General features: G+C 32.2%; 109 protein-coding genes and 2 pseudogenes (2 of these 111 cut by a window edge). 83 read left to right on the top strand and 28 right to left on the bottom strand.

Going from position 1 to position 115,343, the window contains the following annotated elements; all coding sequences use genetic code 11:
- The 6 genes and pseudogenes from BFS35_RS05390 to BFS35_RS05365 form a co-directional block, all read left to right on the top strand.
- Positions 1–1,514, top strand: the 3' portion of a protein-coding gene (locus BFS35_RS05390) for a peptide ABC transporter substrate-binding protein (protein WP_099580515.1). Its footprint begins 124 nt before the window's first position; 1,514 of the gene's 1,638 nt are visible here — the last part of the coding sequence; the start codon falls outside the window, past its left edge; it ends in the stop codon at positions 1,512–1,514.
- Positions 1,515–1,669: 155 nt separating this feature from the next.
- Positions 1,670–2,596 (top strand): oligopeptide ABC transporter permease, encoded by a 927-nt coding sequence (gene opp3b, locus BFS35_RS05385; protein WP_099580517.1) that lies wholly within the window; start codon positions 1,670–1,672, stop codon positions 2,594–2,596.
- Between the two features lie 77 nt (positions 2,597–2,673).
- Positions 2,674–3,654, top strand: a pseudogene (gene opp3C / locus BFS35_RS05380) (oligopeptide ABC transporter permease); the annotation flags it as partial.
- A gap of 14 nt (positions 3,655–3,668) precedes the next feature.
- A complete protein-coding gene (locus BFS35_RS05375; protein ID WP_111714384.1) occupies positions 3,669–4,742 on the top strand; it encodes an ABC transporter ATP-binding protein in 1,074 nt (357 codons plus the stop codon).
- Positions 4,743–5,002: 260 nt separating this feature from the next.
- Positions 5,003–5,962, top strand: coding sequence for an ABC transporter ATP-binding protein (locus tag BFS35_RS05370; protein ID WP_099580845.1), 960 nt, complete (start codon positions 5,003–5,005; stop codon positions 5,960–5,962).
- Between the two features lie 340 nt (positions 5,963–6,302).
- Positions 6,303–7,964, top strand: a complete 1,662-nt coding sequence (locus BFS35_RS05365; RefSeq protein ID WP_099580521.1) for a peptide ABC transporter substrate-binding protein — start codon at positions 6,303–6,305, stop codon at positions 7,962–7,964.
- 54 nt (positions 7,965–8,018) lie between these two features.
- Here the strand turns inward: BFS35_RS05365 and trpS are convergent, their stop codons facing one another.
- Positions 8,019–9,011, bottom strand: a complete 993-nt coding sequence (gene trpS, locus BFS35_RS05360; RefSeq protein WP_099580523.1) for a tryptophan--tRNA ligase — start codon at positions 9,009–9,011, stop codon at positions 8,019–8,021.
- 474 nt (positions 9,012–9,485) lie between these two features.
- On the opposite strand from trpS, the gene spxA reads away from it, so the two are divergent.
- The 4 genes from spxA to pepF all read left to right on the top strand — a co-directional run bounded on the left by spxA (position 9,486) and on the right by pepF (position 13,607).
- Positions 9,486–9,881: a transcriptional regulator SpxA gene (gene spxA, locus BFS35_RS05355; protein WP_096076985.1), complete on the top strand. Its 396-nt coding sequence runs from the start codon at positions 9,486–9,488 to the stop codon at positions 9,879–9,881.
- A 143-nt stretch (positions 9,882–10,024) separates the two neighbouring features.
- On the top strand, positions 10,025–10,693 hold the full coding sequence (gene mecA, locus BFS35_RS05350) for an adaptor protein MecA (RefSeq protein ID WP_099580525.1): 669 nt from the start codon (positions 10,025–10,027) through the stop codon (positions 10,691–10,693).
- A 76-nt stretch (positions 10,694–10,769) separates the two neighbouring features.
- The gene (locus tag BFS35_RS05345) at positions 10,770–11,762 is read left to right on the top strand and encodes a competence protein CoiA (protein WP_099580527.1); all 993 of its coding nucleotides are present in this window, start codon (positions 10,770–10,772) and stop codon (positions 11,760–11,762) included.
- A 36-nt stretch (positions 11,763–11,798) separates the two neighbouring features.
- Positions 11,799–13,607 carry an oligoendopeptidase F gene (gene pepF / locus BFS35_RS05340; protein WP_099580529.1) on the top strand — a complete coding sequence of 603 codons (1,809 nt, stop codon included), beginning with the start codon at positions 11,799–11,801 and terminating at the stop codon, positions 13,605–13,607.
- A gap of 324 nt (positions 13,608–13,931) precedes the next feature.
- Here the strand turns inward: pepF and BFS35_RS05335 are convergent, their stop codons facing one another.
- Genes BFS35_RS05335 through BFS35_RS05325 form a run of 3 tightly spaced genes read right to left on the bottom strand, consistent with a single transcriptional unit; the run spans position 13,932 to position 15,734 of the window.
- Positions 13,932–14,714, bottom strand: a complete 783-nt coding sequence (locus BFS35_RS05335; RefSeq protein ID WP_099580531.1) for a DsbA family protein — start codon at positions 14,712–14,714, stop codon at positions 13,932–13,934.
- 19 nt (positions 14,715–14,733) lie between these two features.
- On the bottom strand, positions 14,734–15,099 hold the full coding sequence (locus BFS35_RS05330; protein ID WP_099580533.1) for a globin domain-containing protein: 366 nt from the start codon (positions 15,097–15,099) through the stop codon (positions 14,734–14,736).
- 47 nt (positions 15,100–15,146) lie between these two features.
- Positions 15,147–15,734, bottom strand: coding sequence for a CYTH domain-containing protein (locus BFS35_RS05325; protein WP_158554257.1), 588 nt, complete (start codon positions 15,732–15,734; stop codon positions 15,147–15,149).
- 147 nt (positions 15,735–15,881) lie between these two features.
- On the opposite strand from BFS35_RS05325, the gene BFS35_RS05320 reads away from it, so the two are divergent.
- The 7 genes from BFS35_RS05320 (at position 15,882) to fabI (ending at position 22,714) form a co-directional block, all read left to right on the top strand.
- Entirely contained in the window at positions 15,882–16,226 is a 345-nt protein-coding gene (locus BFS35_RS05320) for a UPF0738 family protein (RefSeq protein WP_099580537.1), read from the top strand.
- A gap of 14 nt (positions 16,227–16,240) precedes the next feature.
- Positions 16,241–16,870 carry a GTP diphosphokinase gene (locus tag BFS35_RS05315; RefSeq protein WP_099580539.1) on the top strand — a complete coding sequence of 210 codons (630 nt, stop codon included), beginning with the start codon at positions 16,241–16,243 and terminating at the stop codon, positions 16,868–16,870.
- 12 nt (positions 16,871–16,882) lie between these two features.
- Positions 16,883–17,680, top strand: a complete 798-nt coding sequence (locus BFS35_RS05310) for an NAD kinase (protein WP_099580541.1) — start codon at positions 16,883–16,885, stop codon at positions 17,678–17,680.
- Positions 17,677–18,537, top strand: coding sequence for an RluA family pseudouridine synthase (locus BFS35_RS05305; protein WP_240628367.1), 861 nt, complete (start codon positions 17,677–17,679; stop codon positions 18,535–18,537). The genes BFS35_RS05310 and BFS35_RS05305 overlap by 4 nt, the downstream gene beginning before the upstream one ends.
- Before the next feature lie 25 nt (positions 18,538–18,562).
- Positions 18,563–19,939, top strand: a complete 1,377-nt coding sequence (gene mgtE, locus BFS35_RS05300) for a magnesium transporter (protein ID WP_099580543.1) — start codon at positions 18,563–18,565, stop codon at positions 19,937–19,939.
- A gap of 9 nt (positions 19,940–19,948) precedes the next feature.
- Positions 19,949–21,787, top strand: coding sequence for a monovalent cation:proton antiporter family protein (locus BFS35_RS05295; RefSeq protein WP_099580545.1), 1,839 nt, complete (start codon positions 19,949–19,951; stop codon positions 21,785–21,787).
- Between the two features lie 153 nt (positions 21,788–21,940).
- Positions 21,941–22,714, top strand: coding sequence for an enoyl-ACP reductase FabI (fabI, locus tag BFS35_RS05290; RefSeq protein ID WP_099580547.1), 774 nt, complete (start codon positions 21,941–21,943; stop codon positions 22,712–22,714).
- Between the two features lie 28 nt (positions 22,715–22,742).
- Here fabI and BFS35_RS05285 read toward each other — a convergent pair whose 3' ends face one another.
- A complete protein-coding gene (locus BFS35_RS05285) occupies positions 22,743–23,252 on the bottom strand; it encodes a YjcG family protein (protein WP_099580549.1) in 510 nt (169 codons plus the stop codon).
- Positions 23,253–23,296: 44 nt separating this feature from the next.
- Complete coding sequence (locus tag BFS35_RS05280) at positions 23,297–24,019, bottom strand: alpha/beta hydrolase (protein ID WP_158554256.1); 723 nt, start codon at positions 24,017–24,019, stop codon at positions 23,297–23,299.
- 92 nt (positions 24,020–24,111) lie between these two features.
- Here BFS35_RS05280 and BFS35_RS05275 point away from each other — a divergent pair, with 92 nt between their 5' ends.
- Complete coding sequence (locus tag BFS35_RS05275; protein WP_099580552.1) at positions 24,112–25,209, top strand: AI-2E family transporter; 1,098 nt, start codon at positions 24,112–24,114, stop codon at positions 25,207–25,209.
- A gap of 145 nt (positions 25,210–25,354) precedes the next feature.
- On the top strand, positions 25,355–26,230 hold the full coding sequence (galU, locus tag BFS35_RS05270) for a UTP--glucose-1-phosphate uridylyltransferase GalU (protein ID WP_099580554.1): 876 nt from the start codon (positions 25,355–25,357) through the stop codon (positions 26,228–26,230).
- A gap of 37 nt (positions 26,231–26,267) precedes the next feature.
- Here the strand turns inward: galU and ltaA are convergent, their stop codons facing one another.
- The 4 genes from ltaA to BFS35_RS05250 form a co-directional block, all read right to left on the bottom strand.
- Positions 26,268–27,467 (bottom strand): lipoteichoic acid biosynthesis MFS flippase LtaA, encoded by a 1,200-nt coding sequence (gene ltaA, locus BFS35_RS05265; protein ID WP_099580556.1) that lies wholly within the window; start codon positions 27,465–27,467, stop codon positions 26,268–26,270.
- Positions 27,445–28,614: a diglucosyl diacylglycerol synthase gene (locus BFS35_RS05260; protein WP_099580558.1), complete on the bottom strand. Its 1,170-nt coding sequence runs from the start codon at positions 28,612–28,614 to the stop codon at positions 27,445–27,447. Before BFS35_RS05260 ends, ltaA begins: the two co-directional genes overlap by 23 nt.
- 142 nt (positions 28,615–28,756) lie before the next feature.
- On the bottom strand, positions 28,757–29,944 hold the full coding sequence (locus BFS35_RS05255) for an ABC transporter permease (protein ID WP_099580560.1): 1,188 nt from the start codon (positions 29,942–29,944) through the stop codon (positions 28,757–28,759).
- Positions 29,941–30,657 carry an ABC transporter ATP-binding protein gene (locus BFS35_RS05250; RefSeq protein WP_099580562.1) on the bottom strand — a complete coding sequence of 239 codons (717 nt, stop codon included), beginning with the start codon at positions 30,655–30,657 and terminating at the stop codon, positions 29,941–29,943. The genes BFS35_RS05255 and BFS35_RS05250 overlap by 4 nt, the downstream gene beginning before the upstream one ends.
- A 124-nt stretch (positions 30,658–30,781) precedes the next feature.
- Here BFS35_RS05250 and BFS35_RS05245 point away from each other — a divergent pair, with 124 nt between their 5' ends.
- The 6 genes from BFS35_RS05245 (at position 30,782) to BFS35_RS05220 (ending at position 37,904) form a co-directional block, all read left to right on the top strand.
- The gene (locus BFS35_RS05245) at positions 30,782–32,278 is read left to right on the top strand and encodes a UDP-N-acetylmuramoyl-L-alanyl-D-glutamate--L-lysine ligase (protein WP_099580564.1); all 1,497 of its coding nucleotides are present in this window, start codon (positions 30,782–30,784) and stop codon (positions 32,276–32,278) included.
- Entirely contained in the window at positions 32,259–32,498 is a 240-nt protein-coding gene (locus BFS35_RS05240) for a YueH family protein (RefSeq protein WP_096076963.1), read from the top strand. Before BFS35_RS05245 ends, BFS35_RS05240 begins: the two co-directional genes overlap by 20 nt.
- A gap of 11 nt (positions 32,499–32,509) precedes the next feature.
- On the top strand, positions 32,510–34,072 hold the full coding sequence (locus tag BFS35_RS05235; RefSeq protein WP_099580566.1) for a peptide chain release factor 3: 1,563 nt from the start codon (positions 32,510–32,512) through the stop codon (positions 34,070–34,072).
- A 78-nt stretch (positions 34,073–34,150) separates the two neighbouring features.
- Positions 34,151–34,924, top strand: coding sequence for a TerC family protein (locus tag BFS35_RS05230; protein WP_099580568.1), 774 nt, complete (start codon positions 34,151–34,153; stop codon positions 34,922–34,924).
- Positions 34,925–35,001: 77 nt separating this feature from the next.
- Positions 35,002–36,528: a S1C family serine protease gene (locus tag BFS35_RS05225; protein ID WP_158554255.1), complete on the top strand. Its 1,527-nt coding sequence runs from the start codon at positions 35,002–35,004 to the stop codon at positions 36,526–36,528.
- A 32-nt stretch (positions 36,529–36,560) separates the two neighbouring features.
- On the top strand, positions 36,561–37,904 hold the full coding sequence (locus tag BFS35_RS05220; protein WP_099580572.1) for a TrkH family potassium uptake protein: 1,344 nt from the start codon (positions 36,561–36,563) through the stop codon (positions 37,902–37,904).
- 57 nt (positions 37,905–37,961) lie between these two features.
- On the opposite strand, the gene BFS35_RS05215 is transcribed toward BFS35_RS05220, so the two are convergent.
- Positions 37,962–39,479, bottom strand: coding sequence for an ATP-binding protein (locus BFS35_RS05215; RefSeq protein WP_099580574.1), 1,518 nt, complete (start codon positions 39,477–39,479; stop codon positions 37,962–37,964).
- Positions 39,480–39,543: 64 nt separating this feature from the next.
- On the opposite strand from BFS35_RS05215, the gene BFS35_RS05210 reads away from it, so the two are divergent.
- On the top strand, positions 39,544–40,413 hold the full coding sequence (locus BFS35_RS05210; protein WP_099580576.1) for a bifunctional UDP-sugar hydrolase/5'-nucleotidase: 870 nt from the start codon (positions 39,544–39,546) through the stop codon (positions 40,411–40,413).
- Between the two features lie 7 nt (positions 40,414–40,420).
- Here BFS35_RS05210 and BFS35_RS05205 read toward each other — a convergent pair whose 3' ends face one another.
- The 3 genes from BFS35_RS05205 to BFS35_RS05195 all read right to left on the bottom strand — a co-directional run bounded on the left by BFS35_RS05205 (position 40,421) and on the right by BFS35_RS05195 (position 41,784).
- A complete protein-coding gene (locus tag BFS35_RS05205; protein WP_099580578.1) occupies positions 40,421–41,020 on the bottom strand; it encodes a CPBP family glutamic-type intramembrane protease in 600 nt (199 codons plus the stop codon).
- 4 nt (positions 41,021–41,024) lie between these two features.
- A complete protein-coding gene (locus BFS35_RS05200) occupies positions 41,025–41,207 on the bottom strand; it encodes a YkvS family protein (RefSeq protein WP_099580580.1) in 183 nt (60 codons plus the stop codon).
- A gap of 103 nt (positions 41,208–41,310) precedes the next feature.
- On the bottom strand, positions 41,311–41,784 hold the full coding sequence (locus tag BFS35_RS05195; protein WP_099580582.1) for a sigma-70 family RNA polymerase sigma factor: 474 nt from the start codon (positions 41,782–41,784) through the stop codon (positions 41,311–41,313).
- Between the two features lie 217 nt (positions 41,785–42,001).
- Here BFS35_RS05195 and BFS35_RS05190 point away from each other — a divergent pair, with 217 nt between their 5' ends.
- Positions 42,002–42,481, top strand: a complete 480-nt coding sequence (locus BFS35_RS05190) for a competence protein ComK (RefSeq protein ID WP_099580584.1) — start codon at positions 42,002–42,004, stop codon at positions 42,479–42,481.
- Between the two features lie 29 nt (positions 42,482–42,510).
- Here BFS35_RS05190 and BFS35_RS05185 read toward each other — a convergent pair whose 3' ends face one another.
- A complete protein-coding gene (locus tag BFS35_RS05185) occupies positions 42,511–44,094 on the bottom strand; it encodes a M20/M25/M40 family metallo-hydrolase (protein WP_158554254.1) in 1,584 nt (527 codons plus the stop codon).
- Between the two features lie 155 nt (positions 44,095–44,249).
- Positions 44,250–45,239, bottom strand: a complete 990-nt coding sequence (locus BFS35_RS05180; RefSeq protein ID WP_099580588.1) for an acyltransferase family protein — start codon at positions 45,237–45,239, stop codon at positions 44,250–44,252.
- Between the two features lie 192 nt (positions 45,240–45,431).
- Here BFS35_RS05180 and BFS35_RS05175 point away from each other — a divergent pair, with 192 nt between their 5' ends.
- Positions 45,432–45,878, top strand: a complete 447-nt coding sequence (locus BFS35_RS05175) for a MarR family winged helix-turn-helix transcriptional regulator (protein ID WP_099580590.1) — start codon at positions 45,432–45,434, stop codon at positions 45,876–45,878.
- A gap of 112 nt (positions 45,879–45,990) precedes the next feature.
- Here BFS35_RS05175 and BFS35_RS05170 read toward each other — a convergent pair whose 3' ends face one another.
- The 3 genes and pseudogenes from BFS35_RS05170 to BFS35_RS05160 form a co-directional block, all read right to left on the bottom strand.
- Positions 45,991–48,879, bottom strand: coding sequence for an N-acetylmuramoyl-L-alanine amidase (locus BFS35_RS05170; RefSeq protein ID WP_099580592.1), 2,889 nt, complete (start codon positions 48,877–48,879; stop codon positions 45,991–45,993).
- Positions 48,880–49,125: 246 nt separating this feature from the next.
- On the bottom strand, positions 49,126–49,593 hold the full coding sequence (locus BFS35_RS05165) for a DUF2538 family protein (protein ID WP_099580594.1): 468 nt from the start codon (positions 49,591–49,593) through the stop codon (positions 49,126–49,128).
- 280 nt (positions 49,594–49,873) lie between these two features.
- Positions 49,874–51,073, bottom strand: a pseudogene (locus BFS35_RS05160) (LCP family protein); the annotation flags it as partial.
- Positions 51,074–51,369: 296 nt separating this feature from the next.
- On the opposite strand from BFS35_RS05160, the gene BFS35_RS05155 reads away from it, so the two are divergent.
- The 11 genes from BFS35_RS05155 to BFS35_RS05105 all read left to right on the top strand — a co-directional run bounded on the left by BFS35_RS05155 (position 51,370) and on the right by BFS35_RS05105 (position 65,524).
- Positions 51,370–52,188, top strand: a complete 819-nt coding sequence (locus tag BFS35_RS05155; RefSeq protein ID WP_099580598.1) for a glycosyl transferase — start codon at positions 51,370–51,372, stop codon at positions 52,186–52,188.
- Positions 52,189–52,220: 32 nt separating this feature from the next.
- Positions 52,221–53,030 (top strand): ABC transporter permease, encoded by an 810-nt coding sequence (locus BFS35_RS05150; protein ID WP_099580600.1) that lies wholly within the window; start codon positions 52,221–52,223, stop codon positions 53,028–53,030.
- A 51-nt stretch (positions 53,031–53,081) separates the two neighbouring features.
- Entirely contained in the window at positions 53,082–53,981 is a 900-nt protein-coding gene (locus BFS35_RS05145) for an ABC transporter ATP-binding protein (protein WP_099580602.1), read from the top strand.
- A gap of 169 nt (positions 53,982–54,150) precedes the next feature.
- A complete protein-coding gene (locus tag BFS35_RS05140; protein ID WP_099580604.1) occupies positions 54,151–55,068 on the top strand; it encodes an SGNH hydrolase domain-containing protein in 918 nt (305 codons plus the stop codon).
- A gap of 126 nt (positions 55,069–55,194) precedes the next feature.
- Positions 55,195–56,478 carry a glycosyltransferase gene (locus BFS35_RS05135; protein ID WP_099580606.1) on the top strand — a complete coding sequence of 428 codons (1,284 nt, stop codon included), beginning with the start codon at positions 55,195–55,197 and terminating at the stop codon, positions 56,476–56,478.
- Between the two features lie 155 nt (positions 56,479–56,633).
- Complete coding sequence (locus tag BFS35_RS05130) at positions 56,634–57,839, top strand: glycosyltransferase family 4 protein (RefSeq protein ID WP_099580608.1); 1,206 nt, start codon at positions 56,634–56,636, stop codon at positions 57,837–57,839.
- Positions 57,839–58,765: a hypothetical protein gene (locus tag BFS35_RS05125; RefSeq protein ID WP_099580610.1), complete on the top strand. Its 927-nt coding sequence runs from the start codon at positions 57,839–57,841 to the stop codon at positions 58,763–58,765. The genes BFS35_RS05130 and BFS35_RS05125 overlap by 1 nt, the downstream gene beginning before the upstream one ends.
- A 2-nt stretch (positions 58,766–58,767) precedes the next feature.
- Positions 58,768–61,401 carry a glycosyltransferase gene (locus BFS35_RS05120; protein ID WP_240628365.1) on the top strand — a complete coding sequence of 878 codons (2,634 nt, stop codon included), beginning with the start codon at positions 58,768–58,770 and terminating at the stop codon, positions 61,399–61,401.
- 4 nt (positions 61,402–61,405) lie between these two features.
- Entirely contained in the window at positions 61,406–62,200 is a 795-nt protein-coding gene (locus BFS35_RS05115; protein ID WP_099580612.1) for a hypothetical protein, read from the top strand.
- A gap of 36 nt (positions 62,201–62,236) precedes the next feature.
- Positions 62,237–64,012, top strand: coding sequence for a hypothetical protein (locus tag BFS35_RS05110; protein ID WP_099580614.1), 1,776 nt, complete (start codon positions 62,237–62,239; stop codon positions 64,010–64,012).
- 258 nt (positions 64,013–64,270) lie between these two features.
- Positions 64,271–65,524, top strand: a complete 1,254-nt coding sequence (locus BFS35_RS05105; RefSeq protein WP_099580616.1) for a nucleotide sugar dehydrogenase — start codon at positions 64,271–64,273, stop codon at positions 65,522–65,524.
- Positions 65,525–65,564: 40 nt separating this feature from the next.
- Here BFS35_RS05105 and BFS35_RS05100 read toward each other — a convergent pair whose 3' ends face one another.
- A complete protein-coding gene (locus BFS35_RS05100) occupies positions 65,565–66,134 on the bottom strand; it encodes a hypothetical protein (RefSeq protein ID WP_099580618.1) in 570 nt (189 codons plus the stop codon).
- Between the two features lie 129 nt (positions 66,135–66,263).
- On the opposite strand from BFS35_RS05100, the gene BFS35_RS05095 reads away from it, so the two are divergent.
- From BFS35_RS05095 to BFS35_RS05030, 14 genes are all read left to right on the top strand, one after another.
- Positions 66,264–67,184, top strand: a complete 921-nt coding sequence (locus BFS35_RS05095) for a glycosyltransferase family protein (RefSeq protein ID WP_099580621.1) — start codon at positions 66,264–66,266, stop codon at positions 67,182–67,184.
- Positions 67,184–67,807 carry an acetyltransferase gene (locus tag BFS35_RS05090; RefSeq protein WP_099580623.1) on the top strand — a complete coding sequence of 208 codons (624 nt, stop codon included), beginning with the start codon at positions 67,184–67,186 and terminating at the stop codon, positions 67,805–67,807. The genes BFS35_RS05095 and BFS35_RS05090 overlap by 1 nt, the downstream gene beginning before the upstream one ends.
- Positions 67,808–67,817: 10 nt before the next feature.
- Positions 67,818–68,831: a glycosyltransferase gene (locus tag BFS35_RS05085; RefSeq protein ID WP_099580625.1), complete on the top strand. Its 1,014-nt coding sequence runs from the start codon at positions 67,818–67,820 to the stop codon at positions 68,829–68,831.
- Between the two features lie 43 nt (positions 68,832–68,874).
- Positions 68,875–69,990: a glycosyltransferase family 4 protein gene (locus BFS35_RS05080; RefSeq protein WP_099580627.1), complete on the top strand. Its 1,116-nt coding sequence runs from the start codon at positions 68,875–68,877 to the stop codon at positions 69,988–69,990.
- Positions 69,991–70,017: 27 nt separating this feature from the next.
- The gene (locus tag BFS35_RS05075) at positions 70,018–71,298 is read left to right on the top strand and encodes a flippase (protein WP_099580629.1); all 1,281 of its coding nucleotides are present in this window, start codon (positions 70,018–70,020) and stop codon (positions 71,296–71,298) included.
- 171 nt (positions 71,299–71,469) lie between these two features.
- A complete protein-coding gene (locus tag BFS35_RS05070; RefSeq protein WP_099580631.1) occupies positions 71,470–72,138 on the top strand; it encodes a YveK family protein in 669 nt (222 codons plus the stop codon).
- A gap of 26 nt (positions 72,139–72,164) precedes the next feature.
- Positions 72,165–72,866, top strand: a complete 702-nt coding sequence (locus tag BFS35_RS05065) for a CpsD/CapB family tyrosine-protein kinase (RefSeq protein WP_099580633.1) — start codon at positions 72,165–72,167, stop codon at positions 72,864–72,866.
- Between the two features lie 24 nt (positions 72,867–72,890).
- Entirely contained in the window at positions 72,891–74,702 is a 1,812-nt protein-coding gene (locus BFS35_RS05060; protein ID WP_099580635.1) for a polysaccharide biosynthesis protein, read from the top strand.
- Between the two features lie 38 nt (positions 74,703–74,740).
- Complete coding sequence (locus tag BFS35_RS05055) at positions 74,741–75,943, top strand: hypothetical protein (RefSeq protein ID WP_099580637.1); 1,203 nt, start codon at positions 74,741–74,743, stop codon at positions 75,941–75,943.
- Between the two features lie 8 nt (positions 75,944–75,951).
- Complete coding sequence (locus BFS35_RS05050; RefSeq protein ID WP_099580639.1) at positions 75,952–76,941, top strand: NAD(P)-binding domain-containing protein; 990 nt, start codon at positions 75,952–75,954, stop codon at positions 76,939–76,941.
- Positions 76,938–77,528, top strand: a complete 591-nt coding sequence (locus BFS35_RS05045; RefSeq protein WP_099580641.1) for a sugar transferase — start codon at positions 76,938–76,940, stop codon at positions 77,526–77,528. The genes BFS35_RS05050 and BFS35_RS05045 overlap by 4 nt, the downstream gene beginning before the upstream one ends.
- Positions 77,529–77,557: 29 nt before the next feature.
- Entirely contained in the window at positions 77,558–78,694 is a 1,137-nt protein-coding gene (locus BFS35_RS05040) for a DegT/DnrJ/EryC1/StrS family aminotransferase (RefSeq protein WP_117945953.1), read from the top strand.
- Positions 78,695–78,773: 79 nt separating this feature from the next.
- Complete coding sequence (locus tag BFS35_RS05035; RefSeq protein WP_099580643.1) at positions 78,774–79,340, top strand: YdcF family protein; 567 nt, start codon at positions 78,774–78,776, stop codon at positions 79,338–79,340.
- A 16-nt stretch (positions 79,341–79,356) separates the two neighbouring features.
- Complete coding sequence (locus BFS35_RS05030; RefSeq protein ID WP_099580645.1) at positions 79,357–79,941, top strand: YdcF family protein; 585 nt, start codon at positions 79,357–79,359, stop codon at positions 79,939–79,941.
- 36 nt (positions 79,942–79,977) lie between these two features.
- On the opposite strand, the gene BFS35_RS05025 is transcribed toward BFS35_RS05030, so the two are convergent.
- Positions 79,978–80,391, bottom strand: coding sequence for an RrF2 family transcriptional regulator (locus BFS35_RS05025; protein ID WP_099580647.1), 414 nt, complete (start codon positions 80,389–80,391; stop codon positions 79,978–79,980).
- Positions 80,392–80,568: 177 nt separating this feature from the next.
- On the opposite strand from BFS35_RS05025, the gene BFS35_RS05020 reads away from it, so the two are divergent.
- The gene (locus BFS35_RS05020) at positions 80,569–81,717 is read left to right on the top strand and encodes a globin domain-containing protein (protein WP_099580649.1); all 1,149 of its coding nucleotides are present in this window, start codon (positions 80,569–80,571) and stop codon (positions 81,715–81,717) included.
- A gap of 41 nt (positions 81,718–81,758) precedes the next feature.
- Here BFS35_RS05020 and folD read toward each other — a convergent pair whose 3' ends face one another.
- Complete coding sequence (folD, locus tag BFS35_RS05015; protein ID WP_099580651.1) at positions 81,759–82,607, bottom strand: bifunctional methylenetetrahydrofolate dehydrogenase/methenyltetrahydrofolate cyclohydrolase FolD; 849 nt, start codon at positions 82,605–82,607, stop codon at positions 81,759–81,761.
- 208 nt (positions 82,608–82,815) lie between these two features.
- Here folD and purE point away from each other — a divergent pair, with 208 nt between their 5' ends.
- From purE to purD, 11 genes are read left to right on the top strand one after another with little or no spacing between them, the layout of a single operon-like run.
- The gene (gene purE / locus BFS35_RS05010; RefSeq protein ID WP_099580652.1) at positions 82,816–83,298 is read left to right on the top strand and encodes a 5-(carboxyamino)imidazole ribonucleotide mutase; all 483 of its coding nucleotides are present in this window, start codon (positions 82,816–82,818) and stop codon (positions 83,296–83,298) included.
- Positions 83,285–84,403 (top strand): 5-(carboxyamino)imidazole ribonucleotide synthase, encoded by a 1,119-nt coding sequence (gene purK, locus BFS35_RS05005; protein ID WP_099580654.1) that lies wholly within the window; start codon positions 83,285–83,287, stop codon positions 84,401–84,403. The genes purE and purK overlap by 14 nt, the downstream gene beginning before the upstream one ends.
- On the top strand, positions 84,400–85,101 hold the full coding sequence (purC, locus tag BFS35_RS05000; RefSeq protein ID WP_099580656.1) for a phosphoribosylaminoimidazolesuccinocarboxamide synthase: 702 nt from the start codon (positions 84,400–84,402) through the stop codon (positions 85,099–85,101). Before purK ends, purC begins: the two co-directional genes overlap by 4 nt.
- A gap of 2 nt (positions 85,102–85,103) precedes the next feature.
- Positions 85,104–85,364, top strand: a complete 261-nt coding sequence (gene purS, locus BFS35_RS04995; protein ID WP_099580658.1) for a phosphoribosylformylglycinamidine synthase subunit PurS — start codon at positions 85,104–85,106, stop codon at positions 85,362–85,364.
- On the top strand, positions 85,364–86,026 hold the full coding sequence (gene purQ, locus BFS35_RS04990; RefSeq protein WP_099580660.1) for a phosphoribosylformylglycinamidine synthase subunit PurQ: 663 nt from the start codon (positions 85,364–85,366) through the stop codon (positions 86,024–86,026). Before purS ends, purQ begins: the two co-directional genes overlap by 1 nt.
- Before the next feature lie 2 nt (positions 86,027–86,028).
- Entirely contained in the window at positions 86,029–88,209 is a 2,181-nt protein-coding gene (purL, locus tag BFS35_RS04985; RefSeq protein WP_099580662.1) for a phosphoribosylformylglycinamidine synthase subunit PurL, read from the top strand.
- Positions 88,188–89,606 carry an amidophosphoribosyltransferase gene (gene purF, locus BFS35_RS04980; protein WP_117945950.1) on the top strand — a complete coding sequence of 473 codons (1,419 nt, stop codon included), beginning with the start codon at positions 88,188–88,190 and terminating at the stop codon, positions 89,604–89,606. The genes purL and purF overlap by 22 nt, the downstream gene beginning before the upstream one ends.
- Positions 89,607–89,608: 2 nt before the next feature.
- Complete coding sequence (gene purM, locus BFS35_RS04975; RefSeq protein WP_099580664.1) at positions 89,609–90,640, top strand: phosphoribosylformylglycinamidine cyclo-ligase; 1,032 nt, start codon at positions 89,609–89,611, stop codon at positions 90,638–90,640.
- A gap of 1 nt (position 90,641) precedes the next feature.
- Positions 90,642–91,208 (top strand): phosphoribosylglycinamide formyltransferase, encoded by a 567-nt coding sequence (gene purN / locus BFS35_RS04970; RefSeq protein ID WP_099580666.1) that lies wholly within the window; start codon positions 90,642–90,644, stop codon positions 91,206–91,208.
- A 10-nt stretch (positions 91,209–91,218) separates the two neighbouring features.
- The gene (gene purH / locus BFS35_RS04965; RefSeq protein ID WP_099580668.1) at positions 91,219–92,697 is read left to right on the top strand and encodes a bifunctional phosphoribosylaminoimidazolecarboxamide formyltransferase/IMP cyclohydrolase; all 1,479 of its coding nucleotides are present in this window, start codon (positions 91,219–91,221) and stop codon (positions 92,695–92,697) included.
- Between the two features lie 9 nt (positions 92,698–92,706).
- Entirely contained in the window at positions 92,707–93,939 is a 1,233-nt protein-coding gene (purD, locus tag BFS35_RS04960) for a phosphoribosylamine--glycine ligase (protein WP_099580670.1), read from the top strand.
- Positions 93,940–93,967: 28 nt separating this feature from the next.
- Here the strand turns inward: purD and BFS35_RS14110 are convergent, their stop codons facing one another.
- Positions 93,968–94,099, bottom strand: coding sequence for a hypothetical protein (locus tag BFS35_RS14110; RefSeq protein ID WP_275068218.1), 132 nt, complete (start codon positions 94,097–94,099; stop codon positions 93,968–93,970).
- A 140-nt stretch (positions 94,100–94,239) separates the two neighbouring features.
- Between BFS35_RS14110 and auxA the strand changes: the two genes are divergently transcribed.
- The 5 genes from auxA to ptsP all read left to right on the top strand — a co-directional run bounded on the left by auxA (position 94,240) and on the right by ptsP (position 99,654).
- Positions 94,240–95,520: a lipoteichoic acid stability factor AuxA gene (gene auxA, locus BFS35_RS04955; RefSeq protein ID WP_099580672.1), complete on the top strand. Its 1,281-nt coding sequence runs from the start codon at positions 94,240–94,242 to the stop codon at positions 95,518–95,520.
- A gap of 201 nt (positions 95,521–95,721) precedes the next feature.
- Entirely contained in the window at positions 95,722–96,891 is a 1,170-nt protein-coding gene (locus BFS35_RS04950; RefSeq protein ID WP_099580674.1) for a class I SAM-dependent rRNA methyltransferase, read from the top strand.
- Positions 96,892–96,964: 73 nt separating this feature from the next.
- Positions 96,965–97,498: a DUF697 domain-containing protein gene (locus BFS35_RS04945; protein WP_099580676.1), complete on the top strand. Its 534-nt coding sequence runs from the start codon at positions 96,965–96,967 to the stop codon at positions 97,496–97,498.
- Between the two features lie 180 nt (positions 97,499–97,678).
- Positions 97,679–97,945 carry a phosphocarrier protein HPr gene (locus BFS35_RS04940; protein ID WP_099580678.1) on the top strand — a complete coding sequence of 89 codons (267 nt, stop codon included), beginning with the start codon at positions 97,679–97,681 and terminating at the stop codon, positions 97,943–97,945.
- Positions 97,945–99,654 carry a phosphoenolpyruvate--protein phosphotransferase gene (ptsP, locus tag BFS35_RS04935; protein ID WP_407943218.1) on the top strand — a complete coding sequence of 570 codons (1,710 nt, stop codon included), beginning with the start codon at positions 97,945–97,947 and terminating at the stop codon, positions 99,652–99,654. Before BFS35_RS04940 ends, ptsP begins: the two co-directional genes overlap by 1 nt.
- A gap of 44 nt (positions 99,655–99,698) precedes the next feature.
- Here the strand turns inward: ptsP and BFS35_RS04930 are convergent, their stop codons facing one another.
- Together BFS35_RS04930 and BFS35_RS04925 are read right to left on the bottom strand one after the other, a co-directional pair.
- Positions 99,699–100,529, bottom strand: a complete 831-nt coding sequence (locus tag BFS35_RS04930) for a metallophosphoesterase (RefSeq protein ID WP_158554253.1) — start codon at positions 100,527–100,529, stop codon at positions 99,699–99,701.
- Positions 100,522–100,755 carry a glutaredoxin domain-containing protein gene (locus tag BFS35_RS04925; protein ID WP_099580684.1) on the bottom strand — a complete coding sequence of 78 codons (234 nt, stop codon included), beginning with the start codon at positions 100,753–100,755 and terminating at the stop codon, positions 100,522–100,524. The genes BFS35_RS04930 and BFS35_RS04925 overlap by 8 nt, the downstream gene beginning before the upstream one ends.
- A 216-nt stretch (positions 100,756–100,971) precedes the next feature.
- On the opposite strand from BFS35_RS04925, the gene BFS35_RS04920 reads away from it, so the two are divergent.
- From BFS35_RS04920 to BFS35_RS04910, 3 genes are read left to right on the top strand one after another with little or no spacing between them, the layout of a single operon-like run.
- Positions 100,972–102,315, top strand: coding sequence for a cytochrome ubiquinol oxidase subunit I (locus tag BFS35_RS04920; RefSeq protein ID WP_099580686.1), 1,344 nt, complete (start codon positions 100,972–100,974; stop codon positions 102,313–102,315).
- Positions 102,315–103,334 (top strand): cytochrome d ubiquinol oxidase subunit II, encoded by a 1,020-nt coding sequence (locus BFS35_RS04915; RefSeq protein ID WP_099580688.1) that lies wholly within the window; start codon positions 102,315–102,317, stop codon positions 103,332–103,334. Before BFS35_RS04920 ends, BFS35_RS04915 begins: the two co-directional genes overlap by 1 nt.
- Before the next feature lie 12 nt (positions 103,335–103,346).
- Positions 103,347–104,009 (top strand): potassium channel family protein, encoded by a 663-nt coding sequence (locus BFS35_RS04910; protein ID WP_099580690.1) that lies wholly within the window; start codon positions 103,347–103,349, stop codon positions 104,007–104,009.
- A 36-nt stretch (positions 104,010–104,045) separates the two neighbouring features.
- On the opposite strand, the gene rnjA is transcribed toward BFS35_RS04910, so the two are convergent.
- Positions 104,046–105,758 (bottom strand): ribonuclease J1, encoded by a 1,713-nt coding sequence (gene rnjA / locus BFS35_RS04905; protein WP_099580692.1) that lies wholly within the window; start codon positions 105,756–105,758, stop codon positions 104,046–104,048.
- On the bottom strand, positions 105,759–105,971 hold the full coding sequence (locus BFS35_RS04900; RefSeq protein ID WP_099580694.1) for a DNA-dependent RNA polymerase subunit epsilon: 213 nt from the start codon (positions 105,969–105,971) through the stop codon (positions 105,759–105,761).
- A 235-nt stretch (positions 105,972–106,206) separates the two neighbouring features.
- Between BFS35_RS04900 and BFS35_RS04895 the strand changes: the two genes are divergently transcribed.
- Entirely contained in the window at positions 106,207–106,983 is a 777-nt protein-coding gene (locus tag BFS35_RS04895) for a Cof-type HAD-IIB family hydrolase (protein WP_099580696.1), read from the top strand.
- 11 nt (positions 106,984–106,994) lie between these two features.
- On the top strand, positions 106,995–107,258 hold the full coding sequence (locus BFS35_RS04890; protein WP_099580697.1) for a hypothetical protein: 264 nt from the start codon (positions 106,995–106,997) through the stop codon (positions 107,256–107,258).
- Between the two features lie 47 nt (positions 107,259–107,305).
- Here the strand turns inward: BFS35_RS04890 and def are convergent, their stop codons facing one another.
- Entirely contained in the window at positions 107,306–107,860 is a 555-nt protein-coding gene (def, locus tag BFS35_RS04885; RefSeq protein WP_099580699.1) for a peptide deformylase, read from the bottom strand.
- Between the two features lie 123 nt (positions 107,861–107,983).
- On the opposite strand from def, the gene BFS35_RS04880 reads away from it, so the two are divergent.
- From BFS35_RS04880 to BFS35_RS04845, 8 genes are all read left to right on the top strand, one after another.
- Entirely contained in the window at positions 107,984–108,616 is a 633-nt protein-coding gene (locus BFS35_RS04880) for a YkyA family protein (RefSeq protein WP_158554252.1), read from the top strand.
- 192 nt (positions 108,617–108,808) lie between these two features.
- Positions 108,809–109,924: a pyruvate dehydrogenase (acetyl-transferring) E1 component subunit alpha gene (gene pdhA, locus BFS35_RS04875; protein ID WP_099580703.1), complete on the top strand. Its 1,116-nt coding sequence runs from the start codon at positions 108,809–108,811 to the stop codon at positions 109,922–109,924.
- A 3-nt stretch (positions 109,925–109,927) separates the two neighbouring features.
- On the top strand, positions 109,928–110,905 hold the full coding sequence (locus BFS35_RS04870) for an alpha-ketoacid dehydrogenase subunit beta (protein WP_099580705.1): 978 nt from the start codon (positions 109,928–109,930) through the stop codon (positions 110,903–110,905).
- Between the two features lie 124 nt (positions 110,906–111,029).
- A complete protein-coding gene (locus BFS35_RS04865) occupies positions 111,030–112,328 on the top strand; it encodes a dihydrolipoamide acetyltransferase family protein (protein WP_099580707.1) in 1,299 nt (432 codons plus the stop codon).
- Between the two features lie 4 nt (positions 112,329–112,332).
- On the top strand, positions 112,333–113,739 hold the full coding sequence (lpdA, locus tag BFS35_RS04860; protein ID WP_099580709.1) for a dihydrolipoyl dehydrogenase: 1,407 nt from the start codon (positions 112,333–112,335) through the stop codon (positions 113,737–113,739).
- Between the two features lie 68 nt (positions 113,740–113,807).
- Complete coding sequence (locus BFS35_RS04855; protein ID WP_099580711.1) at positions 113,808–114,083, top strand: UPF0223 family protein; 276 nt, start codon at positions 113,808–113,810, stop codon at positions 114,081–114,083.
- A gap of 108 nt (positions 114,084–114,191) precedes the next feature.
- Complete coding sequence (locus BFS35_RS04850; protein WP_099580713.1) at positions 114,192–114,734, top strand: helix-turn-helix domain-containing protein; 543 nt, start codon at positions 114,192–114,194, stop codon at positions 114,732–114,734.
- A gap of 9 nt (positions 114,735–114,743) precedes the next feature.
- A protein-coding gene (locus BFS35_RS04845; protein ID WP_099580715.1) for an ABC transporter ATP-binding protein crosses the window boundary here: on the top strand, positions 114,744–115,343 show its 5' portion. Its footprint extends 483 nt past the window's final position; only the first 600 of its 1,083 coding nucleotides appear in the window; it begins with the start codon at positions 114,744–114,746; the stop codon falls past the right edge of the window.

The raw sequence follows: 115,343 nt of genomic DNA, 5'->3' as shown, positions 1-115,343 counted from the left end.
TAGTTGCTTCAAGTGATATCCCAACAATGGACTCATCTTTAGCAACTGATGCTGTATCATTCAATGTATATAACCAAACGATTGAAGGTCTATATACATTAGATAAAGATGACAAAGCGGTTCCTGCAATTGCAAAAGGTGAACCAAAAATTTCAGATGACGGTAAAAAATGGACAGTAGAATTACGCGACGATGCAAAATGGACAAATGGTGATCCAGTTACAGCAAATGACTTCGTATTTGCATGGCAACGCGCACTAGATCCTAAAACAGCTGCAGAATATGCTTACATCATGTACGACTTAAAAAATGCAGAAGCTGTTAATACAGGTAAAATGAAACCTTCTGAATTAGGTGTTAAAGCAGTAAATGATACAACTTTAGAATTTGAATTAGAAAAATCTAAGCCTTATTTCAAAGAATTATTAGCATTCGGGACTTTCTTACCTCAAAACGAAAAATTCGTTAAAGAAAAAGGCGAAAAATACGGTACGACAGAAAAAGATACATTATATAATGGTCCTTTCGTATTAAGTGAATGGAAAACTGAAGACAAATTTACTTTAACAAAAAATGATAAGTACTATGACAAAGATAAAGTAAAATTAGATAAAATTACTTATAAAGTTTTAAAAGATGCTAACTCAGGTGTTAACTTATATACAACAGGTAAAATTGATCGTGTAGGTTTACCTGCAGAATTTATCGGTAAATACAAAAATGATAAAAACTATTCTACAGAATTAGATGCTTCAACATTCTTCATTAGAATGAACCAGGCAAAAAATAAAGATTTACAAAACAAAGATTTACGTATGGCTTTAGCGAAATCTATCGATAAAGAAAAATACGTTAAAAACAATTTAAACAATGGTTCTATTGCAATCGATACATTGATGCCAAAAGACTTTGTTAAAGACAAAGCTGGTAAAGACTATGTTGATGGTGTTAATTCTCCATTAAACTACGATGCAAAAGCAGCAAAAGCTTCTTATGAAAAAGCGAAAAAAGCTTTAGGTAAAGATAAATTCACTTTTGAATTCTTAACATTCGACCAAGAGTCTTCTAAGAAAGATGCTGAATACTTTAAAGAACAAATTGAATCGACTTTACCAGGTGTAACATTAAAAATTAAACAACAGCCATTCAAACAAAAATTAGATTTAGAATCTAAAGGGAACTATGAATTATCATTAGGTGGTTGGGGTCCTGACTATCCAGACCCAATGACTTTCTTAGATATGTTTGTAACTGACGGACCACATAACCAAACTGGCTGGTCTTCAAAAACGTATGACAAAGCAATTGATGAAGCGAATGGTCCATTATTAACAGATGTTGAAAAACGTTGGACGACATTACAAAAAGCAGAAACTGAATTCTTAAATGAAGCAGTTATTATTCCAATTTATCAACGTGGTGGCGCATTCTTAACGCAACCATACGTGAAAAACATTGTTTCTCATAAATTTGCTGGAGATTATTCATTCAAAGAAACTGAAATTAAGAAATAGTATCTTGAAACCAATTTAGAAGGAAGGATATGCAACTTATATCCTTCTTTTTAAATAAATAAAAAAAGTTGTATGAATTATGAGAAAATTTAGTTATTATAGTATTAGAGCAAAAAATGATTTTGCGCTATATGATTATAAGGAGGAAGAAGTGCATGTTAAAATATACGATTAAACGAATTTCTTATATGCTTTTAACATTGTTCATTGTTACTACGGCTACATTCTTCTTAATGAAATTAATGCCTGGTTCACCGTTCAACGATGAAAAGTTATCAGCTGAACAGAAAGCAATCGTGAATGAAAAATATGGATTAAACGATCCACTAGGAGTGCAATTTCTAAATTATTTAAAGAAAGCAGCGACAGGAGATTTCGGAGTATCATTCCAATATGATAATAAAGACGTATTAGGATTAATTATTCCTCGTCTTGGACCATCTGCTGAAATCGGACTTTATGCGATGATTATTGGGGTAACACTTGGTATTATTTTAGGGGTTATCGCAGCAGTGAAACAAAATACTTGGGTAGATTACTTAGCAACTGTGTTCTCTGTACTTGCTATTTCAGTACCCTCATTCGTTTTAGCCGTTTTATTACAATATTTCTTAGCAGTTAAAGTACAATGGTTCCCGGTTGCAGGTTGGGAAGGTTTTGATTATGCAGTACTACCAGCCATTGCACTATCAGCGGGTGTTATTGCAACTATCGCAAGGTATATCCGTTCAGAAATGATTGAGGTTTTAAGTTCAGACTATATTACTTTAGCACGTGCTAAAGGTAATTCAACTTCTAAAGTATTATTTGGACATGCATTACGTAATGCATTAATTCCTATCATTACATTAATTGGTCCAATGACAGTTGGTATCTTAACAGGAGCACTTACGATCGAAACAATCTTCGGTATTCCTGGTCTTGGAGATCAATTCGTGCGTTCTATTCAAATGAATGACTATCCAGTTATTATGGCGCTTACAGTATTTATCTGTGCATTATTCGTAGCAGTATTATTTATCGTTGATATCTTATACGGTATCATTGACCCACGTATTCGTGTACAAGGAGGTAAAGATTAATGGCAAAATTTAATGAAGTAGAAGAAAATGTTAATCATGCAAATTTAAATCAAAATTTAGCGACACCTCCTGGTTCATTTGTATTAGCAAACCGTGACGAAATCAATGAAGAAAAAATCGAGCGTGAATCTAAGACATTCTGGCAGGATGCATGGTTACAATTAAAAGCTAACAAAGCTGCAATTCTGGGACTTATCGGTTTAATTCTATTAACATTAATGGCATTTATCGGGCCAATGATTAGTGGTCACACGTATCGTGCGCAAAACGTTGACCATTCAAACTTACCGCCTAAAATTATGGCACTTAAAGATGTAGGATTCTTACCATTCGACGGTAAAGATAAAGATGGTTTCGATGTTTATGAATCTAAGAACGTTAAAGAAGCTTATTGGTTTGGTACTGACTCGCTTGGACGTGACATCTTTACACGTACTTGGAAAGGTACACAAGTTTCTATATTTATCGGTATCGTAGCAGCATTCTTAGACGTTGTAATCGGTATTACTTATGGATCTATTTCAGGTTTCTTTGGTGGCTGGGTAGATACATTGATGCAGCGTATCATCGAGATTATTGCATCGATTCCTAACTTAATCATCATGATTTTATTCGTAATTCTCTTCGGTGGTAGTCTATGGACAATCATCTTAGCCATGTCACTTACCGGCTGGATCGGTATGAGCCGAATCGTGCGTGGACAATTCTTAAAATTAAAAGGGCAAGAATATATTTTAGCGTCAAGAACATTAGGTGCTTCTAACGGAAGTTTAATTTTCAAACATATTTTACCGAACACGTTAGGACCAATTATCGTAACAGCAATGTTCTCTATCCCTGGAGCGATTTTCTTCGAAGCATTCTTAAGCTTCATCGGTTTAGGTTTAGAGCCACCGATGACATCACTTGGGGCATTAGTAAACGATGGTCGTAAAATGTTATTGATTCACCCATACCAAATGTTTGTTCCATCTGCAGTATTATCATTATTAATCTTATGTTTCTATTTATTTGGTGACGGTGTACGTGATGCATTCGATCCGAAAATGCGTAAATAAAGGAGGAAATTAGAATGGCAGAAAGAATTTTAGAAGTTAAGAATTTAAAAGTTTCCTTCGATATTAACGCGGGGGAAGTTCAGGCAGTACGTGGAGTTGATTTCCACTTAGATAAAGCAGAAACATTAGCAATCGTTGGAGAGTCTGGTTCAGGTAAATCAGTAACGACGAAAGCGATTATGAGATTGTTACCATCACCACCTTCACGTATTAAAGAAGGAGAAATCTTGTTTGATGGTAAAGATATTGCAAAGCTATCAGAAAAAGAAATGCAGCAAGTGCGTGGTAAAGATATTTCGATGATCTTCCAGGATCCAATGACTTCATTAAATCCGACAATGAAAATTGGTAAGCAAGTTATGGAACCGCTGATTAAACATCAAAAGTTATCTAAAGCAGAAGCGAAAGAACGTGCATTAGATATTTTACGTTTAGTAGGACTTCCAAATCCAGAAGGTCGTTTCAATAACTATCCTCACCAATTCTCTGGTGGACAACGTCAACGTATCGTTATTGCAACGGCACTAGCATGTGACCCGAAAATTCTAATTGCTGATGAACCTACAACAGCACTTGACGTAACAATTCAGGCACAAATTTTAGAATTGATGAAAGATTTACAGAAGAAAATTGATACTTCAATTATCTTCATTACACATGACTTAGGGGTAGTTGCAAACGTAGCAGATCGCGTTGCAGTAATGTATGGTGGACAAATTGTTGAAACAGGAACAGTAGATGAAATTTTCTATAATCCTAAACATCCATACACTTGGGGATTATTATCATCTATGCCAAGTTTAGATACACATCAGGATACAGAATTAATTGCCATTCCTGGTACACCACCAGATTTAATTAAACCGCCAGTGGGTGATGCTTTTGCACGACGTTCAGATTACGCATTACAAATTGACTTTGAACAGGAGCCACCTTGGTACCAGGTTTCAGATACACACTTTGTGAAATCTTGGTTGATGGATCCGCAAGCACCTAAAGTTGAACCGCCAGAAATGGTTAAACAAAAGCTGCGCCCTATGCCTGGTGACTATGCAGAACCAAAACGTGTTGAGGGGGTTAGCTTCTAATGAGAGACGATAGAGTTCATAACAATACAGAAGGTCGCGTTAAAGTAATTGATGAGACAGGAAATACAACACAAGATGTTAAAGTTGAAAAAACTGTGACACATACAAATGAACCTGTTATAGACCATACTGCAGAGCACACTATTGAAGATGGTCCAATTCAGGTAAGTGAAGATGAAATTAAAGAAGATGCGTCACAATATAGTGCATCTGAATTGAATATAACTAAACTTACTGAAGCAGAAAAAAAAGCAGCGGGGATTAAACCCTATGCTGAAGGCAAAACAAAATTAATTGAAGTAAGAAATTTAAAGCAATATTTTAACGTTGGCAAGAAAAATGAAGTAAAAGCTATCGATGATATTACATTTGATATTTATCGCGGTGAAACTTTAGGTCTTGTAGGTGAGTCAGGTTGTGGTAAATCAACAACAGGACGTACACTGATTAAGTTATATGATGCAACAGGTGGAGAAGTTATCTTTGATGGGACTGATATTCAGTCAATTAAAAATAAAAAAGATTTATTGAAGTTTAATCGTCGTATGCAGATGATTTTCCAGGATCCATATGCATCACTTAACCCGAGACTTAAAGTTATGGATATTATTGCTGAAGGTATTGATATTCATAAACTTGCAAAGAATAAACAGGATCGTGCAAACCGTGTTTACGAGTTACTTGAGACAGTAGGTTTATCAAAAGAACATGCTAACCGTTATCCACATGAATTCTCAGGAGGACAACGTCAGCGTATCGGTATCGCACGTGCATTAGCAGTAGAACCAGAGTTTATTATTGCCGATGAGCCAATCTCAGCACTTGACGTATCTATTCAGGCGCAGGTTGTAAACTTAATGCAGAAATTACAGAATGAACGTGGCATTACATTTTTATTTATCGCCCATGATTTATCAATGGTTAAATACATTTCAGACCGTATCGGTGTAATGTATTTCGGTAAATTAGTTGAAGTAGGACCAGCGGATGCGATTTATAACAATCCACTTCATGAATATACGAAGTCATTGTTATCTGCAATTCCATTACCTGATCCAGAATCAGAACGAACGCGTGTACGTAAAACTTACAATCCGGATGTTCATGCGTACACAGCTGACGATGTATTAGAGTTACGTGAAGTTGCTCCAGATCATTTCGTATATTGTTCACCGAAAGAATACGAAGCATTAAAGAAATCTTATAATCATAATTATTAATCAATAAAGGACAATGAGAAGCATTAATCTCAATGTCCTTTATTTTTATGCACAAATCTTTATATATTTATAAAAAGTAATAAAAAGGAAAAAACATACTTTATAAATGTTAACAAAACATAAGAAATATAACTTACCGTCATAAAGGCATTCTATAAGAATTTTAAAGTTATACTTAATAAACGAATGTGAATAAATATAAAATAATAAAATATTCAAAAAAATTAAAAAATGTATAAAAAAAGTATTGCTATACCCTGAAATATAAAATATAATTAATACAAATCTTCTGAATATTCCAAACAGCAGATTGAATAATTTATATGTAGGGGGAAGTTGAATGAAAAAGAATTTTCAATGGTTTTTAGTTTTATTATTAGCTTTAACTGGCTTTGTATCAGCTTGTTCTGGCTCTGGCGGAGATAAAAAATCTGCTGGTGGAGACGGCAAAGACAGCCAAGTATTGAACTTTGCAGAAGGTTCTGATATTCCATCTATGGATTCGTCAATGGCAACTGACCAAGTATCTTTTAATGTATTCAACCAAGTAATGGAAGGTCTTTATACTTTAGATAAAGACGATAAAGCCGTACCTGGTGTAGCAGAAGGAGATCCTGAAAAGTCTAAAGACGGTAAAACATGGACAGTCAAATTACGTGAAGATGCGAAATGGTCTAATGGTGACCCTGTAACAGCGAAAGATTTTGAATATGCATGGAAACGTACAATCGATCCTAAAACAGGTGCTGAATATGCATATATTATGGCAGATTTAAAAAATGCTAACAAAATCATGGAAGGTAAAGCGAAACCTGATGAGTTAGGAGTTAAAGCAATTGACGATAACACATTAGAAATTCAATTAGAAACTAACGTTCCTTACTTCCAGGAATTATTAGCTTTCGGTACTTTCTTACCACAAAACGAAAAATTCGTTAAAGAAAAAGGTGACAAGTACGGTACAACTAAAGACGACACTTTATACAATGGTCCTTTCGTATTAAATGAGTGGAACACTGAGAAAAACTTCCAGTTAACACCAAACAAAGAATACTGGGATAAAGATAAAGTGAAGTTAAAAGAAGTAAACTTCCAAATCGTTAAAGAAACACAAACTGCTTTAAACTTATACACTACTGGTAAAATTGATGCTGTAGGTTTATCTGCTGAAAACGTAGATAAATACAAAAACGATGCTAAATACAAAGATCAGTTCTCAACTCAACTAGGATCTTCAACATTCTTTGTACGTATCAATCAATCTAAAAATAAAGATTTACAAAACAAAAACCTACGTTTAGCTTTAGCGAAAGCAATCGATAAAGATAAATATGTAAAAACTTTATTAAATAACGGTTCTGTAGCAACAGATGCTTTAATGCCTAAAGAATTCGTTAAAGGTCCAGACGGTAAAGATTATAGTGAAGGTGTTAAATCTCCATTAAACTATGACAAAGATGAAGCGAAGAAATATTTAGATAAAGCGAAAAAAGAATTAGGTAAAGACAAGTTTACATTTGAATTCTTAACTTATGATGCAGATACATCTAAAAAAGATGCTGAATATGTTAAAGAACAATTAGAAACGAACTTACCTGGCGTTACTTTAAAAATTAAACAACAACCATTTAAACAAAAATTAGCTTTAGAATCTAAAAAGAACTATGAATTATCATTTGCTGGTTGGGGTCCTGACTATCCAGACCCAATGACATTTATCGATATGTTCGTAACTGACGGTCCACATAACCAAATGGATTGGTCAAACAAAGAATTTGATAAATTAGTTAAAGATGCTAAAGGTCCATTATTAGCAGATCCAGAAAAACGCTGGACAGCTTTACAAGAAGCTGAACAAATCTTCTTAGAAGATGCAGCAATCATTCCGATGTATCAACGTGGAACTGCACGTTTACGTCAACCGTACATCAAAAACTATGTTGTTCATAAATTTGCCGGAGATACTACTTTAAAAGAAGTTACAATCGAAGGTAAAAAATAGTTACAACTAAAATAGCACTTCACTGAAATTCAGTGAAGTGCTTTATTTTTATTTTTATTTTCTTTTTCTGCCTAAGCCCATTGCGTTTTCCATCTTTTTAAGCATTTTATTTGCTTTAAATGCTGCTTTTTCAGCACCACGATCAAGTATTTCATCAAGTTCTGGTGAATTCATGTAGTATTCATATTTTTCCTGAAAGGGTGTAATAAATGCTACAACAACATCTGCTAAATCTGATTTAAAGTCGCCATAACCTTTTCCATCATACATTACTTCAAGTTCTTCAATCGTTTTACCTGAGAAGATTGAATAAATGCCTAATAAATTAGAAATGCCTGGTTTATTTTCTTTATCATATTTTACGATCCCTTCAGAATCAGTAACTGCACTTTTGATTTTTTTAGCTACTGTATTCGGTGGATCAAGGAGAGAGATAAATCCTTTCGTATTGCTATCAGATTTACTCATTTTTTTCGTTGGATCTTGTAAACTCATCACGCGTCCACCGACTTTAGGCATTCTGATTTCCGGTATCGTAAATATATCATTATATTTACTGTTAAATCGTTCAGCGAGATCACGCGTTAATTCAAGATGTTGTTTCTGATCATCACCGACAGGAACGATATGTGTGCCATATAATAATATATCCGCAGCCATAAGTGGTGGATAAGTTAATAATCCTGCAGGAATGCCTTCTTTACGATCTTTTGCCTTATCTTTAAATTGTGTCATACGTTCTAGTTCACCAATCGTTGAAATCGTTGTCAGCATCCAGCCTGCCTGTGCGTGAGCTGGTACTTCTGATTGAATGAAGAGCGTTACTTTTTCCGGATCTAATCCACTAGCAAGATAAAGTGCTGCAAGAGAACGGATATTCTTTCTTAATGCCGCTTTATCTTGAGGTACAGTAATCGCATGCTGATCAACAATACAAAAGTAGCAGTCATAGTCATTTTGAATTTCAACAAATTGTTGTAATGCTCCGATGTAGTTTCCGATTGTAGGAACACCGCTCGGTTGAATTCCTGAAAATAATGTTTGCATAAATAAAACTCCTTTAATAATAGTAAGTATATTGTACTATATAAACGGATATAATAAATAAACAGATATCATAAATATTATGATTAATTTATTATGTGACAAAAATGAAAACTAATGAAAACGTATTGTAAAAAGGGTTTATAAGGTGTATAGTGTAAGAGTAAATAATAAAATTTTGTGAGACTATCTTGAGTGATTTATGATTGAATGTTCAGATAATTATTTTCATTTTATTAGAGAATTCTCATTAAATTTTAATGTTCAGATAATATAATAAGAATATCAGGTTAGAACAAACATCTATAGCATTTATCTTACACTAGATTGCTTAATATAATTTTATAATTATTTTAAGTTTTATCATTTGACAATGTTTAAGTTAACACGTATAGGGTAAATATAATTAAGGGTTTAAGATAAATTATACAAATAATAATCTAACCGATAAATAACACAATTAGGAGAGTGAGATGTATGGTAACATTATTTACTTCACCAAGTTGCACATCTTGCCGTAAAGCGAAAGCATGGTTACAAGAACATGACATTCCGTATACGGAGCGTAATATATTTTCAGAAAACTTATCAATTGATGAAATAAAAGCAATCTTAAGAATGACAGAAGATGGTACAGATGAAATCATCTCTACACGTTCAAAAACATTCCAAAAATTAAATGTTGATATTGACGCATTACCATTACAGGAGTTATATGAAATTATTCAAAAAAATCCTGGGTTACTACGTCGTCCAATCATTTTAGATGAAAAGCGTTTACAAGTTGGCTACAATGAAGACGAAATTAGACGTTTCTTACCACGTAAAGTGCGCACGTTCCAATTATTAGAAGCACAACGTATGGTAGATTAATTTAAATTAACAGGCTGTCATAATTTGTTCACATGAACGAATTTGACAGCTTTTTTATGTATCATTTTAAGGTTAATTCATTGTGACTATATACCCTTTAATGTACAATAGACTTACAATTCTATTGATAGGGGGAATAGACCATGAGAATTGAACGCGTAAATGACACTACATTAAAATTTTATTTAACATATGCAGATATAGAGGCTCGAGGATTTAAACGCGATGATTTATGGACGAACCGTAAAGCTGGTGAAGCGTTCTTTTGGTCTATGATGGAAGAAATCAACGAAGAGGAAGAATTTTTTGTTGAAGGACCATTGTGGATACAAGTCCATGCATTTGATAAAGGTATTGAATTTGTCGTAACAAAAACTAAACAAGATGACGTTTTACATTTACCGGATGATGAATCACCTGAAAATCTTGAATATCAGGTAAACGATTTCTTAAATAAATCAGTTCAGGATGAAAAAGAGTTACGTGATTTATTAATGAAAGCTTCTGAAATAAATGATTTTGATAATGAATTTATTGCACACTTTGATGATCTTGAGCATGTTATCCAATTCAGTTATGATGATCATCTCGATATCGACATTGAAGACCTGCTTTATATGCATGAAGGAAGATATTATTATTATGTACAGTTTGACGAACGTTTATTAGATGATGAAGTACATACATATGTTGCGCATGTATTAGAGTATGCTGATGAATCACGTATTTCTAAAGAACAACTTGAAGAGTATGGAAAAGTTGTGATGAGTCATAATGTGAAACATCAAGTACAAAAATATTTTAAATTGTAGTGATTTACAATATTTACACAATTGTAAAAAATACTTTTAGCACTTTCTACTATATATAAGTAGGAGGTGCTTTTTTATGCTTGTTGCTTTAAATGATGCCGGAGAATTAATTGAGGCAAATCGCGCATTGGCAGGACGATACACATGTCCAATTTGCAACAGACCAGTTGTATTAAAAAAAGGAAAAGTTAAGTTACCGCATTTTGCACATCAAACTTTAAAAGATTGTTTTATGTACACATACAAAAAAGAAACAGTCGCTCATATAGAAGGTAAATATTGTCTATATGATTTATTTCATCCTTCTACATGTTTTATGGAATATTATTTGTCATCAATTGAGCAGATACCTGACTGTTATCATACTTCTTCTATCGCATTTGAACTGCAGATGTCAGTAATACCAATTTCTCACATTGTTGCAAGAACCTCTGGCTACAATTCAATCGGTGTAGACGTAATATGGATTGCTAAATTTGAAGATATTAAAATCAATGGTACTCAAATGAAACTTACATACTTTCAAAAATCATTAATTCATTTAGCAAGTAATGTATTGTTTGCTTATCATACGCAGTTAAAATCTTTTTTTGCCTTACAGATTACACGCGTACTGAACCATAATGAATTTGAAATTAATATTATTAGGATTATGAATGGAGAAGTGATACTTTCTATTATTTCTGATAATCAGCTAAAGATGACACATCGTGTATTGAGCAAGATAGAAACGAAAAAGCATATTCAAAATTGCTTAGCGAAAAAGTCAGTGCTGCAGCCCACATTAAGTGGTCTTTATCGACTGAGAATAGATCATAGAAATATTCCGGAATACATACGCATTGTAATACCTGAACAGATTTATATTGATAAACATCCAATAGAATGGCAGGTTGAATTGATGGTGATGATTCACAATCAACAATTTGATTTTGAAAAATGGTTGAATTGCTTAAAATTATCCGAACAAAGTAACTTGATGGTATCGCATCCAGAACTCGCTTTACACATCTTAAAAGTTTATCAGCATATATCAAATCAAATGCGTGCATTAATGACTGAAAAATGAGAAAATTATATGTATTAATGAAATGGAGGATTTAAAATGACAGAATTAATGACAAGAAGCGAACAACAAGAGCAAAACACATGGGATTTAACAACAATATTTAAATCCGATGACGCGTGGGAAAGTGCCTTTACTGAGCTTTCAGAGTATCTTGGCAAAGAAAAAGCGTTTCAAGGTAAACTAGGTAGTTCAAGTGAAACGTTGTTAAATGCATTACTATTAGATGCAGAAATTGATGAACTATTAGGTAAAGTCTATGTATATGCACATCTTAAACATGATGAAGATACAACGAATGCAAAGTATACTGCTTTTGAGCAACGCGCTGCAACACTTGCAAGTCAATTCTCATCTGCCTGGAGTTTTATGTTACCGGAACTGATGACAATTGATGAATCACAGTTAAATACATTTATTGCAGAGCATAAAGGATTAGAGCGTTTTAAATTTGATCTTGAAAAAATAAATAGACGACGTGAACACGTTCTTAGTGAAAAGGAAGAATTGATATTAGCTGAAGCTCAGGAAGCACTTTCTGCTTCAAGTAATACATTTAGTATGTTTAATAATGCCGATTTAACTTTTGATAACATAAAAGATAAAGATGGTAATTCATTACCGTTATCTCATGGTAACTATATTACTTATTTAGAATCTGATGATCGTGTATTACGTGAAAATGCATATAAAGAGGTTTACGCTAAATACGGTGAGTTTAATAATACATTGTCACAAACACTCGCAGGAAAAGTTAAGGCAAGTGTATTTTCAAGTAAAGTAAGAAATTATGAAAGCGCTCGTCATCAAGCTTTATCAAACAATGATATACCGGAGTCTGTATATGATACGTTAGTACAGACGGTTAATGATCATCTGCCATTATTACATCGCTACACAGCATTACGTAAAGAATTATTAGGTCTAGATGAAATGCATATGTATGATATGTATACGCCATTAATAGAAGACGTTGAATTCAAAGTAACTTATGAAGAAGCGAAAGATTGGATGCTGGCATCACTTGAACCAATGGGTAGTGAATATATTGAAGTTATAAAAGAAGGATTAACAAATCGCTGGGTAGATGTTTACGAAAATAAAGGAAAACGTAGTGGTGCTTATTCATCTGGTACTTTTGGAACAAATCCATTTATTTTAATGAACTGGACGGATAATGTAAACAATACATTTACATTAACGCATGAATTTGGACATAGTGCACATAGCTATTTTTCTAGAAAGAATCAGCCATCCAATATGTCAGGTTATTCAATATTCGTGGCTGAAGTGGCATCAACATGTAATGAGGCATTACTGGCAGATTATATGTATAAAAATTTAGACGATGAAAAGAAAAAGTTATATTTACTTAATTATCAATTAGATGGATTCAGAGGGACTGTATTCAGACAGACGATGTTTGCTGAATTTGAACATATCATCCATACAATCGTTGAAAATAATGAACCATTAACAGCTGAACGATTAAATAAAGAGTATGCTGCATTGAATAAGAAATATTATGGAGATGCTGTTATAACGGATGATAATATTCAATATGAGTGGAGCCGTATACCACATTTTTATTACAACTATTATGTTTATCAATATGCAACAGGTTATAGTGCAGCATTTGCGTTAAGCAAGCAAATTCTTGAAGAAGGCGCACCTGCTGTGGATCGTTATATCAATCATTTCTTAAAAGCAGGTAGTTCTGATTATCCTATCGAAGTGCTTAAAAAAGCAGGTGTCGATATGACATCAAGCGCTGCTATTGAAAATGCTTGTAAAGTGTTTGAGGAAAGGTTAGATGAATTTGAAAGATTAATAAAGTTATCAAAATAATAAATAAGTAGTGAATGCGTTTACAATATGTCAACTTTGTGAAAAGTATCCATTTTATTTGAAACAGAATAAATTACGTGTTATATTAAGTACATGAAATTAATCACATACCAAACATACCCCTTTGTTTGAGTGAAAAATTTCTCCCATCCCCTTTGTTTAAATACCGTGTAATCAGACACGGTATTTTTTTATGAGATTTTTTATATTATATTTTATTAGAAGAATAACGGATATGAAAAATAATAAAACTGTACTAATAGTTTCTTTTAAAAAACAGATACACAAAAACCGATATCGTACGATATGTTTTTGTGTGATATATTATAGTGATTTATAACGCCAGAATAAATCATGATCATAATAAACATCTTCAATAATATTCTGGAGCTTTAATTTTCGTAATTCATTCATCAATATATTATGTGGCCATTCATAAACAGTTTCGAGTTCATGTTCACTTACCATTTCCTGTTCACGAATATATTCTGAAAGGGTTGGTGGTAACTTTTTTTCTATCGGCGTTTCTACAAGTTCATTGATGATATATGTGTAAATATGATAAGCGTGAATACCTTCTACTTTTAATCCTTCATCTTCATAATTTTCGTTAAAGAAAACAAGTGTAGGTGTAACATTGACATCCATTTCATTTGCGATATGTTGGTCACACTTTAATGAGGAAGTAACATGATTACTACGTATATCATTAGTGAAGACTTCTATATCTAATCCTGCTTTTTGCGCACAATGCATAATCAATTCTTTTGTGATTATATCTTGTTTTGGCATTATTTCATTCTGTATAAAGTTCAAAAATAGATTCGCTTTCTTTCTTCCTTGTAATTCAGCTGCTTTAAATGCTAAAGCAATATTATCATCGCAAGTTGTACTTTGTGCCTGACATTTTGTGAGTACTTTCAAAGTAGGAAGTAGAATTTGTTTAATATCTACGAATTGATAGTATTCAATTTGCAATTTACGTAAAGTTGCTTTAAGTTTCCAAGAATCTTTACAAAAAGGATCAAAGAAAGAATAAATCTCTATTTTTTTATTAGGCGATAATTGTTCTCGCGTTTGATTTACCATTAATTGTAGTTGTCCCATTCTACATCACCTTCATCCTTTAATCGACATTTTTCATATGTTCAGCAGTAAGTGTTAAACGTTGCAATAAGTATGTTCTAACATCTTCATCCATCGGTACTTCATATGCAGCTTTCGTCATATTTTCGAGCCATGCATCTTTTTCAAATTCTCCTATCGCAAAAGGCATATGACGTGCACGCATCATGGGATGACCATGTTCGTCAGAATAGAGCGTTGGTCCTCCTAAAAATTGTGTTAAAAATTGTTTTTGCTTTCGAGCTGTTTCATTAAAATCACCAGGAAATAAATGATTAATACGTTCATCTTCTTTAACATAAGAATAAAAGATATCTATCATTTGATATAAATTATCCTGGCCGATGCGATCATAAATCGTATCCATCTGACATCTCCTTACTTTCATACTAATATAGCATGTATATTACAATTTTAAAGTATTTTGCTTGTAAGTTTACTGTAATGGTTATAAAATCTTTGTACTTTGCTCATTGTTTCTTGTTTGTCAATGTTATAATATTCAAGTAACGTATCAAAATGTACTTTGCCTTCTTCGTAGTTGTTTACTTCATATTCCAGCTCGTAATCGCTCGTATCAAGATAATAACTGGCATCAAGGACAAGTAGACCGGATTTATATTCTATTTCGCGACGTTCTGTTGATAACGCACCAAATACACGAAGTGAATTATCAGCTATATTCATTTTTTTTAATTGCTGGTCAATATTTTCAGGGATGTAACGGTGTTCGATATATTCCTGATCTATGATACGCTCATCAATCACACCAGAATACTCCATGACACCAATTGTTTGTGGTATTTTTAATGTCATCATTTTAGATGCGCCATTATCACGAATTCTAAGTGCACATTTCTGCGATTTTAAATCGAATTGATTCGTATCGATATAAAAATTGGTTTGCGTAATCATCGGCGCATCGATAAATAACGCGTTTTTTAATTTTTCGTAAGTTGAATAGTCAAGTAGATTCTTGAATTCAATTTCAAGTTCTTCCATGGTGAACCCCCTTTTATATATTTTAATTATGTACAACATAATAAATGAAGTAAAGTATATTACATTCTATTCATGACTAAATCAATAATCATTAAAACATTTATAATAATTATGTTAAAATATTCATGTTAAGGAGATGACGCAAAAATGAATTTACATGTCAATGAAATTAAATTAGAAGAAAATAAAGTGATGATATTTACAGAAGAATCACCAATTGAAGCAACAGCCACAGGTACGATGGTGGTAGATAGTGATAATTTTCAATTTGTTTATTTATTAGATGGTGGCGAGAGCTTCGCTAATTTACGATTCGTTGAAGAGACCTGGCATATGATGAAAGCTTACGAATCATATCCGTGGTTTTTATACGGAACAATTGAACTGATTAATTTTAAAGAAGAATTTGATGAACTTATTGATAATATTCAAGGGAATTTCAATTATGGTAAACCTTTTGTTGAACGTGTTGAAGAGGTATTTGAGCTATAGAATGAGGTGTTGTTATGAACCAATGGGATTTATTTTTATCACCATACAAACAAGCAATCGACGAACTTAAAATTAAATTAAAGGGTATTCGTAAACAATTTCAATCAGAAGGTAAATCATCTCCGATAGAATTTGTAACTGGTAGAGTTAAACCGATACCAAGTATCATTGAGAAAGCGAATACACGTGGTATTCCTTTTGACCGTTTAAGTGAAGAAATGTATGATATTGCTGGTCTTAGACTGATGTGTCAATTCGTGGATGATATTGATGTCGTTGTACAAATGTTACGCAATCGTCATGATTTTGAAGTAGTAGAAGAACGAGACTATATCAAAGACACGAAAGAAAGTGGTTATCGCTCATATCATGTCATTATTAAATATCCAATTGAAACATTAACAGGTAAGAAATTTATACTTGCAGAAATACAAATTAGAACGTTAGCGATGAACTTCTGGGCAACAATTGAGCATACATTACGTTATAAGTATGCAGGAGACTATCCTCCTGAAATTCAAAATCGTCTAGAAAGAGCCGCTGAAGCAGCATATTTATTAGATGAAGAAATGTCTGAAATACGTGAAGAAATAAAAGAAGCTCAAAAGTTTTATTCGGAACAGCGTAGTGAGATTAGAGACTAAGAGGGTGAGAGAATGCGTTTTAATATATTGTCTAAAGGTGATTCAAAAAGCAATGCTTTAAAACAGAAAATGACAGGATTTATGAAAGATTTTAATATGACTGAAGATGCTGAAAAACCCGAAATAGTAATTTCTGTAGGTGGGGATGGTACATTATTACAAGCCTTTCATACATATAGTCATCGATTGAGTGAAACAAGTTTTGTTGGTATACATACAGGACACCTAGGTTTTTATGCAGACTGGCTACCGCACGAAGTTGAAAAATTAATTCTCGCTATAAATAATGATTCTTTTCAAGTCATAGAATACCCTTTAGTTGAAGTTATCGTTAGATATGAGGAAGGAAGACCTTCAAGATATTTAGCTCTTAATGAAGCAACAGTGAAAACGCATAATGGAGCGACTCTCGTAGCTGATTTATTTATCCGCGGCGATCAATTTGAACGTTTTAGAGGAGATGGTTTATGCATTTCGACACCGAGTGGATCTACTGCATATAATAAAGCACTCGGCGGAGCATTGATTCATCCTTCATTAGAAGCGATGCAAATAACAGAAATAGCATCGATTAATAATCGGGTGTTTCGTACAGTAGGATCTCCATTAGTATTACCAAAGCATCATACTTGCAAGGTTGTTCCTGCTAATCCTAGTACTTTACAACTTACTTTTGATCATCTGACAGCAGATCATAAAGGTGTGGCTTCGATACAATATCGTGTTGCAGATGAGAAAGTTCGTTTTGCAAGATTTAGGCCTTTTCCATTCTGGAAAAGAGTTCATGATTCTTTTATCGCAAACGATTGATTCAAATTAGATACACGATTAAAGAAGCCACAACTGTAAAAACATTTTTACAAAATCAGCGTTATAGTAAGAAGTCATTAAGCGCCATTAAACAAAATGGCGCTTTACTTGTGAATGAGCATCCTGTAACTGTTAGAGCAAATATATCTCAAGATGATACATTAACTGTGCGACTTCCTGATGAAATAAGAAGTCCATACTTAATAACAAACCACATTCCAATTGAAATATTATATGATGATTCTTTTATGATCATAGTAAATAAACCTAGTTTTATGAATACAATACCGTCTCAATTACATCCACATAATAGCTTATTAGAAGCAGTATATGGATACCTCGAACAAAAATTTGATAACAGTGTGCTTCATCCTGTTAGCAGGCTTGATAGAAATACGAGTGGTATTGTAGTATTTGCTAAACATCAGTTGATTCATCATTTGCTGACGAATGAAATAGAGAAACATTATTTATTAATATGTCTTGGTGAAATGAAGCCTAAAGGTAATATTTGCATGCCGATTGAAAGAAGTGACACTTCAATCATCACGAGGCAGGTTAGTGTCTATGGACAATATGCTCGAACTGAATATCAATTACTTCAATATAATAAAATCATGAATATATCATTGGTAAAAGCACGTCTACACACAGGTAGAACACATCAAATACGTGTCCATTTTTACACATTAGGACATCCACTGATTGGTGACACATTGTATGGGAATGACAAAAAAATCGATAGACATGCACTTCATGCTAACGAAGTACGATTTAATCATCCAATTTACGGTAATCAAATAAATATAAAGTCATCATTACCAAAAGATTTAAGTCATTTTTTTGATGTGTTATAATAAATTGTATTTTGGAGGTGAGATTATGGCAGAAGAAGAAGTTGTTTTAGAAGAAGAAATGTATAATAAAGAAGCATTAGATGAACTGTTGTTGAGTGGTGATATAGACCAGTTTAGAGAAGAATTTCTCGAACTTCATACATATGATCAAGGTGAGTATTTCACCGAGTCCAGTGATGAATATCGAGATAAAATTTATCATTATTTATCTCCAAAAGAAGTTGCAGAATTTATGGAAACAACTGAAATGGAAGATGATGAATATGATCACATCTTTGAAGAAATGGACGCACGTTATGCAAGCAGCATGTTTGAAGAGATGTCTTTAGATAATGCAGTAGATATTTTAAAGATGTTACCAAAGACGAAGATTGCGAGTTTGCTTCTGCTGATGGATAAAGAAACAGCAGGAGAAATAAAAGCACTGTTACACTACGAAGAGGATACAGCCGGTGGATTGATGACAACTGAATTTATTTCAGTATCATCACTAAGCACTGTGCGTGAAGCGATGATTCAATTAAAAGAACAAGCACCTCAAGCGGAAACAATTTACTATATCTTCGTGCTGAATGAAAAGAAACAACTTGTCGGCGTAATCTCTCTAAGAGATCTTATCGTTGCAGAAAATGATGAATATATCGAAGACATAATGAATGAGAGAGTTATTAGCGTTAATGTTGCTGATGATCAGGAAGATGTCGCTAATATTATGAAAGACTATGATTTCTTAGCGATTCCTGTTGTAGATTATCAAAATCATTTGCTTGGTATCATTACTATCGATGATATTTTAGACGTTATTGATGAAGAGGCAAGTGAAGACTACTCAAAACTTGCCGGGGTAAGTGATATTGATTCTACAGATGATTCTATGTTTGCGACAGCCCGTAAACGCCTGCCATGGCTTATGGCTTTAACAGTTATGGGAATGATAACAGCATCAATTTTAGGACAATTTGAAGATACATTAAGTAAGGTTGCTTTGCTTGCAGCATTTATTCCGCTTATCGGTGGGATGGCAGGTAATTCCGGTACGCAAAGTTTAGCCGTAGTAGTTCGTGGTATTTCGACAGGCGAGATTGATGAACAAAGTAAGTTTAAACTTGCATTGCGAGAAGCGGGATCGGGATTTATTACCGGGTTAAGCTGTTCAGTTATGTTATTTATAATTATTTGTGTATTGTACAAAACACCAGTGCTCGGATTGATTGTCTGTTTCAGTTTAACGATTGCAATGACGGTAGCTACATTAGCTGGGGCAATGGTTCCTTTAGTGATGCATAGATTAAAGATAGATCCTGCTGTTGCCAGTGGTCCATTTATATCTACTACCAATGATATTATCAGTATGTTAATCTATTTCGGGTTAGCAACCACTTTTATGAGTTATTTAACTTAGGAGGAAAAGATGGGAAATCATGCAGAATTATTATCACTTGTAATTGTTGTCGTTTGTGCGTTTTTGACACCAATACTACTAAATAGACTTCGTATTAATTTTTTACCGGTCGTAGTAGCGGAAATATTGATGGGTATTATCTTAGGAAAGTCCCTATTTAACTGGGTAGATCGAACTGCGATGTTAAATATGTTATCCACTTTAGGATTTATATTCTTAATGTTTTTAAGTGGTTTAGAAATTGATTTTAAAGCTTTTAAATCATCACCGAAACAGAAAAAAGGAAAGCAAAAAGAACCAAATCCCATTATAATCTCATCAATTATATTTACCGGCATTTTAATTCTGTCAATTATTGCGGCTTATTTATTTAAATGGACGGGTATTATAGACGATGTGTTATTGATGGTTATTATTATTTCAACGATTTCTTTGGGCGTAGTAGTTCCTACCTTAAAAGAAATGAATATCATGCAGACTACAATTGGACAAATCATCCTGCTTGTTGCAGTAATTGCGGATTTAGCAACAATTTTATTATTAACATTATATGGTACGCTTTATGCTGAAGGTGATTCACCGATTTGGTTAATTGGTATATTAATTGTATTTACCGGCTTATTTTATATTACCGGTAAGAATTTTAAAAGAGCACCATTCCTGGAAAAATTGATGGCAGGAACGACTCAAATCGGAATTCGTGCAATATTTGCCTTAATTATTTTGCTTGTCGCACTTGCAGAAGGTGTAGGTGCTGAAAATATATTAGGTGCCTTTTTAGCAGGATGTGTTGTGAGTCTTCTAGGTCCAGATAAGGATATGGTTAATAAATTAGATTCTTTTGGATATGGCTTCTTTATTCCGATGTTCTTTATTATGGTAGGTGTCGATTTAGATATACCAGCTTTATTTAAAGATCCATCGGGATTAATTATTATTCCATTTTTATTAATTGCATTCTATTTAACTAAAGTCATTCCGATAGCAATATTAAAAAAGTGGTATGATACTAAAACAGTAATTGCGTCTTCATTCTTACTGACATCTACGCTATCATTAGTTATCGCTTCAGCGAAAATCGCTGAACGATTAGGAACTATCGATGCTGCTACAAGTGGTACTTTAATATTAGCAGCAGTTATTACTTGTGTCATTGTTCCAATATTATTTAAGAAGACTTTCCCGGTTGCAATCACTGAAGAAAAAATGATTAAAGTGGCATTTATCGGTAAGAACCAGTTATCAATACCAGTCGCGCAAAGCTTTAAATCAGATTTATATTTACCGACGTTATTCTACTTAAAGAATAATGTCGATAAAAGAACGATTCAGGATCTGGAAACAATCGAACTTGATGAATATAGTTACGAGGCATTATCTGCATCTGGTCTCTTTGATTTTGACATTGTTGTTTGTTCGGCGAATGATGAATCAATTAATAGAAGTGTTGCAGAAATGGCGAAACAAGAAGGTGTACCACGTGTAATCTGCCGTTTAGAAACATTGCAGGAAGACGATAAGTTAACTGAAGCAGGTATTGAAGTATTTAGTGAATTCCAGAGTACAAAAACGTTATTAAAAGGTTTAATCGAATCACCAAACATGTTAAATCTTTTATCTAACGTTGAAACTTCATTATATGAAATTGAAATGTTAAATACAAAATATCATGAAATGCAATTACGTGAATTCCCATTCTCAGGTGATATTATCTTTGTGCGAATATTACGTGGAAATGATTCTATTGTGCCACATGGTGAAACGGAACTTCATTTTAAAGACCGATTAATTGTTACCGGTGAAAGAAACTATGTAGATGAAATAAAACGTGAATTAGAATTATTTTAATCATCAACAATCTGGCCATGTCATATAGAGACATGGCCAGATTGTTTTTTGTTTAAAGGAAAGATATGATTCGCTTTTTTTGAGTAATGATTTATGTTATAGTTAAATAAATTAGTACTAGATACTAGAACTTGCATATAAAGGAGAACGATAATGTTAAATTTTGCGGATAAAGTTTACGTGATAATGGGGATAGCGAATAAAAGAAGTATTGCATATGGGGTTGCTCAAGTTTTAGATGAAGTTGGCTGTAAACTTGTATTTACGTATCGTAAAGAAAGAAGTAAGAATGAATTAGAGAAGTTGCTACCTAACTTTAAGAATAATCAGAATGCAGAAATGATACAATGTGATGTACAGAGTGATGATGATGTTGTTAATGCATTTAAACAAATTAGAGATAAATTCGGACGAATTGATGGTGTATTTCATTCTATCGCGTTTGCAAATATGGAAGATTTACGTGGTCGCTTTATCGATACGAGTCGTGAAGGATTTTTGCTGGCTCAGGATATCAGTTCATATTCATTAACAATTGTCGCTAGAGAAGCTTCAAAGTTAATGCGTGAAGGTGGATCTATCGTTACAACAACATATATCGGCGGAGAATTTGCTGTTCCTAACTATAACGTAATGGGTGTAGCGAAAGCATCGTTAGAAGCTAACGTTAAATATTTAGCATCTGATTTAGGACAAGATGGTATTCGAGTTAATGCAATTTCTGCGGGACCAATCAGAACATTGAGTGCAAAAGGTGTCGGTAGCTTTAATACGATACTAAAAGAAATTGAAGCGCATGCACCATTAAGAAGAAATGTTGATACTATTGAAGTAGGTAAAACTGCATTATATTTATTAACTGACTTATCAAGTGGGGTTACTGGTGAAAATATTCATGTAGATGGTGGATATCATATCGTCGGATAAAAATAAAAAAAGCCGAAATGGCTTTTTTTTATTCCCCTAATTTAAATGTTTCTTTTACATTCCATGTATCATTATCTAACTGATAACATAAACTAATCTTATCGATAACTTCAGAATGTGTAACATCTTTCATTGATAATTGTCCTTTTAAGTCTTCGAATTCCTGCGAAGAAAACCCCTGTCCAATTGTAAAGTGTGGTACGAATGGATATGTGTTCGTACCATAGAATGATCCATCATTCAATAATTCGAATAACTTAACGAGATTTTCATTTGGATTAACTTTTAAATAGATGATATTTTGAGTTGGTGCAAAATCTGATACTTTTTCCACGTTAATTTCTACTGGTTGTACAGTTTTTGCTACCTCTTTTAATTTATCAGTAACAGCGTCAATGTCATTATCATCTACCTCAAATGCTTCTTTAATCGTAATATGTGGTGTGATTAACGCATAATGAGAATCATAGCGCTTACGATACTGATTAATTTCATCCTGATATGCTTTTGATGGGTATAATACAATGCCTAGTTTCATAATGAATCCCCCTTTTTTTCTGATAATTCAATTATATCAGAATTTCAAATTAAGTAATAATTTAAACATTTCTCTATTTCTGTTTGCCATGTTTTCCATGTGTGTCCACCGTCCAATTCATCATAATAATGTGAAATATTATTTTCTATTAGCACTTGATGTAATTGTCTAATTGGTGTTAAAAAATCGGCATAATCTCCAGTCAGTAGTTTAAAATAATCTTCCTCTTTACCTACAACTAAATAGATATTCAATTCGCTTTTTCTTTCTTGGGAAAGATTATTTATTTGATTTAATATTTTATCTGTTATCATTGGAGAGAATAGACAACATTTTGAAGTTAATTCAGAATATTCTATAGCAAGTGTTAAAGATATACTAGCTGCTAAACTATCTCCGATAACAATCGTATTATTTTTATCATGCACGAAATTAAAAGTCTCTTGTATGTAATCCAGCAATTCTTCAGACACAAATTTCTGGAATTTTTCACGGTTAATACCTTCTGGATGATATTCATCTTTTCTCTCATCGACATTATTATAATGTACGAAAAGAAATACTGAAGGGTTATCAAAATCATCTTTTAACGTTTCATATTTGCGATGAATTCTTCCTATCTGACTTAAATCCTGTCCATCAAAACAAATAAACAATGTGTGTTGTACGAATGGAGAGTAATCTTCTGGAAAGTATATGCCTAGTTTTACTGTTCTATTTAAATGTTCACTATTCATAGTAAATGGTGTTATAAGACCATTTTTCATCATCATCAACTCTTTTCATATAATTTTTATTTTAAATTAATAATATCATTATTTTTGGGTATAATAGACTATATCATTTCTAGGAGGACATTATGACAAGAAAAGTGTGGTTTAGATTTGGGGTTGCATTATTATTATCATTTCTAATCATTAAGTATTTTTTAGAAATTAATCATATTTTTTACCCTATCATTGTAATTATTAAATCGATTATCTTACCTTTATTACTAGGCGGTTTTCTTTACTATGTAACTGTTCCATTTCAAGATAAACTGGAGAAAAGATATAATCTCAAGCGATGGCAGAGTTTAACAACAATTATGTTAACGCTTATTATACTAACAGGTCTATTTATATCATTTGTTGGACCAATTATTATGAAACAGGGTAATAATTTTGTAGATAATTTTCCAACAATCCAAAAAGAATTTCAATCTTACGTTAATATCGCATTAGATCAACGCGAGAAACTACCAGAAAACGTTAAGGATGGTATAAATAACGGCATTGAAAAATTAAATAGTTTTTCAGGTAAAATAGTATCAAATGCATTCTCATTTATCACTCAATTTATTTCAACGTTATTTTTAATCATTTTAGTGCCTTTCTTTTTAATCTATATGCTGAAAGATCATGATCGTTTCATTCCTTTTGTTGCTGCACCATTTTCAGGACGAAGAAAATTATTTGTCGTAAATTTATTTAAAGATATCGATAAAACGTTAAGATCATACATACAAGGTCAAGTTACGGTCAGTGTTATCCTTGGTATTTTATTGTTGATAGGTTATCTAATCATTGGATTAGACTATGCATTGATTTTAGCGATGTGGGGTATGGTAACGAATTTAATTCCATTTTTAGGGCCATATCTTGCAGTTATTCCTGCAATAATCATTGCTTTAATTCAGGATCCAATTATGGCTGTTTATGTCATCATTATCATGTTTATAGCGCAACAGTTAGAAGGAAATGTCATCACACCGAACATTATGGGCAAATCTTTAAATATTCATCCGCTCACAATTATAACTGTTATTTTAGCAGCAGGTAATTTGGGAGGATTTATGGCAATACTTGTTGCGGTTCCAACATATGCAGTCATAAAAACAATTGTACGCAACATCTATATGCATCGTCAGGACATTACACATGAAGCTGTTAAATCAGTAAATGAAAAGCAAAGATAACTAAACGATTATAAAGGATAATCTTTACAAGATTATCCTTTATTTTTATATTTTCTTAATATAAATGATTCCATAAAGTATGTTAAAATATAATAGAATATATAACTAATAGAAAATTTAATTTGAGTAAAGGATGGTCACCCACATGTCAAAAGTAAGAAAAGCTGTCATTCCAGCTGCAGGCATCGGCTCTAGATTTTTACCAGCTACAAAGGCAATGCCCAAGGAGATATTACCGATTTTAGACAAACCGACAATTCAATATATAGTTGAAGAAGCAGTTGCAGCAGGTATTGAAGATATTATTATCGTAACAGGTAAACATAAACGTGCGATTGAAGATCATTTTGATGCTCAGATGGAACTGGAATTTAACTTAGAAGAAAAAGGAAAGTATGATTTACTGAAAAAAGTACAGCATTCAACGAATTTAGCAAATATCTTTTATGTCAGACAAAAATCGCCACAAGGATTAGGTCATGCAATCTGGACAGCGAAACAATTTATCGGAGAAGAACCTTTTGCTGTTTTACTCGGTGATGACATTGTTGATGGTGAAGTACCGGCTATTAAACAACTGATGGATGTTTATGATGAAAAACAAAAATCAGTAATCGGTGCTAAAACTGTATCGTATGAAGATACAGAACGCTATGGCATGATTGAATCAAAATCTCAGGATGGCCGTTTATATGAAATCGATACATTAATTGAAAAGCCAAAATTAGGAACAACAGATTCAAGATTAGCAATTATGGGTCGTTATGTGTTAACACCAGACATATTCAATTATCTTGAAGAACAGAATATTGGAGCAGGCGGGGAAATCCAGCTTACTGATGCGATTGCAAGAGTAAATGAAGATGATGAAGTTTATGCGTATGACTTCGAAGGTGAACGTTATGATGTTGGAGATAAAATAGGTTTTGTTAAGACAACGATGGAATATGCGATGCGTTCAGAAATGAAAGATCAACTTATTCCGTTTTTAGAAGACCTCGTAAAGAAATATAAAAATTAATTACCAAGTTAATAAAAATTAAAACAGAGCTGATTCATTAATGATCAGCTCTGTTTTTCTGATGATGCATTTTTAAAAAATAAATGCCATAAAATAACGCGAGACTTAAAAATAAACTGGCTGAAGTAAATAAAGTAAAATTAGTATTATGAAATACTTCAGTAATTACGCCACCAATAACAGGTCCAAGCATGGTGCCAATGCCTTGCAGGGAATTAAATACACCCCATGATTCTTCTTTCAATTTCGCTTCAACCTGACTCGCCATAAATGCATTCCATCCTGGTAATAATAAGCCGTAGAAGATACCGATAAGCACAGCTGCTATGAGCACAAGATAATAGTTACTGATTTGAGTCATTATAAAGATGGCAGCACCAAAGATGATAAAACCAGTTAATATAACGATATGAGAATAAATTTTAGAAACTTCATCCATAAATTTTGAAATAAATAGCATTGATATCGTGCAACCGATACCTCCTGCGATTAATAGATAAGTATATTCAAGTGTTGTTACATGAAGGTGTTTAATTGCGTATATTGGTAATATAGGTACAAGCATACCTATGGCAAGTCCTTGTAATACAATACCAGGAAATAATACTAAATGTCGCATCATGACATGTTTAATGTGGGCAAATTGTGTCTTAATAGACTTCTTCTCAAAAAATGAAACTTCTACATGCACAAAAAAGTAAAGTAACCATGCGATCAATACAAATACTGGCATAAGAAAAGTAAATTTTGTCGGATGGATTTTAAATATTAAGTTCATAGCAATCATTCCAGCCATCATGCCGACTAACCATGCAAAATAAACATAACCCATCTGTTTAGACCGTTTTGTATCATCAATTGAACTTAACATGATGACCCAAATTGGACTTACAGCAATACCTGTGAGTATTGCCGCAATAATTAGTGCGATCGGGTTATTGAAGCATACCACAATAGATAATCCGAAAAATGCTAATAAAAATCCTAAATTTAAAACTTTCTTCGTACCAAATCTTTTTAACATAAATCCAATTCCAAAGTTTGTGAGCGCATCACTGATAAAGTGAAGTGTGATGGCAAGTGAAACGATACCAACAGTAATTTTTGATTTAGTTGTCGGCAATACTGGAAGATAGCTCAAAACATACATTCCACGTGCAAATTCCATTAAAAACAAAATCGAAATCATTAACCAAAAGTTTTTGCCTGTAAATCTACTTCGCGAAGAGTCTCGCATATAATCTCGCTTTCGATTGAATATCATTTTGGATGAGTGATTCGTTTAATATTTCGATAATAGAACTACAAATGTTTTGTGCAGAATTTGGAATGTAATCTTTTTTCATATTTTGAACTAAGCGTTCTAGCTCACGTTCATGATTTAACAAATCTAATGTGACATGAATTGTTTCAGCATATGAATGTGTAATACGTGCATAACCTTTATTGCTAAAATAAACAGCATTTTCCCCTTCTTGTCCAGGTGCGGGATTAAAGAATACAAGGGGGATATTTTTACATAAACTTTCAGTAATGGTAATACCACCTGGTTTCGTTAACATAAGATCACTAGCTGACATCCATTCAGCCATCTGTTGAGTATATCCCATAACTAAAACATTCTTCCCTTTAAATTGCTGTTGTAAATTTGATACAAGTGATTGATTCTTACCACATATAACAACAAATTGATGATCACTTTTTTCAACTAATGAAGAAAGCATTTCATTAAATCCTTCCATTACACCAAAAGCGCCAGCGACCATAAGCAAAGTCTTCTTCTTAGGATCTAGTCCATGTTCAGTTAACCATGTATCTCTATCTACGGATAAATTAAATTTTTCATGGATAGGTATGCCAGTTACAGTAATATTTGTGATAGGAACACCTACTGCAACTAACTCTTGTTTCAATTCTTCTGTCGCAACGTAATATTGTTCAGAGTCTGGTGTAATCCAGTTTTTATGGAGACGATAGTCGGTAATAACTGTACAAACCGGTGTATGGATATTGAAATCACGTTTTAAAATCGATACAACAGGAGTAGGGAACGTTAAAAGTATTAAATCTGGCTTTTCTTTTATGATAAGATTTACAAGTTTATTCAATCCATAATATTTATAGAAACAAGATTCTGTTTTATCTGGTCTAGCATAGTAGAAATATTCGTATGATCTTCGGAAATATTTATAACTATTAATATAATATTTTTTAGCGATGCTATTGATGATAGGATGTGCTTCCTGAAACAAATCATGTTCAATTACAGTAACGTTCGGTAAGTGCATTTTATTAAATTGATTAACAAGTGCATTTGTCACTGAAATATGACCATTGCCGAAAGAACCTGTCAAAATCAGTATTTTTTTATTTTTAATCAGCATAATGACACTCCGATTCATTTGATTTATTGTAATGCTATCTTATTATCACATTGATGTGGTAATTTTTCTTGAAAATTACATAAAAATTACAATAATTTTGTTTATTCTTTACAAAACAATATTTTTAAGTTAAATCAGTACATTATATATTGCGATAACGTTTTAATAATGTGATGTTAAGTATCATTAAAAAGATGTACATAAAAATTAAAACAATTATATTAGGGATAATTTCAATACTTTGTCCTTTTAACATGATACGTGATAAATTATCTGCACCAAACTTAAGTGGCATTATATAACTTATGATTTGTAAAGGTTTGTGCATATTCTCTATAGGTATAATACCACTAAATAGTAGTTGAGGTACAATGATGAGTGGAATAAATTGTATCATTTGGAATTCTGATTTTGCAAAAGTTGAGATAAATAAACCTAAGCTAAGCGCAACAAATGCAAGTATGATATTACTGATGATGAGTAGCCAAATGGAACCAGCTACTTCCATTTTTAATACATATACTGCATATAGCACTAGCATAACAGTTTGAATTGTGCCAAACAAAGAGAAACCTAGCATATATCCTATTATAATTTCATATCTTTTGATCGGCGTTGAAAGTAACTTATTTAATGTGCCAGTCGTGCGTTCTTTTAACAATGTAATTCCTGAAATTAAGAATGTAAAGAAAAAGATGAAGAAAGCAATCAATACTGGATTGATCATATCAAAGTAATTACTGTTTTTATCACCATAAATGTAATGTGTCTTGAAGAGCACATCTTCATTAACATCTATCTGTTTGTCTTTATTATTTGTATCTGGCAAATCTATGCCAACACGATCTAATAAAGGACCTAATTTTTTTAATTGATCTTTTAATTTATCCATCTGCTGATTAAGATCTTCAAATTTCTGTTGCATATTATCAATAACAATTTGGGACTTTGAAAATTTTGTTTTATTTTTATACCCTTGAATCGCTGATTTTAACTTTATGTTTTTGTTTGGATCTAGATTCGTATAATAAACTTCAATATTTTTTTTATTAGAAATAATAATGCCATCAAGCTTTTTATCTTCAATCGTATTTTTTAAATTTTTTGTCGAACTGATTTTGACGCGTTCTACATCATTCTCTATTAACTGACGATTAAGTCCTTCTGGAATATGATATATTCCAACGCGTGCTTCTCCTTCATCAACTGTTTGAAATATATAATGAAGTAAAGTAAGTAACATAATAGGTGCTATAAATAAAAGCATTAACGTACGTTTATCACGAATAATTTGAGTGATAATACGTTGTGCGATTGTTAATATTTTCATTGCAATTCACCTACTTTAATAAATATATCTTCGATTGTATCGACCTGATAATGTGCTTTAAGACGAAGAGGTGAACCAAAACCTATCATTTTATTATTATATAGCAATAGTAATTTATCGCATGCCTCAGCTTCTTCCATTACATGCGTCGTAATGATGATTGTTGTACCGTTTCTATTTAAATCAATCAATGATTGCCATATTTTGCGTTTTAATAACGGATCAACGCCAACAGTTGGTTCATCTAAAATTAAAAGTTGTGGTTGATGTAACAAACTGATTGCAAGTGATAATCTTCGTTTCATACCTCCGGAATATTGAGCTACCCGCTTATTGAGATGAGAAGTTAATTCAGTAATTTTTGCTACATCATCAATTGATGCTTGTAATTCTTTTTTATGCAATCGATAGAGTTTACCGAAGAATCTGAGGTTTTCAAGACCAGTTAAATCTTCATATAATGCGTCAGACTGAGCCATATAACCAATCTTTCGTAATGAATTAAGATGCGGCATAAAATGATCATCTATCGTAACATTACCGCTATCACTTTTTAATATGCCAAGCATACATTGTATAAGTGTGGTTTTGCCTGAACCAGAAGCGCCTACTATAGCTATACGTTCACCACTATTTACAGAAAAACTGATATCATTAAGTATTTTTTGATGGTTAAAGGATTTTGAAAGTTGACTCACAATTACTTTTGACATAATAACCTCCCTTAATTTTATTTTTATTATACGCTTATTTATTTTGAATGAACATGTTTAACTTGTATAGGCGAATGTTTTAAAAAAGTGTATAATTAAGAATTGAATTAAAGGAGGTCACTGAATGGATACGAAAGAACTATTGAAAGTGATTAAAGCGAAGAAAATATATGGTCAATTTCCTGAACATGTTACTAATATTGTAGTGGATTCAAGACAGGCAAATGCAGATTCTGTATTCGTTGCAAGTCACGGATATACCGTTGATAGTCATAAATTTATTCCGAGTGTTATTGCACAAGGTTGCAGAATGATTGTTGTTGATCATTTCATTGATGGATTACCTCAGAATGTTGGGCAGCTTGTTGTTAAGGACACACTTAAAGTTGCAAATATCTTCGGTCAATTTCTCATGGATTTTCCGAGTCAGAAGTTAACGACATATGGTGTGACGGGGACTAATGGCAAGACAAGTGTTGCCACAATGATTCACCATATCCATAGAGCTTTACAAATTAATTCAGCTTATTTAGGAACAAACGGATTTCAGTATAACGAAGATGTCGCTAAAGGTTCAAACTCCACACCAGAGACAATAACATTAAATCAACATATTAAGGATGCATATCATAAAGGTGCTAAGGCAATGTCTATGGAGATGAGTAGTCATGGTCTGGCGCTTGGCAGAACAAATGGTGTTGATATTGATGCAGCAATATTCACTAATCTTACACAAGACCATTTAGATTTTCATGAGACGATGGAACGATACGGATTTCATAAATCTTTATTGTTTGCTCAACTCGGCAATGATTATACTAAACCTAAATATGCGATTATCAATGGCGACGATGACTATTTATCTGAACTTATCATTGCTTCTCCCAGAGAGATAATCACATATGGAATTGAAAATGACTGTGATTTTAAAGCAGAGAATATACTTGAAAGTTTAGAGGGCATTCAGTTTGATTTACAAACGCCAGATGGTAAAGCAATAATTCGTTGCCCTTATATCGGGCGATTTAATGTGTATAATATGCTTGCAGCACTATGTGCGATGTGGACACAAGGACATGATATTGAGACACTAGCACAAGCTACTGAACGTTTAAATCCAGTAGAAGGTCGCCTGGAAGTTTTAGATAGTAATTTACCGGTTGATCTGATTATAGATTATGCACATACACCTGACGGTATGAATAAGTTAATTGATGCTGTTGAACCATTTAAGAAAGGAAAGCTTATTTTTCTAGTAGGTATGGCGGGTGAAAGAGATTTAACAAAGACACCTGAAATGGGTGCGATTGCTTGTCGTGCTGATTATGTGATATTCACTCCGGACAATCCGGCAAATGATGATCCTAAAAAGTTAACAGATGCATTAGAGAAAGGTGTTACGCATGATCGATATATTTCTTTTTTAGATCGTGCGGAAGGCATACGTCATGCAATTGAAGTGAGCGAACCTGGTGATATGATAGTACTCGCATCTAAAGGACGTGAACCTTATCAGATAATGCCAGGTTATAAAAAAGTACCACATAGAGATGATTTAATTGGTCTTGAAGCAGCATATGAAAAATATGGGAGAGAAACGAATGAAAATAAGAACGAATAATGGTGAGTCATTACAATGTAAAGTATATATCCATGAGAATAAAAAGGAAGAGACAATTCTTGTAAGTGTACCGGATATATTCTTTTCTATTCAATTTGATTATGATATTTATGGTGATGCATTAGTGGACCATCTGTATCATCATTTATTTAATATATTAGACGAAAAAGAAGCAAATCAACTGGCTTTATCTATCGCCCAGTGGACAAGCGAAGTATAAGGAGTACAAATATGACATTAAAACAAGAAGTAGAAATAAGAAAGACATTTGCTATCATCTCTCATCCGGATGCTGGTAAAACAACTTTGACAGAGAAGTTGTTATTATTCGGTGGTGCGATTCGTGAAGCGGGTACAGTTAAAGGTAAAAAGACAGGTAAATTTGCAACGAGTGACTGGATGGATGTTGAAAAAGAACGTGGTATTTCTGTAACAAGTTCTGTTATGCAGTTTGATTATGATAACTTTAAAATCAATATTTTAGATACGCCAGGACATGAAGATTTCTCAGAAGATACGTATCGTACGTTAATGGCAGTTGATAGCGCAGTCATGGTAATAGACGTTGCTAAAGGGATTGAACCTCAAACATTAAAGTTATTCAAAGTTTGTAAGATGCGTGGTATTCCAATCTTTACATTTATCAATAAGCTTGATCGTGTCGGTAAAGAACCCTTTGAATTATTAGAAGAAATTGAAAAGACTTTAGAAATTGAAACATATCCTATGAACTGGCCGATTGGAATGGGTCAATCATTCTTCGGTATCATTGACCGCAAAGAGAAAACGATTGAACCTTTCCGTGATGAAGAGAATATTTTACATTTAAATGAAGATTATGAACTTATTGAAGAACATGCCATTTCAAATGATTCTGCTTTCGAACAAGCAGTTGAAGAACTGATGTTAGTTGACGGTGCAGGGGAAACTTTCGATAATGAAAAATTATTAACAGGAGATTTAACACCTGTGTTCTTTGGTTCAGCATTAGCAAACTTTGGTGTACAAAACTTCTTAAATGCCTATGTAGATCATGCACCGATGCCAAGTGGACGAAAAACTGAAGAAGGAGAAGTTGTTTCTCCATTTGAAGCAGACTTTTCTGGATTTATCTTTAAAATTCAAGCAAATATGAATCCTTTACATCGAGATAGAATTGCATTTATGCGTGTCGTGAGTGGTGCATTTGAACGAGGTATGGATGTGAAACTAACACGTACAGATAAAAAGATGAAAATATCTCGTTCCACATCATTTATGGCTGATGACACTAAAACGGTTAATCATGCAGTAAGTGGCGATATTATCGGTTTATATGACTCAGGTAATTTCCAGATTGGTGACACGCTCGTAGGTGGGAATCAAAAATTTAAATTTGAAAAGTTACCTCAGTTTACACCTGAAATCTTTATGAAAGTTAGCCCTAAAAACGTATTAAAACAAAAACATTTCCATAAAGGAATAGAGCAGCTTGTACAAGAAGGTGCGATTCAACTTTATAGAACACTGCATACGAATCAAATTATACTTGGAGCAGTTGGACAACTTCAATTTGAAGTGTTCGAGCACCGCATGAAAAACGAATATAATGTTGATGTTATTATGGAACCAGTAGGACGTAAAATAGCACGTTGGATTGAAAATGAAGAAGATATTAAAGACAGTATGAACGGAAGTCGATCAATATTAGTAGATGATCGTTATGGGAATAAAGTATTTTTATTTGAAAATGAATTTGCTACACGCTGGTTCCTGGATAAGTTTCCAGAGATTAAGTTATACAGTTTGTTATAAACAGATTTACAATATAAAATGAATTAAAAGCGTATAATACAGTCATTAACTTTTTTATTAATGATACGGAGTGAGAAGATGGATATGTCAATATTGATAACGTACGCATGGGTTGTAATAGTTCTTGTCGTTTTAGAGGGATTACTTGCAGCAGATAATGCGATCGTTATGGCAGTAATGGTGAAACATTTACCTGAAGATGAAAGAAAAAAAGCATTATTTTATGGATTACTTGGAGCATTTGTGTTTAGATTTGCATCATTATTTGCGATCGCTTATCTTGCTAAGTTTTGGCAAATACAAGCTTTAGGTGCTGCATACTTACTATTTATGTCTATAAAAAATTTATATGAATATTTTAAGACAGGTGATGCCACAAGTGAAGCTGAAGAAGCAGAACTAGAGAAATATAGTAAAAAGGGCAGTGGCTTCTGGATGACAGTTGCGAAAGTAGAATTTGCAGACATTGCATTTGCAATTGATTCAATGCTCGCAGCGATAGCAATTGCTTTAACATTACCAGAAGTTGGACCACAATTTGGTGGGATGAACTTAGGACAATTTTTAGTGATGTTTACTGGTGGTATGTTAGGAGTAATTATTATGCGATTTGCAGCTACATGGTTTGTAAAACTTCTGCATGATAATCCTTCATTAGAAGCAGCAGCTTTTGCAATTGTAGGTTGGGTTGGCGTGAAGTTAGTCGTGATGGTACTTGCCCATGAATCAATTCATATCTTGCCACACGAATTTCCACACAGTATGCCATGGCAATTAACTTTCTGGGGCGTATTATTATTGATACTAGCAATAGGTTGGTTTAGTGGTAAGAAAAAACAATCAAATGCATAAAAAAACTTGATATATCATATAAAACTTAGTGTATCTATATTATAATAGATACACTAAGTTTTTTTATGGAGGAAATCATGCAGCATAAACATAAAATTGTCATCAAAAAGAAAAATTACAGTCGACCTAAACGATTGTTCTTTAAAGGTCAGAAAGTTAGAATGATTTATCCGTATTTACATAAAAAAGATAATATATTAGAAAAAATAGCACCAAAAGAAGATATTGAAATTGTGGATGATACAATAACAAAAAGTGACAAAGATAATCATATTAATGAAAATAAAGAATCACTGATCAACAGTAATTCAATTGCTACTGAAGAAGCGATTGATAAGGAAAATACTGTAGATGTAACAAAGCATATTGAGAATGAAGAAAGTCCTGAAACTAGTGATTCCCAAAAACATGAAAATAATATAAACAAAACGTCTGAGGAAAATGAATTAGTAGAAGAATCTTTCAGTAGAGATGAGATAAATGACGATTTAAAAAATAGAAAAGAAAATCGTACTTTCGGTTCACAACTGCCAAAAATTTTGATGGGTACACTTGCTGGAATATTGATCGGTATATTACTTATGAGCCTGTTTAATTCGAAGCCACAAGAAGTATCTAAACAATCTGAAGTTAAAACTTCTACAGAACAAGCAATTAAGAAAAATATTAAGAATGTGGTGAGTATTACTAATCTTCAAAAAGCTACTGATAGTGAGACGATAGATCCTGAGAGTGCAGTGAAAGCGCCTGAAGAGGTGGGGATTGGTACAGGTATTATCTATAAAACAGAAAAAAATTTAGCATATATACTAACAAACTATCATGTTGTCGGAAAAGCTAATGAAATTGAAGTGACTTATGAAGGAAAGAAAGAAAAAGCAAAGATGATAGGCTACGATGTCTGGACTGATATGGCTATTCTTACAATGCCTAAAGGTAATATAAACTCAGTTATTGAGATGACAAATAGTAATGATTTAGAACCTGGACAAGAAGTCATTGCATTAGGTAGTCCTTTAGGACAAATGTTTGCAGGAAGTGCATCTTCTGGAATTATATCTGGTTTATCACGTAATGTACCGGTAGACATTGATGGTGATGAGATTTATGATTGGGAAATGAATGTATTACAAACTGATGCTGCAATTAATCCAGGAAATTCTGGGGGTCCTTTATTAAATAAAGAAGGAAAAATGATTGGTCTGAATTCGATGAAGATTTCTATGGAAGGTGTAGAAGGTATTGCATTTAGTATTCCTGTGAATGAAGTAAAGAAAGTATTAAAGGAGCTTGAACAAAAAGGTAGTATAAATCGTCCAAAAATGGGTATTATGATTGAAGATGTGGGCACGCACAGTAACCCTAATGATCCTAACTCTCCGACTGATCAAACTGGTGTAGAAATTATGGAGATAGAACCAAACGCTTTAGCAGAGAAAAATGGACTGATGCTAGGCGATATCATTAAAAAAATAGATAATAAAGAAATTAAATCTAAAATTCATTTTAGAAAAATTTTATTTAATGAAAAGAAAATTGGGGATACAATTACTTTGACAATTATTCGCAATGGTGCTGAAAAAAATATTAAAATTAAGTTATAAAATCTACATTGATTTAAGAAAGAAGTGAAATAATGAACAGGTTATTCCAAAAGTTAACGCCGCAACAAGGTATTGTGCTTTATTACCTTGTAGCAATATTCATTTCTTTCTTGTTGCTCCGTATGCCATACGTACATCAACCAAACGTTGATATTAGTTACATTGATTCATTATTTGTTGCAGTGTCTGGTGTCAGTGTAACAGGCTTGTCACCCGTGTCTATTGCAGAAACCTATTCGACTTTTGGTCAGTGTGTCATCCTTGTCATCCTTAATCTTGGTGGTATTGGTGTTATGGCGATGGGTACTTTGTTATGGGTTATTCTTGGTAAGAAGATTGGGATGCGTGAAAGACAACTAATAATGGTGGATCATAATCAAAATAAGATGTCTGGCGTTGTAACAATGATTCTTGAAATTGTGAAGGCGATGTTGTTTATAGAAATACTGGGCGCCTTATTTTTAGCATTTTATTTCTATAAAGATATGAATTCTATCAAAGATGCGCTATTCCATGGGTTATTCGCATCGGTTTCTGCAACTACAAATGGTGGTTTAGATATAACAGGCGATTCTCTTAATAGTTATTCAGATGATTACTTTGTCCAGACGATAACAATGTTTTTAATTGTATTAGGTGCAATTGGATTTCCTGTTATCATTGAAATAAAAACTTATTTAACAAACAAAATTCCAAATTTCAGGTTTAGTTTATTCGCGAAACTAACGATTAGTACATATTTTCTATTATTTGTTGTTGGAACAGTTGTTATTTATTTATTTGAGTATAATAACGCTTTTAAAAATATTTCATGGCATAAAGGTCTTTTTTATGCGTTATTTCAATCTTCAACAACTAGAAGTGCGGGTCTTACGACGATAGATTTAAATCAATTAACAGAGGCCACACGTTTTTTTATGGGGGGACTCATGTTTATCGGTTCTAGTCCAAGTTCAGTAGGTGGAGGTATTAGAACAACTACATTTGCGATACTAATTTTGTTTTTACTGAATTATAGTAATGGTAGAACGAACATTAAAGTATTCAATAAAGAAATTGATCCCATTGATATTCAAAGAACTTTTGCTGTAATGGTACTTGCTACTATTATCTGTTTTGCAGGGTTATTATTTATTCTATTCTTTGAAAATGATAAATTCGATTTACTGTCGATTTTCTTCGAAGTGATGAGTGCTTTTGGAACTTGCGGTTTATCACTTGGTATAACCGGAGATTTAACAAGTGGTAGTAAGCTCGTCATTATGGCATTGATGTTTATAGGTCGTGTTGGATTAATCTCATTTATTATAATGCTTGGTGGTAAAGCAGAACCTGAAAAATATAGATATCCGAAAGAAAGAATTATGATTGGATAATAATATTTAATATAAAGAGAAAATGTTTTGATAGTAAGAAAAACTAGCATTTGTTTGCTAGTCTTTTTTTAGTTTATTATTATTTTGATCATATTCAGATGGAATAGAGATAAGTGGCAGTTTAATAATAAATGTTGTACCGATATCTATTTTACTGATTACTTCAATTTCACCGTTATTTGCATCGATGATACTTTTAGAGACTGGTAATCCAAGGCCCGTACCAGTGATTTTAGTTGTGAAGAAAGGATTAAATATCTGTTTTATCACTTCCTCATTCATGCCACATCCATTATCTCGTATTGAAAGAATAGCTTGATCCTGTGTGTGATCCACCTTGATTTCAATGATACCTTGTTTATGTTCTACCATTGCATCTTTGGCGTTTTGAATAAGATTGATGATAATTTGTTTAAATTGGTCGACAGCCACATGAACAAGCGTTTGATGATCGGTATAGCTTTTTATCGTTCGAATATTATTCATCGATAAGTCATATTCTAGAAATGTTAGTGTCTCTCTCACAATATCTCTTAAATCTACTATTTCTACATCAAGTTTTGTAGGCTTTCCGAGTAATAAGAATTGTCCTACGATTAAATTGATACGTTCTAATTCTGCTTTTACAATTTTAAAATATTGGTTTTCATGTTTAGCATCATATTGCATTTCCAGTAAATCTACAAACCCTTTAATCGATGTTAATGGATTCTTTATTTCATGTGCAGTATTAGCTGCAAGTTGCCCTATCAATTCTTTCTTTTGAGAATTAATATCTGCAAGTAATAATTCACTTTCTTTCTGTGCTTTATAGCTATGATAAAAAAGTTGTAAGGTTGCAATAAGTAATGAAAATACTAATGCTGCAAGTAGAACTTTTTCAAATACTTCACGATAAATATTCTTATTTGAATTGATTGTAAGATTCCAATCAACTTTTAAAAATTTCTGTGATTCTTTTATATTAGTGAATATAGGGTGATTTGACTGAAAAATGATATGATCATTAAAGTCTGTAATCGTTACAGTATTATCTTTTTGAAGAGAATCAATGACTGTACCAATTGTATTAATATCAATTTCTGCAACGACAAGATTACTTGTTTTTTCGTCGGTAATATTTTTTGTAATGTAAACGACATTCTTATTCATATTATTTTTACGAACGTCACTAATCGCCACATTATTTAAAGTTCTTTTTTCGATATGATTGAAGAATTTCATGGATTCTATTTTTTTACCAATCATTGCTTCAGAATTTGAATTGATAACTGTCGCTTTATGATCTAGAACATAGATATTAATGATACGGTGGTCACGATTTTTAAGCACTTGTATCTTTTTATCAATATTTACTTTATCTTTTTCATAAATAACTGTAGTAGCAACATTTTCAACTGCAGAAGTTGTTTCACTAAAAAAAGAATCAACCTGTTCCGTATGAATTCCGATAGATTTTTTTATGTTTTCACGAAGATGTATTTCTTCGTTATGCGCTAATAAATACCAGAATAATGCTGAAAATAACAATGTAATTATGATATTATAAATGACGTATTTTTTGATATTATTCATATATTTCTCCAGTTTTAAAAGTCATATTAAAAATCATGCTATAATATCACAAAGAGGTGAAAGCATGAAAAAAGGATTAATTAATATACATATTATAACAACAAATAACATCAAAGGTGCAATGTTTCATGAAAATAATGCATTTAATATATTTAAAGCAGCAACTTACATAAAATTAGCTAGGCAAAGTGGACAAGTTCTGTTAATTAATAATGGTCAGCTTATCACTGGTTCTGCAGAAAGTGAATATTATGCAGGTTTAAAAGAATATAAACGTATTCCATTAATAACACTTATGAATCTCCTGAAATTTAATGCAACTAATATTACAATTAAAGACTTTTCTTTAGGCTTTAACTATTTTAGCAGAGCACATGCGATGAGTGAATTTCCATTTTTATCATGTAATATATTAAATAAATCTACGAAAGAGCCATATTTTAATACTCCGTATATCATTCACCAATATAAAGGTATTAAAATAGGTGTGATTGCTTTATCAGAAGCAGTACAATTAGAACATGAAACAATGATTGTATCCAATCCTATGGCATCGATTAAGACTTGGATGAGATATATGTACGATAATGAGAGTCCAGATTATGTCATTGCATTACATAATGGACAAATCACAGATTTAATTACAGAAGAAGAAATTTTATGTGTTGAAGGTGTTCATTTATTACTGACAAATAATAAAGAACAGGGTATTGCACATGAATACACAGAAATCATTCATTTACCGGAAAGTTCATCGCTATTACATATAAAATTGATGTTTAAAGAGCGTACAGACTCTTTTGAGAACAAAGGATGTTCATATGAATTTATAGATATTTCAAGATATGAAGAAGATTATTTGTTAAAGGAATCTACTTATTATGAAGAAAAAGAATATTCACTTGTCAGAAAGAAAAAAATCCTTAGTGACTAAGGATTTTTTAACTATAGATGAGCATTAATAATATTACAGCAAGTATTTGACCTAAAATAGGTGTAATCAAACGTTTCGTATTATGATAGCTTAGAGCTAGAATAAATTGAGTTAAAAAGATAAAAAGCAATAACTCAATACTTAAGGAATACATAAACAAGCTTGTTACACATAAACTGACGATACAAGCTGATACAAACTGATTAAATCGATCATCGAGATAATTTTGCAACATATTACGAAAGAACAGTTCCTGTAAAGGTATAGATATAATTAATGTTATTATTAGCTGCCATTTTACATAAACACCAAGCCCAACAATCACTTTTAATAAATGAAAGTAAGTAATATCTTTCATTATGAAAGATAGGATGGTATGTAAAATAACGATTACAAAACTTGCAAGAATACCTGTAATGATCGCATCTAATAAACGCTTAGAATGAATATTGCGTTCATAGAAGATATATCCGATAGAAGAGAATAACATTAATCCAGTATATAAATGCCAGAACACTTGATGTTCACTTCTCATTCCGAACAATATAATGTGAAAGATAGTAAATAAAATTAAAAAACCATAGACAGGCTTTTTTATCATACTCATTATTTTATGCCTCTGAAATGATTGTATAACGTTTATGGTTAATAACAGTTTTCTCAGGGATTTCTAATTTCTCGAAGTTTTCCATAATCGTACAATCCACAATCACTGAATTCTCATTAACTTTCTCAACGATACCTTGTTTTCCTTCGTGAAACTCAATAATATCTCCAACTTTAGCTGCCATAATTTTTCCTCCTTAAAAACATGCTAATTGCTATTATACTAAATTTGATACATATTGAACATAAAAATTTATTGAATATTCAAGAGATTTTTTAATGAAGACCATTTTAATGATTGTGATAAAAGAAAGTTAACTTCTTTTGTGCGTTCTTCTTATATTTTTTTATTGTAGACACACTAACCTTCATATCATCTGCTATTTCCTTCATTGAATGACCTTTCAAAAATAACGTTAGCCACTGATATTCTTCACGATTTAAATAATTTTTTATTTCTTTTAATGTCAAATGATCATATGAATCATAGAAATGATTACTATGATTCATAATATCGTCACTCATTAAGATAAACCGTTCATTTCTTTTAGATAATTTTCTAATTTCATCGATAAAGAAAAATTTGAGTTTTGTATAGATATAGTGATCTTTATTAGATGTTTTGTTGGAATCATAAGATTGATCTAATTCCCAAAGTTTTATTAATGCCATTTGATAAAACTCATCAAAGTCATAAGTTAATTGATATTTATGAATGAGGTGAAAGATTAATTTTTCATATTTATCCTTTGTTTCTTCAAACATATTTTCCCCATTGAATATCTAGATATTCTATTTTTATTTCCGGATGAAGTAAGTATATTCAAAATTTTTGTTAATTAAAAATTAACATTTCAATAAAAATTGTTCAGTTTATTAAAAAAATATAGTTTTATTGTCAAAAATTGATTAAAAAGTGAAGTATTTAGATAGATTTATTTATAATAATGAGGAATTGATAATTTGATAAGAGGTGAATATTATGTTAGAAATGCCGCTTTGTGCAACTGATATGTGTATTTATCAAAGTCCGGAAGCAGAAGGAAAGACTCAAATATATTCCTTTTGCGGGGAAGTTAGAACTGTTGATGAAAGACCAGAAAAGTTATTGGATCAAACATTAATTTTCTTCGGAAGTAATATCAAAACCCGTAGACAGTCTGCAAAAGTATTAACTAAACATATGCATCATCTTCCAATTATTATTGAACCATCTATTCAATGGATGTATTATCCAATACATCAGACAAAAACGCATTTTCAATTATTTATACAACATCAGATGATCTATCATTTTGAAGGTAAGAAGGAGCAGACAAGAATATTTTTTATAAATAACATGGAATTGATTGTGCCTCAAAATATAAATTTTATACATAAGCAACATCAAAAGGCACTGTTACTCGCAGACTTACAATCCAAAATAATAAAACGGCAATTGCACTTAAGCAACTACCGTTAGAAATGTTTTTAAGGATTATAATGACTTTATTATTTGTCGATAAAAAATTTGTGGAAAATTTTATTTAATACAAAAGGTACTTCTTCAGATACACTTTTAATATGAATACGCTCAGTTAACTGATGCGCATCTTTCCCAAAAGCACCGATATTAATTACTGGTGCTTTTAATTTTTTCATAGCTGAAAAAGGTATATCGTAATGTGTTTTGAAACCAGGTGTATTATCAGCAAATATATTAGTATCACTATCATCGTGTGTATAGTTAACATAACTTAAATCTGAAATACCGTTAAAGTAATGAATTTTTGTTGTATCACGATTAAACTGTTTCTTCATTTGTTTAATCGCATATTTTGTAATTAATTTTATTAATTTATCTTGACTGCTATTAACTGAAGGATAGTATGGTGCATTGAAATAAGTTACAACCGTATAGTCATTACTGTTATCTAAAAGCAATAAGTCTTTAATAACTGTTTGAGCATATAGTCGATTATCTGTTTGTTCTATATTACTGATAATATTATGGATAGTTTCATGACCATGTTTCTTTTTCATTGATTTAATTAATGCTTCAAAAGTTATTACTTTTATTTTTGGTGATGTTTCAAATACTAATCCTAAGTCACGAGAACATTCTGCAACAGTACGTTCTACGATTTGATTAAACAGTTTGAAGACATGTGCTGCACTTTGTTCAAATAAGAACACGTTGTAGTAACTTGATGCCATAAAAGGTGTCTGAACATTGTAATCTTCTTTTAGATCTTTCATATAAAGACTAACAGGTAAAGGTGTTTCTTCGTTTTTATATCGTTCAAGAAATTGTGTATTATATTCTAATTCAGAATTGATACGACTTATTAAATAGTTAGCACTAAGGCCATTTAATGGTTCTCCAACATGTGTTTCTTTTCCATAAACAAATACAGATGGCATCACTTTACCGATGCTACCATTATAAATATAATAATTATCATCATGTGGATATTGACTAAATGCAGGCTCACCATTCATGATAAGCAATAATTTTAAGTTTTCCTGTTCAATAAATTCTGATAGTTCAGAAACAGCACATCTCATACCCGATGAATTTACTTCTTCGTCAGGAACAGTTAATAAAATGATATTAATTGGCCATTCTTCATGGATTGCTTTTTCAAGTAAGCTTAAATGCATCATTAATCCAGATTTCATATCCATGATGCCACGTCCAAATAAATACTGATTTGATAATATATCAGATTGATGATACTCATTAAATTCATTAAGGTTACTAGCAAATGATTTTGCTAACGCATCACTATCGAATGCATATGCTTCAAATGATCCATAATCATTTGTATCAACAGTGTCATAGTGGCTCATAATAATCACTGTATCATCTGTTACATGTGAACGATACATTGCAGCTACAGCATTCTTGTGATCATTCGTCTCAATTAATTTAATATGAGAATCATGCTGTTTAAAATAATCTAATTGTTTAAGTGTCTGTTTAATATAAAAAGGAAAGTTGACTTCACCTTCAGTATTTGTGATGCTGTCATGTTTAACAAGGTCTTTTAAAAGTGCAATTCTGTCTTCTGGTGTTTGCCAAAGTAAACGCATAAAAAATCTCCTTAAATTCATATTTAAAAGCAATATGTAATTTTATTTATATCAGACATATTTGTGCTCTCTTATAACAATTATACATATTTCTTCACAAATAGAAAATATTAAATAAAAGTAATTCAAATAAAATTTACAAAATTAAAAAAACTCTAATGAGGTTTTTTTATTTCTACAACTGGTGAAGTTATCTTTTTAGTAGCATTCATACTAAGTGTATAAACTAAGAAGATGGTAACAAGAATCATAAAGATTAATATTGAAGCCACATGATCATTAAAATATTTCCCCCAATTATTTGCTCTGAACAATCCAATAAACATGCCATGTAAGAGATAAATAAACATGGTTCTTGAACCAATATACGTTAGAGGGAGTTTACGGTTCGGTACAACATTTAAAAAGCTTGCAGTACTAATTAGAATGATTACATAAATAATGGCACGTTTTATGCCACTGTACAGATCAGAAGCTTCATGTTCAAGTTTAACATATGGTTTACTTCCGAATAGCCACTCAAAATTAAAGTCTGTTAACATATAGAAAATAAAAACAATCGTCAACATGAATATAGAAACTGGAATATACTTCTTATTTCTAATATATTTAAATTGTTCTGGTTGCGCATAATACCCAATTAAAAACAAAGGAAAGAAAACAAATGTTCTTGATAAACTTAATGTATTATTAATAAATGGTAAGTATCCGACGATTATTCCAATGATGAATGAAACAATAAGCGTAACCCATGGATTTATATCTTTTACGATAAAAAGCATGACCTGCCATGAAAATAAACTGAGTAGAAACCACATTGCCCATTGGGGATCAAATGGATTTAAATCTACGGTGTTTACGTCATCGATAAAATAATAATAAAAAGCATAAAAACTCTGAAAAATAATGTAGGGTAGTAATAACTTCTTAGTTACTTTTTTGATATACCCTGGTTTATGAATGCCTTTAGCAAAGTAACCGGAAATCAATACAAAAGCAGGCATGTGAAAGCTATAGATAAACATATATAAAGCTTGTAAAAAATGGCTTTCATTTATGAAAGAACGTAATAAATGACCAAAAACTACTAAAACAATTAATAAAAATCTTGCATTATCAAAATAATGATCTTTTTCTTTATTCATAAAAAAATCTCCTTAAAAATATTCTCTCAAAAAATTAATTATATTGCACACTTATGAATTAAATCTACAAATTAAATATGCTATGATAAAATATAAATAGCCTACAATTTTTTATTAATTCATTATATATCGTTGCTAAACTAAATAATTGGGCTTATAATCTATATAAGAAAAACGTTGGGAGACAATAACATGGATGAAAAGCGACTTAAAAGATTTGGACAATTAATTTATTTTATGGATTCTAAAATTGATGAAATTGCTTCTGCAGAATTAACTGATGTGACTTTAACGCGTGAACAATTATATATGCTGGAACTTATTGCATCAGAAGAGAACATGACACAAAAAAAGTTGATCTATAAGTTAAATAAGGAACAGACAGCAGTTTCTAGAGCAATAAAAAAATTAGTTGATAACGGTTTTGTAAAAAAAGAGCAGAGTATTTATGATTTAAGATCTACAGTGTTAATTGCAACTGAACAGGGTGAGAAAGCTTTAGAACGTGCAGAAGATATTAAAGCTAAAGTTGTACGTAGCTTTATGCGAGAGCTAAATTCTGCAGAATCTGAAGAATTAATTCAGTTATTAGAAAAAATATATCATTCATTTGCTCTTAGAGATCCATTTCGTTTTTAATTGTAAATCATCAGCTATTAGTAAATCGACTTAAATATTCATTTTAGTATTATATAGCCTAAAAGCCAGAAAAATAACCTTCCTAATTCTTATTAGGAAGGTTATTTTTTTATTAAATGTATTCATGAACAATATAATTTAATCCATCTAGTCCTAATGACTTATATAAACGCGCGATAATTTTCGCGTTGTTAGCAGCCCAGCGAACATCAGTTGCATATTGATGTGTTGCAGTATTTTCTGGATTCCAGCGCATTTGGTGTAGTGTACGTTGACCATTATCAATATATGCGTTACGTACATATTCAGCGCCACCAATGATTGCTTTAGAAACAGAATCCCAACCGTTTTTCTTAGCGTAAGCAATGCCGCCTAATTCTACATTATTATCTGTAGCTTTAGTACCATACGTATTATAGTATTTCTTCGCTGCATTTTCGATAATACGCGTATTATCGTCGCTGATACCTAACCCGTTTGATAATCTGCTTTTACCATGTCCAGTTTCAACAAGTGCATGTGCGATTAAATAGATTTCATTAATCTTAAATTGTTTTGCTGCAGCTGCAAAAGCAGCACCTTGATTTTCTAGAATACCTTTACCAACAAGTAGTTTGTTTAAATTTTTAGCTGAAATACCTTCAGATTGTCCTAAATCTAAAAATTGATACTTTAACTCAGGATCATTTAAAGCGTTTTTTGTATCCATATTCGCTTTAATTTCGCTATCTTCTGCTAAACGTTCGTTATATACTCTTGCTGGTGTTGAGAATACTACTTTAGGGCCCGCATTACGTGCAGGATTTTTTAATCGAGATTGTTTCGCAACAGCAACTTCTAAACTTTCAGGTGCTTTTAATTTTACGACATTTTGTGAATAAAGATAGCTATCTGGAACATATCCAGTTGTTTTATCATCTAATAATACTTTATGCCAAACAGCATTGCCAACTTTATCTGTACGAATGACTTGTATAGTTTTAGAAGATAATGTACTTAATTTTTTAATACGTTGAGATTTAGAACCACCAGGAATTGAATAAATATATCCTGAAGATTTCTTAATCGTATAAGGCATCTTTGTCCATGATACTGTTTTAAATTGCTTTTCTTTAATAAATGTATCACTGATCCAACCTAAAAATTTATTTTTTGGATCGGCTACACCATAATATTGCTTGTTATTTTTCTTTGCTGACTGATTAATGTAGAGTTGCATATTAACCGGCTTTGTCTGTGCCTTTTTTGTAGATTTAATATCTGTATATAAAACAGCATTCTTAGCATCTGTGCGACCAATTAATTTAACATTTTTCATGTCAGTAATTTTAACGGCAGTCTTTGATGGAGAAACTGATTTTAAGGTCATTTGATTTAAATTAACCCAGCCAGTTAAAGCATTCACTGTGCCAAAATAATATGATGTTTGACCGACTTTTACAAATTGAGAAGCTTTAAATTCTTTTCCTGTTAATCCTTTTAAACTTCCAACCACTTGTTTTGAACTACCCCAAGGTGTTGAATAAATACTTTTAGCAGTACTATTTAATGTAAACCTTTTTGACGTTTTTGATGGTGGAGTAATTGAAAATGATTTTGTATCTTTTGCTTTTACCCAACCACGTGGGATGTTTTTATTGTCAGTTAATGAATAATAAGTAACACCATTTAACACAGCTTTCTTGTTTACATAATAAGCGGTGTTTGATTTTGAACCTGCTTTCGCTGTCGCAGGGTTACCAACTGAAGTATACACATCCGTATTTTGCCATTTAATTTTGGCAATACGACGTTCATTCGATGTGACGACTTTGCCCGTATTGTTTGGTGCAGGAGTCACCTTAGGTGGTGTGTTACCCGGTGCTGGCACAGGTGTGGCTGGCATCTTGCCAGTTAACTTATAATTATATTTTTCAGAAACAAGATTGTAGAATTCATCGAAAGTGTAGTTGTTGGCCTGGAACCACCCGATTGGATCAGTATGATCTGTTCCACCAAGGAAGTTTGATACGCCTTTATGGTTCCAAACAGTACCATTACCATCATAGTGAGCATTATCTAACGGTAAACCATAATATAATAAATTTGTAGCAAAGTAATCTGCGTAATTATTGATAGAACGGCTAAATGCTTCTTTACCATATACACGAACTAATTCTACGTTGATGAAACGGGGGTTTGCAACAGGACCAGCTCCCCATGAAATATAATCAGTATCAGCTACTTCAACGATACGCTTATCATCGATAAATGCATGTACGAAAGCATTCGTGTAATTACGTTTCATATAAGCAATTTCACCATCAATTTTAGATGTAGGGTTAGCTGTTTCGTGTGCTACGATACCTTCCGGTTTAGCGACACCATTGCGATATGCAATTTTTGGTGAATTGAAAAAGCTTTTTTCATACACAGGAACTGTCCAGTTATTATATTTTATGACTTCATTAACTGACATAGAATCGATATTTTTTGCTTTAGTTGTTGCCGTTGTTCCTAAAGTTCTTGTTCTTGCTGTTGTAGTAATTGCTGTTTTTTTAGGTTGAGCAGCTGCAGTAGGCACTTCAGTAGTAACCGCTTCAGCCGTTGGTGTTTCCGAAGAAGTCGAATCTACAGTAGGCGCTTCAGTAGTAGGCGCTTCAGCCGTTGGTGTTTCCGTAGAAGTCGTATCTACAGTAGGCGCTTCAGTAGTAACCGCTTCAGTTGTTGGTGTTTCCGTAGTTTTTAGTTGTGAAGTTGAAGATGTTTCAGTATTATTTTTTACTTGAGTTAATGAATATTGTTCAGCAATAGATGCAGGATTTGATAAATCATTTGTAGCAATCACATTAACTGGAACTTTTGATTCATTTGCAGTACTTGGATTAACTGTTTCGTTTGTCGTGCTATTAATTGCGTCTGTTTTTACAACCTCATTTTCTGCAGCATAAGCAGCTGTTGTTGTACCAGCAAACATCATTAACATTAAAGCAGGTGTTTTGTAATAAAATTTATTATCCATGTGTACTTCCTTTCTCAATTTAATTCATAATTTCATTCTCTTCTATTATAGGGTCATTTATTCAATTAGTATATAAAGGATTTGAATTGTAATATTACTTTAATATATGAAATACTAAATTCATAAAGTAAAATAATATATGCATACGTTTAAAAGATTAAATTCATTTGTTATTTTCTCAAAAGTAGTTGAATAAAAAAACCACCATCAATTTATATATCGAAATTGATGGTGGTTTAAATTTGTTTAATGCATTTTTAATATCGCAGTATATTGCCAAAAAAGTTCCATATGCTTCATATCCCAGTGAGTCATACCCATTGCATACCCTGATGGTGTAAAGATCTGGATGTTAGATACTTCTAAAACTGCTGCAATTAAGTATTGATCAAATACATCAAGTGATGTGAAGGTTTGACTTAAATTTTCACCATCAAATACGAAATCTAATGGTACGTCATAATCAAAAATATTAATTTGATTGAATATCGCTGGAATTGCTAATATATAGCACGCTCCATCCATAAGAGGATTGTTTGCAGCATCAGTATAATATATTAACAAAGCTTCGTAATTTTGCTGATGATAATCATCAACAAAATAAAAGTCTTTACGTTTATTTGATAAATCACGAGGTGAAACAATGATATCTTGTAATTTATCAAACATTTGGTTAATATGCTCATACTTTTCATAGGTTTTACGAGTTGCCATAAAGGATCACTCCAATTTATTGTTGATTTAGAGGAACAGTATTATTTTGGTTTACTGGCTGCCTCACAACGTTTTGTGGTGCTTGACCACTTTGATTGTTACTATTTGCATTGATATCGCTTCTAATAATATTTGTATTAGTAACAGAATTATTATTAGAATTGTTTGGATTAACTTCTGAAGTAGCGGGTGCCTGATTGATTATCTGATTATTATTTTGTTGTGGAATTACTGGTGCCTCAGTAATAACAGGAACAGGTGCAGGCTCTTCTATTACTGGTGGTGCTTGTTCAGTAACAGGTGCACTTTCTACAGTTTTTGGCGCTTCAGTTGCTATAGGTTTTGATGAACTTCCATTATTAGATTCGTTTGTTTTATTCTCTTTTGTATTATTTTTCTTATTTTTCTTATTTTTCTTCTTTTTGTCTTTCATCAATTGTTTAAAATCTTTTTCAATTTGCTCAAGGTCAATTTTTTCTAAGGGTATTAAATCACCCTTTAAAGCGATTACTTTATAATCGAGTAATGACGATTTCTTCTCTTCAGGTAGTTGTAAATCTTTGCGTAGAAGTTTAGATATCTTATAAATATGTTCAAATACAGGGTTATAGTAATACACACCGTTATACATATAGTCAGTACCTTTTAACTGCATTTGTTTAAACGCTACATCATTTGAAGTATAGTAGGAAGCTAATGATGTGATATTTTCAAAAGTTAAATTATGTTTTGCATTATTGCCAACAATTTCAACAAGTTCATCTAGTTTTGAAATAGAGTTGGTATCTTTAGCTTTTTTAACGATTGCTTCAATCATTTGCATCTGACGTTTACCACGACCTAAGTCAGTATCCACATGTCTACTTCTTACAAGGGCAAGTGCTTCGTCACCGTTAATTAATTGTTTTCCTTTTTTTACTTTGATTCTACCTTTATCTAATTTTGTAGGCTCATTGATATCAAATGGTACATCAAATTCAATGCCACCTAATTCATCGACAATATCAACAAAGGCCTGCATGTTTATACGTGCATAATAATCAACTGGGACATTAAAGATGTTTTCTACAGCATGCATAGAGCTTTCTGGACCACCCTCCGCATGTGCGTGTGTAATTTTATCATATTGCTTTACAGAAGGAATATAAGCTAAAGTATCACGAGGGATACTCACTAGTCTAATTTGTTTATTACTACGGTCAAATGTTGCTAGTATCATTGCATCAGTACGTGCTTCAGACACTTTCTGACCATTTTCTCTTCTGGAAATGCTATCGTCAATACCTAAGAATAATATAGAAATATGATCCATTGAAGGATCGACAGCTTTTTCTCTCAAATTAGATTTATCACTATTTTTGCTAAACGATAAATCAATTGCACCTTTTGTTGTACTATATAAATATGCAGCATAGGATACAGGTACAATTACTAAACTCAAAGAGAGTAAAATTAATATTGCTCTGAAAGTCTTATTCATATTATGCTCCTCAAATTAGTTTAATAAACTATTAAATTATATAGCTAATTATGGAAAATAACAATAAAAATCGAAATGATTTTGATTAATTCATATTTTACTCCGAATAAATGAATTTGTTGTGTTTAAAATAATAAAGTTCTGAACGGAAAGATACTTCAATATGTCAAATTTTTAAAATGAAACATTTAGGATAATTATGATAGGGAAAAAGATTGTAAATAAAATTAAATTATTGTAAATTTAAAGTTGCAATAGGCTATTGATGTTACATTCATTTATAAGGGGATAGAGATATGAATTCAATCAATTTTGAAGATTTAAATAAACGTTTTTTAATGGATAATAATTTATTAGCCGTAAAGATTATAAAAGATGGTATTGATTTTTATTTTAAATTAGCATTAAAAGATGAGTATCTACCACTAGTAGTTTTCTCAAATGGTGCTTATGATCCAAATCGTGCAACACCTCCAATTTTTATGAGAAATTCATGGCATCCTGAATATGAATTCAGTGCCATCTTCATAGATGATAGAACACTCCATGATCATTCACTTCGAATTGGTTGGGGTGTAGGGACGAAAGACAGACATTTTTTAGTTGATTATTATGAAGTAATCGTGAAGATTTGTGAAATTATTGGCAAAGAAAGTAAAGACGTGTATTACTATGGTTCTTCAGCAGGTGGCTTTATGTCAATATATTTAGCAACTTTACATAAAGGCTCTACTGCAATTGCAAATAATCCTCAAACTTATGTCACTAAATATAATAAAGCAGCTGTAGATCGTTTATTTAAAGCAGTATTTCCAGGAATGTCTGAAGAAGACATTAAAAAGACATATGCTGGACGTTTCTCGTTAGTAAGTGCAATGAAAACACATAAAAACACGCCGCGTACATATTATATTCAAAATGCACGTTGTAAAGGTGATATGGAAAAACATTGTAATCCGTTCATGTTTGCACTAAAGAAATATAAAGTACCGAGTAGAAAAATTCAATTTATGTTTTACAATAATGACAAAATGGGGCATAATCCTATCAGTAAAGAAGACACGATTCGTATGATTCACTCAGTCGTTAAAGGACATATGATTTTAAACGTGTAGCTTCTAATTAGAATTGAAAGAAGGCATTTAACTTGAAGGAACTTATCGCGCTGTTTAAAGAGCAGATAACGCATATTAATTTAATATATAAATTAGCCATTTATAATATTAAAAGTACGTATTCAAATCACTATTTAGGCGTGTTTTGGAATTTCTTACAACCTTTATTGCAAGTTATTTTATACTATATTGTATTTGGATTAGGTTTGAGAGGCGCAAAAGCAGATGTAGGGCATGTTCCATTCATTATTCATTTAATCAGTGGATTATTCCCATGGATATTTATTTCACAGTCAATAATGGGTGGATCGAGTGCGATTCAATCGAGACTAGGGCTAGTAACTAAAATGAAATTCCCATCAAGTATATTACTTTCTATTTCATTTATGAATACTTTGATTAATCTGTTAATCACATCTTCAATATTATTTATTTTATCTATTTTTAACCACTTAGTACCATGGTGGCATTATTTCTGGTTTATTTATTTTATTATTGCAAGTTATGCATTTATATTTGGTTTCTCACTTATAATGAGCACCCTAGTAATACTTGTACGTGACACTAAAAATATTTTACAGAATGTAATGAGAATGGCTTTTTTTGTTACTCCAATATTTTGGGTACTCGAGAATGCTAACCCCATCATGCATAAAATCAATGCATTTAATCCATTTGGTTTTTTAGTGGGTATTTATCGGTCAGCATTCACAAAAAGCGATGTATTAATTTACGGTACTTGGCATGATCATTTTTGGTTCTGGTCAATAACTTTATTATTAATATTCGTGGGCAGTCAGGTTCACTTTAAGTTTAGAAATAAGCTTATCGATTATTTATAAAATTTAGTAAACATGTTTTTCATGAAAATAAAATGATTTGGATGGATGTAAATGAGTAAAGTAGAAGTAACTAATGTATCCAAAGTATATGATTTAAATACGAGCAAAAAAGATAAGATTATTTCATTATTTAGTTTTAAAAAGAAGAAAATTGCATCACCTTACTTTGCATTGAGAAATGTTACATTTAGTGTTGAAGAAGGTGATTCTGTAGGTATTATTGGTCTTAATGGTTCTGGAAAATCTACATTAAGCAACTTGATTGCAGAAGTAACCCAACCAACCGCTGGTACTGTAAAAATTGAAGGAAGAAGTTCTTTGATTGCTATATCAGCTGGACTAAATAATGAATTAACCGGTGAAGAAAATATAAGAATGAAATGTTTGATGCACGGATTGACTGAACAACAGATTAATGAAAGATTTCAAGATATTGTTGATTTTTCAGAATTGGATAAATTTATTTATCAACCAATTAAAAGTTATTCAAGTGGTATGCGATCTCGTTTAGGTTTTGCTATTGCCATACACACTGAACCGGATGTATTAATTGTTGATGAAGCACTATCAGTTGGAGATGAAACATTTTCAAATAAATGTATAGAACGAATGAAAGACTTTCAAAAACAAGGTAAGACGATATTTTTCGTCTCTCACTCTGCAAGTCAAATAAAAAAAATGTGTGATAAAGCCTTGTGGTTAAATTTTGGAGAAGTCGTTGAATATGGAGAATGTAATAAAGTAATTCATAGTTATGTTAAATTTATGAGAACTTTTAAAGCTAAATCCAAAGAAGAACAAATTGAATATAAAAGACAAATGATAGAAAAACAACAACAACAACAAACACTTCAAAAAGAATCTAATACGATTGATTTTACGAATATATTAACTTTTATTTTATTATTCGGAATTACAATCATTAGTAGCATCATTCAATTTATAAAGTAAGGAATTGAGTAATTTATCCAGCTCAATTCTTTTTTGTTTAATTATGGTAAATAAAACATAAAATATCTCTAAATTGTTAAGAATATGTATATTTCGCCATTAGCTATACACAATTTATATATACTATACTATAATGAAATATGTAAAAAAATTAACACTAGGAGAAGTTATGAAAAAAATTGTATTGTTATTTGTTGTTATTTTTAGTTTTGTTTTAACTTTTAGTGCATTTAATGTTCAAGCAGAAACATTAAACAAAAAAACGCATCCAGGTGTAATGGTAAATACTAAATCATATGTACCATATAAATCACTTAGACCCACTACCAAAAATGCACCTACAGATCATAATCAGGGATTTATTGATGGATGTCACGTTGGTAAAAATGTTGGCTATGCTAAAAAAGTTTGTGTCTATGGTACTAAAACTGGTTATCGCTCAACGATAGCTATTATTGGTGATTCTCATTCAGCACATTGGTTAGGTGCAGTGCAACAATTTGCTGAAAAGTATAAAATTCGTGTTTTATATGCTACGAAAAGTGGATGTACTTTGTCTTCAACACCAAGACCAGATTACCCTTCTTGTACAACCTGGAATAAAAGAATTATTCCAAGAATTGCAAAATATAAACCTGATGTTGCGCTAATTAAAGCAAATAATACACAATCAGGCTATAAACATGATCCAGGTATTATTGAAAAGTTTAGGGAATTAAACGCGAATAATATTAAGGTTTTCGCAATTCGTGATACACCTTATTTTAATGTTTATATACCTGAATGTGTAAGAAAATATGGTAGAAATTCTGCGAAATGTAAAGTAGCTAAATCTCATATCCCGCCTAAGCCTGCTTGGGTTACTAGATTAAGAGCAGAACCATATGTGAAATATGTAGATTATACAAATTTAATTTGTAACACGGGTAAATATTGTAATCCTACTCAAGGTAATGTGATACTAGTAAGAGACAAACATCATCTTACAAATTCATATTCTTCAACTTTTAGTTATTATATTTATAAAGATATTTATCGCTTTTTATTAGAAGCGCATGCAGAACGTGTTGCAAAAGGAGTGGCTTAAAAAAGGATGAGACAATTCATGTCTCATCCTTTTCATTAGTATTTATATTATTAACATGTGTATGATAGAATAAATATTAATAAAAATAAGCACAGAATCATTAAGTGCATTCGAAGGTGAAGAGAATTGAAAAAAGTTACGATGTTTGTCTGGAATCATTTTACGAACGATGCTCGTGTGAATAGAGAGTGCACCGCGTTGTCTGATAATAACTTTGATGTACATCTTATAGCGATCGATGATCCTAAAGATGAAAAAGTATTACAAGAAGAAAACGTGAAAGATAACTTTAAAGTATCGCGTGTGCAACGCTATCCTTCTTTCATTACAGCATATCAAAAAGACAAAAATTCATTTCTGATAAAAGTAGGTGCAGTAAGTACTGTCATTGGCGTTACACTTCTTTATTTTAATCTTATGCTGTTAATATACTTTGCATCTTTATTATTGATGATGGCGCTGAGCGTTAAACTTAGAAAAGTTCGTAAAAATATTGTCAATGCAGCAATTATCGGTCGAATGATAATTAAAGGTTATAAAGATAATGCCGATATTTATCATTCAAATGATTTAAATACGCTACCGCAGGGGATTATTTGTTCAAAATTTAGATTGAAACCTAAAAAGTTAGTTTATGATTCACATGAAGTTCAAACTTCAAGAACAGGTTATAATCCTAAAACGATAAAATTTTTTGAGTCATTCATGATAAAATTTGTTGATGAAATGATGGTAGAAAATCATACACGTGCGAAAAAGAATGAAGAGCTATACGGTTTTTATCCAAAAACACTATATAATTATTCGGAGTTATATGATATTGAAGAAAAACCTGATGTTGACTTACATGCTGAGCTAGGATTACCGAAAGAAGAAAAGATATTATTATATCAAGGTGGTTTGCAGCAAGGTCGTGGTTTAGAACTTCTGATTGAAATGATGCCTCAAGTTAAAGAAGGTACACTTGTATTTTTAGGGGCAGGTAAACTTGAGAAGACACTGAAAGAAATGGCGGCACAAAGTTCTGAAAGTGAGCGTATTAAATTTGTTGAAAAAGTTCACTTCAAAGCACTTCCTTCATATACAAAACAAGCATATTTAGGGTTTCAGGTACTACAAAATATTTGTTTTAATCATTATTCTGCAAGCTCAAATAAATTGTTTGAATATATTATGGCTCATGTACCTATAGTGAGTTGTAATTTTCCGGAAGTTAAAGCTGTGGTGGATCAAGGTGTCGGTATTTCAGTAGATAGTCATGATATCAATCAAATAGCGGAAGCGGTAAATAAACTTGTTGCAGATGAGACATTACGTAATCAATATAGTGAAAAATGTAAAGTGATAAAACATATCTATAACTGGGAAAATGAAAAACAAAAATTATTAGATGTTTATAATGCCCTATAAATTAATGCCCGTAAATGTTAATATTTACGGGTATTATTTTTGAATTAATGTTTTAATGTATTGTTATAAATATCTTTTATTAATTGGTATAATATAAACAATATATTAAATATACAAAATTTCACGTTAACTATTTAGATGATTGGAGTTATTCTATGGGGCGAGTTTTATTGGTTACTCAAAATTTTTATCCTGAAATTGGAAGTGGCGCAAATCGGTATAAAAATATTTTTACATTATTAAATAAGAATGGTATCGAAGCAGATGTGCTGACATCTGATCCTTCATATCCTAATGCTTCGATGTACAAGACTGATGAATATTGGAATGATATATATATAAATGATAAGAAGCGTCAAATTTTTAGAATTCAGACGTTATTAGACAAACAATCGAAATCTCATATTAAACGTATTATGTATTACATTGAGATTATGCTTCATACGTATAAGTTCATTAATAAAAACGCTAAGCATTATGAAAGCATTATTGTTACAAGTCCAAATATATTTATGCCACTCGCAATTGCTCCGCTTAAGAAAAAAATTGAGGCTGAAATTATTTTAGATGTCAGAGATTTATGGCCAGATAGTATATATGCATTAAATATAAAATGGATTAATTTATTTAAGCCTGTTCTTAATTATCTTGAAAGATATATTTATAATCAAAGTGCGAAAATTATATATAACCATAGGGGATTTAAAAATCATATTCTTAAAAGAATGAAAATAAAAGATAAACCTTTACTATATTTACCTAACAGTATAAATAAAGAAGAATTAAATTCAGTATTAACAAAAAAAGTAGAAGATTTTACAGTTTTCTATTCTGGTAATTTAGGATTTGCTCAAAATTCTGATGAACTTTTAGGCATTGCACAACGATTGAATCAATTAAATATAAAATTTGATGCGATTGTATATGGATTACATGCAAATGAATTTAAAGAAAATGTACGCAAATTAAATTTAGAACATGTTACGATTTACGACGTTTTACCACGTTTAGAATGTTTAAAATTTATGAAGGCAAGGCATTTATCGTTATCGTTACTAATTGAAGATGATATTTTTATGAATATTTTACCTGGGAAGATTATAGACTCTATAAGTTTAGGAATTCCAGTAATCACAAATATAGGCAACGAAGCTTCAGAGATGATTAACAATAATTTTCTTGGTTATGCAAAAGAAAAAGCCAGTATCGATGATATTATTAAAAACATTCAGACATTCAAATTAGATTCAGAAAAGTATGAACATTATTGTAATAATTGTTCCGACTATACAACGAAACATCTTGTTTGGGATAATAATATAAAAGCATTGATTGAATTAATTAATAAGGAGAAAAAATAATGAATCTTTTAGAATTATATGCGACGAGAGATTTGTCATTCTATATTTTATGTCAGGAAAATGAAGATAACTTAATAACGGCAGTAGATGATAAATCTGAAGCGGTTGGTGTATTGAGTGAACTCAATCAGAAAGTAGTAAAAGTAATAACTACTGAAAAAATAGATGAACAGGTTTGGGGATTGATTGAACAAAATGGCGAGCTTAGAGGATGGATTAAAATAATTTCGTCAATACTATTAACAAGTATCGATCCTTTGACGGTCAAAGTAAATTTAGATCATTTCGAAGTTGTACCTATTAATAAAAAGATAAATGCGAAACGTGATTATCAGCTCTTTTTTAATACAGGTAGTTTTACAGCTCGTGTAGCGCTTGAAGTAGAAGGTAGAATGACTTTAGGACTTTATAAAAAATCTCAATTCATAGGTTTCGTCTATGAAGATGATATTTATTATTCAAAGAAAATGAGCGAGCCGATGATTGCTAAAAATCTTACAACAGATGTATGTTACAAAGATTCTGATTTAAAATCTCAATTCAGTCAATTTATAGACTTTAGTGATGAACCTATAACGATTGTATTAGCTTTTCCTGCAATAGATTTAGTTCGTTTCCATCATAGAAATAAATATTATTATACTAAAGCACAAAATTTACATGGCTTTGATATCACTTCAATAGAATTCACTAAACCTATACTAGATACTAATTCAAGTTTAATTAATAATCTTCTCGGTTTATTTGATGAAGAGAGAGAGACTTCTCGAAGTATCATACAAAAATTAATCAATGAAAATATTGCTTTAACGGAGCAAATTTATAAAGCAGAAGAACGTAAAGCACGTTTAGAAGAACTTTATAATAATTTATCTAATTCTAAATTAGGAAGAATCCAAAGACAAATATGGAAGAGGAGACGTTAGTTGTGGCAAATGATGATAAGAAAGCAATTGAAACTGATCAAACTGTAGAAGATATTAATTTTGAAGAAATGTCTAAAATTGAAAGATATAAAACATACTATGACATGCTGGAAACGAATTATAATCTTGCAAAATTTCATTTACTGAATGATTCTGATTATCATTCTTTCCATAATTATTTTAAATTAGTTGATGAAAAAGCTAAAATTGACTTCTTTAATGAAGTCGAATCATATTTTCCGAATTTAAAAAAAGTTCAACCAAGTACATATTTCAAAAAGTCGGGAAAAAAAGTGGCGATAATCTGTGATGAGTTTTTATATAATTCATTTAAAGATGTTTCTGATTTAATATATATCTCACATAATGATATTGACAAAGTCTCTACACTAGATGTTGATTATTTTATGTATGCAACGAGTTGGCGTGGGATAGATATGTCCTGGGAAGGTAGCGCTAGCCCGAACAGTGAATTGAGACAGGATATTTATAACATCATTAATAAATTTAAGGACAGAAAAATAAAGACAGTATTTTATTCTAAAGAAGATCCCGTCAATTACAACTTATTTAAAGATGTTGCTGAGTTATGTGATGTTGTATTTACTAGTGCAAGTGAGATGGTACCGACGTATGTTGAATTATGTGGTCATGTAAATGTCCACAGTCTTCAGTTTGGAATTAATCCTTATTACCATAACCCCATTGGAACGCGTTCAGATTATGCGAAAAAAGTTAAAGATGAAGTTTTATTTGCTGGAAGCTGGCTAACAAAATATCCGACGCGTAATAAAGAAACAAGCATGATTTTAGACGGTTTAATTAAGGCAGAAAAAGAGTTTACAATTATTGATAGAAACTTAAATCTTAAGAAAGATCGTTACCTATTCCCTGCAAAATATATTCCATACCTTACTTATCCGATGAATCATGAAGATTTAATGAATACACATAAATTATATAGATGGGCGATTAACTTAAATTCTGTAAAATACAGCGAAACGATGTTTGCGAATCGTATTTTTGAATTACAAGCTTTTGGTAACTTGTTGTTATCTAACTATAGTGTAGGCGTTAATAACCAGTTCCCAAATGTTTTTATGATTAATAATAATGCTGATGTTGATCCGATTGTAAATAATTATAATGAATTAGATTTACGTGAATTCCAAGGTAAAGCAATACGTAATGTATTTAGAGAACATACAACTTATCATCGTTTATCTTATATAGAAAATATTGTTTTAGATACACCACTTCTGAAAGAACATAATCGAATTTTAGTAGTAAACGTAGAAGATAGTGAAGTGGTAAAAGAAAATTTTGAACGTCAGCTATATGTTGATAAAACATTAGTGAATGCATCAGAACTTTCAACAATTAATTTAAATGAATATGATTATTTAACATATATGAGTAAACAAAATGTTTATGGAGAATATTATTTAGAGGACTTGTTAACGCCATTTAAGTTTGTAGAAGTTGATTTTGTAACTAAAAAAGGAAATGGTGAAGTCCATAACCTGATCCATCAATTTTCTGATGAGACACTAACGATGTTTAAATTATCAAGCTTAAAAAACATTGAAGAAAAAGAGGCTTTAACAAATGGTTATTTAGCTGATGACATAGAAATTGAAAATAACAGACGCGCTCCAAAGTCTTCAAAAAAATTAAGTGTTATCGTTCCTATTCATAACAATGGTGTTTACTTAGAAGATAAATGTTTTGCAAGTTTAAGACGTTCTAGTATTTTTAATAAAATGGAAATTGTGTTTATTAATGATGGTAGTACGGACGATGAAACGATAAAAATCATTAATCGTATCCGAAGAAGATACCCGAATCATATTGTTTATAAAGCGTTTGATCAAGGATCAGGGTCTGCATCACGCCCTAGAAACGTAGGTATTGAACTTGCTACGTCACCTTATATTACCTATCTGGATCCAGATAACGAGGCAATGGGTGATGGATACGCTAAATTATTTGAACGATTAATGAGTGATTCTAGTATAGATTTAGTAGTAGGTAATATAATGAAAGAAGATAACGTGCGCCGCTCAAATTTCAACTTTGCTCAAACGATAAAAAAATATAATCAAAATCAATTGTTGATAGAAAATACACATCAGTTTATGAAAGATTCTGGTTTAAGAGCACAAAGTATTCAGGCACTCATCGTTAAGAAATCAATTATTGAAAATAATAATATTAGGATGGTTGAAGGTGCTGCTGGACAAGATACAATGTTCTTCCAGGAGTTGATGCTTTATTCAAATAAAGTGGAAGCGATGAATGTATATGTTCATATGTATTATGCAGCAGTATCAGGTTCTGTTACGAATACAATTGGCGCAAAATTCTTTGATAAATATTACAAATTAGAGACGGAACGTATCCCTTTCCTTAAAAAGCATAAATTATTAGATGCTTACATGACAGAAAGATTTAATTTTTACGTTAAAGGATGGTACATGGTTAGATTTGATAGAATTAAACCGGAAGAACGACATCAGGCAATCACACGTTTCTTAGATATTTATAGTTTGTATGATGGCATTAAACGACCACAAGATATAGAGCTTAATGAAACGATTGCTCAACTTAAAAAAGAGGTAAATTATAAGGGGTGATGTAATGCTCAAGCTTTCATTTGATGAATTACAACATTTCATATTTGAATCTGAATTCAATGATGAAATTTGTATTAATCACAAAGATAAATCCTTCTATTTCTTATTAAAATATAACAAGAATTTTAAAAAAATAATTTGTTTTAGTAATGGAGCAATTGATCCATCCAAGAAAAAACCGCCTCTATATCAAAGGTCAACATGGAAGAATGAATTTAAATCAAGTTGTTTATTTATCGATGATATAACATTACACGGAAATGGTTTAAAGATTGGTTGGGGTCAAGGTAAAGAAGATTCATTTGCATTAGAATTAGTTGCAGAAATAATTGAAGTTTTATTGAAACGTTTAGATTATAGTCATGATGCAACACTTTTTTACGGCTCTTCAGCTGGTGGATTTATGTCGATGTATTTAGGTATTTTAATCAAAGGCTCGAAAGTAATTGTAAACAATCCTCAAACGAATGTTTTAAATTATTTAGAAAAAAGTGTAAACCAAATGCTTGAAATCGTATATCCTAACCTTACAAAACAAGAAGTAATTGAAAAATATTTAGATAGATTATCTATTACAAAGGCATTTGAAAAATATCAATATATTCCTGATTTACTATATATGCAAAATAGAGCAAGTCTAACAGATATGAGAGATCATGTAAAACCTTTTATAACAGAGCTTTCTTATTTGAATTTGCCATTAAATAATATTGAATATTATTATTACAAACATCCGAAAGAAGGTCATAGTCCATTATCAAAAGATCAAACAATGCGATTAATACAACATCATCTTTAATATCGATTGTTTGCATTTACTGAAGGAGAAAACGTTATGTCAGATTATTTAATCCATAAAGCCTTTTTAATTACAAAAGAAACAATTAAAAATGAGCATTTACAAGAAAATTATCGTTTAGATGGAGGATATCAATTATATACTTCAAAGGATTTACGTGTATCCAGTTATGAAACCAAAAATGGAAGTGTTTATTTATTAGGGTATGCATTTGATATTAGTATACCTAACATCACACCTTTTGAAATATTAAATCGTGTCCTTTATGAAAAGCTTTCTGCAAGTAGCCATTCAATTAATCATTTAAATGGCAGTTTTGTAATTGTTAAATCAACAGCCGACGGTATAGAAATCTTTTCTGATGCAGCAGGTTTCAGATCTCCATATTATACTTCTGATTTATCAATTGTTTCATCTCATGATAAATTAATCGGTGATATTTTTGGAAATAAAAAAATAACATCACGAACTAATATACTTGATCATTCCAGATATGAAGATGTTTTTAAACTTGTACCTTCTGTGAAGTTGACTATTGGACAAGCAAAAGTGAGAATATATCCTAATCCTGCTTTGAAACATCATCGTTATCAGGAAATATTGTCTGAAATGAAAAAGCATATTAAACACTTGAACCTGTCTTTAAATAAAGTTAATAACAAATTGTTAGTGGGTATTACCGGTGGTATAGACTCGAAATGCACATTAGCACTTACAAAACCTTTGACAAAGCCGGTGCATACTTTTACTTATATGAAAGACATTTATTCTATACAGGAAAAAAGGGCACGACAAATCTATAAAAATGACAAAGTTATCGTAAATCGCTTAACGAAAAATATCAATTTAGATCATGAGATGATTGAATTTAATTTAAATGACGTTGACAAAGAGTTTTCAAGGAATATGTTTGAAATCACTGGAACGACATTCAATCATCCAATTGCTGAAATTTTTGAAGAGAAGTATAAGAAAGAAGAGGAAGATGTTTTACAATTTAGAAGTGTGATCTTCTCAAATGCAAAATATGATTATCCTAAAGCTTACCTGGAAAAAGAGATGTCAATAAAAGATATCTATGAATATTTTCATAACAAAATGCTCAAAGAAGAGAGTTATGATAATGCAGTGAAAGCGGCAGATGATTATTTTGATAGAACGCTTACGAATATAGACACAGATGATTATATCGAACTATTAGATATTATTCATATTGATTCAAGGATGGGAAACTGGCATAGTCAATTAATAAAAGAAACAGATAGAGTGATGGACTTTTTTAATTACTTAAATGATAGACAAACATTGAATTTATTACTTCATCTACCTGTAGAAGTGAGAAGAAATCATTTATTCCATAAAGATTTAATCGATACGTATTGGCCAATATTAAATTTCTTTGAAGAAAACGGGACAGATACACTGTATTCTTTAGAAAGAAATGATATTATGCAAAATATAGCTTCAGATGCGGGTATATTAAATGAAGTAAATATTGATTTTGATTTAGACGAAGATATGTATGCCTTAATACCAAAAGTAGATCTAAATGATACTGCAAGTTTAATCTATAAAGCAGAAGTAAAAAGAAAATTCCCAAGTACATTGCTTTCTTTTTATAATAATGAAAAAGGTAGAAATTATATTAAGGTGCATATTAAGCATAATGAACAAACAGATATTATTGATATAGTAGATTTATCAAAAGGATATCCAATATATCCAGAACAAAAGTATGAAATAGAGATAAAATATCAAAAACCTACTGCTACTGCTTCATGGATTAAAGCAGGAACTGTATATATAAAATAACCTATTTAAGATGGACATATGTGCCATCTTTTTTATTATTAATAGTTTAATTTTAATTTTTTTAAAAATATGTAATTTTAATGGAATGCATTTAATATATATAGAGCAATTTAAGTAGATTATTGTAGCAATTATAGCTATAATGATGTAACATAAGTTTGGAAAAGTATATTTACCGCATAGAACTTTTTAACTTCTTTCAAAAGTAAATATATGAAAAATATACGCAAAGCGTAAACTAAAGGATAGGTGTTTATTTTGAAATTAACAACAATCGGATTAGGCTACATAGGTTTACCTACTTCTATTATGTTCGCTAAACATGGGGTAGATGTATTAGGAGTAGACATTAAACAAGAGGCAGTTGATAAATTAAATAGTGGTCAAATTCATATCGAAGAACCAGGTCTTCAGGAAGCTTTAGATGAAGTACTATCGAGTGGTAAATTCAGAGCTTCAACTAAACCTGAAGAAGCTGATGTATATATTATTGCTGTACCAACGCCAAATAACGATGACGAGCACAAATCTTGTGATAATTCGATCGTAATGGCTGGTGTAGAAAGTATCGTACCATTGCTTAAAAAAGGTGATACAGTTATTGTTGAATCTACAATTGCACCACGTACAATGGATGACTTTGTAAAACCTTATTTAGAATCAAAAGGTTTTGTTATTGGAGAAGATATTTATTTAGTTCACTGTCCGGAACGTGTATTACCTGGACAAATTATGCATGAATTAATATACAACAACCGTATTATCGGTGGTATCACACCTGCATGTGTGGAAGCTGGTAAAAAAGTATATGGTATTTTTGTAAAAGGTGAAATGATTGAAACACAAGCTAAAACTGCTGAAATGTCTAAGTTAATGGAAAATACTTATCGCGACGTAAATATCGCATTAGCAAATGAATTAGCTAAAATTTGTAACAAATTAAACATTAATGTTCATGATGTTATTTCTATGGCAAATAAACATCCGCGTGTAAACATACACACACCTGGTCCTGGTGTTGGAGGTCACTGTTTAGCAGTAGATCCATACTTTATCATTGCAGAGGCACCTGAAGTTGCTAAATTAATTAAATTATCACGTGATATTAACGTTTCTATGCCAGAATATGTAGTTGAATATGCTAAAAAAGCACTAGCTAAAGTTGGTGGTAATAAAGTTACTGTTTTCGGTTTAACATACAAAGGTGATGTTGATGATATTCGTGAATCACCAGCATTTGACATCTATGAAATGCTTAAAGCTGAAAAAGATTTAGAAGTATCTGCATTTGATCCACATGTGCAATTAGATTGGGTTGAAAAAGATATCGATAAAGCATTAGAAGGCAGTTCATTAGTATTAGTATTAAGTGATCATTCTGAATTTAAAGTATTAAAAGATGAAGATTTCAAAGCGATGAAAGACAAAGTCATCTTTGATACGAAAAACGTAGTACCTAATGAATTTAAGGATGTACAATACTATAACTATGGTAATATCCAAAATTTATAATCCATAAAAAAAACAGAAACAGCAGCGCTGTTTCTGTTTTTTATGAGTTCTGGTTAATTACTTCATTCATTTGACCTTTAAATTGACGATATGCTTCATTCACTTGACCATAATAATTACGATTGATTTCAATTACCTTATTTTCATAAATACGGTCAGCTTCTGCACGCATACCTTCGTGCTGTCTTACAGCATCTGCATTAGAACTACTATTTAATAATGCATCTGCTTTTTGGTACGTTGCATTTCTTTCAGATAAAGCAGCTTGTAATGCATTATTTCGGGTTGATACGGCATTTTGTATAGCTTCATCACGATTTGCCACTGAAGTTTTTATTTCTTCCGGTGTTTGTTCATCATTAGTTTCTGTTTGTGGTGTTTCAGTAGTAACAGTTTCATTTGTTTTTTCTTCGGTAGAAGTGTTTTTGTTATTTTTCTCTTTTTCAGCTTTTAATTCTTCTTCTTTTTCTTTTAATTTGTCTTTAGCGATTTGTGCTTCCTTTTTAGCTTTTTCTATTGCTTTTTCTTCTTTGTTATCCCCACCACAAGCAGTAAGAAATATTGTAGATGACAAGAATAGAATAGAAAGATTTTTAAGTTGTTTGTGCATAATATGCCTCCTTTTATATCTTGTATATCAATATAACATAAGTTCCATTTTATTGGAATTCTGATGTATATCTATGTAAATAATGCTATAATAAATTAAGTTTAAAACTAATGTGTGGAGGATTAACTTGTGATAAAAATAGCTATCTTGCATGAAGGTAAAGCATATATGCCAGAAATAGGTGCTTATGCTTCTTATTTAAATGAATCTGGAGAATTTTTGGTTGATGTTGTAGAAGATGCTGCTCAAATTACGGAAGAATACGATATTGTCTGGAAAGTCATGGGATTAGATCGAAAACGTAATAACAAGCAAGCTTTGATTCATGAATACAACACGATAACAGTAGGGAAAAATGCAAAAATAAAAGACTCCCTAAAAAAATTATTAAATACAAAACCTGATGGTCGTATTTTCCAAAATAAAAAGGTGCATCAAGTTTTTAATTTTAAAGATAATCAACCATATATTTATAGAGATATGGGGATAAACAAGCAATACTTTCTGCAAAATGATGTAGAGAAAGAATATGATTTTGTATACATAGGTACGATGGATCCATCAAGAGAACTAAATAAGATGCTGGAAATGTTTAAGAAAAATAGTGATTTATCGATCATTTTAATTGGAACACCAGATCCGGATTTAGAAAAAGAATATGGCCACTTGGCGAATGTTCATTTTGTAGGTCGTGTTCCTTATGAAGAACTACCTTTAACGGCGGCTAAAGCGCGTTATGGCATGAATTATATTCCTGATGTATTTCCATTTAATAAACAAACTTCTACGAAATTACTTGAATATTGCGCTTTAAATTTAAAAGTGGTAACGACAAGTTATGAATGGGTAAATAATTTTGAAAAAGAAAACAATGCGCGATTTTTCAAATTGAATGATGATTTATCTAACTTAAACCGTGAATCACTGGAACAATATAACTTTATTACGCCAGACCTCAGTCACTTTGAATGGCATACATTATTTGATAAAGCTGAATTAATACCTTTTATTAAAGCTGTATATGAAAATCACAAAAGGAAACAAAAATAATGAAGTTAATTATTATTGGAAATAGCGGACATAAAAAGGTTGTTTCAGAAGTAGCTGCCGACTTAGGATTTACGATAGTGGGTATTATCGATGATACATTTGAAAATAGATTTGTTAAAGATGGTATGATGTATGGCAACACACATCACATTCACGAAATGGTAAAAGAAACAAAAGCATTGCTTTTCTTTGGTATTGGAAATAATAAAGTTCGTAAATTAATTATTGAAAGAGAAAACTTAACAGATGAAATGTTTGCTCAATTACTCTCTCCGCTTGCAAATATTTCTAAAAGTGCCCAAATAGGTAGTGGTACTTTAGTTATGCCAGGCGCAATAATCAATGCTGATGCAAAAATAAATAAACAGGTGATCATTAACAGTGGCGCAATCGTTGAACATGATTGTATTGTAAATAATTATGCCCATATCTCGCCAAATGCTACTTTAACGGGTGCAGTAAAGATTGGAGAAGGCACACAAATCGGAGCTTCTGCTGTGGTGAATCCATTGATAAATGTTGGAGATTGGGTCACTATTGGTAGTGGTGCGAGTGTAGTAAGGGATATTCAGTCAAATGTAATCGCTGTAGGTGTACCTGCAAGAGTGATAAAGAATTTATAAGGAGCATTTTATGAAATTAAGTATAATTATGCCAGTTTATAATGTTGAACAATACTTACCTGAATGTATAGAAAGTATCCTTAAACAGGACGTCGATCCTAATTCTTATGAAATGATTATTGTTAATGATAATTCTCCCGATAATTCATTAAGTATTGCAGAAGATTATAAAAAGAATCATTCAAATATAAAAATAATCAGTCAGGCTAATGGTGGAATAGCTGCTGCTAGAAATACAGGTATTCGTGCAGCACAAGGTGAATACATTGTAATGCTTGACTCAGATGATTTTTATTCAAAAGTATTTTTTGATGATATTTTTACCTTTATTGAACAAAATAATCATCCAGATGTTGTGCTATTTGATTATAATTATTTTTATATGCTTGATAATAAACATGAACGTGTAAAAAGGCCATTTATACCAGAAGATTTTAAAGGTTTATCTGGTGAGCAAGTTTTAGAAATGATTTTAGATAAAGAATTGATGTTTAGTTGGTATGCATGGCCATTTTTTGTAAAAACTAAAATTATTAAGGATAATGAACTTTATTTTATCAAGAATAAGAATTACGAAGATATGATGTGGACACCGATAGTATTTGCTTTAGCAAAATCAGTTGCATACTTTGATGAAGCGGTATTAGAATATCGTCAACAACGAGCGGGTCAAATTACCGGTACGATGAGTTACAAAAATATTGTTGACCCTTTATATGCACCAAAAATCGTTGACGAATTATTTGAAAAATACGCTGTTAAATTGAATGATAATACTAACTATAAATTGAAATGTAATATTGCCAATAAATATTTCATTGCTTTCATTTATGGAGCATTGCTAAGTAGAAATGAGCGAAATCAATTAATTAATGAATTAAAATCACATGAATATCTGCGTAAATTTGCATATACAAAGTTAACAAAACGTATAAATTTATTGATAAGTGGTATAGGTATTAAAAATACGATTAAATTGTTTAGTATCGTTTTACCGACCTACAGAAAAATTAATGGCAAATAATACATAGCGATATTAATAAAACTTTAATAAATGAGGGATTAAAATGAAAAAGGTATTATTTTCAGCGAATGTATTTCGTCATTTCACTGCGTTTCATACGCCGTATATGAAAATGCTGATGGATAAAGGTTATGAAGTTTATGCCATAGCAAATGAAGATTATGGTGGACATAAAGAACAGCTAGATCAAATTGGTATACATACGATTGAAGTACCAATAAATCGTAATCCACTATCTACAGATAATTTGAAAAGTTATCAAATATTAAAAGAAACGATGAAAAGTGAAGACTTTGATATTGTTCATGTTCATACACCAATTGCCGCATTCTTAACACGTTTGGCAAAACCAAGCCATATGAAAGGAAAATTAATATATACGGCGCATGGATTTCATTTCTTTAAAGATGCGCCGCTTATGAACTGGTTGTTGTATTTTCCATTAGAAAAAATGACTGCTGCAAAAACTGATTTATTAATTACTACTAATAATGAAGATACTGTGACAGCTAAACGATTAGGGTTTTCAAATGACAATTTATTACATATTAAAGGTGTTGGGGTTGAAATTGATCACCCACAATTAACAGATGAAGAGAAATTAAATTTGAGAACTGATTTAGGTCTGTCTTCAGCAGACAAAGTGATTATTTGTGTTGCTGAAATGAATGATAATAAAAATCAAATGTTTATTTTACAAAATTGGAATAACATCAAGGAAGCAGTGCCAGATGCAGTATTATTATTTGCAGGTATTGGCCCTAATTTGGAAGTATATGAACAGTATAAAAAGGACAATCATTTAAAAGATGTATATTTCTTAGGATTCAGAAAGGATGTTCCTAACTTATTACAAATTTCTGATGTGATGACATTATTAAGTCATCGTGAAGGCTTACCTAAAAGTATTATGGAGGGTATGGCACAAGGTTTACCATGTGTTGTAACAGATACACGTGGTTTAGTAGATTTAGTAGATGATAATGAAAATGGTTATATCGTAGAAAAAGGAAATGATGAAAGTTTAACTTATGCATTTGTTAAATTATTAAGGGATGATAATCTACGTAAAAATATGGGCGATAAAAGTAAGGAAAAGGTTGAATCTTTCACTTTAGATTCCGTAATGAAGGATTATGAACAGGCATATCTTAATTAATATGCACGTGATTGGAGTTTTTTCTAGATGAAAAAAATGAATTTTGTTTGGATGTTTTTAGGCACTGGTATGGGTGCCATTATGGGGTTACTCATGAACATTCTCCTTGCGCGTAATCTTGCTAAGGAAGATTACGGTATTTTTGGTATAGGTCTAACTTTTATTAATATATTATCAGTGATAATCGGCTTTGGTGTAGCAGATTTTATTGTTAAAAGTTTCGCTGTAGAAGGTAGAAGAGCGTATCGTTATGTGAATGCATGTATTTCATTATTTACCATTAGCTTTACGATCACCTTGTTAATACTTTTAATAGTTGTATTCTCACCAATGTATGATTTTGAAACAAAGTACTTTCTATTATTAATTGTACCGAATATTTTCTTGCAAGGTATATATGCCATAAACAATTCAATCAACCAAATCGAAGAAAATTTTAAAGCTGTTTCATTAAGCAACTTCTTATTATACTTTGTACGCTTTTTTGCAGCTGTACTAGCAGTATTAACATTCAAAGATATTATTGCATTAGGATGGTATATTGTAATTCTATCTATCCTTGCTATTTTTCCTTTTTGGCGTGTTGTCAGAAAGTTATATACTCGCGAAATAAAAGTGCCTGTATTACAAGATGCCAAGATTCCTGAAGATGCTACAGTTTTAGAAACATTTAAAGAAACTTATCCTTTCGGTTTGATAGGTATATTTTATTTTATTTATTATCAAAGTAATGTATTATTATTATCATTTTTAGTTGGAAAAGTAGCAGTAGGTGAATACAATGCTGCATTTGCAATAATTCAACTTGCATTTATGTTTCCTGATTTAATATTTAGACGTATTTTTTATACACGAATACATGTATGGGCTACGCATGATCCAGTACAGCTTAAAAGGTTTAATCAAAGAAGCTCGATTATATTATTTTTACTGGGTTTAGTAGGGATAGTATTTATATGGTTCACAGCGAAGTACTTAATATTGTTCACGGCTGGAGAAAAATATTTAGATTCAGTGTTTTATCTTCAGCTATTGAGTCTGGCGATATTATTTAAATTTGCTACTGCGGTAAATGGCACAATACTTTCTACGCAACATATGGTCTATAAAATGATGAGAATAAATGCGATTATTGCAATCATCAACCTCATTGCAAATATTATATTAATTCCAATATTTAAAGTGGAAGGTGCTATATTTGCTACACTTATTTCTGAATTTACAATGGCAATCATTGTATTTATCGTATCTCATAAATATTTAAATCGATTAGTAGCTAATGCAACTGAAAATAATTTGGAGAGTTAGCGACAAATATCTTATTGTAAAGTTTTTGTAAATATCACTTAATATTTTAGTAAATTCATTTTAAAATAGACATTTTATAATCAAAATTTCTAAAATGTAGTAAAAACATAAATTTCTTATGGTAAAATAAATTGATTATAAAATTAATTAGAACTTATTGGAGGTAACAAAATGCAAGATACCATGAATTTTACTCAAATTTTTGAGGCATTAAAGAAAGGTTGGAAATTTATACTCGGTGTTACGATTTTATTTGCTTTACTCGCTGCAGCAATTTCTTATTTTTTACTAACACCAGTGTACAAGTCAGAAGCAACATTACTTGTAAATCAAGAAACGCGTACAAGCAAGAGTAATGATGCTGTAGATTTACAAACGAACTTACAATCTATTACTACATATGCAAGTATCGCAAAATTACCAGACACACTTTTACCCGTAATTGATAAGTTGAATCTTAATGTATTACCAGAAGATCTAGCAAAAGATATCGATGCAACTGCTGTTCAAAACTCGACACTATTAACGATTACAGTTGAGAATCCATCACAAAAACGTGCTGTAGATATTGCAAACGAAATTACGAAGACAATGGTAGAAAAAAACTCGTTAGATTTAAATAACTTAAAGGTAGCTTCTAAAGCACGTGTTATCCGTAATGCAAAACCAGTTGAACCTACACCATTAATCAATATCGGTATTGGTGCAGCTTTAGGTCTGTTATTAAGTCTATTCTATGTTTTAGCTAAAGCTTTAATGGATGTATCGCTTAAAACTTCAGAGCAAGTTGAACGTGAAATTGGCGTTTCAGTAATCGGTAATATTCCATATATCAAATAATCATTGAATGACAAAGGAGTTTTATTATGTTCAAGAAAAGTAAAAGTAAGATAAAAAATAGAACGGAAAAAGCTAGAAAATTAATCACTTTAGAAGATCCTAAATCACCTGTGTCAGAGCAATTCAGAACTTTACGAACAAATATTTCATTTTCGACACCAGGTAGCCAATTACAAAAGTTACTTGTAACGTCTTCTGTGCAACAAGAGGGTAAATCAACAGTTTCAGCAAATCTTGCATGTGTATTTGCACAAAATAATACAAAAGTATTATTCATTGATGCAGATATGCGAAAACCGACTGTTCATAATACGTTTGGGGTAAAAAATGCAGTTGGGCTGTCAACATATCTCACAGAGCAAAGTACCTTGAAACAAACAATTCAACCAACTGAGGTAGAAAACTTAGATATTATGTCAGCTGGGCCAGTCCCACCAAATCCTTCTGAGTTATTAAATTCAAAAAATTTAGACATAATGCTAGATGAATTATGCACGTACTATGATTTAATAATCTTTGACAGTCCTCCAGTTTTATCTGTAACTGATTCACAAATTATTTCAGCAAAAGTAGATGGCATGGTATTAGTTATTGATAAACAAGAAAATAATAAATCAAATGTTAAAGAAGCACGTGATTTATTAACTGTAAGTGAAAACTCAAAATTATTAGGTATTGTATTTAATAATGATGAGTATGACACAGATAAGTATTACGTTTATCAATAATTAGTTATAGAGAGGATTTTTTGTATGCATAAGAATTTCAAAACGTTACTACTTGTATTAATCGATACCTTAATAGTAATTGGCTCAGTATTTCTTGCCTGGTCAATTATTAAAGGATCGACTCCTGAGCCGAATATATACTTTGTAGTGACAGCGGTATCGATTTTATTAGCTTATCTCTTATTTGCCTTCTTATTTAATCTGTTTAATAGATTGTGGATATATGCAAGTGTTAAAGAATTATTATCTATTGTTTATGCCGTAACTTTAGCAGTATTTGTCGGTACAGTATTAACATATTTAGTTTTAACTTTGATGAAAGAAACGAACAACATTATCTTTGGTGCAGTAATCATCATTTGGTTATGCCTTATCGTCTTTATTGGAGCAACTCGTATTTTCTTTAGAGTTTTCAAAAAGAATAATGAGAATACTGAAGAATTTGAACGTGTTTTAATATTTGGTGCTGGTCGAGGCGGTACAACACTCGCACGCCAAATGGAAAATGTACCTTCTATGAAAATGAAGCCGGTAGTATTTTTAGATGATGATGTTAACAAATATAAGCAAGTCATTAACGGTGTAAAAGTGATGGGTTCTAGAAATGATCTACGTGCTTCTATCGATAAATATAATATTGATAAAGTAATTCTAGCGATTCCATCGTTGACTCAATATAAATTAAAAGAACTTTACGATATATGTATTGAGTCAGGCGTTAAAGTTCAAATAATGCCTAATATTGATGATGTATTAACAGGAAAAAAAGAAGTTGCCCATCTTAAAAATATTGATTTAGAAGATTTACTCGGTCGAGATCCTGTTAGATTAGATTCAGATGGTATTCGAGATGAAATTAATAATAAAACAATATTAATTACTGGCGCTGGAGGCTCTATTGGTTCTGAGATCGTTAGACAAGCTTCTAGCTTTGGTCCAAAACGTGTGTTATTAGTAGGTCATGGTGAGAATAGTATCTATAACATCACAATGGAAATGAAGAATCGTTTTAAAGATGGACATATTAATTTTGTACCTGTTATTGCCGATATTCAGGATCGTGACAGAATGTTTAAAATTGTTGAGAGATATCGTCCAGACATCGTGTTCCATGCTGCAGCACACAAACATGTACCATTAATGGAAGCTAATCCTAAAGAAGCGATTAAAAATAATATTTTTGGCACAAAAAATATTGCTGAAGCAAGTGATGCATTTGGCGTTAAAACATTTGTAATGGTGTCAACTGATAAAGCAGTTAATCCGCCAAATATCATGGGTGCGACTAAACGTTGGGCAGAAATGGTTGTACAAAATTTAGACAAGCGATCTGACACTAAATTTGTTGCTGTACGTTTTGGTAATGTATTGGGAAGTCGAGGATCGGTTATTCCATTATTTAAGAAGCAAATTGAAAATGGTGGTCCTGTGACAGTCACACATCCTGACATCACAAGATATTTCATGACGATTCCAGAAGCGAGCAGATTAGTTATACAAGCAGGTGTACTTGCTGATGGTGGAGAAGTGTTTGTTCTTGATATGGGAGAACCAGTAAAAATCGTCGATTTAGCCAAAAATGTTATCGAACTTGCGGGCTATTCAATCGAAGATATAGGGATTGAGTTTACTGGATTAAGACCTGGTGAAAAAATGTACGAAGAATTATTGAATGAAAATGAGGTTTCTGAAGATCAAGTTCATGAAAAAATTTATGTTGGTCGTGCAGTACCTAAAGACTATGATGCGTTAATGGCAGATATTGATCGTTTAATGTCAATGTCTGATGATGATGTTAAGGCACTTGTGATCGGTGAAGCAAATAAGAAGTTTTAATTATAACCGAACAAAATAAGTGAGTAGGAGTACAAGCAATGGAAAAAAGTCAAATAAGAACTGCTGTAATTTTCACAGCGTTTATTACAATAATGTTTTTAATAACCATCGCTTTGTATTATGTGAGCTTAGCTACTGGATACCATGGTCTTGCTATACCTATTTTAGGTGGTAGTGATGATGGAGTATTCTATTTAGAAAATGCACTTGAAATTAAGAATGGTGGCAATGCCATTCTTACTTCAGTGCATGTTCTTGTATTAGGCTATGTTTTAAAGCTCTTTAATACAGAATATGTATTTTATTTGAAGATGTTTAACTTTTTAGGTGTCATACTATTTGCGATTGTTTCGTATTTATTAATCCGTACATTAGTTGGTAGTCGACATGCAATGAATCTTTATAGTTTGTTTTTAGGAATGATGCTACTATTTATTAGTTTCGTTTATGTTTCAACCATTTCCATTATCCGCGATATTTGGATATTTGATTTCTTTTTGTTAACGGTTTGGTTATTTGCTATCTTTCTAAAATCAAATAGTATTGCAAAAGTTTTATTAATAATACCTATAATGTTATCTATGTTTCTATTATTTAGTTATAGAGATTATGCGGCAGCATCATTTTTGGGAGCTGCCGGATTATTTATCTTCTTTAATCGCAAAAATAAATCTACAAATACTGGATTCGTAATTATTACTGTACTTGTATTACTTGGGATTTACTACACTGCCTTAAAAGACTTCCAAATTCCTTTTGTTGGCTTAAGCTTAGCAGATGCCTTAAATTATCGTAAAAATGGACAAGAATTATATGCTGGTGCAAGTCAGTTGAATATTTCACTGGACCAACCTAATTATATTTTCTTCTTATTCAGTTATGCTTATAGTCTACTGAGTAATGCTTTAGGACCATTACCATTCCAAGTGCGTGGATTTAGTACACTAGTTTTATTCTTGACAGAATCAATACCTATGACAATTATTTTCTTTTATATATATAAAAATAGAAAATCATTAGAATATCTTGATAAAATGTTGCTAACACAAGCGTTAATCTGGTTCCTTTTTATCGGTATTACGAATGACAACTTAGGTACAGGTTCACGTCTTAGAATTTCAGGTTATCTATTTATCCTGTTGGTATTTGCTAAACATTTCTATATGAAAAATTGGGGCAGAAAAATAGATGAAAAACATGAAATTTCGCAAAAGAAAAGTCAGTTTGTAAATCGCAGATGAGGTGAACTATGGATTTCTTAAAATTAAGAGAAGAGTTTAAAACACAAAGTTATGATTCAATTGTTCTAGCGACAACTTCTAATCACAATTCAGATTTTTTACGCTTACCTGATAAATATATTAATGGTCAGAAATGTATGAGTTTTTCAATAGCTAATCCAACGATAGCTACGGAAGTAATTCAAACCTTTGATGGTACTGCAAAATATATTTATGTAGATGTTGAAAGAAAGCAAAATATAGATTTTATTACGATTGCACAAGAGAATATACAAATAAGTCGTTTACGTGAAATGAAACCCAATGATTTAGCTATGGAAGCGGCAGATATTTTAATCTACAAAACAATTAAAGATAAGAATTCAAATGTATTAATTGTTGGTACAGGAAATATAGGTATTAAACTTGCTATACGTTTAACAGAACGTAACTATAATGTCTTCTTACACGGACGTAATAGAGAGAAAGTGGATAACTTTGTAACGATGATTAATCAAATGTTACCTAAATATAGTAAAAAAATTAAAACTTGGAATGAAGAATCTATTGATGTATTATGTACGATGGTTTCTGCAGTCGAAGTTATTGATGATTCATATATTCCATACTTAAAGAATGATGCGCTTGCAATCGATGGAGGCATCGGCAATTTCTCTAAAGGATTTATTAAAAATGCACATTTAAAAGATATCAATGTATTACGTTTAGACGTACGAATTTCAAATGACCTATTAAATGGTATAGATCAATCTTATAATTCTAATTTCTTTACTGATATTAAAGGTGAAAAGGATTTTAATGGTATCCATATCGTATCTGGTGGTATTATTGGAAAAGAGGGAGATGTAATCGTTGATCGAATCCATATTCCTAAACGCGTTATAGGTATTGCTAATGGCATCGGTGGTGTAAAACCAGTTGATACAATCAGTGATAAAGAAAAAGAACAAATCAATATCATTAATGAAGAAATTCGAAAAGAGGCAGATAGAAAATGAAAAGACTATTTGATATCGCAGTAAGTGGGACAGCACTTGTATTACTTAGCCCTGTTATCGTAACTTCTGCAGTGCTGATTAAGAAAAAGCTTGGTTCACCCGTATTATTTAAGCAAACTCGTCCTGGTAAAAACGGTGAACCATTTGAGATTTACAAATTTCGTACAATGACTGACGAGAGAGATACACAAGGTGAATTATTACCTGATGCAGAGCGTTTAACTGATTTCGGTAAAACATTACGTAAACTCAGTATCGATGAATTACCTCAATTGTTAAATGTGTTAAAAGGTGATATTAGCTTAGTCGGACCTCGTCCATTACTGATGCAATATTTACCATTATATAATGAACATCAAAAACGACGTATGGAAGTTCGACCTGGAATTACTGGGTGGGCACAAGTAAATGGTCGTAATAACATCAGTTGGGAAGAAAAATTTGATTTAGATGTATGGTATGTTGACCATCAAAGTTTTATACTAGATTTATACATCATATACTTAACAGTTGTAAAAGTATTTAAGCAATCAGATATTAGTCAAGATGGGCACGCTACAGTACCAGCATTTACTGGTACAAAATAAAATCGTAATAAATGAAAGAGGGCATTATAATGAATAAACGTTTACATTTATCAATTGCACATATCGGTGAAAATGAACAAAAATATGTTAAAGAAGCATTTGATCAAAATTGGGTTGCTCCTCTCGGACCTAACGTAGATAAATTTGAAGAAGTAGTATCTAATTATGTAGGAAGACATTCAGGTGCGGCTTTAAATTCTGGAACTTCAGCGATTCACTTAGCAATTAAATTGTTAGATATTAAAGAAGGAGACACAGTCTTCTGTTCATCACTGACTTTTATTGCAAGTGCAAATCCAATTTGCTATGAAAAAGCAACGCCTGTATTTATCGATAGTGAACGCGAAACATGGAATATGTCTCCTGTTGCATTAGAAAAAGCATTAAAAGAAGCAAAAGCTGATGGTAAATTACCGAAAGCAGTTGTGATTGTAAACCTTTATGGTCAACCTGCGAAGTTCGATGAATTACTTGCATTATGTGATGAATACGGTGTACCAGTAATTGAAGATTCAGCTGAAAGTTTAGGTGCTGAATACAAAGGAAAGAAATCAGGATCTTTTGGTAAGTTCTCTATCTTTTCATTCAATGGTAACAAAATCATCACAACAAGTGGTGGTGGCATGTTGATGACAGATGATGATGAATTAACGAAAAAAGCTCGTTTCTTATCTACACAAGCTCGTGATCAGGCTATTCATTATCAACATAGCGAGGTTGGATACAATTATCGTTTAAGTAACGTATGTGCAGGTATTGGTCGTGGACAAATGGAAGTTTTAGATGATCGTGTAAATCGTCGTCGTGAAATCTTTGAAATTTATGCCCGTGAGATTGGCGATATCGATGGTATTGAATTAATGCCTGAATTAGCAGAAACGAAATCAAATCGTTGGTTAACAGCTTTAACGATCGATCCAGTTAAATTAGGTATTCAACCAAATGATTTAATTGCTAAATTAGCTGAAGAAAATATTGAATCTCGTCCTGTATGGAAACCATTGCATATGCAACCAGTATTCGAAGGTACTAAGTATTATACACATGATGAAGATGTTGCCAAAGATTTATTCGAAAGAGGATTATGTTTACCATCAGCTTCATTAATGACTGACGAAGATGTTGTATTTGTTTGTGATTCAATTAAGAAAATTATTCAAAAATAAATTTAATTAAAAACTGAAATGAAAGTTTCAGTTTTTTTTTGAATAAAGTGAAAAATGAGCTGTTGAAAGTGGGTTTTATATGAAAAACTTTTGGCGACTATTATTAATATTTACCATTCTTTTATATATTGGAAGCACATTAGTATTTACAATCTTTCATCATCAATTCAAACATCTAGCGATAAATGATAATATAAAATCAAGTAATTGTGTATTGGTTTATAATCCTGAACAAGATAAAGAGATATTAAGCACTGCAAAACAATTATTAGTTAAAAATCCAGAAAGTAAACTTATATATACGCCTTTTATTGTCAATGATGATGTTAATAGTTTACAATTACTGAAAGAAGTAGGCATTAATAAGTCGAGCGTCTTGCCGGAATATTATAGCATTTCTATGAAAGATTCAGCGATAAGTGCTGCTGAAATTATGCATAATGAAAATATGGATGATTGTATTCTTGTTGGGCGTGACTATGAAATGAAGCGATTAGTTACAACCTTTGAGAAAAATAATCCATTATTTACCTTTTATCATCAGTCAGTTAAATTAAAAGGTAAAAAATATTTAGAAACAACTGAAGGTAGAAAATCAGCAGAACATGAGTTATGGCAATATCCAAAACTATGGTTAAATCGATAACAGGGGGAACAAATCAATGAAGAAGAAATTGTTTGGCATTATCGGTGTGTTATTATTATTAGTAATCATTGCAGTGGGAATTGGAATATGGAGTTATAACAATGTTGATCATGGTGATAAACCGAAGAAAAGCGATGTAATCATAATGATTGATGGTGGAGATAGTGGTCGATATACTGAAACTGGTCGTTTCTATGAAGAGAATTATGCACCTAAAGTCATGATTTCACCTGCAATTGAAGATAAAAATGGTTTAAATAATGTTAAGGCAGTAGAAGAAGCGGGTGTACCAAGTAAGGCTATAATAAAAGAGAAGAAGGCGACATCTACCTGGACAAATGCTACTGAAACTTTAAAATTAATGAAAGCACATAATTTAAAGTCAGCGTTAGTAGTAACAAGTGATTATCATGCAACGCGTACGAAACTTGCATACGATCGTGCAAATAAAGATTATGGCTATGATATTTCAGTAGTCGGTGTTAAAAGTAAAGATGGACTTAAATGGAATGAATATCAGGCAGGTAAAGATCAAGCATTCCGTGAAGCGTATATTCTTCCCGCATATTGGTTAGGTCTGTATAAAATTATTGACCTATAAACATATTGAAAGCACTAGGTTAAATCCTAGTGCTTTTTATAATGTAAATGTTTTTTTCGCAAGTATATCTTTCAGTGTATATTGATCAAGCACCTTCAAATATGCAGTCAAAGCTTCTCCTAATACACTCATCAAACCACAATGATCAATAATTGGACAAGTATTCGTTTCTCTATCAAAGCATTCAACAATATTGAAATGTTCTTCTGTTTTTCTGATAAGTTTGCCAATATTGATCTCTTCAGGAGCCATCTTAAGAGTAATACCACCACCACGTCCACGGGTAGTTTCAATATAACCTAAAGTACCTAAATTATTTACAACTTTAGTTAAATGATTTTTAGATATATTATAAAATTTTGCAATTTCATCTATTTGTGTGCGTTGCTCTGTTCTTGCCAGAAACATGAGTACTCGTAAAGAGTAGTCTGAGTATAAAGTAAGCTTCATGTTAATCCTCTCCTCATATCAATATTATAGTCTTTTTTTTATCAAAAAAATATTTATTATTTTACTAATTTATGAATATTATTAATGGTTTATGGTTGAGTTTTTCTTAATATAGATGTAACATTATAGATGTGATTTAAAGATGTATTTTAAATACTACTTTTAGGGGGAAGAAAAATGTTAACAGAGGAAACAAAAAGTATTATCAAGGCAACGATTCCGGTTTTAGAAGAACATGGAGACGCAATTACTACAGCATTTTATAAACATATGTTTGAGGAACATCCAGAATTATTGAATATTTTTAATAAAACGAATCAAAAATTAGGGCGTCAACAGACTGCCTTAGCTCAAACAGTAATAGCAGCAGCAAAACATATTGATCATTTAGAAGCCATTATTCCAAATGTTAATCAAATAGCGCATAAACATAGAGCTTTACAAATTAAAGAAGAACATTATCCAATCGTAGGAGAGAATTTAATCTGGGCGATTGGTCATGTATTAGGTGATGCAGCGACACCAGAAATTATTGATGCGTGGACGAAAACATATGGTGTAATTGCTGATGTATTTATTCAAATGGAAAAAGCGTTATATGAAGAAGAAGAATGGCATGACTTTAAACCATTTAAAGTTATTGATATTAAAGAGGAAAGTGCAGAAATTAAATCATATACTGTTATGTCTGATGATATTAAAGTTCAACCGATTAAAGCTGGACAATATATTACGGTTAAAGTACATCCTGAAAACGAAGAAAATGATGCATTACGTCATTATTCAATTTGTTCAATAGATACAACTAAAGGTATTAAATTTGCAGTAAAACGTGATGTAGCCGGTAGTGAAAAGGGAATGGTTTCTAATTACTTACATGATAATGTAAAAGTTGGCGATGAAATTTTATTATCAGCACCTGCAGGAGAATTTACAGTAGATGCACCACAAGAGAAAGATATCGTATTAATCAGTGGTGGCGTAGGTATGACACCAATCATGGCAATGTTAGAAGATGAAGAGAAAAAAGGACGTCATATTAAATTTATCCACTCTGCTTATAATAGAGATGCAGTGCCTTTTAAAGCAGAAATAAAGAAATATCATAATAAAGAAAATGTTCAATTTTTCTTCAATTATTCAGAATCTGTTGGTCGTCTAAATAAAACAAAATTAGCTGATATTATGAATGGTAATGAGGAAATTTATATGTGTGGATCAGTGGCGTTCATGGAAGCCATGTTAGAAGTATTTAATGAAATGAACATTGATCGTAGCCAAGTTCACTTCGAACCATTTGGTCCAAAAATGAGTATAACGATATAAAAAATTTACTGGTACATTTGTACCAGTTAATTTTTTTATATTTACTTCATACTGCGTTTTGCTGCTAATAATGTATTGTTTAATACCATTGTAATTGTTAATGGACCAACACCACCTGGTACTGGTGTAATTGCACTGGCAACTTCGCTTACTTCATCATATTTTACATCGCCAGTAAGTTTGCCATCAACAACTGTATTACCTACGTCAACAACAACTGCTCCAGGTTTTACATCTTCTTTAGTAACCAATCCAGGTTTACCAACCGCAGAAACAATAACGTCAGAACGTTTTAATACTTCTTTCATATTTTTACTGCGTGAATGTAATAATGTTACAGTAGCATTTGCATCAGTTAATAATTTAGAAACAGGTTGTCCTACAATATGACTACGTCCAATTACTGCAACGTCTTTTCCTTCTAAATCCATATCAGCATTTTTTAAGATTTCCATGATGCCAAGAGGCGTACATGGAATATATGTTTCAACACCTGCATACAAACGACCTATATTGATTGGATTAAATCCATCAACGTCTTTTTCGGGTGCAATCTTTTCTAATACTTTTGTTTCATCAATCTGCTTAGGAAGTGGCACTTGCACTAAAATACCATGAACGTTTGCATCATCATTCAATTTTTCAATTTCGTTTAATAATGTTTCTTCTGTTGTCGTTTCATCTAAATGAATTATTTCAGATGACATTCCAATTTTTTCTGCTGATTTTTTCTTGTTATTTACATAACTTTGACTTGCACCATCATTTCCTACAAGGATTACTGTTAAATTTGGTGTAACGCCTTGTGCTTTTAACGCTTCTACTTCTTTTGCTAACCCTGCGCGATAATCTACCGCAATTTGTTTACCATCTAACACTTTTGCTGTCATGAAAAAATCCCTCCATCTTTTTCGAACGATTAAGTTTATTATAGCAAAAAAACAATCAAAAATACGAACGAATATTAATTTTTCAATAAAAAAGTTTGTAATTGTTCGTAATTTACATTGAAAAATCAAACTCTAATTGTTATGCTATATAAGTAATATACACTTAATTTAAAGCGTTTATCAAATAATTCATAAAGGGTGATAAAAGGTGAAGGTAGCAGTAATTATGGGATCTTCTTCTGACTGGTCTACAATGAAGGAAGCTTGCGAAATGTTAGAATATTTTGATATTTCTTATATTAAACAAGTTGTTTCGGCGCATAGAACTCCATTAGAAATGGTTGAGTTTGCAAAGAATGCACGTAATAATGAGATCGATATCATTATTGCAGGGGCTGGAGGTGCTGCTCACTTGCCTGGTATGGTAGCTTCTATGACTACTGTTCCGGTGATTGGTGTTCCAATCGAGACGAAAACTTTAAAAGGAATGGATTCTTTACTTTCTATCGTACAAATGCCAGGTGGAATCCCTGTTGCAACAACGGCTATCGGTAAAGCTGGTGCTAAAAATGCTGGTATACTAGCTGCGCGAATATTGAGCTTAAAAGATGCAAAGCTAATTGAGCAATTGGATCGATTTGAAGCTTCATTAGTAGAGAAAGTTGAGGCGATGCAGAATGACCTTAAATAAGTTTAAAATTGGCCAGTCGATTGGAATTATTGGTGGTGGACAGCTTGGAAAGATGATGGCACAGTCCGCTCAGAGAATGGGATTTAAAGTGAATATTTTAGATCCAGATCCTACTTGTCCAGCAAGATATGTTGCACATAAATTTATTGAATCACCTTATAATGATTTAGAAGGTTTGAAAGCTTTAAGCAGCATTAGTGATGTAATCACTTATGAATTTGAAAATATCAATGCAGAAACATTAAAAGAAATCTGCAGTGAAAACAATGTTCCGCAAGGATTTGAAACCGTTGGCATTTTGCAAAATCGCCTTTCTGAAAAGGAAGCGATTGCATCAAGTGGTGCTAAAGTTGTTCCATATCATAAAATTGATTCAAAAGTATCACTTGATAATGCGATTGCAGATCTTGACTATCCGATTGTATTGAAAACTGTATTTGGTGGTTATGATGGTAAAGGTCAGCTTGTATTAAAGAGTGATGCTGAGCTGGATGAAGCATATAAAATGGTAGAAGATGCAGTACTTGTTGCTGAAAAAATGATCGAACTTGATAGAGAGATTTCTATTACAGCATCACGAAACATACAAGGGGAAATTGTTTACTTCCCTGTACAAGAAAATATTCATCGTAATCAAATTCTTTTTAAGACAACAGTTGAAAAGGAACATGCTTATAAAGATGCAGCAGTTGCAGAAGTTGAAAGAATTATATCTAAAATTCACTTTGTAGGTACGTTTACAGTTGAATTTTTTATTGATAAAACTGGTAAATTATATGTTAATGAAATTGCACCAAGACCTCATAATTCAGGTCATTATTCTATAGAAGCATGTGATTATTCACAGTTTGATACACATATCTTATCAGTAATTGGCTATGCATTACCTAAACAAATTAGACTACACGAAAAAGCTGTGATGTATAACTTATTAGGGCAAGATTTAGATGCTATGGAGCATTATTTCAATGATCATCCGGAATGGCATGTTCATGTCTATGGCAAAGAAGTGAGAAAAGAAAATCGTAAAATGGGACATATTACCCTTTTATTAGACGATAAAGAGGATACGTATTATCCTATATATGAGGAGATGATGTCATGACATTAGTTTATGAAGGTAAAGCTAAACGCGTATTCAATACTGATGATAATAATATTTATCGTATTGAATATAAAGATGAGGTAACAGCTGGTAATGGTGCAAAAAAAGATAAGATGGAAGGAAAAGGGCGCTTAAATAACTTAATTACGAGTTATTTTTTTGAAAGATTAGCAAAAGAAGGCGTTGATAGTCATTTTATTGAACGTACGAGTGACACTGAGCAACTCGTGAAGAAAGTTACGATTATACCGTTAGAAGTTGTTGTAAGAAATTTTGCTGCAGGATCAATTGTGAAAAGATTAGGCTTTGAAAATGGTCAAACATTTGAAAAACCACTGGTTGAATTCTATTACAAAGAAGATGCACTGAATGATCCTTTTATTTCAGATGACCATGTTAAGTTACTAGATCTTGCAAATGATGAAGATATCGCTGAATTAAAACGTCAGGCATTAATCGTTAATGAAACATTGATCAAGATAATGGATGAAATGAATTTAAAACTTATTGATTTTAAAATTGAGTTTGGTAAGGATAGCGAAGGAAAAATTCTCCTGGCTGATGAAATTTCTCCGGATACATGCCGTATTTGGGATAAAGAAACAAATGAAAATTTTGATAAAGATGTTTACCGCAATGATACTGGATCACTTATTGAAACATATACTAAATTTTATAATAAACTGGAGGAATTATAATCATGACTAAAATTGAATTACACATTACTTTACAACCACAGGTATTAGACACTCAAGGACAAGCTTTAACACGTGCAGTACACGATTTAGGATATAAACAGGTTGATGATATTCGTGTTGGGAAAGTGTTATATATGACTGTTGACGAAGCAAGTGAGCAAGCAGTAGCGAATGTTGTAAATACATTAAGTGAAAAATTGTTTGCAAACACAGTTATTGAGGAGTACAGCTACAAAATTATTGAAGATGAGGAGACAAAATAATGAAATTTGCTGTTATTGAATTTCCTGGTTCTAACTGTGATAGAGATATGTTCAATGCAGCTCTAAACACAGGTTTTGAAGCGGAATATGTTGATTATCGAAAAACTTCATTAGAAGGATTTGACGGTGTATTAATTCCTGGAGGATTTTCATTTGGTGATTATCTACGTTGTGGCGCGATGGCTCGCGTTGCTCCGATTGTTTCTGAAGTTAAGCGTTTAGCTGAAGAAGGTCGTCCTGTATTAGGTGTTTGTAATGGATTTCAAATTCTAACGGAGATTGGGTTATTACCTGGTGCTTTAATGCATAATACAAGTCATAAATTTATTTGTCAAAATGAATCATTAACGATTGTTAATAATGAGACGAAATTTACGCATCAATATGATAAAAACGAAACAGTCATCTATCCTATCGCACACGGTGAAGGTAATTATTATTGCTCACCTGAAACATTAAAAGAATTACAGGACAACAATCAGATTATCTTAACTTATAAAAACAATCCAAATGGCTCTATTGAAGATATCGCTGGTATCGTGAATAAAGAAGGTAACGTATGTGGCATGATGCCTCACCCAGAGCGTGCAATGGAATCATTATTAGGTACAGACGATGGCGTGAAGTTATTCCAATCAATTTTAGAAAGTTGGGGGAAATAAGAATGGTTAAATTTTTAGAGCCAAATGAACAAGAAATTAAAGATAATAAGTTATATGCAGAAATGGGCCTGACAGATACAGAATATGATAAAGTCGTTGATATTTTAGGACGTATGCCAAACTACACAGAAATCGGTATATTCTCGGTTATGTGGAGTGAGCACTGTTCATATAAACATTCTAAACCTTTCTTAAAGCAATTCCCTGTTACAGGTGAACGCGTATTAATGGGTCCTGGTGAAGGTGCTGGGGTCGTTGATATCGGTGACAACCAGGCTGTAGTATTTAAAGTTGAATCTCATAACCATCCATCTGCAATAGAACCTTACCAAGGTGCTGCAACAGGTGTTGGCGGAATCGTTCGTGATATTGTATCGATCGGAGCACGTCCAATTCAATTATTAAACTCATTACGTTTCGGTGAATTAACTGAAAAACAAAATAAACGCTTATTCTCTGGCGTTGTTGCAGGTATCGGTGGATACGGTAACTGTATCGGTATTCCAACAGTAGCTGGTGAAATTGAATTTGATTCAAGATATGACGGTAATCCACTTGTTAACGCAATGTGTGTAGGTATTATCGACCACGATAAAATTCAAAAAGGAACAGCTAAAGGTACTGGCAACCCTGTAATTTATGTTGGTTTAAAAACGGGTCGTGACGGTATTCACGGTGCGACATTCGCTTCTGAAGAGTTAAGTGAAGAAAGTGAAGCGAAACGTCCATCAGTACAAATTGGTGATCCGTTTGTAGGTAAAAAGTTAATGGAAGCAACACTTGAAGCGATTACTTATCCAGAATTAGTCGGTATTCAAGATATGGGTGCTGCAGGTCTTACTTCTTCAAGTTCAGAAATGGCTGCAAAAGGTGAGTCCGGTATTCACTTACATTTAGAGAAAGTACCTACACGTGAAGCGGGTATTTCACCATACGAAATGATGTTATCAGAAACACAAGAACGAATGTTACTAGTAGTAGAAAAAGGTACGGAACAAAAATTCTTAGACTTATTTGAACACCATGAATTAGATGCAGCAGTAATCGGAGAAGTTACAGATACAGATCGCTTCGTATTAACATATGAAGATGAAGTCTTTGCAGACATTCCTGTTCAACCGTTAAGCGATGAAGCACCTGTATACGTATTAGAAGGTAAAGCAGCTGAATTTGCTGATGTTGATCATAACTATGACAACATTGATGCAAAAGATGTATTTACTAGCCTTTTAAATCATCCAACAATTGCATCTAAAACATGGGCATATTCACAGTATGATCAACAAGTTGGTGCAAATACGATTATTAAACCAGGTTTATCTGCTGGTGTAACGCGTGTGGAAGGTACAAAAAAAGCAATTGCATCGACAATTGACGGTGAAGCACGTTATGTTTTTAATAATCCATATGAAGGTGGAAAAATGGTAGTAGCGGAAGCTTACCGTAACTTAATTGCTGTTGGTAGTTTACCACTTGCAATGACAGATTGCTTAAACTATGGTAATCCAGAAAAACCTGAAATTTATCAGCAATTAGCTGATTCTACTAAAGGTATGGCTGAAGCATGTGCTGCACTTAATACGCCAGTAGTATCAGGTAACGTATCTTTATATAATGAAACAAAAGGTGATGCGATCTTCCCAACACCGGTTGTAGGGATGGTTGGATTAATTGAAGATGTTAATTATTTAAATGATTTCAAACCACAAGTTGGTGAGAAAATTTACTTAGTTGGAGATATTAAACCAGATTTCGGTGGATCACAGATTGAAAAATTATTATTCAATGAAGTATCTCACGTAACGTCAAATATTAATTTAACAGAAGAAGTAGAACGCGGAGAAACAATTCGTAAAGCGATTACTGAAGGTAAATTATCACACGTACAAGCAGTAGGTAAAGGTGGTTTAGCAATTAAATTAGCGCAAATCACTGCTTACTTTAATACAGGAATTGATGCTCAAGTGGATGCATCAAACGCAGAAGTATTTGCAGAAACACAAGGCAATTATATTTTAATCGCAAAAGAAGGTTATGTTCCTGAGAATGCAGTTGAAATTGGAACATTTGGTGGAGATACATTTACATTAAAAACAAACCAAGGCGAAATTACTGAAAGTATTTCAGCTATCAGTGCGTCTTGGAAAGGGGCAATCGAAACATGTATGACATCAGAGGCCTAAATGAAGAATGTGGCGTTTTCGGTATTTGGGGTCACCCAAATGCCGCTGACCTCACGTATATGGCACTACATTCATTACAGCACCGTGGGCAGGAAGGTGCTGGTATTGTATGTTCTGACGAGTCGAATATTTACGGTGCACGTGGTATGGGTTTATTACCCGAAGCGATCAGTCAAGTTAAATTAAGTTCATTAAGTGATTTTAACCATGCGATTGGACATGTTCGATATGCAACGACAGGCGCATCTGAACTGTCAAATGTGCAGCCGTTTATTTTTAAACATTCTAAAGGTGATATCGGTTTAGCTCATAACGGAAACTTAACAAACGCAGAACAAATTAAATTAGCACTTGAATCTGAAGGTGCAATATTCCAGACATCTAGCGATTCAGAAGTATTAGGACATCTATTATTAAAAGCGAAATCAGACAATAAATTAGCTAATTTTAAAGCAGCATTAAATCAAATTAAGGGAGCGTTTGCATTTTTAGTTTTACATCCGGAGCAAATGTTCGTCGCACGTGATAGTAATGGTGTACGTCCGTTAATGTTAGGAAAAGTGGACGGCGCTTATTGTGTTGCAAGTGAAACATGTGCATTTACAGCAATTGGCGCTGATTACATTCGTGATATTGAACCAGGCGAAGTACTTGTATTTTCTCATGATGGTTTATTAGAAGATACTTACACAACAAATACTGAATCACATATGTGTTCAATGGAATATGTATATTTTGCTCGTCCAGATTCTGAATTCAGAAAACACTCGATCTATGAAGTTCGCAAAGCTTTAGGGAAACAACTTGCAAAAGAAATGAATGTAGAAGCTGATATTGTTATCGGGGTTCCAGATTCCTCATTACAAGCAGCAAAGGGATTTTCTATTGAATCTGGTATTCCGAATGAACAAGGATTAATTAAGAATCGTTATGTAGGTCGTACATTTATCGCACCTAACCAAACACTACGTGAACGTGCGGTACGTATGAAGCACTCACCAGTTAGAGACGTCATTGAGGGAAAACGTGTTGTTGTCATCGATGATTCTATCGTACGTGGGACTACAAGTAAATTTATTGTGAAGACTTTAAAAAATGCGGGTGCTAAAGAAGTACATATGGCAATTTCTTCTCCGCCACTTATTCATCCTTGCTATTACGGTATCGATGTATCGACACATGCCGAACTCATTGCATCTGATAAAAGTGTAGAAGAAATTAAAGACATTTTAGAAGTAGACTCATTAACATATTTATCTGTTGAAGGTATGCACGAAGTGTTTAGTCAATTCGATTCAAAAGGTGAATGTAATGCTTGTTTCACTGGAAATTATCCGATTGAAATTGTAGATCACTTATTACCTGAAGACAAAGAGAAGAAGAAGAAGGGAGTCTAACCATGGCTGAAAGTTATAAAGAATCTGGAGTAGATATTCACGCTGGGTATGAAGCGGTAGAAAGAATGAAGAAACACGTAGATAGAACGATGCGTAAAGAGGTACTTGGTGGATTAGGTAGCTTTGGTGCTGCATTTGATCTTTCACAGTTAAATATGAAGCAACCTGTACTTGTTTCAGGTACTGATGGTGTCGGAACGAAATTACGTTTAGCAATTGATGCTGACAAGCACGATACAATCGGTATTGATGCCGTAGCAATGTGTGTTAATGATATTTTAACGACAGGTGCAATGCCGCTATATTTCTTAGATTATCTAGCATTAAATAAAGTTGATCCAGTCATCGTTGAACAAATCGTTAAAGGTGTAGCTGAAGGTTGTGTACAAAGTGAATGTGCATTAATCGGTGGAGAAACTGCTGAAATGGGCGATATGTATCACACTGGTGATTATGATATTGCTGGATTTGCAGTTGGTGCTGTTGAGAAACCTGAATACATCGATGGTTCAAAAATTGCTGAAGGTGATGTTATATTAGGATTAGCTTCAAGTGGTATTCATTCTAATGGCTATAGTTTAGTTAGAAAAATTATTAAAGATAATAATTTAGATTTGAATGCTGAATTTGCAGAAGGTAAAACGCTTTTAGACACAGTTTTAGAACCTACGCGAATATATGTCAAAGCAGCGAAAGCTGTATTAGAAAATGCAAAAGTAAATGGCATGTGTCATGTTACAGGTGGAGGTTTTATCGAAAATATTCCACGTGTATTTCCTGCTGGCGTTTATCCGGAAATCGATGTTACTTCAATACCTAAATTACCGATCTTTGATTTATTACAGGAAAAAGGTCAAATTGATGCTTTAGAAATGTATAATATTTTTAATATGGGTATTGGTTTCATCTTTATCGTGAATGAAAGTGAAGTTGAAACAATTCAATCAATTATTCAATCTCAATTCAATGAAGAAATTTATACGATTGGTAAAGTTGTCTCAGGTGATAAAGAGATAGAAATCACGGGGGTATAACATGAAGAAAGTTGCGATTTTTGCATCCGGTAATGGTTCTAATTATGAAAAGATTATGGAAAATATTCAGGCAGACTATTTAACTGATATTGAAGTAGTTGGACTATATACTGACAAAAGAGAAGCTTTTGCTATAGAACGCGCAAGAAGATTTAGAACACCTATTCAAATCTTTGAGCTAGCTCAATACGACAATAAAATTGCGTACGAAAAAGCTATTTTAGAACAACTTCAAAAAGATAATGTAGAATGGATAATTCTTGCTGGATATATGAAACTCGTTGGGGAAACTTTGCTGAATGTTTATGAAGGCAAAATACTCAATATTCATCCTTCACTTTTACCGAGCTTCCCAGGTAAAAACGCAGTTGGACAAGCTTTGCAATACGGTGTTAAAGTAACAGGTGCAACAGTGCACTATGTTGATATGGGGATGGATACTGGAAAGATTATAGATCAGATGAGTTGTCCAATTTACGAAGACGATACCGAAGCTACTTTACAGTTGCGTGTACAAAATCTTGAATATGAATTGTACCCTAGAGTAATAAAAAAATTGATTCAATAAGGAGTCGACAATGAAAAAAGCATTATTAAGTGTATCTGACAAAACTGGCATTATTGAATTTGCACAAAATTTAGTAGCAAATGACTATGAAGTATATTCTACTGGTGGAACTAAAAAAACTTTAGAAGAAAATAATATACCCGTTAAATCAGTGAGTGAATTAACTAATTTTCCTGAAATTATGGATGGCAGAGTAAAAACTTTACATCCAAATATTCATGGTGGTATTTTAGCGGATCGTGATAATAGCGAACATGTTGCAGCATTAAAAGCGCATAATATTGCCCCAATAGACCTTGTTGCAGTAAACCTTTATCCGTTCGAAGCAACGGTAGCTAAACCAGATGTTACTGAAGCAGATGCAATTGAAAATATCGATATTGGTGGACCAACGATGTTACGTTCTTCTGCTAAAAACTTTAAACATGTTATTACAGTAGTTGATCCTTCAGATTACAATACAATAATTGAAAAAATTAAAGCAGATGCGGTCGATTATGAATTCCGTAAATCTTTAATGGTAAAAGTATTTTCTCACACAAATAAATATGACGAAGCGATTGTAAGCTTCTTTAGCAACAATAAAGAATCACTACGTTATGGTGAGAACCCTCATCAATCGGCTGAATTTGTCAAAACGAGTGACGCAAATAATACATTAGCAGGTGCGAAACAACTGCATGGTAAACCACTAAGCTTTAACAATATTAAAGATGCAGATGCTACCCTTTTCTTAGCGAAACAGTTTGATATGCCTGCAGCAGTAGCTGTAAAACATATGAACCCTTGTGGTGTTGGAACGGGCAGTACAATTCAGGAGGCTTTCCAAAATGCTTATGATGCGGATGCACAAAGTATCTTTGGTGGTATTGTTGCAGTGAACCGTGAAGTTGATAAAGCAACTGCTGAAATGATGCATTCAATATTTTTAGAAGTTATTATTGCACCAAGCTTTAGCAAAGAAGCATTAGCAGTGCTTACGCAAAAGAAAAATTTACGTTTACTTGAAATTGATATGACGATTGAAGATAAAGAAAAAGAATTTGTATCTGTTTCTGGCGGATATTTAGTACAAGATAAAGATTTATTAAACGTTAAAAAAGAAGACATGCGTGTTGTAACAAATACTCAACCTACAGAAGCACAATGGAAAGCGATTGAATTAGGCTGGAAAGTAGTAAAAAGTGTGAAATCGAATGCCATTGTTTTAGCGAATGACAAACAAACTGTCGGTATCGGTGCAGGTCAAATGAACCGTGTAGGCTCAGCTAAAATTGCCATTGAACGTGCAATTGAAATAAATGATGATGTAGTCATGGCAAGTGACGGATTCTTCCCGATGAGTGATACTGTTGAAACAGCACATGCTGCTGGTATTAAATGTATCGTTCAGCCAGGGGGATCAATTAAAGATCAGGATTCGATCGATAAAGCAAATGAATTCGGTATCGCAATGGTTATGACAGACGTTCGTCACTTTAAACACTAGGAGGCAGTTATGAAAGTATTAGTTATTGGTTCTGGTGGTAGAGAACATGCTTTAGCACGTAAGATTGGTCAATCTGAACGTGTAGAAGAGGTATATGTAATTCGAGGCAATGAAGCGATGGCAAAAGAAGCTAAAGTCATTGATATCGCAGAAAATGACCATGATGCAATTGTGAAGTTTGCAAAAGATAATCAAATTGATTTAGTCGTTGTAGGTCCAGAACAACCATTGATTGATGGATTAGGTAATCGTTTAACAGAAGCAGGTATCAAGACGTTTGGTCCAAATGCAAATGCAGCCCAAATGGAAGGATCAAAAGATTTTGCAAAAGTATTAATGGAAAAATATAATATTCCGACAGCAAAATATAAAACAATCAATGATAAAGCAGAAGCAATCGCCTATGTAAAAGCTCAAGGCACACCAATCGTCATTAAATATGACGGATTAGCAGCTGGTAAAGGTGTAGTAGTTGCTATGGATGATGAAACTGCCTTTGACGCTATCAATGATTTTTATGCTGAAGAGGATGCTAAAGTTGTCTTTGAAGAGTACCTTGAAGGTGAGGAATTTTCACTGATGGTATTTGTAAACGATGATTTCTGTATTCCGTTTGATACGATTGCTCAGGACCATAAACGTGCGTTTGACGGTGATAACGGACCAAATACAGGAGGCATGGGTGCATACTGCCCAGTAAGTCATATCAGTGATGAAATAATCGAACGCACAAATAATGAAATTGTTTATCCTATCGTTGAAGCGATGCATAAAGAAGGACTCAATTATTTCGGAATACTTTATGTTGGTGCTATTGTAACTGCAGAAGGTCCGAAAGTCATTGAATTTAATGCAAGATTTGGTGACCCTGAAGCACAAGTCTTATTACGCCGGCTAGAAACAGATTTCATTGATTTGATTGAAGCGGTTGATCAAAAACAGCCTCTTGATTTAGTATGGAGAAATAAGACGATATGTGGTGTAGTTCTTGCGTCAAAGGGATATCCGGGTAATTATGATAAGGGAACTGTTGTTAAAGGATATGATTATCAGCAAGATTATATTGTATCTGCTTTAAAACAAGTAGATGGTGAATGGGTCACTTCTGGGGGCAGAGTTATGATTGCTCTAGGAGAAGGTCTTGATTTAGCAGAGGCTCAGTCAAATAGTTATAAACTTGTAGAAAATATCAAAAGTGATGGATTGTTTTATCGAACAGACATTGGAAATAAAGGTATATAAAAAGTCGCCAAATTGGCGACTTTATTTATTATTCAAATGTTTTTTGGATATCTTCTTTTGTTTGCTCGTTGCCACCATTTTCATTCTCTTGCTCATGCTTGTCATTATTTTCTTTTGCTTCTTCAGCAGCTTCTTTAATTTCTTCGTATTTGTCAGTCATATTAACTACCTCCTATACTTGTTATGTTTTATTTATTCCCTGTAATAAATGTATTAAACATGCTCATACTTAAGGATGATTTTTTATGATTTAAAAGACATTTAATAAATATTTTCATATAATAGTAGTGAGGTGGAATTATGAACTGGATTAAAACACATTTTGAAATACTGATTGGCTACTTTATAGCTGCCATAAGTATATTTTTGGGTATTTTTATTATTTATCATGGCAATCAGATTGCACATTTTAAAGATATAGATATCAATAAATTACATATGTATAACTTTTTTGATTTTATTAATATTTATATTTTTGAATTAATTAAACTATTAAGCCATTATATCAAAAATTATCCTGCTATTTACGGCGTATTATTAATTATCATAGGTTTATCATTTATCTATATTTCAAGAAAGCTTAAAGAAACGACCATTTTTGATAAAACGATTGCATACTATTATCTTTTAGCAGCAAGTATAATTTTAGTTGTAATCATCATCTTCTTATTTGAAGTTTATGGTATATTTTCATTGTTTTATTTACTATTTTTTATCTTCCTTGTTTATTACACAATTAATCGACGCAAACTCAATGAGCATTACCGTAAATTTCATTTTATGGTCTTGATAGGAGTATACGGGATAGCTTATTTTATGTCACAACTTGCTGTCTATGATAATTTAAATAAAGAAAAAGTGTCACCGTTAGATGTTATGAGTATTAACTTTTATTTTTTAGTACTACTTTTAATTGCTGCATTGTGTCTATTTAATTATGTATTTCTGAAAAGAACATTACCTACAAAAAATGATGAACATGAAAAATTAAGTCGCCGCAATAAAAAGAAAAGAGATTTACAAATCAATCAAAAATTGCAGGAAGGAACAAATTCAACGATTGAAAAAATATCAACAACATCTTTAAAAGTTGATGAAAAAATAATATTATACTTTAAAAGAGCAATTAATACTGTTAAAGATAAAATTAATCTTGAAGAAGACGATATTCCTTCGTGGTATAAACGTCCACGATGGATAAGGTCATTTCATATTGAAATTTTACTTAGTGCATTAATGTTCATCATTACTGTTATTGAATTGAATAATCGAAATATTTTATTTGATGCAAGTAAATTTAATGTTGTAAAAATGCAATATTTCTATGAATGGATCAATCTTGTTGGACTTTTGATGATCATCATAGGATATATTTATTTTTCTATTAGAATTCATTTCAAAGGAAAAGGATACTTCGGACAACTTTTTACTATTTCTTTTTTGACGCTAAAAATTGTAACGAGTATTTATTTAATGGTATTTAAAGGTATTAACCTAGCATTATTTATCCCGCCTATTTTATTGCTAATGTTTATGTTTGTTGTACCTTTGTATATCATTCACATTCGTAAACGATATTAATAAGCGTGATATAACACACGCCCTCATTAATTTGTGAAATTATTGTTGTGTACTACAACAATACGGTATATAATCAAAGAGTAAACATTAACCCATGGGGATGGGAGTTAATTTTTCCTAATATATATCATGGCAGTTGTCTCTGATGGCAACTGCCATTTTTGTGTTATAGTAAAATTATCAAACTAAAGGAGTACAAACATGAAAAGCGTATTACTCAAAAAAAATAAACAGGAAAAATTTAAACAAGGTTATCTTTTAATAGAAAATGATGATATTTATCAAAAAGATGATATTCATGAGGGAGAATTATTCACTGTTCAAAGTGATACCGGCCAACATTTAGGTACATTTTACTGTGGATTACAAAATAGAGGATTTGGCTGGAAAGTTAGTGATGGATATGTATCAGCTTTAGAGACATCATACTTTACTGATTTATTTGAAACTGCTAAAGATTTTAGAGCGTCTTTATTCAATGCGACTGATACAAATGCATTTCGACTTTACAACGGTGAAGGTGATGGATTAGGTGGATTTACGATAGATAATTATGATGGACATTTATTAATTCAATGGTATTCAAAAGGTATCTATCAATTTAAAACTGTGATTGTAGAAGCAATTCAACAAATCTTTGAATATAAAAGTATCTTTGAAAAACTTAGATATGATAAAAATGTGACGACCTACCAAATTACTGATGGAACAGTTGAATTTCCAATAATGATCTTAGAGAATAATCTCAATTACATGATCGATTTAAATGACGGTGCTATGACAGGTCTATTTCTTGATCAACGAGATGTACGTAAGAAATTATTGAAGCTTGAGACTAAAGGAAATGACTTTCTGAATCTATTTGCTTATTCGGGTGGCTTTTCTATTGCTGCAGCAACGAATAGCTATAAAACAACAAATGTGGACATTGCAAAGCGATCTATTGAACTGATGGAACAAAATTTTGCTATTAACGAATTACCTCTAGAATCTCAGAAGTTTTATACTTTAGATGCGTTCGATGCATTGAAATATTTTGCGCGTCATCTTAAAACATTTGATGCGATTATCATAGATCCGCCTAGTTTTTCACGTAATAAGAAAAAAGTATTCTCTGTAAAAGATAATTATCATGAACTCATAGAAGCTGCTGTTCCGCTCGTGAACTATAATGGTTATTTAATTTTATCGACGAATGCTTCTAATGTACCTTTAAAACAATTTAAAAAAATGATAACAGATACGCTAACGCCATTATGCCAATTTGAAATTGAATCAATTATGGGTCTTCCTAAAGATTTTAAAACAACTGATAAGTATAAAGCTTCAAAATATTTGAAAGTAATTACTATTAAAATCTTATCAGAATAAAACTTTTAGATTAGAACTAAATTATTTAGGGAATATACTCTTAAGAAATTTGATTAAATTTAGAGGTGATAATATGGGTATTTTAAATACAGCAATTAATATGGCAACGAATGCGATGAATAAAGATCAAAAAGTTAAGAAAGAAATTAATCAGCTTCCCAAAAATGAAAGTGATTTAATAGATCGTCGTGAACGTTCAGAAAAATTAATTCATAATAAATCATTAATGAGTTCAGCAGCAGCAGTTGTTCCGATTCCTGGAATTGACGTAACTGCAGATATGAAATTAATGACAGATATCATTGAGGAAATTAATGCAATATATGGTTTAAGCCATAAACAGGTGAGTGGATATACTGACGAAATGAAACAAAAAATAGTTTTTTCGGCTGCTAAAACAGGTAGCGATTTCATCGGTAAAAAAATTACTAAAGGATTAGTAGCTGTTTTATTTAAAACACTGCTTCGAAGAGAAGTACTGAAACAATCGAAATGGGTACCGGTTATCGGACAAGCTGTCTCTGGTACAATAAGTTATTATATGATGCAAAGGCTAGGTAAAGCACATATAGAAAAATGTGAAAAAGTCGCAAGAGAATTAATGTAAATAAAAAAATTAAATTTTACAAATTTCAGACATTTTGATATTTATCGTGATAAATGTTTATTATAAGACGTTGAATTAATTGAAGTTAACACATTAATTTGATATATTATCTATCGTATAGACTAATAAAGTTATATATAAAATAAAATGTTGCAAATGCAACCAAAGGAGACTTTTATTATGGAACAACAATCTTACGTAATTATTGATGAAACAGGAATTCATGCACGTCCAGCAACAATGTTAGTACAAACAGCAAGCAAATTTGAATCAGATATTCAATTAGAATATAATGCTAAAAAAGTTAACTTAAAATCAATTATGGGTGTAATGAGTTTAGGAGTAGGAAAAGATGCTGAAATTACTATCTATGCTGAAGGTTCAGATGAGAAAGAAGCGATCGAAGCTATCTCTGACGTTTTAGTTAAAGAAGGTTTAAGTAAATAATGGAACACATTAAAGGGATAGGCGCATCTGATGGTGTAGCGATTGCTAAAGCCTACCTTATGATTGAACCTGACTTATCTTTTTCAGAAGAAAAAGTTACAGATACAGCTGCTGAAGTTGAAAAATTTAAAGCAGCTGTAAATCAATCAAAAGTAGAGTTAACGCAAATCAGAAATAATGCTGAAGTAGCATTAGGTGCTGATAAAGCTGCTATATTTGATGCACATTTATTAGTATTAGAAGATCCGGAACTTATTAACCCAATTGAAGAAAATATTAAAAATAATCAATCAAATGCTGCAGCTGCTTTATCTGAAGTATCTAATAATTTTGTTACTATCTTTGAATCGATGGATAATGAATATATGAGAGAACGTGCAGCAGATATTAAAGATGTATCTAAACGTGTTTTATCTCATATTTTAGGTGTTACATTACCAAATCCGACATTAATTGATGAGCCAGTAGTAATTATTGCGGAAGATTTAACACCTTCAGATACAGCCCAATTAAATAAAGCTTTTGTTCAGGGATTTGCTACTAATATCGGTGGACGTACTTCGCACTCTGCAATTATGAGCCGTTCATTAGAAATTCCGGCTGTTGTTGGTACTAAAAATATTACATCACTAGTTAATCAAGGTGATTTTGTAATCGTAGACGGTATCGAAGGGGAAGTGATTCTTAATCCGGATGAAGCTACAATTACAGCCTATAAACAAAAGCAATCTCAATTTATTGAGGAAAAAGAACTACTGAAACAACTTGTTAATGATAAAACTGTAACGTCAGAAGGAAAACATGTAGAACTCGCAGCAAATATTGGAACACCTGATGATTTAACTGGTGTTGTAAACAATGGCGCTGAAGGTATTGGTTTATATCGTACCGAGTTTCTATATATGGGACGCGATACTATGCCATCTGAAGATGAGCAATATGAAGCTTATGCTAAAGTTTTAAAAGAGATGAAAGGTAAACGTGTCGTAGTAAGAACATTAGATATAGGTGGAGATAAAGAGTTGCCTTATCTAAACTTACCTAAAGAAATGAATCCATTCTTAGGTTATAGAGCGATTCGATTATGTCTTGCACAACCTGAAATTTTCAGACCTCAACTTAGAGCTTTATTACGTGCATCTGTTCATGGCAATTTAAGTATCATGTTTCCAATGATCGCAACAATTAACGAATTCCGTGAAGCAAAAGCTATTTTAGAAGATGAAAAAGCTAACTTAAAGAAGGAAAACATTAAATTTAGCGATAATATTGAATTAGGCATCATGGTTGAGATTCCATCAACAGCTGCAATGGCTGATATCTTTGCTAAAGAAGTAGATTTCTTTAGTATCGGTACGAATGACTTAATTCAATATACAATGGCTGCAGACCGTATGTCTGAGCGTGTTTCTTATCTATACCAACCATATAACCCTGCAATTTTAAGACTTGTAAAACAAGTCATTGATGCGAGTCACAAAGAAGGTAAGTGGACAGGTATGTGTGGAGAAATGGCTGGAGATACAACAGCTATTCCATTATTATTAGGATTAGGCTTAGATGAGTTTTCAATGAGTGCTACGAGTATTTTACGTGCCCGTCGCCAAATTAAAAACTTAAGCCAAGTTGAAATGTCTAAACTTGCTGAGCAGGCATTAAATTGTTCAACACAAGAAGAAGTAATCTCTTTAGTAGATGCTTATCTATAATTCAACAAAATAAAGAAGAAGCTGAAATGATTTCAGCTTCTTCTTTATTTGATATAGATTTTTGTTATTTGAGGTTTCGCAAAAATTCTGATTGGCAGATGTGTACTACCAAGACCACGAGAAACATGAAGATGCATACTATGTTTTTTATATTTCAATTTAAATAAACCTTTTAAATATTTTTGTCCTAATGATGGTTTAATTGGTGCACCAAGCATAGGAATAAAAATTTGTCCCCCGTGACTATGTCCAGATAATTGGAGGTCAACATTGAATTTCTTTACAAAATCTGCATAATCTGGTTCGTGTACTAAAGTTATAGTGTAGTCATTGTGATGTTTTCTGTTTCGTATAGCCTGTTCGATATTTCCGGAAGCATTAAGAATATCATCAGTACCACATACATATATTTCTTCTCCATCATAATTAATATATTTACCAAAGTTATTCAGCACTGTTATATGACTATTAGTCAATACTGTTTCTAAATCATGAGTTAAGTGTGTACGCTGATCATGATTGCCGTATGAAAAGTATACGCCTAATGGCGCTTTAATTGTTTTTAGCAATGGTATATAATCATTTGGATTTTCTTTAAACACTTCTAAGTTATCAAATAAATCTCCGGTAATCATGACGATATCAGGCTGTAGCTGATTGATTATTTTAATGTGTTCTATTAAATCATGATAATTATACTGAAAACCGATATGTAAATCTGAGATATGTACTATTGATAATGGTCGAGCATGATATAATCTCAGACCTTTAATAGAAATACTATCGACACCAACATTTTTCGGATTGGTATGGAATAACGGCACTAGACTTTTTCCGAAGCGGTCTATTATGTTATACATTAAAAACTTAAACATTTTTAGTCTCCATATACTTTTCAATTGCTTCGACATCTGGTGTGTAGAATAATTGATCATCTATTTTAATAAGCGGTGTACTCATCGCATCGTAATCTATCATTTCAATTTTGTATGTCATATTTTTAATATTTTTTTCTTTAAAGGGAAGGGATGTTTGTCTGAAATAGTTTTTAATAAATTCGCATGGTGGACAATCATCTTGCGTATATATTTCAATGTTCATATCAATACCTCTCTTACAACTTTTTTGTGACTATACATACTATAGCGATTTCAGACAGAATTATCAATATTATAGGCAATATATGCAAATGTATTTTAAATAGTTTGACGATGATCACATATTTGTCACACAACTATTAGGCGTTTCCCTTTATATTCGTTATAAGGTGTATTAAACTTAAAGAAATGTGAGTACAATCACAAAAGGAGGATATTCATGGATGGTGTTGTGTTAAGTCGTTTATTAACAGCGATGACGTTAGGTTTTCATATTATTTTTGCCACAATTGGTGTTGGAATGCCACTTATGATAATGATTGCAGAAGGGTTAGGAATAAAATATAATAATCCGAAATATATGGCAATGGCAAGACGTTTTGCAAAAACATTTACAATCACTGTAGCTGTTGGTGTTGTAACGGGAACGATTATCGGTTTACAGCTGTCATTATTATGGCCATCATTTATGCAGTTAGGTGGCCAGGTTATTGCATTACCGCTCTTTATGGAGACTTTTGCATTCTTTTTTGAGGCAATTTTCTTAAGTATATATTTATATACATGGGATCGTTTTAAAAATAAATGGACTCATTGGTTACTTAATATACCAATTATTATCGGTTCAACATTAAGTGCATTGTTTATTACAAGTGTGAATTCATTTATGAATACACCGGAAGGATTCAAAGTAAAAAATGGAGTATTGGTTGATATTGACCCGATTCAAGCAATGTTAAATAGCTCATTTTTTGTGCGTTCTTTCCATGTTGTAACAACAGGTGGAATGACAATTGCTTTTTGTATCGCGAGTGTAGCAGCCATAAAATTATTACGTAATAAATTTCCTGAAGATAAAGATTATCACATGAAATCTTTAAAAATGGCGATGATTGTAGGGTTGATTTTTAGTTTATTAACGATATTAGCGGGTGATTTATCAGCGAAGTTCCTGCACAATGAACAACCGGAAAAATTAGCGGCAATGGAATGGCATTTTGAAAGTGATAAAAATGCTGACTTAGTCTTATTTGGTGTTCTTGATGAAAAAACACAGGAAGTAAAAGGCGCAATAAAAATACCTGGTATGTTAAGTTTTCTTGCTGATAACAGTTTTGATACGACTGTTAAAGGATTAGATGAAATACCTAAAGATGAACAACCCCCTTTGATCATTCATTATTTCTTCGATCTTATGGTGTTCTTCGGTATGTTTAGTTTTGCTGTCAGTGTACTATATGTAATATTAAATAAAGTTAAAAATAAGTTAGCAACGCATAATTTCATGCTATATCTCATTGCTTTAACTGGACCTCTGTGCATGTTAGCTATTGAATTTGGATGGTTCCTAGCTGAGATGGGACGTCAACCATGGTTATTACGAGGTTATATGAAAGTTGCTGAAGGTGCTACGCATGCAGATGGTGTGAGCCTTGTTCTTGTTGCTTTTGGATTACTTTATCTTGTTTTAGGTTTTTCATGTAGCTACGTATTACTTCGTATGTATAAAGATAAGCCGGCACAATTTGATGTAGAGCAATTTGCCAAAGGGGGTGCCAAATAATGGATTATCAACATATTGGTATTTTAGTATTATGGACTTTTCTATTTGGTTACGTTATTTTAGGAGCAATTGATTTCGGTGCCGGTTTCTTTATTTTATATGCGAAACTTACATCACAGGAAAATGAATTAAAAGACGTTATATCAAGATATTTGAATCCTGTATGGGAAGTTACTAATGTATTTTTAGTGTTCTTCTTCGTAGGTATTGTAGGATTTTTCCCTGATACAGCTTATTATTTCGGTTCAACTTTGTTGCTGCCTGTAAGTATAGCGTTAATACTGCTTACAATACGAGGGTCATTTTATGCATTTGAAACGTATGGGAAAGACTCTAAACTTGCATGGGTAGCCTTATACGGTATTTCAGGATTACTGATTCCTGCAGCTTTTTCAACAGTATTAACCATATCAGAAGGTGGCTTTATCACAAAGACTGCTCAAGGTGTTGAATTGAAATGGTTCGAATTATTAATGAGTCCATTTGCATGGAGTGTTGTATTTTTATGTATCATCTCAGTGTTATATATTTCTTCAGCATTTTTAACAGTTTATGCACACAAAGCAAAAGATAGACCTGCGTATAAGATACTTCGAACATGGTTTTTAATATGGGCATTACCAATGCTTGTAATTTGTCAGTTTACATTTTTGAGTTTAAGACAGCAAAATAGAGAGCATTTCGATGTTGCAACAGGACAATATTGGTGGTTATTTGGCCTTAGCATCTTATTTTTCTTAATTGCATTTGCACTATATTATTTTGAGAAAAATCTTGAACTTGGACTTATCATGGTAATTCTGCAATTTGCTACTGCATTCTATGGATATGGCATTTCTAAGTTACCTTATATTTTATATCCTTATGTCAATATGGACAAAGCAGTTGTAAATGAAACAATGGCATTTGCATTAGTCGTGGTGTTTATATTAGGTTTACTTTTATTACTTCCTTCTTTATATTTATTATTGAGACTATTCGTATTTGATACTGAATATGTTAAAGGTAAGAAGAAATAACGGAGGGGTAGTATGGAAAAAGAATTTGTAGTTATCGGTTTAGGACGTTTTGGTGGGAGCATTGTTAAAGAATTAAATGCATTGGATATGGACGTAATGGCTATAGATTCTGATGAAGCGCGTGTCAATGAATATGCAGATATTGCAACCCATGCTGTTATTGCAGATACAACAGATGAGAACGTATTAAAGAGTTTAGGTATACGTAACTTTGATCATGTTATCGTTGCAATAGGAGATAACATACAGGCAAGTATATTAACAACGCTAATCTTAAAAGATATCGGTGTAAAAAAAGTTACAGCAAAAGCGCAAAATGATTATCATGCGAAAGTATTAAATAAGATTGGTGCAGATACAGTTGTTCACCCTGAACGAGACATGGGAAGAAGAATTGCTCATAATGTTGCAAGCTCTTCTGTATTGGATTATCTTGAACTTTCAGATCAGCATTCGATCGTTGAGATACGTGCCGGAGAAACACTAGCTGGCAATTCTATACTTGATTTAGATATACGTGCAAATTATGGATTAAATATTATTGCAGTTAAACGCGGTAAAGAAATAATTGTATCACCAGATCCAAGTGTTGTTATTGAAAATGGAGATATATTAATTATGATCGGTCATGATAATGACTTAAATCGTTTTGAGAAAAAAATTATTAATGACTAAAATAGCCGAAAAAAATAGACCCGAGAGGGTCTATTTTTAATTTGTTGTTTCTTGTTCAACAGGTTGCTCATTATTTTTATTAACATCCATAATCATCGGTAAAATCATTGGTTTTCGTTTCGTTTTTTCGTATAAATACGGTGATAAATTTTCAGTAATGACATTTTTAATATGATGCCATTCGAGTTCTTCACCTGAATTTAATTTCTCTATAACTTTCTTTTTCAGTAAGCGACTCGCATCATAGATTAAATGACCTGATTCACGCATATAAACGAATCCTCGTGAAATAATATCCGGACCACTAAGCAACTGATTAGTTTTAAAGTCAATACTCACAACGACAATAACAAGTCCTTCTTCAGATAATATTTTACGGTCCTTTATGACAACATTACCGATGTCACCGATACCACTTCCATCAACGAGTATATTACCCGATGGTACACGACCAGCAAAACGAGCACTGTCTTTAGTCAATGCTAAAATATCTCCGTTCTCATGGATAAATACATTTTCAGGATTTACACCACAATCAATACCGAGTTGACCATGTAAACTTTGCATACGATATTCACCATGAATCGGCATGAAGAATTTAGGTTTCATTAATCTAAGCATTAATTTTTGTTCTTCCTGTGAACCGTGACCTGATGTATGAATATTTGATAGCTTACCATGAATAACATCAGCACCAGCTTTATATAACGCATTGATTGTTCGGTTAACACTTAATGTATTACCTGGAATTGGTGAAGATGAGAATATAACAGTATCATCTGGAATGATTGAGATTTGTCTATGTGTTCCGTTAGCGATACGAGATAATGCAGCCATCGGTTCACCTTGAGAACCCGTACATAAAATCAATAATTTATGTTTAGGGATACTATTAATTTTATTTGCTTCTACAAATGTTTCAGGTGGTACTTTAATATAACCAAGTTCAGTACCGATTTTAATATTATTTTCCATAGAACGGCCGAATATAACGATTTTACGATCGAACTTAACTGCCGCTTCAATAGCTTGCTGAACACGATATATATTTGAAGCAAATGTAGCAAAAATAATTCTGCCTGTACATTTTCTGAAAATCTGTTCTACGTTTTGACCTACTTCACGTTCACTGATTGTAAAGTTCGGAATTTCAGCATTTGTTGAATCTGATAATAGACATAACACACCTTCTTCACCAAGTTGTGCCATCTTTGCAATATTAGCAGGTTCACCAACTGGCGTGAAATCAAATTTAAAGTCACCAGTATGTACTATTTTTCCTTCTGGAGTATCAACGATAACACCATATGCCTCTGGAATAGAATGTGTCGTTAAATAGAAAGACACTTTTAAATGGTTAAATTCAAAGACACTGTCTTCTGTAATCGGATTTAACTGCGCAGTACGAAGTAAACCATGTTCTTCAAGTTTGTTTCGGATTAAACCTAGTGCAAGTGGTCCACCGTAAATTGGAACGTTCAACTGTTTTAACAGGAATGGGACACCACCGATATGATCTTCATGTCCATGGGTAATGAATAATCCTTTTATACGTTCCTGGTTTTGTACAAGATAAGTATAATCAGGAATCACATAATCGATACCAAGCAACTCGTCCTCGGGAAACTTGATACCTGCATCAATAACGATAATTTCGTCTTGATACTCAACGGCGTAGGTATTTTTACCGATTTCACCCATACCACCAAGGGCGAATACACCAACTTCATTTTTTTGTAAAGGCTTCATTTAGATAGTCTCCACGCTGTAATTTTCAGCTTTTTGTTCGTACTCTAAATGAGCACCTTTTAATTCCTGAACAAATTCAATGTTATAAGGACGATCGAGTAAATATCTTCTAACTTGTTCTTCGCTAACCGCTTCAAAATATTTAACTTGTGTGTTCTCACGAATAATTACTTCACTTTTGTCTTCTTGAAAAAATACTTTAAAAATTGCCATTAATAAATAGCCTCCTTATTATTATATACATAAAGAATGCCCTAGGAGTCTAGGGCTAAACATAAACCGTACAAGACATTTATATTAAATGTATAAGTATTATTATCTTACATGAATTAATACGGTAGTGTAAAGTCTTTGCATGCAACTTCTTCATATATATAATAATACATTTTTGAATTAATGCGTACAAAAAGGTAAACTAAAGGTAAATATACTGTACGGAGGATTAAACATGAAGCAACATTTGATATTCTTTGATATTGATGGAACATTGTATAACGACGATAAAGAAATGAGTGAGCATACGAAAGAAACAATTAAAAAATTGCAGGAAAATGGACATTTATTAGCGATTGCTACGGGTCGTGCACCTTTTATGTTACAGGAGGTTATTAAAGAAACCGGAATAACAAATTATATTTCATTTAATGGACAATATGCGGTGATGAATGGAGAAGTAATCTATCAAAATCCATTAGATCTGGAAACTTTGAAGCAATTAGAGGAAGATGCAAGTTCAAATAATCACCCACTTGTATTTTTAAATGAACATGAGATGGTATCAAATATTGAATATCATGAACATATTAAGGAAAGTATTAGTACATTGAAGTTTGAACATCCAAGACACGAAAAAAATTATTATATCGATAAACCAATCTATCAGAGCTTAATCTTCAATACTAAAGAAGAAGATAAATTATATGATGATCAATACGAAAAAATAAAGTTTATTAGATGGCATGAAGTTAGTCGTGATGTTGTGCCAGTAAACGGTTCGAAGTTTGAAGGTATTAAAAAGGTAAGTGAAGCTCTGAAGATTCCTATAGAAGATTGTATAGCAGTTGGAGACGGTTTGAATGATCTGGAAATGATTCATGGTGTCGGACTAGGCATTGTAATGGGTAATGGGGTAGATGCATTAAAAGAAGTAGCAGATTATGTAACAGAAGATGTACATGAAGATGGATTAACAAACGCATTCAAACATTTTAAATTGATAGACTAGGAGAGAATTAAATGGATAATATAACAAATATAAAAACGGTCATTAGTAGAGCTACCAAACATGAAACTTTAATACTAGATCACCTAGAATTTAACAGAAGAGATAACGAAGTCATTATGAACTTTGTTTATCAAAAATTTAATCCGGTAGAAGTACACACAGCACCGCATGTTAATGATCCTGTTTTGATGGATGTAGAAACGATGCAAGAAGTAATTTCGTATTTAGAAGAAGTAGGTATTCGTTACGAAAAAAGAAAAGACGAATTTATTTAATATAAAAAAATTATCTGTTAAAACGTTAAAGTTTTAACAGATAATTTTTATTGCACTGCGATAGCGTTGTCCTGTACTTCCATTGGATTTTCTTTATTGATATGATCATAGAACATAATACCGTTTAAATGGTCAATTTCATGTTGGGCTACGATTGCAGCAAAATCTTTTAGGCGTAATTTCACTTCGCTTCCATCAGGTTTAAATGCTTTAATTGTAATACGGGCATATCTATGAACTAAACCTGGAATGTTTTCGTCAACGCTCAGGCAACCTTCTCCAGTAGGTAAATAAGCTTTTTCAACACTATGACTGACAATCTTTGGATTAATTAATTGATGTTCAATATATTTTTCAGTTTTTTCATCATAAAAATAAATAACTAGCATGCGTTTACTATGATTTAGCTGAGGCGCAGCTATTCCAACACCACTACGTAATTTATATTTTTTTGATAGTTCTTCATCCTGACTCATTTTAAGAAATTCCAGCATATCATCGATTAATTTTTGGTTCTCATTCGATAATGGTAATACAACTTCCTGTGCCTTTTCTCTCAAAGTCGGATGGCCATCTCGAATGATGTCGTTCATTGTTAGCATCGTAACATCTCCTCACTTTATTATTATAAAATATATCAGATAATCAGAGCAAATGCATTATATACATTGAAATAATATGTGAAAAAATATAACATTAAAAGCAAATAAGAGGAGGCAATGTTGATGAAGTATTTAAAAGGTATGATATTGGTATGCTTAGTTGTAATACTTACCGCATGTACAGACAAAACAGCAAACTTAGAAGCTTTTTATCAAAAAATTGATGAAGCAAATACTAAAGAGCAGCAAATTGTTGGTGTCAGTGAAAAATTAGAGAAGTTAGAAAATAATAAATTACAGCTATTTAATAAGGTGGATAAAGCGAAATCAGGTGAAATGACTGGCCTTGCTGATCAACTGATAAAAAATACCTCAGAACGTAAAGCAATCGCTAAAAAAGAAGCGGAAATTATGTTAAAATCAAAAGAAATTTTTGAGAAATCAAAGATAGATGCTAAAGCAATAGAAGATAAAACGCAAAAGCAACAAGTAGAGAAGTTAGTTTCTGATTTAGACGAGAAATATGCTAAACACTCAAACTTAATGATTTCATATCAAAAAATTCTTGATAAAGAGAATGAATTATTTAACTATTTAAAAGAAGAAACATTAGATAAAAATGTGGTTAATGAAAAAATCACTGTCATTTCTAAATTATATAAACAGTTTCAGACAAAGACAGATGACTATACTAAAATAACGCGACTTGTTGAACAAAACAAAAAGCCGATTGTAGAAACATTAAATAAAAACTAATTTTTGTGACAAATTTGTCAAAGTGTAAGCGTTTACTGATATATAACAGTAAAAATATTGTAGTAATACAGCGTCTATAACCATTGTTGTGACGCTGTTTTTTCTTTTATATCTTTTTCTTTATCTGTAGTACACAAATATGATATGATAGATAATGTAATTAAAACATAAATGAAAGGTTTGGTGAAAAGAATGGCTCTTAAGAAAAAAGCCCCATTCGACGCTGTTTCAAATTTACGTGAAATCGAAGAAAAATTTGAAGTAGTTCAAGTATTAGATTTAGACGGAAATGTAGTTAATGATGCGTATATGCCGGAATTAACGGACGAACAATTAGTAGAATTAATGGAAAGAATGGTTTGGACACGTGTTTTAGACCAACGTTCAATCTCATTAAACAGACAAGGTCGTTTAGGTTTCTATGCACCGACAGCTGGTCAGGAAGCATCTCAATTAGCTTCTCATTATGCATTAGAAAAAGATGACTTTATTTTACCGGGTTACCGAGATGTTCCACAATTAATCTGGCAAGGTCTTCCATTAACTAAAGCATTTTTATGGTCAAGAGGTCATTATTTAGGTTCTCAAATGCCTGAAGGAATGAATGCATTATCTCCTCAAATCATTATCGGTGCGCAATACATTCAAACAGCGGGTGTTGCTTTAGGACTTAAGAAACGTGGCACTCAAGCAGTAGCAATTACTTATACAGGAGACGGTGGTACTTCACAAGGTGATTTCTATGAAGGTATCAACTTTGCATCTGCTTACAAAGCACCTGCAATTTTCGTAATCCAAAATAATAACTATGCAATCTCTACACCACGTAGTAAACAAACTGCAGCTAAAACGCTTGCTCAAAAAGCAGTTGCAGTAGGTATACCAGGTATCGTTGTAGACGGTATGGATCCATTAGCAGTTTACTTTGCAACAAAAGAAGCACGTGATAGAGCAATTGCTGGTGAAGGTCCGACTTTAATCGAAACTATCACATATAGATATGGTCCACACACTATGGCTGGAGATGATCCGACACGTTACAGAACTTCAGATGAAGATGCTGAATGGGTTAAGAAAGATCCATTAGTACGTTTCCGTAAGTTCTTAGAGAACAAAGGTTTATGGACTGAAGATAAAGAAAACGAAATTATTGAAAAGGCTAAAGAAGATATTAAAAATGCGATTAAAGAGGCAGATGCAACGCCTAAACAAACTGTATCTCAATTAATCGAATTAATGTATACAGAAGAAATGCCTTTCCATTTAAAAGAGCAATATGAAATTTATAAAGAGAAGGAGTCGAAGTAAGTCATGGTACAATTAACGATGATCCAAGCAATAACAAATGCACTTCAAACTGAACTTAAAAATGACGAAAACGTTTTAGTATTCGGAGAAGACGTTGGTGTCAACGGTGGTGTGTTCCGTGCGACTGAAGGACTTCAAAAAGAATTCGGTGAAGATCGTGTATTCGATACACCACTTGCAGAATCAGGTATCGGTGGTTTAGCGGTAGGTTTCACTTTAACTGGATTCCGTCCGGTAATGGAAATTCAATTCTTCGGATTTGTATTCGAAGTATTTGATTCATTAGCAGCACAATTATCACGTCAAAGTTTCCGTTCTGGTGGGACGAAATCTGCACCAGTTGTTATCCGTTCACCATTCGGTGGTGGCGTTCATACACCTGAATTACACGCAGATAACTTAGAAGGTTTAGTAGCTCAAACGCCTGGTTTAAAAGTGGTAATTCCATCAAGCCCTTATGATGCAAAAGGATTATTAATTTCAGCTATTCGTGATAATGATCCAGTTGTATTCTTAGAACATATGAAATTATACCGTTCATTCCGTGAAGAAGTACCTGAAGAAGAGTACACAATTGAAATCGGTAAAGCAGCAGTGAAACAAGAAGGTACTGACCTATCAATCATTACTTATGGTGCAATGGTTCAAGAATCATTGAAAGCTGCTGAAGAATTAGCAAAAGATGGTCACTCAATCGAAGTTATCGACTTACGTACGGTTCAACCATTAGATATCGAAACGATTATTGCATCAGTTGAAAAAACTGGACGAGTTGTAGTGGTTCAGGAAGCTCAAAAACAAGCGGGTGTTGGTGCAGCTGTAGTATCTGAAATTTCTGAACGTGCAATTTTATCATTAGAAGCTCCAATTGCACGTGTAGCAGCTGTAGATACAGCATATCCATACACGCAAGCTGAGAATGTTTGGTTACCTAACAAAGAAGACATCATTGAAGCAGCTAAAAAGACTTTAGAATTCTAATTTGAGTTTTAAAATCGAGTAATAAGGTATTGTAAAAAGTAACATTGTTTTAACTATGTTACTTTTCATCATTTAATAAAATGAATTTTATAATTATAAAATTAATTCTTAGGAGGAATTTATTGTGGCATTTGAATTTAAATTACCCGCTCTTGGTGAGGGGATTTTTGAAGGTGAAATCGTTAAGTGGTTCGTTAAAGCTGGCGATAACATCGCAGAAGACGATATTTTATGTGAAGTACAAAATGATAAATCAGTAGTAGAAATTCCATCTCCAGTATCAGGAACAATTAATACGATCGTTGCTGAAGAAGGAACAGTAGCTAACTTAGGTGATGTCATCGTAACAATTGATTCTGATGATGCACATGCACAAGAATCAGCTTCTGAATCTAAGGAAGAAGCAGCAGCAAAAGAAGAAAAAGTTGCAGAAGAAGTTAAAGAAGAAAAACCTGCACAAGCGCCTGCACAAGATGTTGAAGTTGATGAAAATCGTCGTGTAATCGCTATGCCGTCAGTACGTAAATTTGCACGTGAACAAGGTGTAAATATTAAAGCGGTTACTGGTACAGGTAAAAATGGCCGTGTAATTAAAGATGATATTACTGCTTACTTAAATGGTGGCGCTAATACTCAAGCTACAGAAGCACCAAAAGCGGATGCGCCAGCTGCATCAACTGAAAAAGCTGCACCACAACCAATCGCAGCACCAGAAGGTGAATTCCCTGAAACACGTGAAAAGATTCCTGCAATGCGTAAAGCAATCGCTAAAGCGATGGTTAACTCTAAACACACTGCGCCACACGTTACGTTAATGGATGAAGTTGAAGTACAAGCTTTATGGGATCACCGTAAGAAATTTAAAGAAGTTGCAGCAGAACAAGGTACTAAATTAACATTCTTACCATACGTTGTTAAAGCGTTAGTATCTGCACTTAAAGCATATCCAGCATTAAATACTTCTTTAGATGACGCTACAGAAGAAGTTGTACACAAACATTACTACAATATCGGTATTGCAGCTGATACTGAACGCGGATTATTAGTACCTGTTGTTAAAAATGCAGATCGTAAATCTATGTTCGCTATTTCTGATGAAATTAACGAATTAGCCGTAAAAGCACGTGATGGTAAACTTTCTCCTAGCGAAATGAAGGGTGCATCATGTACAATTAGTAATATAGGTTCAGCTGGCGGACAATGGTTCACTCCAGTAATCAATCACCCTGAAGTAGCTATTTTAGGTATTGGTCGAATTGCTCAAAAAGCAATCGTTAAAGACGGAGAAATCGTTGCAGCACCAGTATTAGCATTATCATTAAGTTTTGACCACCGTCAAATTGATGGTGCAACAGGACAAAATGCTATGAATCATATTAAACGTTTATTAAATAATCCAGAATTATTATTAATGGAGGGGTAAGCACATGGTAGTTGGAGATTTTCCTATTGAAACAGATACTATTGTAATCGGAGCAGGTCCTGGTGGTTATGTTGCAGCAATTCGTGCAGCTCAATTAGGACAAAAAGTAACAATCGTAGAAAAAGGTAGTTTAGGTGGCGTTTGTTTAAACGTTGGTTGTATTCCTTCAAAAGCTTTATTATCAGCATCTCACAAATATGAAACTGCTGTTCATTCTGAAGATTTCGGTATTAAAGCTGAAAACGTTACTGTTGATTTTTCTAAAGTACAAGAATTCAAAGGTGGCGTTGTTAAGAAATTAACTGGCGGTGTTGGTGCATTATTAAAAGGTAACAAAGTTGAAATCGTTGAAGGTGAAGCTTATTTCGTTGATCAAAACAACTTAAAAGTTATGACTGAAAAAGCATCTCAAACGTATACTTTCAAACATGCAATTATCGCTACAGGTTCACGTCCAATTGAAATTCCTAATTTCAAATTCAACAAACGTGTAATCGATTCAACAGGTGCATTAGCATTAACTGAAATTCCAAAAAGCTTAGTAGTAGTTGGTGGTGGATATATCGGTTCTGAATTAGGAACTGCTTACGCTAACTTCGGTACTAAAGTAACAATTTTAGAAGGTGCTAAAGACATTCTAGGCGGATTCGAAAAACAAATGACACAAGTAGTTAAAAAGGGTCTTAAAGCTAAAGGTGTAGACATTGTTACTGAAGCAATGGCTAAATCAGCTGAAGAGAGCGAAACTGGTGTTAAAGTAACGTATGAAGCTAAAGGTGAAACTCATACAATTGAAGCAGATTACTGTTTAGTAACTGTTGGTCGTCGTCCTAATACTGAAGAAATCGGTTTAGAGTCATTAGGCGTGAAGATGACTGAACGCGGTTTAGTAGAAGTAAATGAAGAAGGACGTACTTCAGTAGACAATATCTTTGCAATCGGTGATATCGTTGCTGGACCTCCATTAGCGCATAAAGCATCATACGAAGGAAAAGTTGCAGCTGAAGTTATCTCTGGTGAAAAATCAGAAGTTGACTATCTTGCAATTCCAGCAGTATGTTTCACTGAGCCTGAATTAGCAACAGTTGGTTATACTGAAGCGATGGCGAAAGAAGAAGGATTAGAATATAAAGCTTCTAAATTCCCTTATGCAGCAAATGGTCGTGCATTATCTATCGGCGAAACTGACGGATTCTTAAAATTAATCACATTAAAAGAAGACGGATTATTAATCGGTGCTCAAATCGCTGGTTCTGGTGCATCTGATATGATCGCTGAATTAGGATTAGCAATTGAAACTGGTATGACAGTTGAAGATATCGCATTAACAATTCATGCGCATCCATCTTTAGGTGAAATTACAATGGAAGCAGCTGAAGTTGCTTTAGGTAATCCAATTCATACTATGTAATTTATTTTTACAAAATATTAAGCACTATTCAGAGATGAATAGTGCTTTTTTTTAACGGAGGAAGCAAAATGAGCTATAGTTATCCAATTGATCAGGAATGGACACAAGAAGAAATCATTGATGTTGTGAATTTTTTAGCACTTATTGAAGATGCTTATGAATCTAAAGTGAACACTGATGATTATGCTGCAGTATATAAAGCATTTAAAAGAATTGCACCTATGAAATCAGATGAAAACAAAATTTATAAAGAATTTAAAGAAGTTTCTAATTATGACGGATATGTTGTAACGAAACGCTTTAAAGAAGCACAAACTGCAAATGAAAAAACTTTCAAAGTGTAATTCTGAATTAAAAATTTAGTATTACTGTTGTTTTATACCTTTTTTTCTGCTATATTTAAAACGTTATTAAACAAATTGTTTACAATTATTAAACTAAGGTGTGAATACATGGATATAGGGAAAAAAATAAAAGATTTACGACGCCAAAAGAATTTAACGCAGGAAGAACTAGGGGAAAGAACTGATTTATCAAAAGGATATATCTCTCAACTAGAACGTAATTTATGTTCACCGTCTATGGAGACATTCTTTAATATACTTGAAGTTTTAGGATCAGAACCATCAGACTTCTTTAATGAGAAGATGCATGAGCAGCGCATTTATTATCCTAAATCTGAACAGACAATTTATGATGAATATGATAATGGCTATTTAATTCAGTGGCTAGTTCCAGATTCAAATGAATTTGATATGGAGCCTGTTATAATTACATTAAAACCTGATTCAGAATACAAAAAGTTTGAGCCAAGTCTTTCAGATAGTTTTATTTATGTGTTAGATGGGACAGCAAGTATTAGAATCGGTAGAAAAGAATATACAGCACGTCGTGGTGAATCATTTTATTTTAAAGCAAATGAATCACATCAGTTATTTAACAGATATAAAAAAGATGCACGTGTATTAATCGTCGCAACTGAATCATATTTATAGGAGAGTGTCATGAAAGATTTTATTCAATTTAACAATGTGTCTAAATCATACGGCGAAAACAAAGTTCTGGATAATATTAATTTTGAAATTGAAGAAGGTAAATTCTATACATTACTCGGGCCATCTGGTTGTGGAAAAACAACAATCTTACGTTTGATTGCTGGTTTTGAAAAGGCTACGACAGGTGATATTTATTTTGAAGGTAATCGAATTAATGATATTCCTGCAAATAAGCGTCGTGTTAATACTGTGTTTCAGGATTATGCATTGTTCCCTCATTTAAATGTATTTGAAAATGTCGCATATGGATTACGCATTAAAAAAGTAAATAATAATGAAGTGCAAACGCGCGTAATGGATGCTTTAAAGTTAGTAAAACTAGATGGTTTTGAAAATCGAGAAATAAAAGACATGAGTGGTGGGCAACGTCAACGTGTTGCTATTGCACGCGCTATCGTCAATGAGCCAGAAATTATCTTACTTGATGAACCATTATCAGCACTTGATTTAAAACTCAGAACAGAGATGCAGTATGAATTAAGAGAAATACAGCAACGTCTTGGTAAGACATTTATTTTCGTTACACATGATCAGGAAGAAGCGCTTGCA

The sequence above is a fragment of the Macrococcoides goetzii genome (genome assembly GCF_002742385.2).
Taxonomy (GTDB): Bacteria; Bacillota; Bacilli; order Staphylococcales; family Staphylococcaceae; genus Macrococcoides; species Macrococcoides goetzii.
The sequence above is the reverse complement of the archived record's forward strand: the minus strand, read 5'-3'. Positions and strand labels throughout refer to the sequence as shown.

Excerpts from the sequence above, each read along its gene's own strand:
- opp3b (WP_099580517.1), top strand. The coding sequence starts at position 1,670 with ATGTTAAAATATACGATTAAACGAATTTCTTATATGCTTTTAACATTG.
- BFS35_RS05375 (WP_111714384.1), top strand. The coding sequence starts at position 3,669 with ATGGCAGAAAGAATTTTAGAAGTTAAGAATTTAAAAGTTTCCTTCGAT.
- BFS35_RS05365 (WP_099580521.1), top strand. The coding sequence starts at position 6,303 with ATGAAAAAGAATTTTCAATGGTTTTTAGTTTTATTATTAGCTTTAACT.
- trpS (WP_099580523.1), bottom strand. The coding sequence starts at position 9,011 with ATGCAAACATTATTTTCAGGAATTCAACCGAGCGGTGTTCCTACAATC.
- spxA (WP_096076985.1), top strand. The coding sequence starts at position 9,486 with ATGGTAACATTATTTACTTCACCAAGTTGCACATCTTGCCGTAAAGCG.
- mecA (WP_099580525.1), top strand. The coding sequence starts at position 10,025 with ATGAGAATTGAACGCGTAAATGACACTACATTAAAATTTTATTTAACA.
- BFS35_RS05345 (WP_099580527.1), top strand. The coding sequence starts at position 10,770 with ATGCTTGTTGCTTTAAATGATGCCGGAGAATTAATTGAGGCAAATCGC.
- pepF (WP_099580529.1), top strand. The coding sequence starts at position 11,799 with ATGACAGAATTAATGACAAGAAGCGAACAACAAGAGCAAAACACATGG.
- BFS35_RS05335 (WP_099580531.1), bottom strand. The coding sequence starts at position 14,714 with ATGGGACAACTACAATTAATGGTAAATCAAACGCGAGAACAATTATCG.
- BFS35_RS05330 (WP_099580533.1), bottom strand. The coding sequence starts at position 15,099 with ATGGATACGATTTATGATCGCATCGGCCAGGATAATTTATATCAAATG.
- BFS35_RS05325 (WP_158554257.1), bottom strand. The coding sequence starts at position 15,734 with ATGGAAGAACTTGAAATTGAATTCAAGAATCTACTTGACTATTCAACT.
- BFS35_RS05320 (WP_099580537.1), top strand. The coding sequence starts at position 15,882 with ATGAATTTACATGTCAATGAAATTAAATTAGAAGAAAATAAAGTGATG.
- BFS35_RS05315 (WP_099580539.1), top strand. The coding sequence starts at position 16,241 with ATGAACCAATGGGATTTATTTTTATCACCATACAAACAAGCAATCGAC.
- BFS35_RS05310 (WP_099580541.1), top strand. The coding sequence starts at position 16,883 with ATGCGTTTTAATATATTGTCTAAAGGTGATTCAAAAAGCAATGCTTTA.
- mgtE (WP_099580543.1), top strand. The coding sequence starts at position 18,563 with ATGGCAGAAGAAGAAGTTGTTTTAGAAGAAGAAATGTATAATAAAGAA.
- BFS35_RS05295 (WP_099580545.1), top strand. The coding sequence starts at position 19,949 with ATGGGAAATCATGCAGAATTATTATCACTTGTAATTGTTGTCGTTTGT.
- fabI (WP_099580547.1), top strand. The coding sequence starts at position 21,941 with ATGTTAAATTTTGCGGATAAAGTTTACGTGATAATGGGGATAGCGAAT.
- BFS35_RS05285 (WP_099580549.1), bottom strand. The coding sequence starts at position 23,252 with ATGAAACTAGGCATTGTATTATACCCATCAAAAGCATATCAGGATGAA.
- BFS35_RS05280 (WP_158554256.1), bottom strand. The coding sequence starts at position 24,019 with ATGAAAAATGGTCTTATAACACCATTTACTATGAATAGTGAACATTTA.
- BFS35_RS05275 (WP_099580552.1), top strand. The coding sequence starts at position 24,112 with ATGACAAGAAAAGTGTGGTTTAGATTTGGGGTTGCATTATTATTATCA.
- galU (WP_099580554.1), top strand. The coding sequence starts at position 25,355 with ATGTCAAAAGTAAGAAAAGCTGTCATTCCAGCTGCAGGCATCGGCTCT.
- ltaA (WP_099580556.1), bottom strand. The coding sequence starts at position 27,467 with ATGCGAGACTCTTCGCGAAGTAGATTTACAGGCAAAAACTTTTGGTTA.
- BFS35_RS05260 (WP_099580558.1), bottom strand. The coding sequence starts at position 28,614 with ATGCTGATTAAAAATAAAAAAATACTGATTTTGACAGGTTCTTTCGGC.
- BFS35_RS05255 (WP_099580560.1), bottom strand. The coding sequence starts at position 29,944 with ATGAAAATATTAACAATCGCACAACGTATTATCACTCAAATTATTCGT.
- BFS35_RS05250 (WP_099580562.1), bottom strand. The coding sequence starts at position 30,657 with ATGTCAAAAGTAATTGTGAGTCAACTTTCAAAATCCTTTAACCATCAA.
- BFS35_RS05245 (WP_099580564.1), top strand. The coding sequence starts at position 30,782 with ATGGATACGAAAGAACTATTGAAAGTGATTAAAGCGAAGAAAATATAT.
- BFS35_RS05240 (WP_096076963.1), top strand. The coding sequence starts at position 32,259 with ATGAAAATAAGAACGAATAATGGTGAGTCATTACAATGTAAAGTATAT.
- BFS35_RS05235 (WP_099580566.1), top strand. The coding sequence starts at position 32,510 with ATGACATTAAAACAAGAAGTAGAAATAAGAAAGACATTTGCTATCATC.
- BFS35_RS05230 (WP_099580568.1), top strand. The coding sequence starts at position 34,151 with ATGGATATGTCAATATTGATAACGTACGCATGGGTTGTAATAGTTCTT.
- BFS35_RS05225 (WP_158554255.1), top strand. The coding sequence starts at position 35,002 with ATGCAGCATAAACATAAAATTGTCATCAAAAAGAAAAATTACAGTCGA.
- BFS35_RS05220 (WP_099580572.1), top strand. The coding sequence starts at position 36,561 with ATGAACAGGTTATTCCAAAAGTTAACGCCGCAACAAGGTATTGTGCTT.
- BFS35_RS05215 (WP_099580574.1), bottom strand. The coding sequence starts at position 39,479 with ATGAATAATATCAAAAAATACGTCATTTATAATATCATAATTACATTG.
- BFS35_RS05210 (WP_099580576.1), top strand. The coding sequence starts at position 39,544 with ATGAAAAAAGGATTAATTAATATACATATTATAACAACAAATAACATC.
- BFS35_RS05205 (WP_099580578.1), bottom strand. The coding sequence starts at position 41,020 with ATGAGTATGATAAAAAAGCCTGTCTATGGTTTTTTAATTTTATTTACT.
- BFS35_RS05195 (WP_099580582.1), bottom strand. The coding sequence starts at position 41,784 with ATGTTTGAAGAAACAAAGGATAAATATGAAAAATTAATCTTTCACCTC.
- BFS35_RS05190 (WP_099580584.1), top strand. The coding sequence starts at position 42,002 with ATGTTAGAAATGCCGCTTTGTGCAACTGATATGTGTATTTATCAAAGT.
- BFS35_RS05185 (WP_158554254.1), bottom strand. The coding sequence starts at position 44,094 with ATGCGTTTACTTTGGCAAACACCAGAAGACAGAATTGCACTTTTAAAA.
- BFS35_RS05180 (WP_099580588.1), bottom strand. The coding sequence starts at position 45,239 with ATGAATAAAGAAAAAGATCATTATTTTGATAATGCAAGATTTTTATTA.
- BFS35_RS05175 (WP_099580590.1), top strand. The coding sequence starts at position 45,432 with ATGGATGAAAAGCGACTTAAAAGATTTGGACAATTAATTTATTTTATG.
- BFS35_RS05170 (WP_099580592.1), bottom strand. The coding sequence starts at position 48,879 with ATGGATAATAAATTTTATTACAAAACACCTGCTTTAATGTTAATGATG.
- BFS35_RS05165 (WP_099580594.1), bottom strand. The coding sequence starts at position 49,593 with ATGGCAACTCGTAAAACCTATGAAAAGTATGAGCATATTAACCAAATG.
- BFS35_RS05155 (WP_099580598.1), top strand. The coding sequence starts at position 51,370 with ATGAATTCAATCAATTTTGAAGATTTAAATAAACGTTTTTTAATGGAT.
- BFS35_RS05145 (WP_099580602.1), top strand. The coding sequence starts at position 53,082 with ATGAGTAAAGTAGAAGTAACTAATGTATCCAAAGTATATGATTTAAAT.
- BFS35_RS05140 (WP_099580604.1), top strand. The coding sequence starts at position 54,151 with ATGAAAAAAATTGTATTGTTATTTGTTGTTATTTTTAGTTTTGTTTTA.
- BFS35_RS05130 (WP_099580608.1), top strand. The coding sequence starts at position 56,634 with ATGGGGCGAGTTTTATTGGTTACTCAAAATTTTTATCCTGAAATTGGA.
- BFS35_RS05125 (WP_099580610.1), top strand. The coding sequence starts at position 57,839 with ATGAATCTTTTAGAATTATATGCGACGAGAGATTTGTCATTCTATATT.
- BFS35_RS05115 (WP_099580612.1), top strand. The coding sequence starts at position 61,406 with ATGCTCAAGCTTTCATTTGATGAATTACAACATTTCATATTTGAATCT.
- BFS35_RS05110 (WP_099580614.1), top strand. The coding sequence starts at position 62,237 with ATGTCAGATTATTTAATCCATAAAGCCTTTTTAATTACAAAAGAAACA.
- BFS35_RS05100 (WP_099580618.1), bottom strand. The coding sequence starts at position 66,134 with ATGCACAAACAACTTAAAAATCTTTCTATTCTATTCTTGTCATCTACA.
- BFS35_RS05090 (WP_099580623.1), top strand. The coding sequence starts at position 67,184 with ATGAAGTTAATTATTATTGGAAATAGCGGACATAAAAAGGTTGTTTCA.
- BFS35_RS05085 (WP_099580625.1), top strand. The coding sequence starts at position 67,818 with ATGAAATTAAGTATAATTATGCCAGTTTATAATGTTGAACAATACTTA.
- BFS35_RS05080 (WP_099580627.1), top strand. The coding sequence starts at position 68,875 with ATGAAAAAGGTATTATTTTCAGCGAATGTATTTCGTCATTTCACTGCG.
- BFS35_RS05075 (WP_099580629.1), top strand. The coding sequence starts at position 70,018 with ATGAAAAAAATGAATTTTGTTTGGATGTTTTTAGGCACTGGTATGGGT.
- BFS35_RS05070 (WP_099580631.1), top strand. The coding sequence starts at position 71,470 with ATGCAAGATACCATGAATTTTACTCAAATTTTTGAGGCATTAAAGAAA.
- BFS35_RS05065 (WP_099580633.1), top strand. The coding sequence starts at position 72,165 with ATGTTCAAGAAAAGTAAAAGTAAGATAAAAAATAGAACGGAAAAAGCT.
- BFS35_RS05060 (WP_099580635.1), top strand. The coding sequence starts at position 72,891 with ATGCATAAGAATTTCAAAACGTTACTACTTGTATTAATCGATACCTTA.
- BFS35_RS05055 (WP_099580637.1), top strand. The coding sequence starts at position 74,741 with ATGGAAAAAAGTCAAATAAGAACTGCTGTAATTTTCACAGCGTTTATT.
- BFS35_RS05050 (WP_099580639.1), top strand. The coding sequence starts at position 75,952 with ATGGATTTCTTAAAATTAAGAGAAGAGTTTAAAACACAAAGTTATGAT.
- BFS35_RS05045 (WP_099580641.1), top strand. The coding sequence starts at position 76,938 with ATGAAAAGACTATTTGATATCGCAGTAAGTGGGACAGCACTTGTATTA.
- BFS35_RS05040 (WP_117945953.1), top strand. The coding sequence starts at position 77,558 with ATGAATAAACGTTTACATTTATCAATTGCACATATCGGTGAAAATGAA.
- BFS35_RS05035 (WP_099580643.1), top strand. The coding sequence starts at position 78,774 with ATGAAAAACTTTTGGCGACTATTATTAATATTTACCATTCTTTTATAT.
- BFS35_RS05030 (WP_099580645.1), top strand. The coding sequence starts at position 79,357 with ATGAAGAAGAAATTGTTTGGCATTATCGGTGTGTTATTATTATTAGTA.
- BFS35_RS05025 (WP_099580647.1), bottom strand. The coding sequence starts at position 80,391 with ATGAAGCTTACTTTATACTCAGACTACTCTTTACGAGTACTCATGTTT.
- BFS35_RS05020 (WP_099580649.1), top strand. The coding sequence starts at position 80,569 with ATGTTAACAGAGGAAACAAAAAGTATTATCAAGGCAACGATTCCGGTT.
- folD (WP_099580651.1), bottom strand. The coding sequence starts at position 82,607 with ATGACAGCAAAAGTGTTAGATGGTAAACAAATTGCGGTAGATTATCGC.
- purK (WP_099580654.1), top strand. The coding sequence starts at position 83,285 with ATGACCTTAAATAAGTTTAAAATTGGCCAGTCGATTGGAATTATTGGT.
- purC (WP_099580656.1), top strand. The coding sequence starts at position 84,400 with ATGACATTAGTTTATGAAGGTAAAGCTAAACGCGTATTCAATACTGAT.
- purS (WP_099580658.1), top strand. The coding sequence starts at position 85,104 with ATGACTAAAATTGAATTACACATTACTTTACAACCACAGGTATTAGAC.
- purQ (WP_099580660.1), top strand. The coding sequence starts at position 85,364 with ATGAAATTTGCTGTTATTGAATTTCCTGGTTCTAACTGTGATAGAGAT.
- purL (WP_099580662.1), top strand. The coding sequence starts at position 86,029 with ATGGTTAAATTTTTAGAGCCAAATGAACAAGAAATTAAAGATAATAAG.
- purF (WP_117945950.1), top strand. The coding sequence starts at position 88,188 with ATGTATGACATCAGAGGCCTAAATGAAGAATGTGGCGTTTTCGGTATT.
- purM (WP_099580664.1), top strand. The coding sequence starts at position 89,609 with ATGGCTGAAAGTTATAAAGAATCTGGAGTAGATATTCACGCTGGGTAT.
- purN (WP_099580666.1), top strand. The coding sequence starts at position 90,642 with ATGAAGAAAGTTGCGATTTTTGCATCCGGTAATGGTTCTAATTATGAA.
- purH (WP_099580668.1), top strand. The coding sequence starts at position 91,219 with ATGAAAAAAGCATTATTAAGTGTATCTGACAAAACTGGCATTATTGAA.
- purD (WP_099580670.1), top strand. The coding sequence starts at position 92,707 with ATGAAAGTATTAGTTATTGGTTCTGGTGGTAGAGAACATGCTTTAGCA.
- BFS35_RS14110 (WP_275068218.1), bottom strand. The coding sequence starts at position 94,099 with ATGACTGACAAATACGAAGAAATTAAAGAAGCTGCTGAAGAAGCAAAA.
- auxA (WP_099580672.1), top strand. The coding sequence starts at position 94,240 with ATGAACTGGATTAAAACACATTTTGAAATACTGATTGGCTACTTTATA.
- BFS35_RS04950 (WP_099580674.1), top strand. The coding sequence starts at position 95,722 with ATGAAAAGCGTATTACTCAAAAAAAATAAACAGGAAAAATTTAAACAA.
- BFS35_RS04945 (WP_099580676.1), top strand. The coding sequence starts at position 96,965 with ATGGGTATTTTAAATACAGCAATTAATATGGCAACGAATGCGATGAAT.
- BFS35_RS04940 (WP_099580678.1), top strand. The coding sequence starts at position 97,679 with ATGGAACAACAATCTTACGTAATTATTGATGAAACAGGAATTCATGCA.
- ptsP (WP_407943218.1), top strand. The coding sequence starts at position 97,945 with ATGGAACACATTAAAGGGATAGGCGCATCTGATGGTGTAGCGATTGCT.
- BFS35_RS04930 (WP_158554253.1), bottom strand. The coding sequence starts at position 100,529 with ATGTTTAAGTTTTTAATGTATAACATAATAGACCGCTTCGGAAAAAGT.
- BFS35_RS04925 (WP_099580684.1), bottom strand. The coding sequence starts at position 100,755 with ATGAACATTGAAATATATACGCAAGATGATTGTCCACCATGCGAATTT.
- BFS35_RS04920 (WP_099580686.1), top strand. The coding sequence starts at position 100,972 with ATGGATGGTGTTGTGTTAAGTCGTTTATTAACAGCGATGACGTTAGGT.
- BFS35_RS04915 (WP_099580688.1), top strand. The coding sequence starts at position 102,315 with ATGGATTATCAACATATTGGTATTTTAGTATTATGGACTTTTCTATTT.
- BFS35_RS04910 (WP_099580690.1), top strand. The coding sequence starts at position 103,347 with ATGGAAAAAGAATTTGTAGTTATCGGTTTAGGACGTTTTGGTGGGAGC.
- rnjA (WP_099580692.1), bottom strand. The coding sequence starts at position 105,758 with ATGAAGCCTTTACAAAAAAATGAAGTTGGTGTATTCGCCCTTGGTGGT.
- BFS35_RS04900 (WP_099580694.1), bottom strand. The coding sequence starts at position 105,971 with ATGGCAATTTTTAAAGTATTTTTTCAAGAAGACAAAAGTGAAGTAATT.
- BFS35_RS04895 (WP_099580696.1), top strand. The coding sequence starts at position 106,207 with ATGAAGCAACATTTGATATTCTTTGATATTGATGGAACATTGTATAAC.
- BFS35_RS04890 (WP_099580697.1), top strand. The coding sequence starts at position 106,995 with ATGGATAATATAACAAATATAAAAACGGTCATTAGTAGAGCTACCAAA.
- def (WP_099580699.1), bottom strand. The coding sequence starts at position 107,860 with ATGCTAACAATGAACGACATCATTCGAGATGGCCATCCGACTTTGAGA.
- BFS35_RS04880 (WP_158554252.1), top strand. The coding sequence starts at position 107,984 with ATGAAGTATTTAAAAGGTATGATATTGGTATGCTTAGTTGTAATACTT.
- pdhA (WP_099580703.1), top strand. The coding sequence starts at position 108,809 with ATGGCTCTTAAGAAAAAAGCCCCATTCGACGCTGTTTCAAATTTACGT.
- BFS35_RS04870 (WP_099580705.1), top strand. The coding sequence starts at position 109,928 with ATGGTACAATTAACGATGATCCAAGCAATAACAAATGCACTTCAAACT.
- lpdA (WP_099580709.1), top strand. The coding sequence starts at position 112,333 with ATGGTAGTTGGAGATTTTCCTATTGAAACAGATACTATTGTAATCGGA.
- BFS35_RS04855 (WP_099580711.1), top strand. The coding sequence starts at position 113,808 with ATGAGCTATAGTTATCCAATTGATCAGGAATGGACACAAGAAGAAATC.
- BFS35_RS04850 (WP_099580713.1), top strand. The coding sequence starts at position 114,192 with ATGGATATAGGGAAAAAAATAAAAGATTTACGACGCCAAAAGAATTTA.